Origin of the sequence: Bacillus sp. UNCCL81, assembly GCF_900112535.1 — a bacterium.
GTDB lineage: Bacteria > Bacillota > Bacilli > Bacillales > Bacillaceae_G > Gottfriedia > Gottfriedia luciferensis_B.
Map to the genome: position 1 here is coordinate 1 of NZ_FOMF01000011.1, position 115,343 is coordinate 115,343.

The 115,343-nt window shown below is 32.8% G+C and carries 124 protein-coding genes and 1 pseudogene (1 of these 125 running past the window's edge); 25 read left to right on the plus strand and 100 right to left on the minus strand.

Annotated elements, in window-relative coordinates; genetic code table 11:
* Positions 1–117: 117 nt before the first annotated feature.
* From BM319_RS19795 to BM319_RS19825, 9 genes are all read right to left on the minus strand, one after another.
* Positions 118–558, minus strand: coding sequence for a hypothetical protein (locus tag BM319_RS19795; RefSeq protein ID WP_069034029.1), 441 nt, complete (start codon positions 556–558; stop codon positions 118–120).
* Positions 559–1,131: 573 nt separating this feature from the next.
* Positions 1,132–1,917 (minus strand): GNAT family N-acetyltransferase, encoded by a 786-nt coding sequence (locus tag BM319_RS19800; RefSeq protein ID WP_069034030.1) that lies wholly within the window; start codon positions 1,915–1,917, stop codon positions 1,132–1,134.
* Between the two features lie 171 nt (positions 1,918–2,088).
* Complete coding sequence (locus BM319_RS19805; protein WP_069034031.1) at positions 2,089–2,322, minus strand: hypothetical protein; 234 nt, start codon at positions 2,320–2,322, stop codon at positions 2,089–2,091.
* Between the two features lie 108 nt (positions 2,323–2,430).
* Positions 2,431–2,607, minus strand: coding sequence for a hypothetical protein (locus tag BM319_RS24855; RefSeq protein WP_175403498.1), 177 nt, complete (start codon positions 2,605–2,607; stop codon positions 2,431–2,433).
* Positions 2,608–2,669: 62 nt separating this feature from the next.
* Positions 2,670–2,849, minus strand: coding sequence for a hypothetical protein (locus BM319_RS19810; RefSeq protein WP_069034032.1), 180 nt, complete (start codon positions 2,847–2,849; stop codon positions 2,670–2,672).
* A gap of 542 nt (positions 2,850–3,391) precedes the next feature.
* Positions 3,392–3,532, minus strand: coding sequence for a hypothetical protein (locus BM319_RS24860; protein WP_175403499.1), 141 nt, complete (start codon positions 3,530–3,532; stop codon positions 3,392–3,394).
* A gap of 190 nt (positions 3,533–3,722) precedes the next feature.
* On the minus strand, positions 3,723–4,931 hold the full coding sequence (locus BM319_RS19815) for a macrolide family glycosyltransferase (RefSeq protein WP_175495654.1): 1,209 nt from the start codon (positions 4,929–4,931) through the stop codon (positions 3,723–3,725).
* 1,099 nt (positions 4,932–6,030) lie between these two features.
* Positions 6,031–6,549 (minus strand): GNAT family N-acetyltransferase, encoded by a 519-nt coding sequence (locus BM319_RS19820; RefSeq protein ID WP_069034035.1) that lies wholly within the window; start codon positions 6,547–6,549, stop codon positions 6,031–6,033.
* 185 nt (positions 6,550–6,734) lie between these two features.
* Positions 6,735–7,256: a hypothetical protein gene (locus BM319_RS19825; protein WP_069034036.1), complete on the minus strand. Its 522-nt coding sequence runs from the start codon at positions 7,254–7,256 to the stop codon at positions 6,735–6,737.
* A gap of 349 nt (positions 7,257–7,605) precedes the next feature.
* Here BM319_RS19825 and BM319_RS25150 point away from each other — a divergent pair, with 349 nt between their 5' ends.
* Together BM319_RS25150 and BM319_RS19830 are read left to right on the plus strand one after the other, a co-directional pair.
* Positions 7,606–7,734 carry a hypothetical protein gene (locus BM319_RS25150; protein ID WP_286143842.1) on the plus strand — a complete coding sequence of 43 codons (129 nt, stop codon included), beginning with the start codon at positions 7,606–7,608 and terminating at the stop codon, positions 7,732–7,734.
* Positions 7,735–8,048: 314 nt separating this feature from the next.
* Positions 8,049–8,273 (plus strand): hypothetical protein, encoded by a 225-nt coding sequence (locus tag BM319_RS19830; protein ID WP_139226549.1) that lies wholly within the window; start codon positions 8,049–8,051, stop codon positions 8,271–8,273.
* Between the two features lie 456 nt (positions 8,274–8,729).
* Here the strand turns inward: BM319_RS19830 and BM319_RS19835 are convergent, their stop codons facing one another.
* The 5 genes from BM319_RS19835 to mce all read right to left on the minus strand — a co-directional run bounded on the left by BM319_RS19835 (position 8,730) and on the right by mce (position 12,877).
* A complete protein-coding gene (locus BM319_RS19835; RefSeq protein WP_091024358.1) occupies positions 8,730–8,990 on the minus strand; it encodes a hypothetical protein in 261 nt (86 codons plus the stop codon).
* A 434-nt stretch (positions 8,991–9,424) separates the two neighbouring features.
* Positions 9,425–9,598, minus strand: coding sequence for a DUF7660 family protein (locus tag BM319_RS25335; protein ID WP_483295430.1), 174 nt, complete (start codon positions 9,596–9,598; stop codon positions 9,425–9,427).
* 174 nt (positions 9,599–9,772) lie between these two features.
* Positions 9,773–10,891 carry a M20/M25/M40 family metallo-hydrolase gene (locus BM319_RS19840; RefSeq protein ID WP_069034039.1) on the minus strand — a complete coding sequence of 373 codons (1,119 nt, stop codon included), beginning with the start codon at positions 10,889–10,891 and terminating at the stop codon, positions 9,773–9,775.
* Between the two features lie 38 nt (positions 10,892–10,929).
* On the minus strand, positions 10,930–12,471 hold the full coding sequence (locus tag BM319_RS19845) for an acyl-CoA carboxylase subunit beta (RefSeq protein WP_091024360.1): 1,542 nt from the start codon (positions 12,469–12,471) through the stop codon (positions 10,930–10,932).
* Positions 12,458–12,877 (minus strand): methylmalonyl-CoA epimerase, encoded by a 420-nt coding sequence (mce, locus tag BM319_RS19850; RefSeq protein WP_091024362.1) that lies wholly within the window; start codon positions 12,875–12,877, stop codon positions 12,458–12,460. Before mce ends, BM319_RS19845 begins: the two co-directional genes overlap by 14 nt.
* 436 nt (positions 12,878–13,313) lie before the next feature.
* Here mce and BM319_RS19855 point away from each other — a divergent pair, with 436 nt between their 5' ends.
* Positions 13,314–14,975 (plus strand): M4 family metallopeptidase, encoded by a 1,662-nt coding sequence (locus tag BM319_RS19855; RefSeq protein ID WP_091024364.1) that lies wholly within the window; start codon positions 13,314–13,316, stop codon positions 14,973–14,975.
* A gap of 238 nt (positions 14,976–15,213) precedes the next feature.
* A complete protein-coding gene (gene prli42 / locus BM319_RS24870) occupies positions 15,214–15,306 on the plus strand; it encodes a stressosome-associated protein Prli42 (RefSeq protein WP_156339731.1) in 93 nt (30 codons plus the stop codon).
* A gap of 64 nt (positions 15,307–15,370) precedes the next feature.
* Here prli42 and BM319_RS19860 read toward each other — a convergent pair whose 3' ends face one another.
* Both BM319_RS19860 and BM319_RS19865 read right to left on the minus strand, forming a co-directional pair.
* Positions 15,371–15,886 (minus strand): L,D-transpeptidase, encoded by a 516-nt coding sequence (locus BM319_RS19860; protein WP_069034043.1) that lies wholly within the window; start codon positions 15,884–15,886, stop codon positions 15,371–15,373.
* Between the two features lie 13 nt (positions 15,887–15,899).
* A complete protein-coding gene (locus tag BM319_RS19865; protein ID WP_091024366.1) occupies positions 15,900–16,859 on the minus strand; it encodes an aromatic acid exporter family protein in 960 nt (319 codons plus the stop codon).
* 148 nt (positions 16,860–17,007) lie between these two features.
* Here BM319_RS19865 and BM319_RS19870 point away from each other — a divergent pair, with 148 nt between their 5' ends.
* Positions 17,008–17,532, plus strand: coding sequence for an acyl-CoA thioesterase (locus BM319_RS19870; protein ID WP_069034045.1), 525 nt, complete (start codon positions 17,008–17,010; stop codon positions 17,530–17,532).
* A gap of 68 nt (positions 17,533–17,600) precedes the next feature.
* Here the strand turns inward: BM319_RS19870 and BM319_RS19875 are convergent, their stop codons facing one another.
* The 7 genes from BM319_RS19875 to BM319_RS19905 all read right to left on the minus strand — a co-directional run bounded on the left by BM319_RS19875 (position 17,601) and on the right by BM319_RS19905 (position 24,437).
* A complete protein-coding gene (locus BM319_RS19875; RefSeq protein ID WP_091024368.1) occupies positions 17,601–19,151 on the minus strand; it encodes a solute symporter family protein in 1,551 nt (516 codons plus the stop codon).
* Complete coding sequence (locus BM319_RS19880; RefSeq protein ID WP_069034047.1) at positions 19,148–19,492, minus strand: DUF485 domain-containing protein; 345 nt, start codon at positions 19,490–19,492, stop codon at positions 19,148–19,150. Before BM319_RS19880 ends, BM319_RS19875 begins: the two co-directional genes overlap by 4 nt.
* A 341-nt stretch (positions 19,493–19,833) precedes the next feature.
* The gene (locus tag BM319_RS19885; protein ID WP_069034048.1) at positions 19,834–20,556 is read right to left on the minus strand and encodes an amino acid ABC transporter ATP-binding protein; all 723 of its coding nucleotides are present in this window, start codon (positions 20,554–20,556) and stop codon (positions 19,834–19,836) included.
* Positions 20,549–21,208: an amino acid ABC transporter permease gene (locus BM319_RS19890; RefSeq protein WP_069034049.1), complete on the minus strand. Its 660-nt coding sequence runs from the start codon at positions 21,206–21,208 to the stop codon at positions 20,549–20,551. The genes BM319_RS19885 and BM319_RS19890 overlap by 8 nt, the downstream gene beginning before the upstream one ends.
* Before the next feature lie 79 nt (positions 21,209–21,287).
* A complete protein-coding gene (locus BM319_RS19895) occupies positions 21,288–22,628 on the minus strand; it encodes an aspartate aminotransferase family protein (protein ID WP_091024370.1) in 1,341 nt (446 codons plus the stop codon).
* 96 nt (positions 22,629–22,724) lie between these two features.
* The gene (locus BM319_RS19900; RefSeq protein WP_069034051.1) at positions 22,725–23,480 is read right to left on the minus strand and encodes a transporter substrate-binding domain-containing protein; all 756 of its coding nucleotides are present in this window, start codon (positions 23,478–23,480) and stop codon (positions 22,725–22,727) included.
* A 453-nt stretch (positions 23,481–23,933) separates the two neighbouring features.
* Positions 23,934–24,437: an NUDIX hydrolase gene (locus BM319_RS19905; protein WP_286143844.1), complete on the minus strand. Its 504-nt coding sequence runs from the start codon at positions 24,435–24,437 to the stop codon at positions 23,934–23,936.
* A gap of 134 nt (positions 24,438–24,571) precedes the next feature.
* Here BM319_RS19905 and BM319_RS19910 point away from each other — a divergent pair, with 134 nt between their 5' ends.
* Complete coding sequence (locus BM319_RS19910; protein ID WP_091024372.1) at positions 24,572–24,766, plus strand: hypothetical protein; 195 nt, start codon at positions 24,572–24,574, stop codon at positions 24,764–24,766.
* Positions 24,767–24,866: 100 nt separating this feature from the next.
* On the opposite strand, the gene BM319_RS19915 is transcribed toward BM319_RS19910, so the two are convergent.
* The 12 genes from BM319_RS19915 to BM319_RS19970 all read right to left on the minus strand — a co-directional run bounded on the left by BM319_RS19915 (position 24,867) and on the right by BM319_RS19970 (position 38,913).
* Positions 24,867–25,304, minus strand: coding sequence for a BrxA/BrxB family bacilliredoxin (locus BM319_RS19915; RefSeq protein ID WP_025671100.1), 438 nt, complete (start codon positions 25,302–25,304; stop codon positions 24,867–24,869).
* 110 nt (positions 25,305–25,414) lie between these two features.
* Positions 25,415–25,726 (minus strand): hypothetical protein, encoded by a 312-nt coding sequence (locus BM319_RS19920; RefSeq protein WP_069034053.1) that lies wholly within the window; start codon positions 25,724–25,726, stop codon positions 25,415–25,417.
* 267 nt (positions 25,727–25,993) lie between these two features.
* A complete protein-coding gene (locus tag BM319_RS19925; protein ID WP_091024374.1) occupies positions 25,994–27,241 on the minus strand; it encodes an MDR family MFS transporter in 1,248 nt (415 codons plus the stop codon).
* Positions 27,242–27,413: 172 nt separating this feature from the next.
* Complete coding sequence (locus tag BM319_RS19930) at positions 27,414–27,890, minus strand: GNAT family N-acetyltransferase (protein WP_069034055.1); 477 nt, start codon at positions 27,888–27,890, stop codon at positions 27,414–27,416.
* 587 nt (positions 27,891–28,477) lie between these two features.
* Positions 28,478–29,812, minus strand: a complete 1,335-nt coding sequence (locus tag BM319_RS19935) for a dihydrolipoamide acetyltransferase family protein (RefSeq protein WP_069034056.1) — start codon at positions 29,810–29,812, stop codon at positions 28,478–28,480.
* 27 nt (positions 29,813–29,839) lie between these two features.
* Positions 29,840–30,823, minus strand: a complete 984-nt coding sequence (locus BM319_RS19940) for an alpha-ketoacid dehydrogenase subunit beta (RefSeq protein WP_025671106.1) — start codon at positions 30,821–30,823, stop codon at positions 29,840–29,842.
* Between the two features lie 16 nt (positions 30,824–30,839).
* Entirely contained in the window at positions 30,840–31,844 is a 1,005-nt protein-coding gene (locus tag BM319_RS19945; RefSeq protein ID WP_069034057.1) for a thiamine pyrophosphate-dependent dehydrogenase E1 component subunit alpha, read from the minus strand.
* Between the two features lie 97 nt (positions 31,845–31,941).
* On the minus strand, positions 31,942–33,363 hold the full coding sequence (lpdA, locus tag BM319_RS19950; protein WP_069034058.1) for a dihydrolipoyl dehydrogenase: 1,422 nt from the start codon (positions 33,361–33,363) through the stop codon (positions 31,942–31,944).
* A gap of 19 nt (positions 33,364–33,382) precedes the next feature.
* Positions 33,383–34,483, minus strand: a complete 1,101-nt coding sequence (gene buk / locus BM319_RS19955) for a butyrate kinase (RefSeq protein ID WP_175495656.1) — start codon at positions 34,481–34,483, stop codon at positions 33,383–33,385.
* Between the two features lie 117 nt (positions 34,484–34,600).
* Positions 34,601–35,695 (minus strand): branched-chain amino acid dehydrogenase, encoded by a 1,095-nt coding sequence (bcd, locus tag BM319_RS19960; protein WP_056475213.1) that lies wholly within the window; start codon positions 35,693–35,695, stop codon positions 34,601–34,603.
* 30 nt (positions 35,696–35,725) lie between these two features.
* A complete protein-coding gene (yqiS, locus tag BM319_RS19965) occupies positions 35,726–36,631 on the minus strand; it encodes a phosphate butyryltransferase (protein ID WP_091024378.1) in 906 nt (301 codons plus the stop codon).
* A gap of 209 nt (positions 36,632–36,840) precedes the next feature.
* Entirely contained in the window at positions 36,841–38,913 is a 2,073-nt protein-coding gene (locus BM319_RS19970; RefSeq protein ID WP_091024380.1) for a sigma 54-interacting transcriptional regulator, read from the minus strand.
* Positions 38,914–39,093: 180 nt separating this feature from the next.
* Between BM319_RS19970 and BM319_RS19975 the strand changes: the two genes are divergently transcribed.
* Positions 39,094–39,342, plus strand: a complete 249-nt coding sequence (locus BM319_RS19975) for a DUF2627 domain-containing protein (protein ID WP_091024382.1) — start codon at positions 39,094–39,096, stop codon at positions 39,340–39,342.
* 83 nt (positions 39,343–39,425) lie between these two features.
* Here the strand turns inward: BM319_RS19975 and BM319_RS19980 are convergent, their stop codons facing one another.
* A complete protein-coding gene (locus tag BM319_RS19980) occupies positions 39,426–40,160 on the minus strand; it encodes a glycerophosphodiester phosphodiesterase (RefSeq protein WP_286143849.1) in 735 nt (244 codons plus the stop codon).
* An 84-nt stretch (positions 40,161–40,244) separates the two neighbouring features.
* Between BM319_RS19980 and BM319_RS19985 the strand changes: the two genes are divergently transcribed.
* Positions 40,245–40,412 (plus strand): YycC family protein, encoded by a 168-nt coding sequence (locus BM319_RS19985; protein WP_069034063.1) that lies wholly within the window; start codon positions 40,245–40,247, stop codon positions 40,410–40,412.
* 229 nt (positions 40,413–40,641) lie between these two features.
* Positions 40,642–41,442 carry an undecaprenyl-diphosphate phosphatase gene (bacA, locus tag BM319_RS19990; protein ID WP_069034064.1) on the plus strand — a complete coding sequence of 267 codons (801 nt, stop codon included), beginning with the start codon at positions 40,642–40,644 and terminating at the stop codon, positions 41,440–41,442.
* Between the two features lie 1,163 nt (positions 41,443–42,605).
* Here bacA and spo0A read toward each other — a convergent pair.
* From spo0A to BM319_RS20135, 29 genes and pseudogenes are all read right to left on the minus strand, one after another.
* On the minus strand, positions 42,606–43,394 hold the full coding sequence (spo0A, locus tag BM319_RS19995) for a sporulation transcription factor Spo0A (protein ID WP_069034065.1): 789 nt from the start codon (positions 43,392–43,394) through the stop codon (positions 42,606–42,608).
* Between the two features lie 619 nt (positions 43,395–44,013).
* Positions 44,014–45,123: pseudogene (spoIVB, locus tag BM319_RS20000) on the minus strand (SpoIVB peptidase); the annotation flags it as partial.
* A gap of 309 nt (positions 45,124–45,432) precedes the next feature.
* The gene (gene recN / locus BM319_RS20005; RefSeq protein WP_091024386.1) at positions 45,433–47,163 is read right to left on the minus strand and encodes a DNA repair protein RecN; all 1,731 of its coding nucleotides are present in this window, start codon (positions 47,161–47,163) and stop codon (positions 45,433–45,435) included.
* A gap of 32 nt (positions 47,164–47,195) precedes the next feature.
* Entirely contained in the window at positions 47,196–47,648 is a 453-nt protein-coding gene (ahrC, locus tag BM319_RS20010; protein ID WP_069034068.1) for a transcriptional regulator AhrC/ArgR, read from the minus strand.
* A 283-nt stretch (positions 47,649–47,931) separates the two neighbouring features.
* Positions 47,932–48,759, minus strand: coding sequence for a TlyA family RNA methyltransferase (locus BM319_RS20015; protein WP_091024388.1), 828 nt, complete (start codon positions 48,757–48,759; stop codon positions 47,932–47,934).
* A 15-nt stretch (positions 48,760–48,774) separates the two neighbouring features.
* Positions 48,775–50,655, minus strand: a complete 1,881-nt coding sequence (gene dxs, locus BM319_RS20020) for a 1-deoxy-D-xylulose-5-phosphate synthase (protein WP_091024390.1) — start codon at positions 50,653–50,655, stop codon at positions 48,775–48,777.
* Positions 50,656–51,015: 360 nt separating this feature from the next.
* A complete protein-coding gene (locus BM319_RS20025) occupies positions 51,016–51,903 on the minus strand; it encodes a polyprenyl synthetase family protein (protein ID WP_069034071.1) in 888 nt (295 codons plus the stop codon).
* A 1-nt stretch (position 51,904) separates the two neighbouring features.
* Positions 51,905–52,132 carry an exodeoxyribonuclease VII small subunit gene (locus tag BM319_RS20030; RefSeq protein WP_439097786.1) on the minus strand — a complete coding sequence of 76 codons (228 nt, stop codon included), beginning with the start codon at positions 52,130–52,132 and terminating at the stop codon, positions 51,905–51,907.
* A gap of 5 nt (positions 52,133–52,137) precedes the next feature.
* Positions 52,138–53,484 (minus strand): exodeoxyribonuclease VII large subunit, encoded by a 1,347-nt coding sequence (gene xseA / locus BM319_RS20035; protein ID WP_069034072.1) that lies wholly within the window; start codon positions 53,482–53,484, stop codon positions 52,138–52,140.
* A gap of 36 nt (positions 53,485–53,520) precedes the next feature.
* Positions 53,521–54,396 (minus strand): bifunctional methylenetetrahydrofolate dehydrogenase/methenyltetrahydrofolate cyclohydrolase FolD, encoded by an 876-nt coding sequence (gene folD, locus BM319_RS20040; protein WP_091024392.1) that lies wholly within the window; start codon positions 54,394–54,396, stop codon positions 53,521–53,523.
* Positions 54,397–54,433: 37 nt separating this feature from the next.
* Entirely contained in the window at positions 54,434–54,814 is a 381-nt protein-coding gene (gene nusB, locus BM319_RS20045; protein ID WP_069034313.1) for a transcription antitermination factor NusB, read from the minus strand.
* 385 nt (positions 54,815–55,199) lie between these two features.
* Entirely contained in the window at positions 55,200–55,763 is a 564-nt protein-coding gene (locus BM319_RS20050) for a GNAT family N-acetyltransferase (RefSeq protein ID WP_091024394.1), read from the minus strand.
* Between the two features lie 183 nt (positions 55,764–55,946).
* Complete coding sequence (locus BM319_RS20055) at positions 55,947–56,345, minus strand: Asp23/Gls24 family envelope stress response protein (protein ID WP_056475162.1); 399 nt, start codon at positions 56,343–56,345, stop codon at positions 55,947–55,949.
* A gap of 15 nt (positions 56,346–56,360) precedes the next feature.
* Positions 56,361–57,710 (minus strand): acetyl-CoA carboxylase biotin carboxylase subunit, encoded by a 1,350-nt coding sequence (gene accC, locus BM319_RS20060; protein ID WP_069034075.1) that lies wholly within the window; start codon positions 57,708–57,710, stop codon positions 56,361–56,363.
* Positions 57,711–57,752: 42 nt separating this feature from the next.
* Positions 57,753–58,238 carry an acetyl-CoA carboxylase biotin carboxyl carrier protein gene (gene accB / locus BM319_RS20065; RefSeq protein ID WP_091024396.1) on the minus strand — a complete coding sequence of 162 codons (486 nt, stop codon included), beginning with the start codon at positions 58,236–58,238 and terminating at the stop codon, positions 57,753–57,755.
* Positions 58,239–58,696: 458 nt separating this feature from the next.
* Entirely contained in the window at positions 58,697–59,284 is a 588-nt protein-coding gene (locus BM319_RS20070) for a SpoIIIAH-like family protein (RefSeq protein ID WP_069034077.1), read from the minus strand.
* Positions 59,285–59,305: 21 nt separating this feature from the next.
* Positions 59,306–59,998, minus strand: coding sequence for a stage III sporulation protein AG (spoIIIAG, locus tag BM319_RS20075; RefSeq protein WP_091024398.1), 693 nt, complete (start codon positions 59,996–59,998; stop codon positions 59,306–59,308).
* Positions 59,999–60,004: 6 nt separating this feature from the next.
* Positions 60,005–60,622 carry a stage III sporulation protein AF gene (spoIIIAF, locus tag BM319_RS20080; protein WP_069034079.1) on the minus strand — a complete coding sequence of 206 codons (618 nt, stop codon included), beginning with the start codon at positions 60,620–60,622 and terminating at the stop codon, positions 60,005–60,007.
* Between the two features lie 8 nt (positions 60,623–60,630).
* Positions 60,631–61,800: a stage III sporulation protein AE gene (gene spoIIIAE / locus BM319_RS20085; RefSeq protein WP_069034080.1), complete on the minus strand. Its 1,170-nt coding sequence runs from the start codon at positions 61,798–61,800 to the stop codon at positions 60,631–60,633.
* 21 nt (positions 61,801–61,821) lie between these two features.
* A complete protein-coding gene (spoIIIAD, locus tag BM319_RS20090) occupies positions 61,822–62,211 on the minus strand; it encodes a stage III sporulation protein AD (RefSeq protein WP_069034314.1) in 390 nt (129 codons plus the stop codon).
* A 26-nt stretch (positions 62,212–62,237) separates the two neighbouring features.
* Positions 62,238–62,441, minus strand: coding sequence for a stage III sporulation protein AC (gene spoIIIAC / locus BM319_RS20095; RefSeq protein ID WP_088072847.1), 204 nt, complete (start codon positions 62,439–62,441; stop codon positions 62,238–62,240).
* 12 nt (positions 62,442–62,453) lie between these two features.
* The gene (gene spoIIIAB, locus BM319_RS20100; protein WP_069034081.1) at positions 62,454–62,966 is read right to left on the minus strand and encodes a stage III sporulation protein SpoIIIAB; all 513 of its coding nucleotides are present in this window, start codon (positions 62,964–62,966) and stop codon (positions 62,454–62,456) included.
* Positions 62,967–63,887: a stage III sporulation protein AA gene (spoIIIAA, locus tag BM319_RS20105; protein WP_091024400.1), complete on the minus strand. Its 921-nt coding sequence runs from the start codon at positions 63,885–63,887 to the stop codon at positions 62,967–62,969.
* A 16-nt stretch (positions 63,888–63,903) separates the two neighbouring features.
* A complete protein-coding gene (locus BM319_RS20110) occupies positions 63,904–64,185 on the minus strand; it encodes a YqhV family protein (RefSeq protein WP_025672203.1) in 282 nt (93 codons plus the stop codon).
* Between the two features lie 724 nt (positions 64,186–64,909).
* On the minus strand, positions 64,910–65,398 hold the full coding sequence (locus tag BM319_RS20115) for a DUF456 domain-containing protein (protein ID WP_069034083.1): 489 nt from the start codon (positions 65,396–65,398) through the stop codon (positions 64,910–64,912).
* 81 nt (positions 65,399–65,479) lie between these two features.
* Positions 65,480–66,043, minus strand: coding sequence for an elongation factor P (efp, locus tag BM319_RS20120; RefSeq protein WP_069034084.1), 564 nt, complete (start codon positions 66,041–66,043; stop codon positions 65,480–65,482).
* 150 nt (positions 66,044–66,193) lie between these two features.
* Positions 66,194–67,255 carry a M24 family metallopeptidase gene (locus tag BM319_RS20125; protein WP_091024402.1) on the minus strand — a complete coding sequence of 354 codons (1,062 nt, stop codon included), beginning with the start codon at positions 67,253–67,255 and terminating at the stop codon, positions 66,194–66,196.
* Positions 67,242–67,700: a type II 3-dehydroquinate dehydratase gene (aroQ, locus tag BM319_RS20130; protein ID WP_069034086.1), complete on the minus strand. Its 459-nt coding sequence runs from the start codon at positions 67,698–67,700 to the stop codon at positions 67,242–67,244. Before aroQ ends, BM319_RS20125 begins: the two co-directional genes overlap by 14 nt.
* Positions 67,701–67,788: 88 nt before the next feature.
* Positions 67,789–68,406, minus strand: a complete 618-nt coding sequence (locus BM319_RS20135; protein ID WP_084006912.1) for a YqhR family membrane protein — start codon at positions 68,404–68,406, stop codon at positions 67,789–67,791.
* Between the two features lie 206 nt (positions 68,407–68,612).
* On the opposite strand from BM319_RS20135, the gene BM319_RS20140 reads away from it, so the two are divergent.
* Entirely contained in the window at positions 68,613–69,542 is a 930-nt protein-coding gene (locus BM319_RS20140) for a DUF1385 domain-containing protein (protein WP_069034087.1), read from the plus strand.
* 110 nt (positions 69,543–69,652) lie between these two features.
* Positions 69,653–70,048 (plus strand): SA1362 family protein, encoded by a 396-nt coding sequence (locus tag BM319_RS20145; protein ID WP_069034088.1) that lies wholly within the window; start codon positions 69,653–69,655, stop codon positions 70,046–70,048.
* Positions 70,049–70,059: 11 nt separating this feature from the next.
* Here the strand turns inward: BM319_RS20145 and mntR are convergent, their stop codons facing one another.
* The 3 genes from mntR to lipM form a co-directional block, all read right to left on the minus strand.
* Entirely contained in the window at positions 70,060–70,497 is a 438-nt protein-coding gene (gene mntR, locus BM319_RS20150) for a transcriptional regulator MntR (protein WP_069034089.1), read from the minus strand.
* 181 nt (positions 70,498–70,678) lie between these two features.
* Entirely contained in the window at positions 70,679–71,704 is a 1,026-nt protein-coding gene (splB, locus tag BM319_RS20155) for a spore photoproduct lyase (protein WP_091024436.1), read from the minus strand.
* Positions 71,705–72,206: 502 nt separating this feature from the next.
* Positions 72,207–73,040, minus strand: coding sequence for an octanoyltransferase LipM (lipM, locus tag BM319_RS20160; protein ID WP_091024404.1), 834 nt, complete (start codon positions 73,038–73,040; stop codon positions 72,207–72,209).
* A 175-nt stretch (positions 73,041–73,215) separates the two neighbouring features.
* Here lipM and BM319_RS20165 point away from each other — a divergent pair, with 175 nt between their 5' ends.
* Positions 73,216–73,539 (plus strand): rhodanese-like domain-containing protein, encoded by a 324-nt coding sequence (locus tag BM319_RS20165; protein ID WP_084006937.1) that lies wholly within the window; start codon positions 73,216–73,218, stop codon positions 73,537–73,539.
* 53 nt (positions 73,540–73,592) lie between these two features.
* Here the strand turns inward: BM319_RS20165 and BM319_RS20170 are convergent, their stop codons facing one another.
* From BM319_RS20170 to BM319_RS20180, 3 genes are all read right to left on the minus strand, one after another.
* Positions 73,593–74,228, minus strand: a complete 636-nt coding sequence (locus tag BM319_RS20170; protein WP_091024405.1) for a peptidylprolyl isomerase — start codon at positions 74,226–74,228, stop codon at positions 73,593–73,595.
* Between the two features lie 163 nt (positions 74,229–74,391).
* On the minus strand, positions 74,392–76,623 hold the full coding sequence (locus tag BM319_RS20175; protein WP_091024406.1) for an MMPL family transporter: 2,232 nt from the start codon (positions 76,621–76,623) through the stop codon (positions 74,392–74,394).
* A gap of 239 nt (positions 76,624–76,862) precedes the next feature.
* Positions 76,863–77,288 carry a divergent PAP2 family protein gene (locus tag BM319_RS20180; protein WP_069034094.1) on the minus strand — a complete coding sequence of 142 codons (426 nt, stop codon included), beginning with the start codon at positions 77,286–77,288 and terminating at the stop codon, positions 76,863–76,865.
* Positions 77,289–77,627: 339 nt separating this feature from the next.
* Here BM319_RS20180 and BM319_RS20185 point away from each other — a divergent pair, with 339 nt between their 5' ends.
* The 8 genes from BM319_RS20185 (at position 77,628) to BM319_RS20220 (ending at position 83,895) form a co-directional block, all read left to right on the plus strand.
* The gene (locus tag BM319_RS20185; RefSeq protein WP_056475111.1) at positions 77,628–77,771 is read left to right on the plus strand and encodes a YezD family protein; all 144 of its coding nucleotides are present in this window, start codon (positions 77,628–77,630) and stop codon (positions 77,769–77,771) included.
* 122 nt (positions 77,772–77,893) lie between these two features.
* On the plus strand, positions 77,894–78,595 hold the full coding sequence (locus BM319_RS20190) for a phosphoadenylyl-sulfate reductase (RefSeq protein ID WP_069034095.1): 702 nt from the start codon (positions 77,894–77,896) through the stop codon (positions 78,593–78,595).
* Between the two features lie 79 nt (positions 78,596–78,674).
* The gene (sat, locus tag BM319_RS20195) at positions 78,675–79,826 is read left to right on the plus strand and encodes a sulfate adenylyltransferase (protein ID WP_091024408.1); all 1,152 of its coding nucleotides are present in this window, start codon (positions 78,675–78,677) and stop codon (positions 79,824–79,826) included.
* Between the two features lie 12 nt (positions 79,827–79,838).
* On the plus strand, positions 79,839–80,435 hold the full coding sequence (gene cysC / locus BM319_RS20200) for an adenylyl-sulfate kinase (protein ID WP_091024410.1): 597 nt from the start codon (positions 79,839–79,841) through the stop codon (positions 80,433–80,435).
* A gap of 11 nt (positions 80,436–80,446) precedes the next feature.
* Positions 80,447–82,069 carry a nitrite/sulfite reductase gene (locus BM319_RS20205; RefSeq protein ID WP_069034098.1) on the plus strand — a complete coding sequence of 541 codons (1,623 nt, stop codon included), beginning with the start codon at positions 80,447–80,449 and terminating at the stop codon, positions 82,067–82,069.
* A gap of 16 nt (positions 82,070–82,085) precedes the next feature.
* Positions 82,086–82,304, plus strand: coding sequence for a DUF3906 family protein (locus tag BM319_RS20210; protein WP_069034099.1), 219 nt, complete (start codon positions 82,086–82,088; stop codon positions 82,302–82,304).
* 16 nt (positions 82,305–82,320) lie between these two features.
* Positions 82,321–83,106 carry a uroporphyrinogen-III C-methyltransferase gene (gene cobA / locus BM319_RS20215; protein ID WP_069034100.1) on the plus strand — a complete coding sequence of 262 codons (786 nt, stop codon included), beginning with the start codon at positions 82,321–82,323 and terminating at the stop codon, positions 83,104–83,106.
* 33 nt (positions 83,107–83,139) lie between these two features.
* Positions 83,140–83,895 carry a sirohydrochlorin chelatase gene (locus BM319_RS20220; protein WP_069034101.1) on the plus strand — a complete coding sequence of 252 codons (756 nt, stop codon included), beginning with the start codon at positions 83,140–83,142 and terminating at the stop codon, positions 83,893–83,895.
* A 45-nt stretch (positions 83,896–83,940) separates the two neighbouring features.
* Here the strand turns inward: BM319_RS20220 and BM319_RS20225 are convergent, their stop codons facing one another.
* From BM319_RS20225 to BM319_RS20250, 6 genes are all read right to left on the minus strand, one after another.
* Positions 83,941–85,143, minus strand: a complete 1,203-nt coding sequence (locus BM319_RS20225; protein ID WP_091024412.1) for an aminotransferase — start codon at positions 85,141–85,143, stop codon at positions 83,941–83,943.
* Positions 85,140–85,640 carry an Lrp/AsnC family transcriptional regulator gene (locus BM319_RS20230; protein WP_175403500.1) on the minus strand — a complete coding sequence of 167 codons (501 nt, stop codon included), beginning with the start codon at positions 85,638–85,640 and terminating at the stop codon, positions 85,140–85,142. Before BM319_RS20230 ends, BM319_RS20225 begins: the two co-directional genes overlap by 4 nt.
* 74 nt (positions 85,641–85,714) lie before the next feature.
* The gene (locus BM319_RS20235) at positions 85,715–87,076 is read right to left on the minus strand and encodes an aspartate kinase (RefSeq protein WP_069034103.1); all 1,362 of its coding nucleotides are present in this window, start codon (positions 87,074–87,076) and stop codon (positions 85,715–85,717) included.
* Positions 87,077–87,515: 439 nt separating this feature from the next.
* Positions 87,516–88,880, minus strand: a complete 1,365-nt coding sequence (locus BM319_RS20240) for a sensor histidine kinase (protein ID WP_091024414.1) — start codon at positions 88,878–88,880, stop codon at positions 87,516–87,518.
* Complete coding sequence (locus tag BM319_RS20245) at positions 88,873–89,568, minus strand: response regulator transcription factor (protein ID WP_091024416.1); 696 nt, start codon at positions 89,566–89,568, stop codon at positions 88,873–88,875. The genes BM319_RS20240 and BM319_RS20245 overlap by 8 nt, the downstream gene beginning before the upstream one ends.
* Before the next feature lie 145 nt (positions 89,569–89,713).
* Entirely contained in the window at positions 89,714–90,409 is a 696-nt protein-coding gene (locus tag BM319_RS20250; protein WP_069034106.1) for a sialidase family protein, read from the minus strand.
* Positions 90,410–90,708: 299 nt separating this feature from the next.
* Here BM319_RS20250 and BM319_RS20255 point away from each other — a divergent pair, with 299 nt between their 5' ends.
* Entirely contained in the window at positions 90,709–92,322 is a 1,614-nt protein-coding gene (locus tag BM319_RS20255; RefSeq protein WP_286143853.1) for a bifunctional metallophosphatase/5'-nucleotidase, read from the plus strand.
* Between the two features lie 15 nt (positions 92,323–92,337).
* On the opposite strand, the gene gcvPB is transcribed toward BM319_RS20255, so the two are convergent.
* Genes gcvPB through gcvT form a run of 3 tightly spaced genes read right to left on the minus strand, consistent with a single transcriptional unit; the run spans position 92,338 to position 96,282 of the window.
* Positions 92,338–93,795, minus strand: coding sequence for an aminomethyl-transferring glycine dehydrogenase subunit GcvPB (gene gcvPB, locus BM319_RS20260; RefSeq protein WP_069034108.1), 1,458 nt, complete (start codon positions 93,793–93,795; stop codon positions 92,338–92,340).
* Positions 93,767–95,152, minus strand: coding sequence for an aminomethyl-transferring glycine dehydrogenase subunit GcvPA (gene gcvPA, locus BM319_RS20265; RefSeq protein ID WP_069034109.1), 1,386 nt, complete (start codon positions 95,150–95,152; stop codon positions 93,767–93,769). The genes gcvPB and gcvPA overlap by 29 nt, the downstream gene beginning before the upstream one ends.
* Positions 95,153–95,178: 26 nt before the next feature.
* The gene (gene gcvT, locus BM319_RS20270; protein ID WP_069034110.1) at positions 95,179–96,282 is read right to left on the minus strand and encodes a glycine cleavage system aminomethyltransferase GcvT; all 1,104 of its coding nucleotides are present in this window, start codon (positions 96,280–96,282) and stop codon (positions 95,179–95,181) included.
* Between the two features lie 358 nt (positions 96,283–96,640).
* Between gcvT and BM319_RS20275 the strand changes: the two genes are divergently transcribed.
* Together BM319_RS20275 and BM319_RS20280 are read left to right on the plus strand one after the other, a co-directional pair.
* Positions 96,641–98,326 carry a DEAD/DEAH box helicase gene (locus tag BM319_RS20275; protein WP_069034111.1) on the plus strand — a complete coding sequence of 562 codons (1,686 nt, stop codon included), beginning with the start codon at positions 96,641–96,643 and terminating at the stop codon, positions 98,324–98,326.
* Positions 98,313–99,119: a YqhG family protein gene (locus tag BM319_RS20280; RefSeq protein WP_069034112.1), complete on the plus strand. Its 807-nt coding sequence runs from the start codon at positions 98,313–98,315 to the stop codon at positions 99,117–99,119. The genes BM319_RS20275 and BM319_RS20280 overlap by 14 nt, the downstream gene beginning before the upstream one ends.
* 119 nt (positions 99,120–99,238) lie before the next feature.
* Here BM319_RS20280 and BM319_RS20285 read toward each other — a convergent pair whose 3' ends face one another.
* The 9 genes from BM319_RS20285 to comGA are packed head-to-tail and all read right to left on the minus strand — an operon-like array spanning position 99,239 to position 103,958.
* On the minus strand, positions 99,239–99,448 hold the full coding sequence (locus BM319_RS20285) for a YqzE family protein (protein WP_069034113.1): 210 nt from the start codon (positions 99,446–99,448) through the stop codon (positions 99,239–99,241).
* A gap of 22 nt (positions 99,449–99,470) precedes the next feature.
* Positions 99,471–99,995, minus strand: coding sequence for a shikimate kinase (locus tag BM319_RS20290; protein WP_069034114.1), 525 nt, complete (start codon positions 99,993–99,995; stop codon positions 99,471–99,473).
* Between the two features lie 13 nt (positions 99,996–100,008).
* Positions 100,009–100,413: a hypothetical protein gene (locus tag BM319_RS20295; protein WP_069034115.1), complete on the minus strand. Its 405-nt coding sequence runs from the start codon at positions 100,411–100,413 to the stop codon at positions 100,009–100,011.
* Positions 100,382–100,816, minus strand: coding sequence for a competence type IV pilus minor pilin ComGF (gene comGF, locus BM319_RS20300; protein ID WP_091024418.1), 435 nt, complete (start codon positions 100,814–100,816; stop codon positions 100,382–100,384). Before comGF ends, BM319_RS20295 begins: the two co-directional genes overlap by 32 nt.
* The gene (locus tag BM319_RS20305) at positions 100,797–101,126 is read right to left on the minus strand and encodes a pilus assembly FimT family protein (RefSeq protein WP_069034117.1); all 330 of its coding nucleotides are present in this window, start codon (positions 101,124–101,126) and stop codon (positions 100,797–100,799) included. The genes comGF and BM319_RS20305 overlap by 20 nt, the downstream gene beginning before the upstream one ends.
* On the minus strand, positions 101,113–101,586 hold the full coding sequence (gene comGD / locus BM319_RS20310; protein ID WP_069034118.1) for a competence type IV pilus minor pilin ComGD: 474 nt from the start codon (positions 101,584–101,586) through the stop codon (positions 101,113–101,115). The genes BM319_RS20305 and comGD overlap by 14 nt, the downstream gene beginning before the upstream one ends.
* Positions 101,552–101,848 carry a competence type IV pilus major pilin ComGC gene (gene comGC / locus BM319_RS20315; RefSeq protein ID WP_084006914.1) on the minus strand — a complete coding sequence of 99 codons (297 nt, stop codon included), beginning with the start codon at positions 101,846–101,848 and terminating at the stop codon, positions 101,552–101,554. The genes comGD and comGC overlap by 35 nt, the downstream gene beginning before the upstream one ends.
* Before the next feature lie 12 nt (positions 101,849–101,860).
* Positions 101,861–102,904, minus strand: a complete 1,044-nt coding sequence (comGB, locus tag BM319_RS20320; RefSeq protein ID WP_069034120.1) for a competence type IV pilus assembly protein ComGB — start codon at positions 102,902–102,904, stop codon at positions 101,861–101,863.
* Complete coding sequence (gene comGA / locus BM319_RS20325) at positions 102,897–103,958, minus strand: competence type IV pilus ATPase ComGA (protein ID WP_069034121.1); 1,062 nt, start codon at positions 103,956–103,958, stop codon at positions 102,897–102,899. The genes comGB and comGA overlap by 8 nt, the downstream gene beginning before the upstream one ends.
* 349 nt (positions 103,959–104,307) lie before the next feature.
* On the opposite strand from comGA, the gene BM319_RS20330 reads away from it, so the two are divergent.
* Positions 104,308–104,550: a DUF2626 domain-containing protein gene (locus BM319_RS20330; protein ID WP_056475051.1), complete on the plus strand. Its 243-nt coding sequence runs from the start codon at positions 104,308–104,310 to the stop codon at positions 104,548–104,550.
* Between the two features lie 29 nt (positions 104,551–104,579).
* Here BM319_RS20330 and BM319_RS20335 read toward each other — a convergent pair whose 3' ends face one another.
* Both BM319_RS20335 and BM319_RS20340 read right to left on the minus strand, forming a co-directional pair.
* Complete coding sequence (locus BM319_RS20335; RefSeq protein WP_069034122.1) at positions 104,580–105,710, minus strand: SAM-dependent methyltransferase; 1,131 nt, start codon at positions 105,708–105,710, stop codon at positions 104,580–104,582.
* A gap of 12 nt (positions 105,711–105,722) precedes the next feature.
* A complete protein-coding gene (locus BM319_RS20340; protein ID WP_069034123.1) occupies positions 105,723–106,349 on the minus strand; it encodes an MBL fold metallo-hydrolase in 627 nt (208 codons plus the stop codon).
* A gap of 157 nt (positions 106,350–106,506) precedes the next feature.
* On the opposite strand from BM319_RS20340, the gene BM319_RS20345 reads away from it, so the two are divergent.
* On the plus strand, positions 106,507–106,683 hold the full coding sequence (locus tag BM319_RS20345) for a DUF2759 domain-containing protein (RefSeq protein ID WP_069034124.1): 177 nt from the start codon (positions 106,507–106,509) through the stop codon (positions 106,681–106,683).
* Between the two features lie 85 nt (positions 106,684–106,768).
* On the opposite strand, the gene BM319_RS20350 is transcribed toward BM319_RS20345, so the two are convergent.
* The 9 genes from BM319_RS20350 to BM319_RS20390 form a co-directional block, all read right to left on the minus strand.
* Positions 106,769–107,701: a M14 family metallopeptidase gene (locus BM319_RS20350; protein WP_069034125.1), complete on the minus strand. Its 933-nt coding sequence runs from the start codon at positions 107,699–107,701 to the stop codon at positions 106,769–106,771.
* 342 nt (positions 107,702–108,043) lie between these two features.
* Positions 108,044–109,936 carry an LTA synthase family protein gene (locus tag BM319_RS20355; protein ID WP_069034126.1) on the minus strand — a complete coding sequence of 631 codons (1,893 nt, stop codon included), beginning with the start codon at positions 109,934–109,936 and terminating at the stop codon, positions 108,044–108,046.
* A gap of 298 nt (positions 109,937–110,234) precedes the next feature.
* Entirely contained in the window at positions 110,235–111,209 is a 975-nt protein-coding gene (locus BM319_RS20360; protein ID WP_091024441.1) for an ROK family glucokinase, read from the minus strand.
* A 56-nt stretch (positions 111,210–111,265) separates the two neighbouring features.
* Complete coding sequence (locus BM319_RS20365) at positions 111,266–111,469, minus strand: YqgQ family protein (protein ID WP_069034128.1); 204 nt, start codon at positions 111,467–111,469, stop codon at positions 111,266–111,268.
* A 111-nt stretch (positions 111,470–111,580) separates the two neighbouring features.
* Positions 111,581–112,336, minus strand: a complete 756-nt coding sequence (locus BM319_RS20370; RefSeq protein ID WP_069034129.1) for a M15 family metallopeptidase — start codon at positions 112,334–112,336, stop codon at positions 111,581–111,583.
* 113 nt (positions 112,337–112,449) lie between these two features.
* The gene (locus tag BM319_RS20375; protein WP_069034130.1) at positions 112,450–113,397 is read right to left on the minus strand and encodes an L-lactate dehydrogenase; all 948 of its coding nucleotides are present in this window, start codon (positions 113,395–113,397) and stop codon (positions 112,450–112,452) included.
* 197 nt (positions 113,398–113,594) lie between these two features.
* Entirely contained in the window at positions 113,595–114,158 is a 564-nt protein-coding gene (locus tag BM319_RS20380) for a 5-formyltetrahydrofolate cyclo-ligase (RefSeq protein ID WP_091024422.1), read from the minus strand.
* Between the two features lie 116 nt (positions 114,159–114,274).
* A complete protein-coding gene (gene rpmG / locus BM319_RS20385) occupies positions 114,275–114,424 on the minus strand; it encodes a 50S ribosomal protein L33 (protein WP_056475024.1) in 150 nt (49 codons plus the stop codon).
* A gap of 85 nt (positions 114,425–114,509) precedes the next feature.
* On the minus strand, positions 114,510–115,343 hold the 3' portion of the coding sequence (locus BM319_RS20390) for a nucleotidyltransferase family protein (RefSeq protein ID WP_091024424.1). It continues 153 nt past the right edge of the window; the window shows 834 of its 987 coding nt (coding positions 154–987); its start codon lies beyond the right edge, outside the window; its stop codon occupies positions 114,510–114,512.

The window sequence follows — 115,343 nt, forward strand, 5'->3', positions numbered from 1 at the left end:
TCGCTCCTCTTTTTTTAAAAAACGAATGAGCTGCTTCTATTTAGTATTGCCTTTTTATCGAATTTACAGAAGTTTATTTTCATAGTAGTTGAATAAGGAAATTCATTTTAAAGACATTTAAGGCTGTAACAATACTTTCTTTCCATTAACAACTTCATAAATACTTAAATGTTTTTTTGCTGTAAAGTCAACGTAATACCATAATCTTAAATTATTGTTATAAGTAACAAGTGTAGCATCTGTATCTCCAACAATTATTTTGTCTGCTTCAGGATTAGTTATAGTACCAAAGTATAAAAAAGGTTTTTTATTGGACGAAATTACAAAATTTTTTTCTTCTCCAGTGGAGTATAATGTAGCACCATTAACTTGTTTCCACTTATTTTTATGTTTTTCTAAATAAACTAAATGAAAATGGGCTGTATTTTTATCAAAGTAAATAGTAATTTTTTCTGTGGGTACTATCTTAAGTTCATAAAAAGTTTCTTTTAAATCAGAACTCGAAGAACAACTTGATAAAATAAATAAAAATAGTAATGAAATAAATAATTTTTTCAAAAAATACAACACCTTCTTTCCATAAATACATCTTACTGGTTTATTCGATTATAGATTAAATAGTCCTTCCTTATGCAACTAACCTGCCATTTAGTTGCACAAAAAAGAGCTGCCGAAGCAACTCTTGTTGTGCAACTAACACATGCGTTAGCCATCCATGAATCCTCAGATACACAACAGTGAATGGAAGTTTATATCGTACTCCCATGGTAGTTGCATAAGAATTTATTTATTTATTTTCCGATTCATTTATCAACTTACAAAGATATCCGACTTGTCTTTTGATAAAAAAGTTATGTAATAATTCTGCCCATCTATTGTAATTAAACTGCTGTGATATATGTTAGCTTACTATTATGGGTATTCATGTACTCAGATGAAGTTTCTCTAACTGCAATAAATTCTTGGCTTCTAGTGAATCATTTATTAGAAAAAATGTCCTTCTTAAAATGTTCTGACACAACAAAACGAGAATCCAAATAGTTATCAATGATGTCTTTCCTTATTGCTTCAATTTGGACTCAAGTATTAATTGAGTTGATTGAAAGTAGGTTCAACTAAGGCATGTGAAAATTACTCTTTAAAATATACTGCATAGTGAATAGGTTCTTCAAACCCTAACTTTTCTGCTAATCGTATTGAGCCAAAATTATCAATATCACATTCCCAACGAGGAGCTAAACCTTTATTTATACAATCTTGTATATACATTTTTGCAGCAATAAAGGCAAAACCCTTCCCTCTATATTCTTCTTTAGTTGCAATGTCTATTTCGGAGAATAATTCATTAGCAAATACAGATGTACACTCACATACAGACACTTCTTTATGTAAAACACAAATTCCAAAACCATTTTCTAAATAATTTGAAACAGAATCCCAGTAATGCTTATAGTAAATTGGTTTAAATCCAACATTTGACTGAAGTACATTTTCATCAATTTTTTTTAATGAATAGTCTTGTGGTAATTCATAATTATCTAGTATTTCTTCTTTAAATTTAAACGTAAAAGAATATCGATCCAACTTAGTTAATTTGTTATTTAAAAGGTCATTAATTAATTGATTCCAAGAACCTGATGAAGAATATAAAATAAAAGGTAATTCTTTCTCTTCTACTCTATCAATATAAAATTCCTTTATCCAATAGTTAAAAGAAATATTTGATGTTTCTCCAATTACACAGTAGAATCCTGATTTCGTACCAATAAAAATGGATTTTGGAGTTTCGATATGATCAACAAATACATCACCATCTACTATCTCTTGCAAAACTGAATAAACAAACGTAGGTGTATAATTTATTGAAATAATTAATGGGAAAATATTTTTATATTCTTTATTATTTAATTTAATCATTGATTCACCTTTCTTTATCGTCGTTTTTAAATTTTATTATGCCAACAATAGCTTTATGCCCATGCCATTAGCTTTGTTATCCTATTCGGCTAACATCACTAGAGTTCCTTCTTATCCGCTGTTATACTATTCAGTTAATCTGCCTAGCCACAACTAATGCAAACTACTCGATTACTTTCCAGGTTCGATAATGTTTGAACCAACTACCTCGGCAATCTTCTTGGGTACACCCAAATCAACTAAAGTTTCAGCATTTGTTTTTGGTTCTTTTCCACATCCTGCAAGTAATCCAATAGATAAAATACCGCATATTATTAATCTTTTTATATAATTCTCCTTCGTATAAAAACTCCTAACAAATGCTATTTCGTGAACAAACCAATTTTTACCTACTTTATTCTTCAACTAAACTGCCGAAAAAGTTTAAATAGACAAAATAAAAACCACTATTACAATTGTCTGTAATAGTGGTCAACTAATTTGTTACTAGAATATTACATTCAGTAAAGAACTTTATAATCTAGTAAACAAGAATTTTATCAAGTAAAGGACTTTTTTATCCAGAAATACGACTATATACTCTCTTTTTGTAGTTTCTTCGATATCATTATTTTCAACAAGGTCATCAATGCCTTTACTAATTACATTCCATAAAGGTGTATTTTCAAATTTTACATATGGAAGTGACATCCTATTTCCTCCTTGTGTCTTAGTTCAACTAAAGCATGCGTTAGTTGCATAAGGAATGTACTCTATTTAGCAGACCTTTTTTTCAAGAAAAGGAGACTAACAATGAAAACGACAATAAAAAGAACGAAGCCTTTTAGAGTGTCCATATGAATATAAAAGCCTCTAGCACGGATTATTGATAAAAGGACGACTGAAACAATTGCAGCAATTAGTGCAGACATAAATACATTTTTCAATGTCATATTAGTTTTCTTCCCCTCTGTTTTGTATAGGCCGATCCTTCAGTCCTCCATTTTGTTGAACAGTCTACTTAAATTCTTTTTGCCTCTTTACTTTTTGAATAAAATTTAGGACTAGAACTGAAGTAACAACTAATAGACATAAACCAATAATATTGATTCTGAAACCATTCTTAAAGAAATTAAAAGCATTTAAAATATTTGTGTTAAACAGAAGACCTAAAATATACAGCTACAATCACAAATAAAAGAATTATTTTCAATCTCTTATTTTTTTTAGAAAACATAACGTATAAAAGTGCCCCCGCAATTCCGATAAATGGAAAAATCTGTTCGAATAAATACACTACAATATTCCACATTCTCTTGTATAATGACTATTTTCTTAATCCAATTTTATCAAATCCCAACATCTTGGAGTAACCTTTTTCTTATATTCGTTATTCAACTAATCTGCCATTTACTTCAATAAAAAACGACCTGCAAGCAACTAGTGAAATTTAACTAAAGCACTGCTTTAGTTGTATAAGGAATGAATTTACGACTTATGCATATCCTCCATCTTTAATTCGCCATTTACCATTTTTACTATCTCTAACCAGAGTCCAACTGAAATCATCCATAGTTTTATTCGGTTCCCATCCTCCAACAACAGAAGGACCAGTTTTAATAGTAGCAAAGATCACAACCAGTTTTTACTGATTGACCAGATTTCGTTAGGTCTTATGATAGCGGTAGTCTGGGAAGAATATTAAATAGCTTAGACTTATCTAGAGCATAGGCTATTTAGTTACTGTTGCAGACATCTTGTTTAATCGGATGATAAAAGACGGCGATATTCATAAAGCGATATTCATATCCGGTGAACACTTCTTATTAATTTATTCCCCGTTCCTGGCGAAATCGATCCGCCGCTAACAGAGCGGTCCGGTAGCCGCCAGCGTCGCGGAGGGATTGACCGATAGTCGCGGCGCTCCTCTTGAAGCGTTGTTCGTTAAAGGCCTGATTTACAGCATCCCGCAGCTTGGCGGCGGTAAGCTTTGATTTGTTCAAAATGACACCTGCCCCCAACTTCTCTACACGTGCAGCGATAATAGGTTGATCGGCAGCATGGGGGATGAGCACCAACGGCACATCGTAGTACAACGCCTCAGATACGCTATTCATTCCGCCGTGACTTACAAATACGGCCGACCGTTGCAATACCTCCAGCTGTGGCACATACGGACGGGCAATTATATGGGATGGTGCGTTCCGGAAAAGTTCCATATCCGTATAGCGCCCCGCAGAGATCACCACCTGATAGCTCCCATCGCTGAAGGCATCCAGACATAATCGAAAGAAGGGTTCGCTCTTGGCTAATACAGTTCCCATTGAAATATAGACAACAGGCCTGTCATCCCCTTTCAGAGAGTCTAGTGGGAAGTCCGAATGGCTTTCACGTGTGGAAATGGATGGTCCAGAGAATACGTAAGAATGATCGAGGCGTTCATAATCCGGTTGGAAGTAAGTGCTAGTATAGACCAGATTCAGTTGGCCGGTCTGACAGAATACCTCATTGATTGATGGCCCCGATACGTCATATGTTTTGGCAAGATTGGCGGAAAGCCTCTTGATCTCGGGAATAAACTTTCCTCCCTTTAGGAGGTCGCCCACTTGTTTCAGCAGAGTCTCACCTGCCATCTTAGGTTTCTTACCCGTGGAAGCAAAGGAAGCATGTGAGGCAATGTTTGGCAGCTTAAGAAGTCGGGCTATTAAATTGCCCCAACCGAAAAGGGAGTCGTGGAACACAAAGTCGTAAGCCTCTTGCCGGGCCTGCTCCACTACCGTCGGCACGACATGGTCGGCGGAGTTAAGGAGCAAAACAATAAACTCTAAAAAATGAGAGATGTCCTCTTGACGTACGCCACCTAGGAAGTTTTCGAAGGGCTTAAAGACTGCCCCTGCGGCCTCCACTTTGACACGGGCATCCTCAGTGCTGTAGAAGTGTACCTCATCCCCGTCCTCACACCAGGCTTTAATGATTGGTAGCATGGGATTCACATGTCCTTCACCAATTCCACCAATTGCTAATATCTTTGCCATATTCATTCGCCCCTTATATGTAATCTTCAAAAGTTATTAATTAAGTGCTCATTGTAACTACTAATTTTAGTATGTATTAGGACTTATGTCTATTTGAACATTGGTAAACGTAATGGTAGTAAATCTACCTAGTATTCTCTTCTGAAAAAGGAATGGGAAGGTCGCAGTACCAGTCCCTTAGAGAGTGATTTAATTACTTAGATCATTATCTTTATGGGCTTTATTATTATAACGAATTATTGGTCTATTAAAAGTAATGAATCTTAAACAATCCTGCCATTTTGTTGAATCAAAAAATCGACTAAACAGCCAATTAAGTTGTACAACTAGAAATGCTTTAGTTGCATAAGAAATTATCTATTTTCTTTTTTCATACGAAAAATGATGCTCTTCTTCTTACATACTCTACTTCATCAAATATAAATTTTTTGAAAAACAGTTTAACCTCTTCCTCATAATCTGTAAATTCTCCAAGTCCATAGGCAATCTGCCATCTTGCCTCAAAGTCATTATATGATAAAGAATGTTTAGCTAATTCAATCAGTTGAGTAGGGGGATCAATTAACTGCTCAGTAATGTTCTCCCTCTCATTGTCCCTTACCTAAAATAAATAAAAATTTGTTAACTAAATTTGAACTCCAATTTCCAACTGGGATTTTTTCAATTAAGTTATTTGTAGTTTTTATATCCTATCCTAGTGAAAAAAATCAGTCTCCCATTCTACATAAGATTTCTCTACTTTCTTATACCATAAAACAAAACTCTCAATTTCTTTTATTAAATGAACCTCAAATTGTTTACCCATTTTAGACTCACTCCTACTTTATAGGACCATCAGTTTTGTTCAACTATTGCATGCGTTAGTTGGGTAAAAAAAAAAGAGAAACTCACAGAATAAGTTTCTCTATAAATAGGTGATATTGGTAAAAAATTAAAACACGAAATGTAATATTATTATATAAAAATTAATATCAATTGTTTTAGTTATACGCCTTTCATTTTGGAAAATTATGTAAATAAGAAATCGGATATTCAGCTGAACATCTTGTTCAACTAAAGCATGCGTTAGTTATATAATATCTATAAAAATCTTATAGGTTTATTGTCGGTTAAGTTCTAAACGCCAATTATTACATCTCATATAGCTACCAGGTGGGTACTCAAATTCACATTCTTTGATCAAACTGAAATTAAGTTTACTACAGATTGCATTTGAAGCAGGATTATCAATCGAAGGAAAAGCATGAATATATCTATATTTGTTTTCTACAGATGCTTCGTTGATTGCGAGGCTCACTGCATTTGTTGCAATCCCTTTCCCTTGAAAATTTGGTAGTACGCTCCAACCAATTTCATATACACTTTCACCGTTCCAAACTGTTTCCCAGAAACCAACAGAACCAACTGGTTTATATTCTGACAATAATTTTATACTAAACATACATCCCTTATCACTAAGGTTTAGATATCTATTATGGCGATTCAAAATCTGTTCTTTACTCTCTGGACCTCCGAGATGCTCCATCATTTCTGGTTGATTTATTTGAAAAAGTAAATCTAGATTTTTATCCTCCCAAGGCCTAATCTGAATAATGTGCTTATTAATTCGTTCCAAAATCTCCTTTTTGCCCCCTTATTTTCCTTAATAGGTATTACCACTTAAGAAATTAGAATTTGTTCTTAAGTTAACTTATATGTTTACATACCTTTTCCTTTTCTTATTTTTGTCAAATAGTAAGACAGGAGCTGATTGCTCAGCTCCTTAAGGTTGTACAACTAGCGCATGCGTTAGTTGATAAAGTTTTAATTATTTAATAATTCTTTAAGCTTTATCTTTAAATAATCTGGCAGGGGTTCTTTTAACATAAGATTTATTATATTTGCATTAGCTCCGTGAACTTTTAAATAGAAGAAAAGTTTATTTGCTTTTTCAATTCTATCCATAAGACTGTAAGCCACGTACCACACTTCTGGGCTACCAATTTGAATATTTTTCCACTCTTTTACCGATATTGTTGGCAAATTACAAACTCCATTTGATGTTTTAATTGAAAAATAACCTATTATTTCAACTTTAGGATTAACATTATGTACTAGAAATTTATATTTACTTGCAAACGGGTAATCTCCACTATCTATTTCTTTTATATCAAATGATTTAAGTACGTTTAATAATTCATTCTTTGGATTTTCAATTGTGATGTCCCAATCATTTACTTCATTAGTCAATCCTAAACTTAAAAGTAAACCACTGCCTCCTAGTGCATATTTAATATTATTCTGTTCTAATACTTTTACAACACTTATTAAATTTTTATAATCCATTTTGTAACTACACAACTCCCGGCTAAAAAGTTTATATAAATAGTATAATTATATACAAAGAATCCTTAGATAACTATACTGCCATTTAGGGCAATAAAAAATCGACTATTCATCTGATTTTACTGTTCAATTTATGCATAAGTTAGATCTAAAACTCTCAAAAAACTTTAGCCAAATACACAATTAAGATAGATTCGTCAACGATAGCAATAAATGTAAAAAATTACCAAGTAATATAATAGGTCAAAGTCATAGACAAGCTTGTCCTATTAAACATATGTATAAAATATGATAGTCCTGTTAAGGATTTCATTTAATTCTACTATTTCGAATGAAAGGGGGAAAAAAAATGACATTCAACCTTGCAACTTTTCTTATTGTAGTAGTACTTTTGGTTGCATTGCTTTTAGCATCATTACTGGGTGTTGAGCAAGCACCTATTTTAGCTGCTATCTGTGCAACACTTGGATGCAGTTAATCAATTGCACGTAGAATAAAGACGAGCCCATCTAAATTTGGGCAAAGCACCTAGAAGATATTTATATGATTTAATTATCTTCTAGGTTATTTTTAGGAAATTAAATTTTTTTCGAATTTATATAAAGGTGGGCTTTTAAAATGAATAATGATAAAGAGAATAGTGAGCAAACACCCGCTCAATGAAGTGATTTTAATGATTTAAAAAAAGAAAGTATTATAAAACTAGCAAATAAGCTTACGGCAAATGAAACTACTATAGATATGGGTTCAATTATGAGGATGGCACAAAACCTTTTTAAAGATGATTCGCTAATGAAATCTGTACAGGATCTTGGAATGATCAATCAGCCTAATTCAATTTCAGTTCAAAAATCCGCACCAAAAAAAGAAAATTTAGAGCTACCACTTAATAGTGAGTTATTAGAAAAAATATACAATGAATTTATCCAAATAAAATCAGAACTAGTTGAGATTAATGCAAATAATAAGACTTTAATTGAAATTTTTCAAAGAAAAGAAAAGAAAAACATAATATAAAACAATAAATTTTCTTAAAATGAATACTCTGTTAATGAATAACACTCTCAAATTTTTAAATAACTTCTTTGAAAAGTTATTTTACTTTCTTAGCATTTCTCAAGCTTTAAAATGAAACCCCTACTGTTCAATTGTTTTATTTTGGTTTGCTGACTTTACAAATGGAGTCTTTATGGGGGGATTCTTTCCCAGCAATTGTCATTGAAGCTCCTATAGCTTTTATAAGAATCACTATAGGAGCTTCCATTTGACCTGCAAAAACGTTGAAAGTAGAGTCTTAACAATGGAAAAATATAGTCTAACTAATTACTGAATTGAATAATCGATTGGTACTACCATTATAAATTCATCCAATTTTTATTCAACGAACCTGCAATTTAGCTCAATAAAAAATGGACTATTAAGTCGATCATTTTGTTCAACTAAAGCATGCGTTAGTTGGGTAAGAACAATTAATTAAATATTAATTATCGATAAAAGTTCTTCTTGTGCAATTAGATAATCTTCACCTGATTCTTCATCCAAAACATAGAAACGAATACTTCTTCCATCATCATCTATAAGAGCAAGTGAAAGATCAATTACTAAACATTTGCAATATGGATTTTCAGAATCATTAAGTTCATAACCTGACTTAAATTCAAAAATATATCTTTGATCTTCTTCAATAATATATTCTTTTTTTTCAATTGTTAGTTTCAATGTCATCTTTCTCATTATTATGTTCTCCTCTACTTTTAAGAGATATTGGATCTGCATTGCTTTACTATTGAACTAACGCTTTCTTTAGCTTAATAAGGTTTAATTTTCAACAAAAAACAAAATTGAAAGAGTTATAAAAAACAATGAAAATATCAGTAGAACGATTCTTTTTAAGATGGTTGGTGATTTTACTATAATAGAATTTAATATAGCTTCTACAGGTGTTGTTCCAACTTCGGATATAGATGAATCTATTTTTTCTTTAGGAGCGAATAATGAAAATAATACCCCAAATATTCCGAGAGCAATGATTATAATAGCTATGACTTTTATCTTTATCGCCTCCTAAATACGTAAATAATCTAGCATAATTATATCATTCCTTGTTCAACTAATCTGCCATTTTGTTGAATAAGAAAAAACCATCCTCTATTGAAGAATCGCATGGGTTAGTTAAAGATTATTCGTACATACTTGAAGCAATTAGGATATCCGCAATAGTCTTCAAGTGTTATATTCTCCCACTTTTCTTTATTATTTTTTAAATCCATTCTCAAGTGGAAAATTAAACTTATCAAATCTTCTCGACTTTTAACAGTATCTACTTTTTCATATAATTCCACCTTAAAATCACCTCTTAGTTTATAATTTCCACTAAATAGTTAGGCTTTTCCTTCTTCAACTAACCTGCCATTTACTTGAATAAAAAAATCAACAAGCTACCTTAACAGAAATTAAAAAGAGGCCGCTTATTTATCAGTTAATCTGACAGATAAGACAGCCCTCTTTTTACTTATTTATTTAGCAACTTCTTCTACAATTGCAATGACCATTTCAGCAGTTTTTACTAACTCTTTAATTGGCATTCTTTCATTTGTAGTGTGGATTTCTTCATAACCGATTGCTAAGTTTACGATTGGGAAACCGTGACCTGCGAATACGTTCGCATCTGATCCACCACCACTTTGTTGTAATGCAGGAGTACGTCCAATTTTTTCTGCTGCACGTTTTGCAACTTCAACAACGTGGTCTCCTTCACCAAATTTAAATCCTGGGTACATAATTTGAACTTCTACTTCAGCACGTCCACCCATTTCAGTAGCTGCTTCTTCAAAAGCCGCTTTCATTTTAGCTACTTGAGCTTCCATTTTTTCACCGATTAATGAACGAGCTTCAGCTAAAATATTCACTTGATCGCATACGATATTTGTTGCACTTCCACCTTCGAAACGTCCGATATTAGCAGTCGTTTCTTCGTCGATTCGACCAAGTGGCATTCTTGCAATTGCTTTAGAAGCAATCGTAATCGCTGAAACGCCTTTTTCAGGTGCAACACCTGCATGTGCTGTTTTACCATAAATTGTAGCAATTACTTTAGCTTGAGTTGGAGCTGCTACGATAATGTTACCTACTTCTTCATCGCTATCTAATGCATATCCAAATTTAGTAGTGATTAATTTTGGATCCATTGCTTTAGCACCATGTAATCCAGATTCTTCACCAACTGAGATAATGAATTGGATTTCACCATGTTCAATATTTTGTTCTTTAATGATTTTTACAGCTTCTAAAAATGCTGCGATACCAGCTTTATCATCTGCACCTAGAATTGTAGTTCCGTCAGTAACGATATATCCATCTTTGATTGATGGCTTGATTCCATTACCTGGAGTTACTGTATCCATATGACATGAGAAGAAAATACCGTCAACGCCTTCTTTAGTAGCAGGAATTGTAGCAACAATATTTCCAGCACCGTGACCTGTAACACCCATCGTGTCGTCTTCAAAAACATTCATTCCAAGAGCTTCTAATTTTTGTTTTAAAACCTTTGCAATTTCAGCTTCAAACTTAGTTTCAGAGTCTACTTGTACTAATTCTAAAAATTCATCGACTATACGTTGTTCATTAATCATTTGTGTCATGCCTCCAAATTGTATATGTAAAAAAATGTCTACAAAGGTATATTACCATGTTTTTTAGCTGGGCGCTTTTCATTTTTGTTTTTTAATACTTCTAAAGATTGAATAAGCTTTTTTCTAGTCATTCTTGGATCAATAACATCGTCAACTAAACCGTATTTTGCAGCAACGTAAGGATTAGAAAATTTCTCTTTATATTGTTCCATCCATTCTGATCGTAACTCATCTGGTCGTTTACTTTGAGAGATTTCTTTTCCGTATAAGATGTTTACAGCACCTGCAGCACCCATTACAGCGATTTCAGCGTTTGGCCATGCAAATACTAAATCCGCTCCAATCGATTTACTATTTAATGCAACATATGCTCCACCAAATGCTTTTCTCGTAATGACTGTAACTTTTGGAACTGTTGCCTCAGAGTACGCGTATAAAAGCTTAGCACCATGCCTTATTATACCTCCATGCTCCTGTTTTACACCAGGGAAAAACCCTGTCACATCAACAAAAGTGATGATTGGTATATTAAAACTATCACAAAAACGAATAAATCTAGCCCCTTTATCAGCTGAATGTAAATCTAATCCTCCAGCCATAAATTTAGGTTGATTACAAACGAGTCCTACTACTTCACCATTTAATCTAGCAAATCCTATAACTAAATTTTTAGCGAAATCTTTTTGAACCTCAAAAAAGGAATCATCATCTACAATCATTTCTATTATTTTTTTAACATCATAGGGTCGACTACTTTCATCAGGAATTAGCTCCATTAAGTCATCTATATCTTTTTCAGTTTTCATTTTAGTAGGTGCTTTTTCTTTCCAATGAGCCGGTAAATACTCTATTAAATTTCTAACGACTTTAAGAGCTTCTTCCTCTGATTCAGCTTGGAAATGAGCATTACCACTTATTTCGTTATGGACTTTAGCTCCACCTAGATCCTCTGCAGTGATTTTTTCACCTGTTACACTTTCAATTACCTTTGGTCCAGTAATAAACATTTGGCTAGTTCCATTGACCATGATTACGAAGTCAGTAATTGCTGGGGAATAGACAGCACCACCAGCACAAGGCCCCATAATAACAGAAATTTGTGGTACGACCCCTGAATAAATTGTATTTCGATAAAAAACATGTCCATAACCATCTAAAGAAAGGACACCTTCTTGGATTCTAGCACCACCTGAATCATTTAAACCAATAATCGGAGCTTTACACTGTACTGCCATGTCCATTAATTGACTTATTTTTTTCGCATGCATTTCACCTAAAGCACCGCCGAACACAGTAAAATCTTGCGAAAAAACAAAGACCGTACGATCGTTAATTTTTCCGTAACCTGTGACAACTCCATCACATGCACCATTTTGTTCATCCATTCCAAAATCTGAACAACGATGCTGGACAAAACTAAATAACTCAACAAAACTCCCTTCATCTAATAGCATGTCTATTCTTTCTCGTGCTGTAAACTTTCCACGTTCATGTTGTTTCTCAATCCGTTCAAATCCTCCACCTTGCTCTATTTCAGATTTCTTTTCATATAGTCTATAAAGATCATCATACTTGCTCATTAAACTCCCCCCTTTTTTGAACAATTTCGATTAATACTCCGAATTGTTTAGGGTGTATAAAGGCAACTTTGGAACCCTCACTCCCATTTCGTGGTGTATGATGAATTAAATTGAATTGGCGTTTTTTTAGTTCTAATAGGGATTTTTCGATGTCATCTACTTGAAAAGCAATATGATGCAATCCTTCACCTTTTTTTTCAATATATTTATGTACAGGGTTCGTTGATGAAAGTGGTTGGATTAATTCAATATTAATTTTATTTGTTTTAAAAAATGCGACTTCTACACCTTCTTCTTCAACTATTTTTCGATATGAGTATGATAAACCTAAATCGCCCTCATATTTTTTAATACTATCGTTTAAATTTTTTACACAGATTGCCATATGATCTATATTTGTGAACATTTTTTTGCCCTCTCCTTCAAATCAATGCTTTTTTTAGAAACATATGAGATTTTTTATGTACTTTCATCTGTTCAAAAGTACATAAGCTATTATTTAAACAATATTCAAGAAAGTGGACAAACATGATTAAAAACCGTAGCAGTATACACCTGTATATTAAGAGATAACAAAGAAAATGAACTATGATTTTGAATCATGGAACCATTAAACTTAACACCAAAATTATTAAAAAAGTTCGACGGCATTCCCCTCACTTTTCTCTTTTCATAAAACAATATAACTACTTATCAATCGAGTGGTTAAATAAACCCGATATAAAAGACTTATTTTTCCAAAAAAAGTGAAATTATTGCAGTTTTTTGTAGTTTGTAAGCCTACTAGATTACATGATAATATTAGCTCGTTATTACTATTTGTTAACTAGGGAGGAAATTAAATGAACAAAAAAGTATTAGCAGTTGGATTATCTTTAGGCTTAGCAGCAAGTAGTTTTTCAGTAACAAATACATATGCTGCACCAAAAAATGTGTTATCTAGCTACAAGTATAATGAATCTGTGGGATCTCCTGAATTTGTATCAGGACAGCTGACAAAGGCATCAACTCAAAGTCCTGAGAGCATTGTACTTGGATATGTGAATGCTAATAAAGATAAATTTAAACTCGGTTCGAAATCCTCCGAAGAATCATTCATCATTAAGTCTAGTAATAAAGATCTGTTAGGAACCGCTCTTCGACTACAACAAGTATATAATGGTGTACCTGTTTGGGGTTCTACTCAAACAGCATTAGTTGCAGACGATGGTGTTCTAACAGCTTTCTCTGGTACCGTAGCTCCTAATCTAGATACGAAAAAGGGATTGAAATCTGAAAAAAAAGTAAATGCCAACAAATCAATTAAAATTGCAGAAGCCGACCTTGGTTATTCTCCTATCTATGAAAAAGACCCTACAGCTGATCTAGTAGTTTACACAAATGGTGATGAAGCAACTTACGCTTACCTTGTAAACTTAAACTTCCTTTCTCCCAAACCTGGAAACTTTAATTATTTCATTGATGCATCAACAGGAAAAATATTAAATAGCTATAATAACTTAGATGAAGCAGATAGTAGTGCCCCTGCTGCAAAACCAGGTGGTACAACAAGTAGTACGAATACAACTGGAACAGGAGTTGGCGTGCTTGGTGATACTAAAACACTGAATATGACCAAATCAGGTTCATCTTATTATTTACAAGATAATACTAGAGCCCAAGGTGGTATTTTCACTTATGATGCGGCAAACCGACAACGTCTTGCTGGTACACTTTGGACAAGTCCTGATAACCTTCTAAATAGCACTTATGATGCGGCTGCAGTCGATGCACATTATTTTGCTGGATTAACATTTGATTATTATAAAAATGTTTTTAATCGTAATTCCTATGATAATAAAGGCGGTGCATTAAAATCGAGTGTCCATTATAGCCGTAATTACAACAATGCGTTTTGGAACGGTACGCAAATGGTTTATGGCGATGGTGACGGTACAACATTTATACCATTATCAGGGGGTATTGATGTAGTAGCCCATGAGTTAACACACGCAGTAACAGAAACTAGCTCAAATTTAACTTATCAAAATGAATCTGGTGCACTAAACGAAGCAATTTCTGATATTTTTGGTACTTTAATAGAGTTCTATAATAATAAAAATCCTGATTACGAGATTGGTGAAGATATTTATACGCCAAAAATTGCAGGTGATGCACTTCGTTCGATGAGTAATCCAACTAAATATGGAGATCCAGATAACTATGCAAATCGTTACACTGGAACATCTGACAATGGAGGAGTTCATACAAATAGCGGTATTATTAATAAAGCTGCTTATTTAATTGCTCAAGGTGGAACTGCTTATGGTGTGACTGTTACAGGAATCGGAAATGATAAACTAGCTCAAATTTTCTATCGTGCAAATACCGTTTACTTAACAGCTTCTTCTACTTTCAGTCAAGCACGTGCAGCATGTGTGAAAGCAGCTTCTGACCTTTTCGGTACTAGCTCAGCTGAAGTAACTACAGTAAATAAAGCATTTGATGGGGTTGGAATTAAGTAAAATTTTAATTACATTTTAAGAAAAAAAGGGATATCTCGTAAGCTAAAAATGCTTATGAGCCCTTTTTTTATTTCGTTAAAAGACAGCAATCTGATGAATCACGTTTAATTAGGGAGTTACTAATAAATAAGCTTAGAGTGTAAAAAATATCCTATATATGCTAAAATAGGACAACACTTGTATTATTCTAATAAAATAATTAATAAATTGTAATTCTTTAATATAAGGTGGTAATCACATGAGAAAAAAAACACAAAAAGTAGTTGTGATGATTATGTTAATTTCAATGCTTGCTACTACTTTACTTGCAGGTATCGCTGCTATGTTATAAGAGGACAATGGAAAAAGAGGATTCATCATTAAGATCTTGAGATTTTGATGATGAATCCTCTTTATTATCTGATTGCACCTTGTTCACGAGCTAGTTGTTCAAATGAACTTGTTGATGTTGTGATTAACACTTTCGTTCCATATGGGACTTTATCAAAAAGTTCATTCACATCATTTGTGTACATTCTTACACATCCATTTGAGATATATTTACCAATTGATGAAGGGTCATTATTTCCATGAATACCATAAATCGAACCATCTGTACCTAATGCGTCAAAACCAATCCATCTAGTTCCTAGAGGATTTTTAGGATCACCCCCTGGAATATTCTTTTTGCGCCAATATGGATTTTTGGCTTTATATGTAATATTAAAAATACCTTCAGGAGTTAAATCTGCTGTTTTTCCTGTAGCAATTCGATAAATCCTTAGTACTTTACCATCTTCTATATATGCCAAATTATTTACTTCTTTATTAATAATAATAAATGGTTCACCTACCCTTGGATTTTGTCCAAGTGGCCATACTGGACCAATTACTAAAAGTAGTGACAGAACTAGTTTAAGCAAATAAAGCAACTCCTTTTTAAATTCACTTAACGTATTTTCCCTTAAACTTTGATTTCATAATCAAGAAACTTTCCATTTCATTGATGATGGTTAAAACCGCTGCTCGAGTTTCAAAATCATCAGATGTTTGTGGTAGTGGCATTGCACGAAACATATGATAGATTTCTTCTAACTGATGTAAGCAAATTACACCACTTATAATTGGATTTATTGAAAAGCTTAAATCATTAAAAAATTTGGATAAAATATGAGATTGTTCGTTACTCACTTTAATGTCACAAACCGTGTCAATAATACGGTGAATAATTTCAAGTTGCCGTTCTCTTAATAAAAAGTATTCATAATCTTCATCATTCGATGATTTAAAATAATGATTATCGATTTCTAATTTAGAAATTCTTTTCGCTTCTTGAAGCAATTTTACTGTTTCATCATATTCTTCTAAAAAACATTTATTAGCTGGTTCTTTTAAATAAATAGAAATCTTCTCAAAAATAAAACAAAATTTAGAATCAATTTGTACTTTAAAGTTTTTTATTTGCTCATCTAAACTAGGCATATATAAATTACAAAGTAAAGCTACACCAATTCCTATTACAATTACAGTTAACTCATCTACTATTATTGGAACTGTAATTTTTTTTAGACCATATAGATGTAGCATGATCACTGCACTGGAAATGACTCCTTCTTGAATTTTAAGCTTTACTAAGCTTGGAATAAAAAATAATAGTAATATTCCAATCGCTAAAGGTGTATAACCAAAAATATGAAAGAAAAAAACACAAAAAAGGATGATCAAAACGCATGAAGAAAACCTTCTCAACGCTGTATCTAATGAACGCTTTTTGGTAGTTTGTATACATAATATTGTTAATGTTCCAGCAGACGAGTAAAAATGCACTCCCACCGATTGTGCAATAAAAATTGCAACTGCACTCCCTAACGCCGTTTTAACAATCCTTGAACCAATTCTATACATAAAATCACCTATTATTTATGTTTTACTTTATGTAGTATTTGATTCATTGAATAGGATAATATTTCGAATGAAAATTTCATCTCATAATTACGCTTAATAAAAAATAGATTGGTAAAAATATCATTATTCTAATAAAAGGTGTGAATTTATGAGTTCAAAATATTGCCATGAATCACGTTCAGCTTTGACTGTTCGAGTTTTCCCTACAGACTTAAACAATCACCAAACTTTATTTGGTGGAAAAATTCTCGCTGACATGGATATGACTGCTTCAATTACTGCTTCTAAGCATTCAAGATTGAAATGTGTAACTGCTTCGATCGACCATGTAGACTTCTTACATCCAGTTACAGAAGAGGATTGTATCTCTTATGAATCCTTTGTCGTAGTTACAGGAACTTCATCTATGGTAATTTTCGTAAAAGCGATTGCAGAGAACTTGATAACAGGCAATCGCCGAGTTGCTGCTACTTCATTTTTAACATTTGTTGGAATGAAAGATAATAAAACGGTACCAGTTCCCTCTATCATTCTTGAAACTGAAGAAGAACGCGAACTTGCTGAAATAGCAAAAGCAAGAATTGATAATCGTAAAAATAATAAATTAATCAGTAAAAACATTGAAACGATTATCTCTACGAAACCTTTAAAATTAAAACAAAGTGATGAGTAAATTAATTTGTGTCCTAAATAAAAAAGAAACTGAGAAATTTTCTTCAGTTTCTTTTTTTCTAATTATGATTAATGTGTTGAAATACTCGATATACCATGGCCAGTATTAGACTTCACAAGAATTTCATCAAATTTAGCTTCATTTTCTTTCTTACTTGAAAGAATTGTACCTAAATAAGCAGCTATGAATCCTAAAGGAATTGATATAATCCCTGGATTCGTTAAATTAATTAATGGCTCTCCAACAAAAATGGCTTTTCCTTCAATTGGACTCCAAATATTTGGACTTATCGCTACTAGTATGATTGCAGATATTAATCCAGTTAACATACCAGTAATTGCGCCAGTCGTATTAAAACGTTTCCAATAGATTGTAAAGAGTATGACTGGTAAGTTCGCACTCGCAGCAACAGCAAATGCTAAGGATACTAAAAAGGCAACATTTAATGTTTGTGCAAATATTGCAAGTAAGATTGAGATTAAAGCAACTCCAATCGAAGCATATCTAGCCATTGAAACTTGCTCTTTTTCAGTTGCTTTACCATGTTTTAAGATTTCATTGTAAAAATCATGTGCAAAGGCAGATGCAGCAGTTAATACTAGCCCTGCTACTACTGCAAGAATAGTTGCAAATGCTACAGCTGAAACAAAAGCAAATAAAAAGTTACCACCTAATGCTTCAGCTAATAGTGGCGCCGCCATATTTCCTGCAGGATTTGCTTTTATAATCTCAGAATTCCCAACAAATGCAGCTGCCCCAAATCCAAGGAAAATCGTCATGATATAAAATGCTCCTATTAACCAAGTTGCATAAACGACTGATTTTCGTGCCGTTTTCGCATCACGCACTGTAAAGAATCGGACCAATATATGAGGTAACCCGGCAGTTCCAAGAACCAGTGCTAAATTAAGTGAAATTGTATCTAGTCCATTTGTGTATTTTACACCTGGATTTAAAAACGAGTCCTTTAGAGGAGTTGCTGTTCTCATTTGGCTAAACATTTCATTAATGTTGAAATTAAATTTAGCAAAAACGATGATTGAAATGACTAACGTTCCAAGCATGAGAAGGATTGCCTTTACGATTTGCACCCAACTAGTAGCCCTCATACCTCCAAATATTACATATACAGTCATTAAAATACCTACTATTAAAACAGCAGTCGTATAATCAATTCCTAGTAATAATTTAATCAGTGCACCAGCACCAACTAGTTGTGCAATCATATAAAAGATTGAAATCGTCATTGTGTTTAAGGCGGCTACCCCTCTTACTTTTCTTTGATCAAATCGCGCAGCAATCATATCAGCTAACGTGTACTTTCCAAGGTTTCGTAAAGGCTCTGCTACTAAATATAAAACGACTAAGTATGCAACTAAAAATCCGATACTATAGAAAAATCCATCGAATCCAGTTAAAGCGATCGCACCTGCAATTCCTAAAAAGGATGCCGCTGACATATAGTCTCCTGCAATTGCAAATCCATTTTGCCATCCAGTCAATCCACCGCCTGCAGTATAAAAATCTTTCGCGTCTTTTGTTTTTTTAGAAGCGTAATATGTAATAACTAGCGTTCCAAGTACGATAATTAAAAATAAAGTAAATGCCGTCGTATTCAAATTTCCTCCCCTCCTTTATTTAACTTTTCCAATACTCGATCTGCCATTTTGTCAAAGGATTCAGCTTTCTTACTGTAAATCATACATAACACCCATGTCATAATAAATTGAGCGAATGCAAACAACCATGCCCATGTTACTTCCCCAATTGCTTTTGTATTTAGTGCTTTAGAATAAGAAGTCATTAAAGGTAATGCAATGTAAAAACAAAAAAAGAATAAAGACATTGGTAGAATAAACTTTCTTTTTGCTTTCAGTAACTGTTTAAACTCATGAGATTTTGCAACTTCCGAGTATTTGCTTTGACTCATACTCGTACTAGAGTTTTGGTCCAATTCCATCATCTTACTCCCCTTTCAAGTTTTTTTTCTTGAAAACTTTGAAGATATTATTGCTAAAAATAAATGAAAGAATATTCAGAAACTAAGATAATTGTATTTGATTTAGAAACATTTTAATAAATGTTTTCGATAGACAAGAATTTACAAGTTCTAATGATTAAAAATTTTTTTTGTAAAATTTGAAAACGAGCTGAAGTTGAAATACAATAAACAACCGCTGACTTACAAATCTAAAACATATTTTGACATTTTTTAAGTAATTCAATGAATTTTTTGTCAATAAAAAAATCCCTCTTTTCAGATGAAAAGTAGGGATTCTTCACATTTAAGTGATTAATAACTTATAAAACTTTCTCAAGGAATAGCTTTGCACGATTTGTTTTTGGTTTTGTGAATAATTCGATCGGAGTTGCATCCTCAACTAGATTTCCTTCGTCTAAGAATAGAATTCGATCTGCAACTTCCTTTGCAAAACCCATTTCATGTGTAACGATGACCATTGTCATACCAGTATGTGCTAATGATTTCATTACTTCAAGTACTTCTTTTACCATCTCTGGATCTAAAGCTGAAGTTGGTTCATCAAATAGCATTACTTTAGGTTCCATTGCAAGTGCTCTTGCTATAGCGACACGTTGTTTTTGACCACCTGAAAGTTTAGGAGGATATACGTTTGCTTTTTCAAGAAGTCCAACTTTTTCAAGTAGTGCCTTTGCATTTTCTTCTGCCTTAGTTTTACTCATACCTTTTACATTAATCGGAGCATACGTAATATTTTCTAAAACTGTCATATGTGGGAACAAATGAAAATGCTGGAATACCATACCTACATCTTCACGAATTTTCATTATATTACATTTAGGATTCGTTACTTCAATTTCATCCATCCAAATTTCACCATTTGAAGGAGTTTCTAATAAATTCATACAACGTAAAAATGTAGACTTTCCAGAACCAGATGGGCCTATTACAGCAACAACAGATCCTTGCTCGATTGTAGTCGTTATTCCTTTTAATACATGAACATTACCAAAGCTTTTATTTAAATTAGTAATTTTAATCATTTGTACGCATTCTCCTTTCAACAGATTTACCTAGAAGTGATAGGATCATAATGATAATGTAATAGATTGCAGCTACAAAAATAAGTGGCTCCATAAATGAGTAAGTCTCTCCACCTACTAAGAAAGCTCTTCTCATTAAATCAGATGCACCAATTACTGTTACCATTGCTGATTCCTTCGTTAACGTAATAAACTCATTCATCAATGCTGGTAAAATATTTTTAAATGCTTGAGGTAAAATTATTTTTGACATCATTTTACGGTAAGGGATTCCTAAAGCTGAAGCAGCTTCTTGTTGACCTTTATCTACTGCTAGTATACCTGCACGGATAATCTCTGATACATAAGCTCCTGAATTCAAACCAAAAGCTAATACCGCTGCTGGAAACTTTTCGATATCGAATCCAATTAATTGTGGTAAACCATAATAAATGATCATTAATTGCAAAACCATCGGTGTTCCACGAAAAATGGAAGTATAAAAATCAGCTATTACAACTAACCATTTTGCACGGCTAATTTTCATTAATGCAAGTAAAATTGCTAAAACAAGACCTAATAAAATTGAACAAACAACCACTAATAGTGTTAATTTTAATCCGGCCAATATATATGGAATTGAAGGGACAATTTGAGAAAAATCTAAGTTCATATTGTAGTACTCCTTTACTATTTGTCTTTTAAATTGCAAAGTTCATTCGACAAAGTCTGTTTAGATAAAGAGCACTGGTTTAGAAACCAATGCCCTTTGTTTCATATAATTCATATCCAATGGATTGCTCATATTCTGTTAATGCTTCATCTAAGATTGCTAACCCATCATCGATTTGATTCTTCGTAACTGTTAATGGTGGAATCATTCGAATTACTTCACTGTTATTACCACAGAAGTAGAATAAAACACCTTTTTCCAAAGCAAGATCAAGAATTTTAAATAATCCATCACCGTTTGGTTCTTTTGTTGCTGGATTAATGATTTCAATGCCGATCATTAAACCAATTGAGCGAATGCTTCCAATTACCGGATGCTTTTCTTTTAATGCATTCAGTTTTTCTACTGCGTATGCTCCAACTACTCTCGTATTTTCTATAAGCTTTTCTTCTTTTATAATTTCTAAAACAGCCAATGCAGCTGAACAAGCGATTGGATTACCTCCAAATGTTGTTCCATGACTACCTAATGGCCACTGTTTCATTAGTTCATTTGATGCTACAGTAGCACTTAAAGGAATACCATTTGCAATCCCTTTTGCTATTGCCATAATATCTGGCGTTACATCAAAAGTATGTGCAGCAAACCAATTTCCTGTACGGCCAAATCCAGTTTGAACTTCATCAAAAATTAGTAAAATATTATTTTTATCACAGATTTCTCGTATTTTCTTTAACCATGCTTTAGGTGGTACTACATATCCACCTTCACCTAGAACTGGCTCTACAATAACTGCAGCTACTTCTTCTGGTGTTACTTGATGATTAAATAAACGTTTAAAATCTTTTTCTAATTGCTCTACTACATATTGTTCTTCATCATAACCTTCAGGGCATTCTGAAACATTTGCATAAGGTATTTGATATGATCCTGTTGGTTGTAAAAATTTTCGATACTTACTTTTTGAAGTCGTAACGCTTAATGCTCCCATAGAACGGCCATGGAAACAACCAATAAATGAAACAATATATGGACGCTTAGTAGCATGTTTAGCTAGCTTAATAGCACCTTCAATCGCTTCAGTTCCACTATTACCAAAAAAGAAAGTATCTAAGTTACCAGGAAGAATTTCAGCCAACTCATCTGCTAGCTTTAAAATCGATTCGTAAATAATAACCCCCGATGGACCATGTGCTAAAGAATCTGCGCCATCTTTAATTGCCTGTACTACTTTTGGATGACGATGTCCAACATTTGTAGTAGCAATGCCAGATGTAAAGTCTAAGTACTCTTTACCATCTACACCATAGTAGTAACAGCCTTCTTCCTTTACAACTGGTAAGTTTGGATGATCCTTAGCCATGCTTGGTGCAAGACGTAAAGGCATTTTTTCTAATAAGTGACTCCAATCTCTCTCCATCAATAATTCCTCCCCTGATTACAACAAAAACTTATCATTTCTATATTTTCCGTCATACCCTTAAGGTTTATCTTTTTACGATTAAAATCTTACGGATTACTTCAATTCACCGAACCATTTTTTAACTAATTTATCAACAGTTCCATCTTCTTTTAATTCTTTTAACGCTTTATCAAATTTAGGTGTTAATTTACTTCCTTTTGGAAGAGCTACTGCTGAACCAGATTGTTCAAAGAAATCTTGCATTAATTCACCTTGCATTTCAGGTAATTTATTTAGATAGCCACTAGCTACAGATTGTTCGATCACAACAGCATCAAATCTTCCAGCTTTTAATTCTTCTACCATCTCAGGAATACGGTTACGGTTTTCAACTTTAAACCCAACCTTTTTAGAAACTTCAATTGCTTTTGTCTCTTGAATTGAACCAGCTTGTACACCGACTGTTTTTCCTTTTAAATCTTCAACACTTTTAATATTTGAATCTTTATTTACAACTATTTCATTTTGATCTGTGAAATAAGGCTCAGTGAAATCTGCATTTTTCGCACGTTCAGGTGTCTTTTTCATACCTGCCATAATAAAATCTACTTTATCTGCATTCATCGCAGTAATTAATGAGGTAAAATCAATATCTTTTACTTTAATTGTGTATCCAGTTTTTTTACCAAGCGCTTTAGCTAAATCAACATCAAACCCAACGATTTTGTCATTTTTTGTGTCAATAAATTCATAAGGCTTATAATCCGCACTTGTTCCTAAGATTAAGGTTTTATCATCTGACTTGTTACAAGCAGATAACATTCCAATTGATAATGCTGATGCAGCTAAAACTCCGACTAATTTTTTCATTAATGCTTCCCCCTAATTTTTGTAAAATTCAAACTTCTTATATCCATTATCTTTTTTAGTATTCTATTAAACAACCATTTTTTTCGAATGAATAATTATTCTACAAAATGAATTTTAACACATACTAATAAATATGCAACTAGTTTTTTCAGCATTTCGACAAAAAAATTAGATATAGCTTAATTTTACAGGCATATTATAAAAAATATTTTTTTATTAATATTCATTATGTTTATATATTTATTCAATCGAGTGAATGAGAGTCCTATTATTAGACTTTTCAAATCTTTCAAAAACTTTTCGACAAATCTCGCAAATCACTACATTTTTCATGACCAAACACTTTAATTCCCCCAAATTTAAGCGTTTTCATACTTATTCATAAAAAAAACACCATGGTGGAAATGGTATTTTCATAAAAATGATTACATTATTCATTTATAAATTATTTTATTATATTAAAACTTCTTCTTCTATTACTACATTAATAACCTTATTTCCCTTATAATAAAAGGAATAATGATGATTTCGCTCGTTTTTTAATAGTATTGGAAGAAAATAAGGAATACACTCTCCTACTCCTTGATTTTTTTCATCTATTACCCAATCAATTTTTTTCCAATCTAAAATTCCTTCATCTGTTTTTAAAGGCGTATCATATTTTAAGCCATTAGAAACCTTAGCCAGAAATACATACATACCCCCGAAATCCACATCTTCTTCATGCCAAGTCACTTTACCTTTATAAGTTATATCTTTCAACTCAAGCTGAATTCCAGTTTCTTCTGCAATCTCTCTTTGAACGGATCTTTCGATTGTTTCCCCTTTTTCTATTTTTCCACCAACACCATTCCAAATTCCCATTGTAGGAGCATTTATACGATTTAACATTAATAGTTCATCATTTCGTTTGATAAAACATAAAGTATATTTTACAAATTCCCACTTACCTTTCAAGCATATTTGTAAATTTTATTCCTATTAATTATGGCATAATTTGCTATTAATTTGTTTGCAAAACAACTTTACTAATTATTTAGAATATTTTAAAATTTAGTTAATATATTAGTACTACAAAGGAGAGGTGTGTTGTGGATCAATCAAATATTATCGATATAAACCAATATAGAAAATTAAAAAAACATAAATTAGAATCCTTCGCTTTTCGAGTAAAATATGATGAAACGGCATATAAGGATGCATTATTATTATTAATTTTCACATGCTCATTAGCTGCATTATCTTTCTTTTTTATCTTTTATTTTATTTACAAAATAATTAACTAAAACGCTTTATTTAAACTCCAGTTTACATAATAATAATATTATGCACAAAAAAAGTACAAAAATTTATGGAATTCCCCCATAAATTTTTGTACTTTTTTATTTAAATTTCTTCACAAAATTGATCGAAGTAATTTTGAAGTTTTTGAATAACTTGCATTGGATCATGGCCTTCTATTTCATGACGCTCAACCATCGCTACAAGTTCACCGTCTTTTAAAAGTGCAAATGACGGAGATGAAGGTGCTTTACCAGTAAAATATTCACGAGCTTTCGCTGTAGCCTCTTTATCTTGCCCTGCAAACACAGTTACTAATTGGTCAGGTCTTGTATCGTAGTGCACTGAATGTGCTGCTGCAGGACGAGCAATACCACCAGCACAACCACATACTGAGTTTACCATTACAAGTGTAGTACCTTTCTTTTCTAATGCTTGTTCTACTTCCTCAGGTGTTTTTAACTCTGCATAACCAGCCGCTACGATTTCTTGACGTGCAGTATGGACAACATCATTCATAAAAAAATTAAAATTCATATTCATTTCATCTACTCCTTACATGCTTTTTTTCATCTTACCAATTTAGCGGCTATTAATTCAAGCTTTTGAACCTGCTAGTTATATTATTTCACGTGAATCTTATAATACCTTAATTATTCATTCACTAACTCTACGATTACATTCGGTAAATGAGCTAAAGTAGATATGGCGTATTGGTAATCTTCATTTAATTCTTCGACAACTCGTATGACAGTTACGAATGGATTTTTTATGACAAACTGATCAATCTTTTCCACATCTCCTGCAATAAATAAAACTTTAGCATCAATTTTATTTTTTAATCCGATTGAATGTAATGTGGATAAAACATTTTTCATTAGCTCTTCTTCTTGCTCACTAGCACCTTCTAATATTACACAGTCCCAACTTAATAACTTAAGCTGATCAAAAAGAAGTTCGTCCATATCTCTCCCTCCATATCGCTTGTTTATACAATATATGAGGAAAAGAACGAAAGCATACTTTATTAGTATGAAATGAAAAAACTCTAATTGTTAACTTTCTCCAATACCGAAAACCAATAATAAAAAAGAAAACAAAACAAATATTACGCTTGTTATTGATAAGAAGCTGAAAAAAATAAAAGGAATATGCCAGTGTATATAGTCTTCTTTGAGTTTAACACAGAGAATAGTAGTAGAAACAAAAAAGAACGCTTTAAAAGCGTTCTTTTAAGAATTAACAGTTAACTTTGTATCCGATTCAACCTTGACTACTTTTCTTTTTTGAAAAAGTCTATTTACAAAAAACATCATTGGAAAACTGATAAAAGCGATTGCACTAATAATAACAAATCCACGGCCGCCATTTTCATACCCGAAGTAAGCTAATAAACTTCCACCAAGCGCTGGACCGAAAACGAAACCGAGTTTTGAGAATCCCATTGCTCCGAAATAAGTTCCCTTTAATTCTTCAGGAGCAAGCTGATCGACAAATACATCTGTAAATGTAAATGCAAATATTTCTCCTACAGTTAACACAATCATTACGATTGCTAATAAGAAAAAGTTAGTAAATAACCCAAATCCAGCAACAGCTAAACTAACAATCACATTACCAATCATCATAGATACAGTAGGTGAAAAATTCTTCATTCTACTTACAATTGGGAATTGAAGTATTACTACAGTTACTGCATTGATTGTAGTTAAATATGCATACAGTTTAACGCCATTATGAAACTGTGGTGCATTCGCAAAATATTGAGACATTGTTGAAAAGCTTTGTGAATAACCAAGACCATAGAAACAGATTGTTAAAATCGTTAAAGCAAAGATAATATCCTTACGTAAAATTGAAAACGATGCCTTCATTGAAACTTTGTTTGTCGAAGCAGACTTTCCTTCTCCAATTTTATACTTTGATAACATAAATAATAATGTTAAACCATAAAAAAAGTACACAATTCCAGATAATACAAATGGCAATGTGCTTTTTGAGCTTCCTAGATATAAACCAACTAAAGGACCTACTGCAACCCCAACATTAATAGCGGCATACCGCAAATTAAACACTAACAGTTTTGATTTCTCGTCGGTTAAATCAGAAAGTAATGCCCTTGAAGAAGGTTCGAAAAATGATGAACAAATATTTAAGATCGAGTTCAGCACAAAAAACCAGGCAAATGAATTTCCTAGTCCAAAACCAACTAATGTAATAGACCATAAAAAAATACTCGATAATAAAATAGTTTTCCTTCCAATACGATCAGAAAGAGTTCCTCCAATAAAACTGAAAAACACCCCTAAAAAAGCTGAAACTGTTAACATGAGCCCAACCATTGCAGGTGAGATATGTTTAACTGAAGTTAAATAAATAGCTAAAAACGGCATACTTACTGTGCTAGCAAATCTAACGAATAAAGTTCCAATAACGATATTCCAAGCAACAGGATGTACGGCAGATAAATTTTTAAACATCTTATCCCCCCTATTTCTCTAAGATGTCACATATTTGTAAATTATCTTACAAATGTTACAGTTTGTAAAGGTTTTAGTTTATGGGGCAAAATGTAAACTGGAGGTTAAGTAAGGGAAAATAGTATAGCATGTAGGCATGGAAAAATGGGTTAAAGAGAAAAGGAATAGCATGCTACTCCTTAATTTTTTTCAAATTTCGATAGAGATTGTCTTTTAATATAGCCATGAATCGGTTTTTACTATTATCAATCACTTCAAAGCCGTACTTGCGATATAAGTTGTGAGCGTCCCTTGTTTTAAGCATGAATGTTCGCACAGTTGATAGTTTTTCATAACCCATGATTACTTCCATTAACCATTTTGATAAGCCTTGTTTACGATATTCTGGGAGAATAAATACGTCTGCTAAATAAGCAAATGTGACGCCATCTGATACTACTCTTGCGAAGCCTACTTGGGTTGGATCACTTTCTTCTGGATTACCCTTGTAAACACCAAAACAGAATGAACCTTTAATAAATCGATCAATATATTCATAAGGAATTTCATTTGCCCAATATGAATCTTTGTCTAAAAAGTTATAAATAACTTCTCTGTTTAATAATTCTTTATTCGTGGATATGTAATAGCCATTTTGTTCAACTAGCATGAATTCCACTCCTTTTAAAAAATACTGAATTTTATGACCATTAAATTTTATCACAAATCACTAACAAAGGGTTATTTTTAATTTAGGGATAGAAGACTCACATCTACTCCTTTTATTATTGAAAAAATAACTGTGTTAATTACTTTGAACATAGTTGAGGGGGTATCTCGGTGGTGTTTTTCTTTTTAAATAATTTTATGTGGCCATTTTTATAGATTTTAGCGTAATTCAAGACTATTTTTGTTCATAGGAGAAAGAATTTAGAATAAACTTGCTAGTTTTCTAAATAAATGGGTCAATTTTTTACTAAAATACTCCAACCGGTATGGGTAATTTCTCATTTTATTTGTGATAGCAACAGATTTAATTGCGGATTTGCAAATTTTAATTGCGGTTTTGGTAATTTTATTTGCAGTTTTACTAATTTTAATTGCAGATTCCCTATTTTTATTTGCACCTTGCTTTATTTGCAGTTCCCCTATTTTTTAAATCTAGATTGCACATCGCACAACGATTTTTATTTTCACATTATACAAAATATCATAAAAAAAGAGGTCGCCCTTAAGACAACCTCTTTTCTTTATAAATTAATATACGTTCGTATTTTCTTTTGTTGTATTTTCTAGGATTTCTTTTACTCTTCCTAAGAATTTACCACAAATGAAGCCGTCTAGTACACGGTGATCAAGTGATAAGCATAGGTTAACCATATCGCGAACACCAATCATTCCGTTTACAACAGCTGGACGTTTTACGATGCTTTCAATTTGTAAAATTGCAGCTTGTGGGTAGTTAATGATACCCGCGCTTTGAACACTACCAAATGATCCAGTGTTATTTACTGTGAATGTGCCACCTTGCATTTCGTCTGATTTTAATTTACCAGTACGAACTTTTGTAGCTAATTCAGTAATTTCACGTGCGATACCTTTGATTGTTTTCTCATCAGCATTTTTAATAACTGGAACAAATAATGCATCGTCTGTTGCAACAGCGATCGATAAGTTAATATCTTTCTTTTGGATGATTTTGTCTCCAGCCCACATTGAATTAATCATTGGGTATTCTTTAAGTGCTTGCGCTACAGCTTTAACAAAGAATGCGAAGAATGTTAAAGAGAAACCTTCTTTTTTCTTGAAAGAATCTTTAAGGCTGTTTCTGTAATTAACTAAGTTTGTAACATCTACTTCGATCATCATCCAAGCATGTGGAGCTTCATGTTTACTACGTAACATATTTGAAGCAATTGCTTTACGTACACCTGTAACTGGAATTTCAATATCACCAACTGCTGTTGGGATAACAGGTGCAGGTGCTGCAGCAGGTGCTTTAGCTACTTGAGCAGCAGGAGCAGTTTGTGCTACAACTGGTTGAGTAGGAGCTTCAACTGCAACAGGTGCTGGTGCCGCTTGAGGTACACCATTTGCGATTGCATTTAAAACGTCTTTTCGAGTAACTCGACCATTATTTCCTGAACCAGGAATTAATGAAAGATCAAGATTATTTTCTTGTGCTAAACGAAGTACAGCTGGAGAATAACGTACTTTACCAGACTCATCAGTTTTAGCAATAGTTTGAACCGGTGCAGCAGCTACAGGAGTTTGTGCTGGTGCTACAGGTGCAGCTTTTTCAACTGGTTTAGTTTCTTCGATTGTAGTAGCAGCTACTTCACCAGCAGCTCCTTCAACTTCAATCGTACAAATGATTTCACCAACAGCTAAAGTTTCCCCTTCATTTGCGATTAATTCTTTAATCACACCAGAAAATGAAGATGGTACTTCAGCATTAACTTTATCTGTCATAACTTCTGCAAGTGGATCGTATTTATTTACACGATCTCCTACTTTTACTAACCAAGTACTGATTGTACCCTCAGTTACACTTTCACCTAATTGAGGCATTTTAATATTTTCGATCATCATTATGTCCCCCTTTTTCAAACAGTGCCATTAAAATGCTGCAAGTTCTCTAGCCGCTTTTTCTACTTTATCTGGATTAACCATGAAGAATTTTTCCATTGTAGGAGAATAAGGCATTGCCGGAACATCAGGGCCAGCAAGGCGTGCGATTGGCGCATCTAATTCAAATAAGCAATTTTCAGCAATAATAGCTGCAACTTCACTCATGATACTTCCTTCTTTATTATCTTCAGTTACTAATAAAACTTTTCCTGTTTTAGAAGCAGCTTCGATAATAGATTCTTTATCTAATGGATAAATTGTACGTAAGTCTAAAACATGTACAGAAATACCATCTTGAGCTAATTTTTCAGCAGCTTGAAGAGCAAAATGTACACATAGTCCGTAAGTGATGATTGTGATATCTTCACCTTCACGTTTTACATCAGCTTTCCCAATTGGAAGTACATAATCAGTTTCAGGTACTTCACCTTTAATTAAACGATAAGCACGTTTATGCTCAAAGAAAATTACTGGGTCATTATCACGAATTGCTGCTTTTAATAAACCTTTTACATCATAAGGTGTAGATGGCATTACAATTTTTAATCCTGGTTGACCTGCAAATACCTTCTCAACAGATTGAGAGTGATAAAGTGCACCGTGTACACCGCCTCCATAAGGAGCACGAATCGTAATAGGACAAGTCCAGTCATTGTTTGAACGATAACGAATTCTTGAAGCCTCAGAAATAATTTGGTTTACTGCAGGCATAATGAAATCAGCAAATTGCATTTCAGCTACTGGTCTAAGTCCGTACATTGCAGCACCAATACCAACACCCGCAATTGCAGATTCTGCTAGTGGTGTATCTAATACACGATCCTCACCAAATTGATCATATAGACCATGAGTCGCTTTAAATACTCCACCTTTTAATCCAACGTCTTCCCCTAATACAAATACCTTTGGATCGCGTTCCATTTCCTCTTTTAACGCTAAAGTTACTGCATCTATATAAGACATTACTGCCATATTGTCCTACCCCCTCTTATTCTTCGTAAACAAACTTCAATGCATGCTCAGCTGCTGCATATGGAGCGTTTTCTGCGTAGTCAGTTGCTTCATCAACAATCGCACGAATTTTTGTATCGATTTCTTTTTCTAATTCTTCTGTTAACACACCAACTTCATGAAGGTATTTAGCAAATGTAAATAAGCAATCTTTGCTTTTTGCTTCTTCTACTTCTTCACGAGAACGGTAGATACGATCATCATCATCACTAGAGTGTGCAGTTAATCGATAAGATACAGCTTCGATTAATGTTGGACCTTCTCCACGACGAGCACGGTCAACTGCTTCTTTTGTTACACGATAAACTTCTAAAGGATCATTTCCATCAACAGTGAAACCAGGCATGCCGTATCCAATTGCACGATCAGATACTTTTTCACATGCTAATTGCTTCTCAATCGGTACTGAGATCGCATATTTGTTATTTTCACACATGAAAATTACTGGTAACTTATGTACACCAGCAAAGTTTGCGCCTTCATGGAAATCACCTTGGTTAGAAGAACCTTCACCAAATGAAACCCAAGAGACAATATCTTTACCTTCCATTTTTGCAGCTAGAGATACACCTACAGCGTGAGGTACTTGAGTTGTAACTGGAGATGAACCAGTAACGATACGATTTTTCTTTTGACCAAAATGACCTGGCATTTGACGTCCACCAGAGTTTGGATCTTCTGCTTTTGCAAAACCAGAAAGCATTAATTCTTTTGCTGTCATTCCAAATTGTAAAACTACACCCATATCACGGTAATATGGTAATACGTAATCTTTTGTATTGTCTAATGCATACGCTGATCCAACTTGAGCTGCTTCTTGACCTTGACAAGAAATAACGAACGGAATTTTACCAGCACGATTTAATAACCACATACGCTCATCAATACGACGTGCCATTAGCATTGTTTCATACATACTAAGAACGTCATCATTTGATAGACCAAGCTGTTCATGACGGTTTGAAGTTGTAACCTTTTCCATAAATATCCCCCTTTTACCACATACATGTGTGGAAGCGTTTTAAATCATTATAGTGATGAAATGTAGAGATTTGCTCTCTACATTTCAATTTTTTAAATTAAGAGTGAATTGCTAATCCTTCTACAGCAAGTGCTGCTTCACCAATAGCTTCAGATAATGAAGGATGTGGATGAATTGTATGAGAAATTTCCCATGCAGTTGCATCTAATACTCGTGCTAAACCTGCTTCTGAGATCATATCCGTTACATGAGGTCCAATCATATGAACACCAAGAAGATCATTCGTCTCTTCATCAACAATTATTTTAACAAATCCATCTTGCTCACCGTAAACTAAAGCTTTACCAATTGCACGGAATGAGAATTTTCCTTTTTTAACTTTATAACCTTTTTCTTTTGCTTCACGCTCAGTTAAGCCAACAGATGCAACTTCTGGATTACTATAAACACACTTACTAACCATTGTTGGATCTAATGGAAGAGGTGAATTTCCTACAATATGCTCAACTGCAATTGTACCTTCTCTTGAAGCAACATGTGCTAATTGTAAACCACCAATAACATCACCAATCGCATAAATATGTGATTCTTTAGTTTGGTAATTGGCATTTGTTTGAATAAAACCATTTTCAACTACGATGTCAGTATTTTCTAATCCGATTCCTTCAACATTCGCTTGACGGCCAACAGATACTAACATTTTTTCAGCAGTGAAAGATTTCTCAGTATCTTTATGAAGCGCATTAATTCTAACGCCATTATCGATTACTAAAGTTTCAGCTAAAACTTTTGCATCAGTAACTAATTTAATCCCTTTTTTCTTTAATAATCTAGTCATTTCTTTAGAAATTTCTTCGTCTTCTAAAGGTAAAATAGTTTTACTGTACTCGATTACTGTTACCTCAACACCAAAATCTGCTAACATAGAAGCCCACTCAATACCGATTACACCGCCACCAACGATAATAATTGACTCAGGAAGTGTCTCCATTTTTAAGGCCTCGTCAGATGACATTACATGCTCACCATCAATAGTTAATCCAGGTAAAGATTTTGGTCTTGAACCAGTTGCAACTAATACGTTCTTTGGAATTAGCATTTCGTTTTCGCTACCATCATTCATTTCTACTGAAATTGTTCCTGGCATTGGAGAAAAGATTGAAGGTCCTAAAATACGTCCTAAACCATTGTATACATCAATTTTCCCTTGTTTCATTAAGTGTTCAACACCTTTATGAAGCCCGGCAACGATATTTTCTTTTCTTTGTTGTACTTTGCTAAAGTTTAATGTTACGCCTGATGTTTCAACACCAAACTCTTCACTTTTCTTAGCAGTTGAAAAAACTTCTGCACTACGTAATAATGCTTTACTTGGGATACAGCCTGCATGTAAGCAAGTTCCACCAAGTTTATTTTTTTCTACTACCGCTACTTTTAATCCTAATTGAGAAGCACGAATAGCAGCTACATAGCCGCCTGTACCGCCACCGAGTACGACTAAATCATATTCTGTTGCCATGATGAAATTCTCCTCACATTTATACTAAAGATTTAACTGCAAATTCTCCAGGGTAGATTTTTGCTTCTTCTTCTTCTCGAAGTACGCGAAGTGCACCTTCACAAAGAGCTTGAAGTTCATTTTCACCTGGTAAAACAATTACACGTGCCATCCACTTAACTCTTTTAGTTATTTCATTAACAATAAAATCACTATAAGCAATTCCACCTGTTAATATAATTGCATCAATATTACCTTCAAGAACAGCTGCCGCACTTCCAATTTCTTTTGCGACTTGGTAAGCCATTGCTTCATATACTAATGCAGCTTTTTCGTCACCGTCTTCAATCATGTTTTCAACTTTAATTGCATCAGCTGTTCCAAGATAACTAACTAAACCACCTTGACCAACCATCATTTTTTGTACTTCGTTAACATAGTAGTCACCAGAGTAACAAAGTTTTATTAGATCACCAATTGGTACAGTTCCTGCTCGCTCTGGACTAAAAGGTCCTTCACCATCTAAACCGTTATTTACGTCAATTACGCGTCCTTTTTTATGAGCACCAACACTCACACCTCCACCCATATGGGCGATAATAAGGTTTAAATCGTTATATGACTGTTCTAACTGTTTTGATACTTTTCGTGCGACAGCTTTTTGGTTTAAAGCATGGAAAACACTTCTTCTTTCCATAAGTGATTGTCCGCTGATTCTTGCAACTGGATGTAATTCATCTACAACTACTGGATCAACGATAAATGCTGGAATGTTTAATCCTTGTGCAATCTCATTAGCAATAATTCCACCAAGATTTGAAGCATGCTGACCACTATAACCAATTTTCAAATCTTCTAACATGATTTCATTTACTGCATAAGTTCCACCTTCGATTGGTCTTAGCAGTCCACCTCGACCACATACAGCACTTAATTTAGAAATGTTAATGCCTTCTTTGTGTAATACCTCTAAAATAACATTTTTTCTAAATTCATATTGATCAATTATTGTTTTGTATTTATTTAATTCTTCATCGTCATGGCGTATTGTTTGTTCAAAAATTGGTTTTTCATCATCAAATACACCAACCTTTGTGGATGTGCTGCCAGGATTAATTACTAAAATACGATGCATTGTCAACACTCTCCCTTCTAAGTTTACCTTACCTTTATAACTAGAAAGAAAGAGGTACTATTACTTCCCTCTTTCTTTCCACCTAAAAAATAAAGGAATTTTAATTAAATTTTATTTGGTCAATTATCTTCTGCTTAAGATGTTGTGACCATTTGATAAGAATTGGCTACGAGATTTAGCCATTGTAGCAATACGCTCTTCAGCTAAACGGTCTGCAGCTAAATAAGTTGGAATACCGTCACGTTTTGAAATTTCAATAACTTTTGCAATGTTATCGTATAAGCCTTCAACTTTTTTCATTGCACGGTCATAGTTGTATCCGTATAACTCATCAGCAACGTTAATTACTCCACCAGAATTGATTACATAGTCAGGAGCATAAACGATACCTAATTCATGGATTAAATCACCATGACGAGTTTCTTTTAATTGGTTATTTGCAGAACCTGCAATAACTCTTGCTTTTAATTGTGGGATTGTTTTATCGTTAATTGTTGCACCTAATGCACATGGTGCATAAATATCACATTCTACTCCGTAAATATCATCTGGATCTACTGCTGTAGCACCAAATGCTTCTACTGCACGTTGTACAGCTTCTTTATTAATATCCGTTACGATTAATTGAGCACCTTCTTCATGTAAGTACTCGCAAAGGCTGTAAGCAACATTACCAACACCTTGGATTGCAATTTTTTTACCTTCTAAGCTGTCAGTTCCAAATGCTTCTTTTGCAGCAGCTTTCATACCACGGTAAACACCAAATGCAGTAACTGGAGATGGATTACCTGAAGAACCGAATGATGGTGAGATACCAGTTACATAATCAGTTTCTTCGTGGATTAAATCCATATCTGCAACAGTAGTACCTACGTCCTCAGCAGTAATGTATCGACCATTTAAGCCTTGGATATAACGACCAAATGCACGGAACATCGCTTCGTTTTTATCTTTACGTGGATCACCGATGATTACAGTTTTTCCTCCACCTAAGTTTAAGCCAGCAGCAGCATTTTTATAAGTCATACCTTTTGCTAAACGTAGAGCATCTTCAATTGCAGCTTCTTCTGATTCGTAAGTCCACATTCTTGTTCCACCTAAAGCTGGACCTAATGTAGTATCGTGGATCGCAATAATTGCTTTTAATCCTGATTCTTTATCTTGGCAGAAAACAACTTGCTCATAGTCATAAGTTTCTAAGTATTTGAAGATTTCCATGTAATAACAGCTCCCTTAAAATGTGTAAGTTTAGTTTTTAGAATTACATATAGCTAATGCTAATGAATATAATTTTGTCATTGCAGAGTCAGAACGCGATGTTAAAACAATCGGTGCCTTTGCTCCAGCAATAAGTGCAGCCACTTCTGAGTTAGCCATAAAGACTAAAGATTTATATAAAATATTTCCAGTTTCTATTGTAGGTACTAATAAAATATCAGCTTGCCCAGCAACTTCTCCAGTTAAGCCTTTATGTTTAGCTGCTTCAACAGAAATGGCATTATCAAGCGCTAATGGTCCATCAACAATACAATTTTTAATTTGTCCTCTTGTATTCATGACAGTTAGTGTTGCTGCATCTAGTGTTGCTTGCATTGCAGGATTTACTACTTCAACAGCTGCCAGTACAGCAACTTTAGGGGTTTCTATTCCTACTTTCCTTGCAATTTCAACACTGTTTTCAATAATTTTCACCTTTTGATCTAACGTAGGTGCTATGTTCATCGCAGCATCTGTTACGATTACTGCATTTTCTCTACCTGGTACGTCGAATATTGCAACATGTGATAAAACACTTTTATCTCTTAAACCATATTCTTTGTTCAATACTTCTTTTAGAAGAACTGAAGATGAAAGATTACCTTTCATTACAATTGAAGCTTCACCAGAGCGAACAGCTACAACTGCATTTTTAGCAGCCTCTTTGTTTGAATGAGAATGAACAATTTTTAGTCTTTCTGCAAATTGTTCGTTTTTTAATAATTCTTCATACATTTCATAGATCGCTTGCTCGTTTCCGAAAAGTAAAAAGTTTGCTAAATCATTGTCTAATGCAAATGAAACTGCTTCTTTTACTTCGAAGTCCTCAGCAACAGCTACAGCAACAGTTTGCCTAGAATGATTTTTCGCACGTAACATTATATCTGTTAAATTCATTGAAAGCCCTTCCTTTCATCCCCCTGCACTATATAAAGCAATTTGCGTGCCAACTTTTAAAAAAGGATAAAACTATTTTAAAAATAGTTGAAAAGCCTTACATTACCAACAATCTAGTACCAGGTACTAGTAACACCAATAAATCTATTCTACAACAATATTTTGAAAAATGACAGTAATTGTATGCAAAAATATTCATAGCACGCAAATTATTGCGTGCTATTTTTTGCAGTGTGGTATTTTTCCAATTTATAATACAAATTCCTTACTGATATTCCAAGCTCTTTTGCTGACCTTGTTTTATTGCCATTATTTTTCATTAATATCTTTTCAATAATTTCACCTTCATAATTGGTAACCATTTCATCAAGGGAGCTTATCTCTTCAGTATGAACTTCGTTATGATGAACAGATTGTTCTTGCTTAACTTGCACAATCGCTGATAAATGTTCGGGTAGGATTTGTTTTTCATTAAATTTCATAAATATAACAGCTCTTCCTAGCACATTTTCTAATTCCCTAACATTACCAGGCCAATTGTAACTTTTTAATTTATTTAAAGCTGATAATGAGATTCCCTCAACATTTCGACCGTAGTCTTGATTGATTTTTGCTAATAATCTTTCGCCAATCGGTAAAATATCTTCAATTCGATCCTTTAGTGCAGGAATAATAATAGGAAGTTTATTTAATCGATAATAAAGATCTTCTCGAAACTTTCCTTCAATGATTGCTTCCTCCAGGTGAACATTCGTCGCAGCAATCACTCGCACATTTATAGGAATAGACTTTGTCCCACCAACGCGTCTTATTTCTTTCTCTTGTAGGACCCTTAATAGTTTGGCTTGCATCGCAGGTGATAATTCTCCAATTTCATCTAAGAAAATACTACCATTATTAGCTTCCTCAAAAAGTCCTCTTTTCCCACCACGTTTTGCACCAGAAAAAGCACCTTCTTCATAACCAAATAATTCACTTTCCAATAAAGTTTCAGAAATCGCAGCACAATTCACTCGAACGAATTTATTATATTTGCGATCGCTTTCATTATGAATCGCATGAGCAAACAATTCTTTACCTGTTCCGGATTCTCCACGAAGTAATACGGTAGCAGGAGTGCTCGCAGCTAATTTCGCCTGCATGATCGCTAATTGAATACCTTCAGATTCACCTGCAATATCCTCGAAAGAGTACTTTGCCTCTAATGTTCTAATAATTTGGCGTGCTCTATGTAGCTCATTTGTTAACTGTGAAATTTCAGATACATCATGGATTACTCCAACACTACCTTTTAGTTTCCCGTCAACGATTACAGGGGCCACATTAACTAGGACATCACGATTTTGCTTCCCGACTTTCATTCGATGTCCACGAACTGCTTGTTTTGTTTTCAACACTTTTAAATGCACACTTTCCCCTTCAGCAATATCAATCGTTGCATGTTTACCAATAACTTGTTCACTTGATAATCCAGTCAGTCTTGTGTATGCCGGATTAATAATAATTCCATTTCCTTTTTCATCTACAACTGAAATTGCTTCATCCGAACTTTGAATGACTGCTTCAAGCATGCTATAAACTTCTTTTAAATTTGTAACCTCTTCTGCTAAATCGATTACCTCAGTATCATCTTTAAAAACAGAAATTGCTCCTTCAAGTTCACCATCTTCTCGAAAGATTGGAATTCGAGTCGTAAAAATCTTACTTCCATTAATTAAAATATGCTCTTGATTAATTTCCTTCTTTTTCGTTTGAAGAACGCGAGGTAATTTACTAGTCGGGACAACATCCAATATATACCTACCAATCGCAGCATCTTTATCAGTATGTAACATTCTTTCTGCAGAGCGATTAAATAAAAGAATTTTTCCCCATTTATCAACCACAATCATCCCATCATGAGTGTTGTCCAAAATGAGTTCTTGTTGTCTTTTTTTATTATCAATTAAATTAAAAAGTGATTCTTTTTCTTGAACAAGATCAGATATCATTTTTGCAACAGAACCTGGGATTACTAAAGTATTCTTAGATTTATACTCGATTAATTCCTGGTAAATGGTTTCATCTCCAGTGGTATTTATGACAACATCAATCTCTTCGTTTAAATTAGATTTCCAATCCTTTAGTATTGGAATGTGTAAGCTTTTAGCAAATTCTAAACCTTTAGCCTCTTTTATCATATCTACTACTGCAACAACATGAAATAAATCAGAATGTGTTAGAAGCTTTAATACAGCTGTGCCTCCTGTTCCCATTCCAACGATCATTACGTTTTGTTTCATCTTAGTTCACCTACTAATTTCAACAAATTATTAAACACATTAGACTATTATATATATAAAGTCATTCTTTCGTCTATTTCAAATGTTTTATATGTCTTGACAACACTATCCTTGTATAAGATTATGAAGAAAGAGAATTACGTAAATTTATTGTTACTTTTATCGGAGGAATTAATAAACATGAAAGAATCATTTACACGTATGTTAGCATTCGTTGTGATTGTTGTACCAATAGCTTTAGCAGTTATCGGAATTAAATTACTTCGTGATACGGTATTTCTAATCCATTCTTTTGGTATTCCAAATCTTCCATTACAATTATTAATCGGGCTTATTTCATTAGGGGTCGGTTTTTATTTAGTCGGAAGCTTTGTATTATTTAGAGATCGTAAACGAAACAAAGTTCAAGGCAGATTTTTAAAAAGATAATTTTTGTCGGAGTATAACTTAGGTCTCATTAAAACCAAAAGATAAATAACAAAACAAAAAAAGTGCTTATGAGAGCACTTTTTTTATTTACTAAGAAGTTGACTTCTAACTTGGAAAGCTAGTTCTGGATAGTCAGTAATAATCGCTGTACAATTGACTTCAAATAATCGTTTCATAACAGCTGGTTCATTAATTGTATATGGTCTTACGGCTATGTGATGTTCGATAGTTTCTTCGATTTGTTCATCAGTAATAATGCGATAATTAGGATGAATTGCCTTTGCTTTATAATCTTCAGCAATCTTCCACGGTTCTTTACTTCTTCTATTAAATAGAACTGCTGTTTCAATATCCGGTGCCATTAAGTGGAACTTAAGCATACTTTTATGATTAAAGGAAGATAAAACGATTCTTTTTTCAAATTCATATGAACGGATTAAATTTATTACTCGTTCCTCAAGTCCATGGTATTCAATTTTATCATTTTTTAATTCAACATTGATACTAAAGTTATTTCCTTTTGCCCATTCAAATACTTCTTTTAAGGTTGGAATTGTGCACCCCTTGAATTGGCGTTTAAATCGATAACTTGCATCAAATTGCTTTAATTCAGCTAAAGTATAGTCTTTAACAAAACCCTTACCATTCGTTGTACGATTTATTGTTTCATCATGAATGACAACGATTTCACCATCTTTTGATAAGTGTACATCTAACTCTATGCCGTCTGCTCCTAAATCTTCACATGCCATAAAAGAAACCATTGTATTTTCTGGGTAGGTTCCTGCAGCACCTCTATGACCAATAATATCAACCACTCAAATTCCCCCCTTGTTGAGAAAATATGTACTTTCTTCTTTTTCTTATTGTATACTAATTTTACGAAACTAAGGAGGATTATTATGCGACCATTGCAAATTTCGCCTGAGACGGCAATTTTACTTTCTAAGAAATTAAACGTTCCTTTAGAACAAATTATGCATATGCCACAGCATATATTAATGAAAAAGTTGATGGAATTGGATTTGTCTAAAGGCGAAGAAGCTTCAGAGGATCACGAATCTAAATAGTATATCAGTGTAAATAAAGAAGGCAGAAGTAGTTTTTCTACTTCTTTTTTTATGCACCTTTTTTATTAATTCTAATCTTAAATTACATTTTTATGTAAAATTGTACAAATAATTAACAATTATGAGCTAATTTTAATTTAAACTTCCTTTCATATTAATTAGTTTTCAAGTAAAATGTAATGTATTGTGTATATTTTATAACGAATAGTATTTATGGAGGTATTTTTAAATGTTACCTGATTGGTTAATTGGTTTGATCATGGGGATGGTAGAAGGATTAACTGAATTTTTACCGGTTTCTTCTACTGGTCATATGATTTTAGTTGCTGATTTATTAAATTTCACAGGTGAGAAGGCTTCATTTTTTGAAGTAATTGTTCAACTTGGTTCAATTCTAGCGGTAGTTGTTGTTTTTTGGAAACGACTTTGGTCAGTATTAGGAGTTAAATCAGATGGTTATAGACAAACAAACCTCAACTTAATTCATATTATTATCGGTGCTATTCCAGCCGGGATTGTAGGGCTAATATTCCATGATTTCATTAAAGATGTTTTATTCTCACCTAAAACGGTTGTAATCGGATTAGTAGCTGGCGGTATTTTATTAATTGTTGCTGAAAAAGTCTCTAAACAACCTAAATCATCTGATTTAGATCACATCTCATATAAACAAGCTTTTATTATTGGTTGCTTCCAAATGCTAGCTTTATGGCCGGGATTTTCACGATCAGGCTCTACTATTGCTGGGGGATTATTATTTGGTTTAGATCGAAAAACTTCTGCAGAATTTACTTTTATTTTAGCAGTACCAATGATGATTGCTGCAAGTGGATTAGATTTTGTTAAAAATATCGATATTTTAAGTGCTTCAGATTTACCATTATTCGCAACTGGATTCATCACTGCATTCGTAGTTGCATTACTTGCGATCGTTTCCTTCCTAAAATTATTAGAGAAAGTAAAACTAACAGGTTTTGCAGTTTATCGTTTTATTGTAGCAATTGTTTTCACGATTGTATTTATATTTTAATTAAAAACTACGAAAAGATAGGACAACCATATTGGTAGTCCTATTTTTTTATTTCTGTATTCAACTTATCGGTTTATTTTACAAATGGAAAAGGCTATTCGTACAACGTATACGAATAGCCTTTGTAATATATATGTTAGTTTTATTTAAATTTAAAAATTGTTGTCTATTGGCGAAAGCCCTACCTCTCTTTCGCAATTCGGCTCCAGGGCCGTTCCATTAGGCAGCTTGTTTCACAACAATCTTCACTAACAGACACTACTACTAATTTTTAAATAAGGTTGAAATAGCTGACGCGTCATGGAATACGTCCAATTTTCTCCCAAATTTTCGTAGTAATAATATCGTTTTTCTAACAGTTATAAGTGGCGCAATAACTATTATAGCATACTACAAATTATTACGCAAACTAATTTTTATAAAGTGTAAATTCAACGGTTCTAGCTTTCACTGTCTTAAAGTACAATTATTGTTTTTCAACATCAAAAGAAAACGTTGTCAATTAAATTACCAAATTTTCGTAAAAGGAGTAAAGTGATGTTGATTTCCACTACAGGATGCTCGCTTTACATTGGGCGAGATTCTTTAGCCTCCTCGGCAAGCCTGCGGGGTCTAAGCCTTCCCGCTAATCCCATAGGAGTCGAGCACCCCTTTAGTTCCAATCAACTTACTCATAAAAATAAGTCTGCAATAAACCATAATCAAAAAGTCTTTACTTAGAGTAACCTAACCGTTGTGTATTAATCAGTTTGTAGGTCAACTAATATCGAACTTTAATTAAACCAATCAACTGAATTTGTTTTCTAAAATTTGCTCATAATATTTTTAACTTCAGAAAAAAACATTACTAGTGATTTTGAATCATAAAATTGCTTAAAATATTAACATTTAAAACCAATGATATATCATCCAAAAAATGATTATATATAAATAAGTTCAATTTAATGTCCGTTTTCCCTATTGACCATATTATATTTCAACACTAAAAAGAAAACGTTGTCTACGATAGACAACGTTTTCTTTTTACTATTATATAATTGCTAATGCGAAAAAAGTACCGAAGATCTCGTAAGAAGTTATTCGCTAAGAGAAATGTCTGTGGAATCACTGTTAGAAGTTAATCGGAATTGAATTTTTCTTTAGAAATTAATGCTAAAAATAAATTAAGAAGCTTTATGTTCTAAACGTAATTTATCAGCTACCATTGCAATAAATTCTGAATTTGTTGGTTTTGCTTTTGACATTGAAATTGTATAACCGAATAATGTAGAAATACTATCGATATTGCCACGGCTCCATGCTACTTCAATCGCATGTCGAATTGCACGTTCAACTCGGCTAGCTGTTGTATTAAACTTTTTAGCGATATCTGGATATAAAACTTTTGTAATTGAACCTAGAAGCTCAATATCGTTGTATACCATCGAAATCGCTTCACGTAAATACATATATCCTTTAATATGTGCAGGTACCCCAATTTCATGGATGATACTTGTGATACTAGCATCTAAGTTACGTGGCTTGCTTTCGTAATTAGAAACTAAAGAAGGTGCATTACGTTTCGTTACCGCACTACCCTTTCCAACTACTTGACGGATATTGCTGATTAAATGCTCCATATCAAATGGTTTTAAGATAAAATATGATGCACCAAGGTCAACAGCTTTTTTAGTAACATCCTCTTGACCAAATGCTGTTAGCATAATAACGTTTGGAATTTTTTCCACTAAGCCAGCGCGTAAACGATCTAAAACCGCTAATCCATCTAAATGTGGCATAATAATATCTAAGACTAGTACATCTGGCTTTTTATCCTTCACTAGAGGTAAGCAGTCTTGTCCATTAAACGCAACACCAACCACTTCCATATCTGTTTGTGCGTTAATGTAGTTTTCTAACATAATAACAAGTTCTTTATTATCATCAACTAATAATACTTTAATTTTCTCCACGCCCGTTCCTCCCTACATCCTCTATAGTGAATTTTCATTACTTATTACCGATAATTTCGACAATAAAAATTTATTTCCTGTTTTTATTATAAATTCTGAATATTTTTATTAATATAGATAGTTTTCTTCAATTTCTTCTAGCATTCGACGATTGCGTTAAAAACTACTATGTAATAAGTCGAATTATACATATAATTCATTATATAAAAAATGAAATAGTATGTAAATTTATAATTTTTAATATAAATTTACAATTCTGTAACATCAACCGTCATATCAACCATCCTTTACATTAAATTTTTTTTAATCTTTCGTTGTTGCTAATAGTATATTACCATTTTTTTCCTATTTTGACTTATTTTTAACAAAATACACTACAAAATATTTACTGTGTTGAAACAAATGTTGAAACCAATTCATAAAGGGAAAGGGGGGATTTTTGAGTATTTTTATGTAAGATCCATTTTACTTTGAAAGGATATTAAACACTTATGAGAGGTGCTGTGTAGCCCTTTAAGCCTTCTCACATGAAAAGATATGGCTTTACAGAACTCGAGCATCTGCAGTGCATTTAAACATAAAAATACACCTACATAATTAGTTAGGTGTATTTTTTAAATCAAGAAGCCTTTTTATTTTGATAATCATAAATCGGTACTTTAGCCTCATCAAGCATCCACTCAATATGAACCCCATACCCACTAGTCGAATCATTTACAAAAACATGTGTAACTGCTCCGATTAATTTTCCATTTTGAATGATCGGTGAGCCGCTCATTCCTTGTACAATCCCGCCAGTTTCTTTAAGTAAACGTTTATCAGTAACTTTTAAAATGATTCCTTTAGTAGATGGGAATTTTTGTTGAATACTGCTTACTATTTCAATGTCAAATGCTTCTACTTTATTATCATGTATTACGGTAAGTATTTTGGCAGGACCTTTTTTCACTTCATTTGATAATGCAATGGGTAAAGGTTGAGACATGATCCCGTTGTCTATTTTATTGTTAACTTTACCGAATATGCCAAATGGACTATTTGAAGTGATATTACCAATCCTTCCTCGATCTAAAGCAAAATGCGCTATTTTTTCTCCTGGTGAGCCATCTGCACCTTTTTCAATTGCAGTGACTGTTGAATAAACTATATGCCCATCTTCTACTTCAATGGCTTTTCTCGTATCGCTATCAGAGATAACATGTCCAAGTGCGCCATATTTTAATGAATTAGGTTCTATGAATGTCATCGTGCCGATACCAGAAGCTGAATCTCTTATATATAATCCAATTCGATAGCTATTATGACCTTGGTCACGAATAGGTTGTAACATTTTTGTGTAATATTTACCCTCGCGTTTTACAGTGATTTTTATAGGCTTTCCATACTTTCCAGCTTTTTGAATAAACGGTAATACATCTGACATTTTTTCGATTTGTTTACCATTCATTTTTATGATCATGTCTCCAACTTTAATACCGGCAATTTCACCTGGAGACTTTTGTCCTGAACTAGTATTTACTAAATGATGTCCAACGACTAAGACACCTACTGAGTTAAGTTTTACTCCTATTGACTGTCCCCCTGGTATTATCCTTAAACTGTTTAATACTTTAACATCTACCTTTTTACTTGGTAATTCATTCATCCCAAGTGCTACATTAACAATTTCTTGTTGATCCTTATTTTTAATGGTAGATGAAAACACATTATTTTGATTTATATTAAACACGCCAATACCAACTATAAATAAAAGGAGAAGAATTTTTATTATTCGATGAACATTTATATTTTTCACAAGCGAATCACTCTCCTTAGCGCCAAATTTCATTTTTTTTAATTCGTGGCTATGTAGTTAATGTTAGCTTTGCAAAAGCAAAATATGATTGTAAAAATATGATAGATTCTTTAACGTATAATGTTGTATTAGTATGTTTCATTTAGCATTTTCCAATTACTAATTTATCAATAATTCCCATAAAAAAAAGAGAATATTTAATGTATAGAAAACAATTTCCATCATTAAACATTCTCTTTATGTTCATTGAGATTGGTATTTTGCAGAAGCTGCCTGATCGATCAATTCTTTAGCGTGTTGAATCGTTACATCTGTAATTTCAACTCCAGCGATCATCCTTGCAATTTCATTAATTTTTTGATCATTTCGTAATGGTGTAACAGAAGTTTTCGTTCGATTTCCATCAATTAATTTGGCGATAAATAAATGCGTATCTGCCATAGAAGCAACTTGTGGCAAGTGAGTTATACAAAGAACTTGAGAATCTATAGATACCTTGTGTATTTTTTCCGCTATTGCTTGCGCTACTCTTCCACTAACCCCTGTATCAACTTCATCAAATATAATTGACGTAATCCCCTGATGCTTCGTGAAAATGCTCTTTAACGCTAGGAACATCCTTGAAAGTTCTCCACCAGAAGCAACCTTTGCTAAAGGCTTTAAAGGCTCTCCTGGATTTGTTGAAATATAAAACTCAACAAAATCAAATCCATCTTTTTTAAACTTTATATGTTGTTCATCAATAATTGGATCTGATTCTTGTCCTTCTTCAACATCAAACATAATTTCAAAGGTTGTTTTATCCATATAAAGCTCTTTTAATTCTTTATGTATATCAGCAGTCAATTTGATAGCTAATTCTTTTCTTTTATTTGAAAGAGTCTTACCAGCTTTAATTAGCTTGATTGTCACATTATCTAAGTCTTTTTGTAGCTTCTCGATATGCATATCTTTATGTTGAATAGTATCCAACTCTTGTTCGATATTTTCTGCGTATTTTAAAATATCAGCAACACTGTGCCCATACTTCTTTTTTAACATAGAGATCTCACTTAATCGAGTTTCAATTTCGTTTAATCTATTTGGATCATATTCCATTTGTTCAATGGAATCACGTAATCGATACGATATATCCTCTAATAAGTAATAGCTACTACTGATTCCTTCATGCATTTCTTTAATGTCATTATCAATATTCGTAACTGACTCTAAAGAATACATACATGATCTAACCGAATCTAAACCTGATCCATCCTGCGATAAACTTTGATATGCTTCAACTAATGACTTATAAATGCGTTCAAAATTAGAAATTTTGAGTCTTTCTTCCATCAACTGATCGTCTTCATTTTCTTGCAAATTCGCATTTTGTATTTCAGTTAGCTGAAATTGAATTAAATCCAACCTATGAGCCATTTGTTGTTCATTTTCAGTTAATTGCTTTAACTGTTTTTTTAAGTCTGTATAGTTATTAAATATATTTTGATATTCAGTATACAAAGGAGCAATTGCTTTTTCATCATATTGTTGTAACATTGGTAAATGATGTTCTTGGTCCATTAAATCTTGGCTCTCATGTTGCCCATGAATATCAACAAGTAAACCACCAATTTCCTTCAGTATAGAAGTTGTCACTAATTTCCCATTGATACGGCATACACTTTTACCAGATGAAGTAATATCTCTTTTTAAAATAATCATTTCATCTTCAATGTCAAAACCTAATTCTCTGCATCTTGAATAAATTAGATGATTCTCATTTTCGATATGAAATAAGCCTTCAATTTCTGCTTTTTCAGTATCATATCTTACGAATTCTGCAGATCCACGACCACCAAGTAACAGGCCGATAGCGTCAATAATGATCGACTTACCCGCTCCTGTTTCACCACTTAGTACAGTTAAACCCTTTTCAAATGAAATGGAAACTTCCTCAATGATTGCAAAATTTTTAATGATAATTTCAGATAACAATGAGTTTCTCTCCTCTTTTTAAAACCATTCTCCTATTGAAGCATGTCAATAAATTTTTCTTTTAAATCCTCAGCATCTACAGGTGTACGACAAATGATTAAGATCGTATCATCTCCACAGATTGTACCCATAATTTCTGACCAATCTAAATGATCAATTAATGCACCAACTGCATTTGCATTACCTGGCAATGTCTTCATTACAATTAAATGACTTGAACTATCAATTTTAATGAATGAATCAATTAAAAGTCTTTTTAATTTTTGTAACGGATTAAATCGTTGATCTGCAGGTAAGCTATATTTATATCGACCATCAGATAACGGTACTTTTACTAGATGTAGTTCTTTTATATCGCGTGAAATCGTTGCTTGGGTTACTTTAAACCCTAAGTCTCTTAGTGATTGTACTAATTCATCTTGTGTTTCGACTTCATTTTTTGCGATAATTTCTCGTATTTTTATATGACGCTGACCTTTATTCATAATACACCTCTTTGCAAATTCCGACAAATATCTTACTTAAAGAATATCTTATCTAATCTACTCGTTATTGTATATATTTTTTTAAACGTTTTCATAAAATGCATTTTTCAGCATGATATTTTCTTTACTTTTTTATTAGGTTGAACGAATCCTATCGAATTAATTACTTAATTTGAAAAAGGAGAAAAAGGAAACCTATTCGGTTTCCTTTCAGTGTCTAGTAAAGAGTACTAAAAATTTGATTTTCAGACTGATTGTAAGCAGCCTGAAAGTCTCCTTCTTATTATTTTACCTTCTTTAATTCACTATGTGCTTCATTTACAATATCCAATGGTAAACGATTTAACTCGCTATTTCCAATTTCCTTTGAACCTTCCCAATGAAGATGAATTAAAAATTCAATATTACCGTCTCCACCAGTTATAGGAGAAAAAGTTAAAGCTTTTATATCATATCCTTGACGAAGCGCAAAATCGATCATCATTTCGATAACTTGTTCATGCACTTTTGGATCACGTACAATACCCTTTTTACCAACTTGCTCTCTACCAGCTTCAAATTGTGGTTTAATTAACGCGACAACATCACTTGAAGGTACTAATAATGTTTTTAAGACTGGTAAAATCAAACGTAACGAAATAAAGGATACGTCAATTGAAGCAAATTGAGGTAACCCTTCAATTAAATCTTCTGGTTTAACATAACGAAAATTTGTGCGTTCCATTACAATAACACGTTCATCTTGCCTTAATTTCCAAGCAAGTTGATTGTATCCAACATCAAGTGCGTATGATTTTTTTGCCCCGTTTTGAAGTGCACAATCCGTAAATCCACCTGTCGAAGATCCAATATCAATCATAATTTTATCTTTAACTGATAGATCGAATGTGTTTATCGCTTTTTCTAATTTGTACCCTCCACGACTCACATAAGGCATAACTTCACCTTTAATTTGTAAAGGGAGTTCGATGTCTATTTTTTCTCCAGGCTTATCTAATCTTTGTTCGTTTGTATAGACTAGTCCTGCCATAATTGCTCGTTTAGCTTTTTCACGTGTTTCGATTAAACCACGATCTACTAAAAGTACGTCTACTCGTTCCTTTTTTGCCATTTAAATGTCATCCTCTTATTTATTACAAACCATTTCACGGATTTTCTTAACCGATTCATCTTTTGTTAAATGAATTTCATCAAGTAATTTATCCACATCACCGTGTTCAACAAATAAATCCGGTATACCAATACGTTCTACGCGGACGTTTTGATAATTATTTGAACTTGCAAATTCTAAAACAGCACTTCCAAAACCACCTTGTAATACTGCTTCTTCAATCGTTAAAATCGGTTTTCCGTCCTTAAAGATATCATTTAACATTGCAGTATCCATTGGTTTAATAAATCTTGCGTTTACTACTTTAACAGAAATATTTTCTTTCTCCAACTCATTCGCCGCATCTAATGCCATTTTAATTGTAGTACCAAATGTTAAAATAACTGCATCAGAACCTTCTCTTAATACTTCCCATGAACCAATCGGAATTTCTTTTAATTGCTCATCCATTGGTACGCCGATACCATTCCCTCTAGGGAAACGTAGGGCAATTGGACCATCTTCGTATTGAATTGCAGTATTTACCATATGTTGGCCTTCATTCTCATCTTTAGGCATCATTAAAACTAAGTTTGGTATATGACGTAGAAAGGCAATATCAAACACACCTTGGTGAGTTTCACCGTCAGCACCTACTAATCCTGCACGATCGATTCCAATGAATACATTTAAATTTTGTCTACAAATATCATGTAATACTTGGTCGTATGCTCTTTGAAGGAATGTTGAATAAATTGCTAAAAATGGCTTCATTCCTTGCGTTGCTAAACCAGCTGCGACTGTTGCCGCATGTTGCTCTGCAATACCAACATCAAAAATTCGGCCAGGTAATTGAGCTTGGAAATTTTCCAATTTTGAACCGACTGGCATTGCAGGAGTAATCGCTACGATTCGCTCATCTTTTAAAGCTAATTTTAATACAGTATCACTAACAAGTTTACTCCATGCAGGTGGTGCTTTATCAGGCTTAATTAACTTCCCAGATTCTACCTTATAAGGACCTGTGCCATGCCAAGTTCCGATATCATCACTTTCTGCTGGCTTATATCCTTTTCCTTTTTTCGTTAGTACGTGTACTAATACCGGGCCTTTAGTTTTCTTAGCATATTCAAGTGATTCAAATAAGTCTTCAAAATTATGTCCATCAACTGGTCCAAAATAAGTGAATCCCATTTCCTCAAAAAACATTCCTTGAGTAACTAAGTATTTTAGGCTATCTTTTAATTTTTTTGATGTACTTGATAGTTTATCCCCGATTCCAGGAATTTTTTTGATCACACCTTCAAGCTCACCTTTAGCCCAACGGTATTTCCCAGTTGTTCTCAGTCTTCCTAAAATGCTATGTAATGCGCCTACGTTCGGAGCTATAGACATTTCATTATCATTTAAAATAACGATGACATCTTTTTGTTCATGTCCAATATGATTCATTGCTTCAAGAGCCATCCCACCAGTTAATGCACCATCTCCGATAATCGGAATAATATATTCACCAGTTTTTTTAATATCTCTAGCAATAGCCATCCCCATTGCCGCAGATAGTGAAGTCGAGCTGTGCCCAGTTTCCCATACATCATGCTCACTTTCATTTCGCTTAGGAAAGCCACATAGACCTTTAAATTGTCTTAGTGTTGTAAATTCTTTAGCACGACCAGTTAATATTTTATGAACATACGATTGATGTCCTACATCCCATAAAAATTTGTCTTTAGGCGAATCAAAGACTTTATGTAATGCAATCGTTAATTCAACAACTCCTAAATTTGGCGCAATATGACCACCTGTCTCAGAAAGCTGCTGAATAAGAAATTTACGAATTTCTTCACTTAATACTTCTAATTCACCGTTCGTTTTATTTTTTAAAAAGCTCGGATTTTCAATTGTCGTAAGATCCATCTTGGATCACTCACCTTCCTAGATGTTAAATCTATATAAATAATTCATTATTATGTAATTTTATCTATAAAATGATTTTACCATACTTGTAGTTAAACGCTAGTTTCTTAAATGACTAACTCTTAACACCATGTATCATAATACCATTTTTATTAAAATCTGTTTAATGTTTTTTATTTTTATAGAACAAAATAATATATATTTTTTTGCAAAATGAAAAGAAAGCCGCTAGCACAAATGTGTTAACGGCCTACATTTCTGTATATTTTATTAACAACATTAACGGTTATAAAGTAGTTACATTATACATAAATGAATAAATCTATTCAATGGACATGGAATTAATTACATAATCAAAGTTTAAAAACTGCGATTTTCAACAAAATCACAAATTGAGATTAAGTAGTCATCTTTAATCCCACATGCTCGAACATGTTGTTTGGCTTCAGTAATAAATGTATGAAGCCTTTCTTTAGCTCCCTCAACTGAATACAACTTAACATAAGTAGTTTTATCATTTTCTATATCACTACCAACTGGCTTACCAAGTACTTCTTCATCACCAATTACGTCTAAAATATCATCTTGTATTTGAAATGCGATACCGAGTTTATAAGCAAATTGGGTTAGGTGAGATAATTGTTCAGCTGTTGCTTTTGAAATGATTGCACCTGCAATAACTGGATACATTAACATTTTACCCGTTTTTCTTTCATGGATATATTGCAATTCTTCTCCACTAAGCTCTTTACTTTCACCTTCCATATCTGCTACCTGACCGGCAACCATACCTTCAGGACCTGCAGCAATCGCTAATTCACTAATTAATTGAAGTTTCACTTGATCAGACACATGAAAATCATTCATTTCCGTAATTAATTTAAATGCGTATGTCAGTAAACCATCACCTGCTAATACCGCAAGATCTTCGCCAAATACTTTATGATTTGTCGGTTTTCCTCTTCGAAAATCATCATCATCCATACATGGTAAATCATCATGAATTAATGAATAAGTATGAATCATTTCTAAAGCACATGCAGGTTTAATCCCTATTAATGGGTCATTACCAAATGCATCTAGCGTTGCGAAAAGTAAAAGAGGTCTAATTCTTTTCCCTCCACCTTGCAATGAATAGGACATAGATTCTTTTAATTTTTCTGGTGCTTTTAATCTTTCAACCGATTTAATCATTTCATCATTTACTATTCTACTGGAATACTCCATAAAATCTTTGAAAGTGTTCATATTATTCCTCCTCAACAGTAAAAGGAGTTTGTTCACCCTGTTCATTTAATATAGAAGTCATTTGCTTTTCAACTTTAGTAAGCTTCTCTTGACAAATTTGAGAGAGTTTTATTCCTTCTTGAAAGTATTCGATCGCTTTTTCAAGTGGTACGTCACCTTGCTCTAATTTTTGTACGATCATTTCAATTTCTTTTATTGCTTCTTCAAAAGTGCGCTCATTTTGTGACAATTGATTCACTCTCCTTTTACTTCAAGTACTTCACAATTTAATTTCCCATCGGTCATTTGTAATTGGAACCGGTCTCCGCTTTTTGCTTGTTTAACCGATTTCATTAATTCGTTATCATTTTTATATGCTAATGAATAACCTCTGGCCATAACTTTTAATGGACTAAGTGCATCTAGTGTATGAACTACTCTTTCCATTTCAAATTTCTTCTGGGTAATTAGGCGATTAAATTCTTTTTGTAAAGACATATGTAATTGCTGGTGCCTTTGCTTTTCAAGCTGAACTCTATTACTTGGATGATGAATAAGTAGCGACGAATTTAGTTCTTTATGCTTGTTTATTTTAGACTTAACAATTTCATTTATTGATGTATGTAAACGTTCATTAATCCGGTCAAATTGCTCTTGTTTTGGATGGAATAGTGAATTTGGATATCTAAAAACATAAGCATCTTGAACAGCCTTTAATTGCGCTTGTTTTCGTTCAATAATCGTATCCATTGCTTTATTAAGTCTTGATTTTCGAACTGTAAATTGCTCTAGTATCTCTCTTTGGCTTAACGAAACTAATTCTGCTGCAGCTGTTGGTGTAGGTGCCCTTAGATCAGCGACATAATCAGCAATTGTCGTATCTGTTTCGTGACCCACTGCGGAAATGATTGGGATTTTTGATTGAAAGATCGCTCTCGCTACTATTTCTTCGTTAAAGGCCCAGAGTTCCTCAATTGATCCTCCGCCTCGTCCGACTATTAACACATCTATTTCTTCCATTTTACCCGCTGTTTCAATTGATTTTACAATCGACGCTTTCGCCCCTTCACCTTGTACAAGCGTTGGAATTACAACTATTTTCCCAATCGGGTATCTTCGTTGAATCGTTGTAATGATATCGCGAACTGCTGCACCAGTAGGTGAAGTAACAACTCCGATTACACTAGGAAAAGAAGGAATCTTTTTCTTAAATTTCTGATCAAAGAGTCCTTCTTCTAATAGTTTTTTCTTCAATTGTTCATAAGCTACAAAGAGACCGCCGACCCCATCAGGTTGCATGTCTCTTATGTAGATTTGATAGCTACCAGATCCTGGGTATACATTTATTTCACCTTGTACAATAACCTGCATACCATCGGTTGGTTGAAATGCGATATTTGCATTATAGGATTGAAACATGACCGCTGCAATTCTAGCACCATCATCTTTTAACGTAAAATAATAATGTCCGCTAGATGAATGACGTTTAAAATTTGAGATTTCTCCACGGAGAAGTATATTTTGCAAATTACGATCCGCTTGAAATTTTGCTTTTAAATATTTCGTTAATGCGGTAACAGTAACTGGTAGCTTTTCCGTCATGCATAGCCCTTCTTTCATTCTTACAAAGCAATAAGATTAAAGTTTAGTACTCAAATTTAATTTACTATCAATTTGAGAAGCTGCTTTTAACGTATTATGAAGTAGCATTGTAATTGTCATTGGTCCAACTCCACCTGGTACAGGAGTAATATAACCAGCAACATTTTTTACATCTTCAAAATTTACGTCTCCGCATAATTTGCCATTTTCGTCTCTATTCATGCCGACGTCAATTACAATTGCTCCCTCTTTAACATAATCAGCTGTAATTAATTTTGCTACGCCAATAGCAACAATTAAAATATCAGCCTGCTTTGTAATATTTTTTAGATTAGTTGTACGTGAATGTGTATAAGTAACCGTTGCATTTTCGTTTAAGAATAGTTGTCCAACTGGTTTCCCTACAATATTACTGCGTCCAATAACAACGACATGTTTTCCACTAATCGGAATATTTGTATTTTCTATTAATTTTAATATACCAAAAGGAGTACAAGGTAGTAATGAATCTTGATTCGTCATCATTCTTCCAATATTAATTGGATGAAATCCATCAACATCTTTTAATGGAGAAATTGTTTCAATTACTTTCTTTTCTGAGATATGAGCAGGTAATGGCAACTGAACTAAAATACCATGAATTGACTGATCATCGTTTAATTTGTTTACAACGGATAATAACTCATCTTCAGTAACTGTTTCAGGTAATTCAATTACTTCAGAATACATTCCTAATTCATTACATGCTCTATGCTTCGAATTCACATATGTTCTTGAAGCAGAATTATTTCCAACTAAAACAACTGCTAAACCTGGTGTAATACCTTGATTTTTTAATTCTGAAACACCATTCTTTAATTCCTCACGAATTGATACTGAAACTTCTTTACCATTAATTAATGTTGCTACCATTTTAGTTTCCCCCTATGCATATAAACAATCTATCTATTTAGAATTTTGATAATACCGCATTGATAAATTTACTAGAATCATCATCACCGTAAACTTTAGCAATTTCAATCGCTTCATTGATTGCTACACTTTTTGGAACATCCTCTAAGTAATTAATTTCTACTAGAGCGATTCTAAGTATATTGCGATCAACGTTACCTAAACGATCAATCGTCCAGCTTTCGATATTTGAAGCTAATTGTTCGTCAATCACTTCTTTATGACTAACAAAATTTGTTACAATTGCCTCTAAAAATGCATCCTGTTTTTCTTCAGCTTCTTCTAATACATGCTCTAATGCATCTGAAGCATTCGCTTCACTTAAATCCATTTGGAATAATGTTTGTAATGCAAGTTCCCTTGCTTTTCTACGTTTCATCAAAATAATAAACTCCTTTAAGCTAAATTCATCATTCGTTGCATAGGTAATAACGAATTCTAATTTTGTATAGTAACACGTTATTTTACCATTTTTTTTAATAAGTTCCAACGACTGTCTGTATTAACTCTAATTTTTATTATTATTAACGTTTCTAAGCAAACTCAATACTTTAAACTGTTTTCTACATTTTAACTTAAAATCCAATAAAATAACAGAATAATGTTTGTGTTTTTTAAAAAAAATTTCCTTTTTATTACTTTAAAATAAAATTTATATACCAAAACACGAACATTAAAAAAGATAGATTAAGAAAATGAGGGATTAAAGGGAATGCAAAGATTTTTAAGAAATAAAAAAACTTTCCAACTAATACCAGATTTTATTAACTTTCCTGGCCTTCCTGACCCCTAAGCCATTCATGTTCTAGTATGCTGTATAAATAAGTGTCTCTCCAGCCGTCTCTTAATAATAGATCTTCACGCATTTTACCTTCTAAATTTAATCCGCATTTTTCAAGAACTTTTGCTGATGCAATATTTCTAAAATCACATGTCGCAAATATTCGATGAAGTTTAAAATTTTTAAATCCAAATGAAATTACTTCTTTAGTAGCTTCACTAGCAAATCCCTTGCCCCAATAGTTTGGATGAATTATATACCCTATTTCACCAATTTGATTAATTTCATCCCTAATATTAAACTCGATTGATCCTATTAATTTATCGGATTTCTTTTCTATTATTGCAAATGCAAATCTAGTCCTATTTATTCGTTTCATATCTCTTAGTATGATTTGAATGAATTCCTTTGTTTCACTCTCTGTATTCGGTCCCCATGGCTGAAATTGACATACAACTGATTGGGATGCATATTTATGTACTTGCTGCCAATCACTTTCAACAAATTCACGTAAGTTCATTCGATTTGTGCTCAAATTTAAAATCATATTGTCACCTATTTCTATTTCATTTATAAATAAATTTTATCACATTTCAAAATATTTAATTAGTTACGATAGAACCGGAAAAAGTTTACACCGATATGAAAGAACTACATAAAACGATCCCTACTTCTTATCTAACAAAACAAAAAAAAGAGCCTCTATTAAATAGAGACTCTTTTTATCCTATTAAAGTTCAATTGGAGCTTCTTGCTCAGGTTTCGTATCGAATTGAACTCCTACTACGTGAACATTTACTTCAGATAATTCAAGACCTGTCATCGTTAATAATGCTTGACGAATATTGTCTTGTACATTACCTGCTACAGTTGGGATTGACTTACCAAATTTAACTAGAATGTATACATCGATTGTAATTCGATCTTCTGATAAATCAACTCGGACACCTTTACCGTGATATTTCTTACCGATAATTTCAGAAATACCAGATGCTAGGTTTCCACGCATGCTTGAAACACCTTCAACTTCAGCAGCTGCAATACCAGCAATTACTTCGATTACTTCAGGTGCGATTTCTACTCGACCTAATGTCGCAGTACCCATTTCTAAAATCTGATTTTCGTTCATACAGATCCCTCCACTTTATCCTTTAACAAGCGCATGCTCCTCAAGGAATTTAGTATTATACTTCCCTTTTACGAAGATTTCATTTTGCAATAAATTTAAATGGAATGGAATTGTTGTGTAAATTCCTTCTACCACAAATTCTTCAAGTGCTCTTATCATTATAGCAATTGCTTCTTCTCTTGTCTTGCCATGCACGATAACTTTCGCAATCATTGAATCATAATATGGCGGAATTGTGTATCCGCTATATACAGCAGAATCAACACGAACATTCGGACCACCTGGTGGTAAATACGTAATGATTTTACCAGGGGACGGCATAAAGTTCTTATCTGGATTTTCAGCATTAATACGACACTCAATTGACCAACCTTTTAAAGATACTTCTGATTGAGTTAATTTTAATGGATGACCTTTAGCAATTAATAATTGTTGCTTAATAAGATCAATACCAGAAATATATTCAGTTACAGGATGCTCAACTTGAATACGTGTGTTCATCTCCATAAAGAAGAAGTTTTTAGTATGTGGTTCATAAATAAACTCAACAGTACCAGCACCCCAGTAATTTACTGCTTCAGCCGCACGAACAGCTGCTTGACCCATTTTTTGACGAGTTTCTTCGTCTAAAACAGGAGATGGCGCTTCTTCTACTAATTTTTGAAGACGACGTTGAATTGTGCAATCACGTTCTCCAAGATGAATTGTATTACCATGTTCATCTGCTAAAACTTGAATTTCAACATGTCTAAAATCTGTAATATATCTTTCAAGATATACACCCGGATTACCGAAAGCTGTTTGAGCTTCTTGTTGAGTAATTTGTATACCTTTTTCAAGTTCGATTTCATCTTTTGCTACACGGATCCCTTTACCTCCGCCACCAGCTGTAGCTTTGATAATAACTGGATAGCCGATTTCTGCAGCAATCTTTTTACCATCTTCAATACTTTGAATAATACCTTGTGAACCAGGTACTACTGGTACTCCTGCTTCTTTCATTGTTTCACGAGCAACGTCTTTTGTTCCCATTTTAGAAATAGAATCAGCCGTTGGTCCAATGAATTTCACATTGCACTCTGTACATAATTCTGCAAAACTAGCATTTTCTGATAAGAAACCATAACCAGGATGGATTCCATCACAGCCAGTTAATTTTGCAATACTAATGATATTAGTCATATTTAAATAACTATCTTTTGATAATTTAGGACCGACACAATAAGCTTCATCAGCCATTTGAACATGTAATGCTTCTTTATCTCCTTCAGAGTAAATAGCAACTGTTTCAATATTTAATTCTTTACATGCTCGAATAATTCGAATGGCGATTTCTCCACGATTCGCTATTAAAACCTTTTTCATTTCTTCACCTTCTCTAGTAAAGTACTGTTAACTTTGTAGGTATTAGGCCTTAACCAAGAATAATGGTTGACCGTATTCTACTAATTGACCATTTTTAGCAAGTACTTCAACGATTTCGCCTTCAACTTCAGCTTCGATTTCATTAAATAGCTTCATTGCTTCAACGATACAAACGATTGAATCGTTTTTAATACGATCACCTATTGCTACGTATTCTTTTGCATCAGGTGATGGAGATGCGTAGAAAGTACCTACCATCGGTGATGTAATCTTATGTAAGTTACTTGTATCTTCTTTTTCCACTACAGGTGCAGCAACTTCTGCAGCAACTGGTCTATCTAAAGTTGCAACTGGAGCAGATGTAACAACAGGAGCTACCTCTTGGTGTACAACTGGAGTAGTTGTAACGACAGTTGTTTGTCCACCTTTTTTAATTTTAACGATAGCACCATTATCCTCAAATTCGAATTCATTTATTGTTGATTGATCGATTAACTTAATTAGTTCTCTAATTTCATGAATTTTCATTCTGTTCACCCCTTAAGACATATAGTCTAATCTTATAACCTAATACTAAACTTTTCAACAAATTATTGTAATTCCTAATTATTTTTAGCTATTTTACAACGAATATTTATATATTATTCCTTACCAAAAATAATTCAATATAAACTATTATAACAGGGAAAACCAAAGACGTAAAAGTGTAGAGGAATTAGGAATAATCCTAAAATTCATATTAATTATTTATATGCTTATTAAAAAAATGAAGAGCCAGTAGTTAATCCCACTGGCAACAGACGATTTAAACGGAAAGCCTTTTATTTTGACTTTTCCATACATAAGGTACTTAGTCGATTTCCATTCCAAGTTGAAAATCACCTCTACCATGCTTCATATATTGTAGAAAATTGGTCAAACTGACAATTGCCTTTTATACAAAATGATAGCCAGTAGAATGACTTCTACTGGCTTTGTCCAAAAAATTATTTAACTTGGAATTTTACAACTACTAATTTTTCACCTAAGACGCTTCTAGTCATTTGAATGATGTCATTTGCTGCTTTTCTGCTTGGTTTTGCAGATGTTACATCGACTTTTACTTCATCATTATCAGAACGAACTAGTGCATCTTTATAGCCAGCTTCTTTAATCATAGTTTCTACATCTGATTCTAATGCAGTTAATTTTTGAAGTTCATTCATATTAGTGAATGCATCACTCTTCTCTTTTGCTGAAGCAGTTGCTGAGTCAACAGTAGCTTTATATTCATCAATTAATTGACTTCTTTGATCTTCTTGTTCCATACGCTGTTTTAAGAATACTTCACTAGTAGAATTTTCTTGAGAAGCAGTTTCTTTACCATTTTGTTTAGAAGTATTTGTTTTAGAATCTGTATTAGAATCTGTCTTCTTAGTATCTTTAGGAGTTGAGTCTAATGAATCTGTATTTGTATTGTTATTCATGTTCATAAAACTTGTTGTTTTTAAATTATCAGGTGTTGTAACATAATAAACTGATAATACAACTACTAAACTTAACATTGTTAATAACCAAATTGTTTGTTTTTTCATTTAACTTTTACCTTCTTCCTCTTATTTTTTTGGTTGTACAGAGACACGATAGCTTGGTACATCAAGTAATCGTGTAACAGCTTCTCGAATCATTTGCTTTACTTCAAGGTTTTCTGCGCCTTTAGCAATAACGAGTACACCTCTAATTCTTGGCATTTCAGTTTCGGCTATAACAGGTTCTTGTTTATCACCGTTATCAATAATGACGACTTGCTCTTCTTGTGATTGATCATCAATATTTCGTTTCCCACCTTGTTTATCTGTTTCCTCAGTTTCTTGAGAACGATTCGTTTTATTTGTTTGATAAACGTTCTTTCCACTACCTTCAAGATTTACTACTACTTTTACATTACTTACACCAGCCATATTATTTAATGTCTCTGTTAGCTGCTGCTCGTATTTTGTTTCATATTCTTCCATTTTGTTTGATGATGATTTTCCACCATCACTTCCAAGAGTCTCAACAGATTTTTCATTATTTTTTGGTGTTCCACTCGTTTGTGTGGAAATAGGTGAAAGCATTGAATTCGTTTTTTGATTTGTATTAGCAAATAGACTGCTTGCAATCATCCAACAAATCCCGAGTCCCAGTAGAGCTAGTACATATTTTCTCGTCAGTTTAAATGGACTTTTTTCTTTGTCAGAAGAGGTTTTGTCATCGCCATTTCCTTTTAGAAAGTCTGCTAATTTTATTGGTGGAATCTTTTTCTTCATTTGTCATTACTCCCCTCCTTCCATCTTGACTTCGATTTGCTTGTCCTCAAGCTCCCATTTATTTGCTAAAAAAGTTTGTAACTCTTGTTGTTTAATTTTTTCATCGTCTGTCTGAACTGGCTGATCGGTATTAATTGATACTTCTTGAACAGGTTCTACATTGCTTGTCTCATCTTTTTTAGGGCCAACGTAAACGATTACTTTGGAAAGGTCCTGGGCTGTTTTGACTGTATTAACTCCATCTTTTACTTGTAAATCCACATTTGTAATGACCTGTTCAAACTCTTTTGTAAAGCTTTTTTCAACGTCCTTTTTCATTTGGACAGCCATTTGTTTTAATATATATGCACGTTCTGCTTCTTGTATTTCATTTTTCTTATTATTTATTTCATTTTTTATTTCGCCATTTGCTTCATACGTTTTTGACTGGTATCCAGCTAGCACTTCTTTTATATTTACTCTGAATAATTGAAAAATTGGTTGGAGCATCATGACAATTAATAATAGACTGGCGACAAATCGGACATATTTTGCTAGGCCGGTATTTGGAATTAACATCATAATGACGGTTGCAACTAATATATAAACGATAATATTTGAAACCCAGTGTATAAAGAATTCCATTTTTTCACCTACCTAAACATGACGACAATGTTTCCTGCCGCTATTATTAAAGTCATACTTAAGAAAAACATTAATGAAACAATTGATAAACAAACAAATAAATAAGTTACACTTTTTCCGATCGTATCAATTGTGCTAATGATATTTTTACTTCCAACTGGTTGTAAAATCGCCGCTGAGAATTTATAAATTAAAGCTAAAACTAATATTTTAATAGCTGGGAATACAACGATTGCTAGTAAAGTAACTAAACCTACTATCCCAACAGTATTTTTTAATAATAAAGACGCACTAATAACTGTATCTGTAACGTCTGCAAAAACTTTACCAACAACCGGAACAAAATTACTTGTTACAAATTTTGCTGTTTTTACTGCTACCCCATCCGAAACTGCAGTCGTCAAACCTTGTACACTTAATACACCTAAAAAAATAGTTAAAAAGATTCCTAGGACACCTACAGCAACATTTCTTATTAAAGAAGCTAGTTTCGTCACCTTTAACTCATCATTTATAATGCTTACAATACTTAAAATTGTAGATACAAGAATTAAAGGTAGTACAAAATACGTCACTAGTAATCCACTTGTATGCATTAAAAAAATTAAAATTGGATGGAAAACGCCAACAGAAATAACACCACCTGATGTTGCAATCAAAGCTAGTAAAATAGGAATTAGTGCTCGTAAAAAATCAATCATAACTGTAATTGCATCTTGGGTGGCCTGCGTTGCAACATAGAAACTATTTAATGCAAACACTACAAGTACTAGAAAAACCACATTATCAGCGATCTTACTGACCGTACTCTTCTCAAATGCATTTTGTAATGATTGGAGTAAAGAGCTAAAAATAACTAACATAATTAAGATCCCTAATATTTTCCCATTACTTAATAACTCAAAAAATATATATTTAGCAAATGCAATAAACCACTCTTGTAATGAAAATTTCTTTTCTCCCTTTATAAATTGGATAAAGTCTCCTTTTTGACTTTCTGGTAAAAAACCACCATATTGATGAACAACTTCATCCCAATATTGTTGAACGTCATCAATTCCTAACTTTTGTATTTGTTCATTTACTATTTCAGCAGGTGGAGGAGCAGCTTGTACAATTCTTGGTACTAAAAAAAAGAGAGTAAAGAAAAGAAGAAAAACTTTCATCCTTTTTGACATAATGTCCTCCTCCCCTTACACTTAAGAAATTTTTGGTAAAAAACTTAAAATTGTTTCAATTAAGGCTGTTAAAATCGGTACTGCAAGAACCAAAATGAGTACTTTGCCCCCTAATTCAATCTTGGAAGCAATTGCCCCTTGGCCTGCATCTTTCGTAATTTGAACTCCAAATTCAGCTATGTATGCGATCCCAATTATTTTTAATAAAGTTTCAACATACACATTTTTAATACTAGCTTGATTTGCTAGTTTTTGAATTTGATCTAATAAGAACTGCACCTTATCTAATAAAAATAAAAACAAAACACAGCTTATAAAAACAGTTATTGCTAAAGTAAAATTATTCATTTTAAATTGATTTAATAGAAGAATGACAAATGTAGCAGCTAAACCAATACCAACAATTTGGATGATTTCCAAAGACTCTCACCCCTAATCTAATGAAATAGAAATACATCCCTAACTTTATTAAATAGATCTCCAGCTTTAGTGATAACTTGAAGAAATACGATAATGAATGCAGTAATAATCGTCCAAGTAGCAAACTCTTCCTGTCCGGCTTTTTTTAAGACCGCATGAATAATTGCAGCAATTACTCCAATCCCAGCAATTTGAAACATCAGCGCATAATTTGTAATCAATTTAAATTCCTCCTACAAGAGTAATATAACGATTAAGATTCCACTCAAAACACCTAGCATTTTAGACATTCGTTCATAACTACCCTGTGAATCGATTGCTTCTTGCTCTTCCCTTTCCAAATGCTTTAATGCTAAAATGATTTGTTTTTGTTGTGAATATTTATCATGCATACCAATTGTCTCACCAAATTGTAATAACACTTGTATGTCAGACTCTTTAATCGAGACAGTTTTTGCATATTTCATTAATGAATTTTCCCAGGCTTCTTTCGCTGAAAATGCACTCGTTTCAAGTTGAATTGCAAAATCCTTTAAACAACTATTAATTGGTCCTTTCAATTGACTCGAAATTCTTCTAAACGCTTCTTGCAGTGGCAATTGACTGTACATTACCTCTGCCTCAAGAGATTGAAGCGCCAATTTCCAGCCCCTTAATTCTTTTGTTCGTTCTGATAATCTACCTGCAAAATAAAATCCAAGCCAGCTTGTTGAAAAAATGATAATAAGTGCTCCAATCCATCTCATCTAAAGCACCGCCCTTGGATGAAATAAACTTGTAAAATCCTTATTTTTAATATCCGTTACAGTACCTGGTGAAGGAAAATTTGAAATTTCAATAAATCGTTCAAATGTCCCATTTTGGAACAAAGGCAAAAGAGAAGGACGTTTTCTAATTTCCTCAAGAGAATAGCCATGGACGGTCACTATTAATTGAACACCGGCAAAAATCGCTTCTAAAATTGCATCGACATCTTCCTTTTTTCCAATTTCGTCTACAAGAATGACATGAGGACTCATCGACCTTACAAGCATCATCATTCCTTCAGCCTTAGGACATGCATCTAATACATCGATTCTTTCACCAAATGTATATTGAGGAACCCCTTTAACTGAACCCGCTATCTCAGATCGTTCGTCAACAATGCCAACCTTCCCAGGTCTTATTCCTCTTATGGCATCGCCTTGACTCACCACTCTAGCAAAATCCCTCAGTAATGTGGTTTTCCCTGCTTGAGGTGGGCCAATCAGCATAGTGTTTTTCCATCTTCCTTCATAAACATACTTTACAAATGGACTAGCTATTCCTACTTTTTCTTTTGCAATACGAAAATTATATGAACTAATATCTCGAATCATTTTAACCATTCCGTTTTCGGTAACAACGCGACCAGCTAACCCGACTCGATGCCCACCTTTAATTGTGATATAGCCTTTTTTCAATTCTTCCTCAATTGTATAAATTGAAAATTGACTTAACTTCCCAAGAATCTGAGCGCCTTCTTCTTCTGTTAGGATATAAGGAATAAAATTTGACTGATTATTAGAAATCACTTCAACCGGACGCCCAATTCTTAACCTTAACTCCTCAACTTGATGTAAGTCTCCATATGAACGCTGTAACTTTTCTTTAATTAATGAAGGCAATACGTTGAAAACCTCTTCCATAAAAGGTCACATCCTATCATTTAAAAACTGCCAACAATATTAAAAACACACCACAAACAACTAAAACTAATCGAATAGGGTCTAATTTAGATGCAACACCTATAATTCCAATAGCCATTGTTGAAATGAGGATAATCGGTCCGACAGTTGCCAAAACACTATTTACTGCTAATGCTTTCTTAATGTCGTTTAAATACAAAATTGTAAAAGCAGCAATCAATTCAACACTTCCACCAAAAACTCTGAGCATTCCCATACTTAGAACTGCTCGATCCATTGAATCAATCCAATCCTTCATAGCTACACACCTTTTTTCATTCGTTTTTATTACTAATATGCTGAACATGTCCATTTCAGAAGACAAACATTAATTCGAAGGCACAAAAAAAGAGAGAAGTCATATAACTTCTCTCTCTCGTTGTTGAAAAACAACCTCTTCAATTAAATTATCATATTTTCGCAAAAGGAGTAGAGTGATGCTGATTTCCACTACAGGATGCTCGCTTTCCATGGGGCGAGACCTGAGCCTCCTCGGCAAGCCTGCGGGGTCTTTAGCCTTCCCGCTAATCCCATAGGAGTCGAGCAGCCCTCCGTTCCAATCAACTTATTCATCGAAAAAAGTCTGCAATAAATTCTAATCAAAAAGCCTTTACTTAGAGTAACCTACTATTGTTTAGGTCAATAAATATCGAACATTAATTAGAACTTATTCTTGAATTTGTTATTCTAAAAATTAGTCCATAGTAATTTTAACTTCTGAAATTCACTACTAGTGATTTTTGAAATCATGAAATAGCTCAAAATATTAACATTTAAAACCATTAATAAATGATCCAAAAAATGATAATTTCATTATAAATAAGTTGAATTTAATGTCCGTTTTCCATATTGACCATTTTATTTTTTAACATTCTGAGAGAGAAGTCGTATAACTTCTCTCTCTCACGCTGTTGAAAGACAAACTTGTCAATTAAATTAAAAATTTCTTTCTTCGTTGTTTAAATAAAAGATTCTAATACTAATTAAAATATAATATAAACAAAAAAGATTATTACCATAATAACTTGCAATACCGCTTTTGCTAATGAGCTACTAATAAAAGAGACAACTGTCGCCCATGCAGATTTTATTGACTCTTTCGTATTCTTCCCTTGTAATTTCTCAGCAATAAAAACAGAAATGAATGGGACGATAATTAAGCCAAAGGGAGGAAAAACAAACGATCCTACGATTACAGCTAAACAACCTACTCTTTCACCAGTTTTTGTACTGCCATATTTTTTTAGAAAGTATTTATTAGCTAGAATATCCGCTAGAAAAATAACAGCTGTAAAAATTAGCATAATAATCCAAAACGACATATTTAAATTACTTTTATTAATACCAAAGTAATAAATTAAAAAGCCCACCCATAATACTGGTACACCTGGAATTATTGGTTTGATTAGCGCAATAAACGCCAATGCAAAACAAATGATAATCAATGTCCAAAGAACAATTGATGTAACCATTTAATCACCCTTACTTATTTAAATTGGTTAATAGAAAAAAAGAGACACTATTTAAATTAGTGCCCCCATTTTTACATTAAATTAAGATTTTGCACGTGAAACGTAGCTAGCTTCAGTTGTGTTAATGATTAATACTTCGCCTTCATTAATGAAGATTGGTACTTGTACTACTAAACCAGTTTCCATTGTAGCTGGTTTTGTAACGTTAGAAGCAGTATCACCTTTAATACCTGGCTCAGTTTCAACTACTTTTAGGTCAACTGTGTTTGGTAATTCAACACCTAAAATTTCACTTTCAAACGTCATGATATAAACTTCCATATTTTCTTTAAGGAATTTTAATTCACGCTCAATATTTGCTTCTGGTAATTCAATTTGCTCATATGACTCATTGTCCATGAATACATGTTGGTTACCATTAGCATATAAATATTGCATTTTACGGTTTTGAATATGAGCTTTCGCTACTTTCTCACCAGCACGGAATGTTTTTTCTTGTACAGCACCTGTACGTAGGTTACGAAGTTTTGAACGTACGAATGCAGCACCTTTACCCGGTTTAACGTGTTGGAAATCCATTACTTGCCAAAGTCCACCGTCAGTTTCAATTGTTAAACCTGTACGAAAATCGTTTACTGAAATCATTAAATATCCTCCTAAAAAATGAAATGGTTCTATAAGTATGTATTGTGTAAAAAAAGAACCATTTCTCTTACCATGAATTTCTTTTACAACTTTATATCATAAAGTAAAATACGCTTTTTGTGTAGTTCTAATTTCTAATCTAATGAAAACTTATAAAATGATTAGATTTTTTGGTGAAGACATTAAGTTTTCGTTACCACCAGTTTTAACGATTAAATCGTCTTCTATACGAACTCCACCTAGATTTGGAATATAAATACCTGGTTCACAAGTTACGATCATATTTGGCTCTAATACTGTATCAGAACGGAATGATACGCCAGGTCCCTCATGTACTTCTAGACCAATACCATGGCCAGTTCCATGTCCATAATATTCTCCATAACCTTTTTCAGTAATATAATCACGTGTTAAAGCATCAGCTTCTTTACCTGTAATACCTGCTTTAATCCCGTTAACACCACGTAATTGAGCTTCAAGAACGATATCATAAATTTTCTTCAAATCAGAATGAGGCTCACCTACAGAAACTGTTCTAGTCATATCTGATACATAACCTTTATAGTATGCTCCAAAATCTAACGTTACAAAATCACCTGTTTCAATTACTTTTTCTGATGCTACACCGTGAGGAAGAGCAGAACGAGTACCAGAAGCAACGATTGTATCAAATGATGATGAAGTAGCACCTAATTTACGCATAAAAAATTCTAACTCATTCGATACTTCTAATTCAGTAACACCTGGACGGATAAATCCTAAAATATGATCAAAAGCAGATTCTGCAATTTTAGCAGCTTCCTTAATGATTGAAATCTCTGCATCCGTTTTAATTAAGCGTAATTTTTCAATTAATCCGCTTACAGGAACTAATTCTGCTTTTACCACTTTGCGGTAAGAACCAAATTCTGTAAACGTAACATGATCTTGCTCAAATCCAAGTTTTGCTACGCCAAATTTCTCTGTTAAAGCTGCAACTTCAGCTGGAATTGAACCTTCATGTTTAGCAATCTCATAACCTTCACATTGGCTAGTAGCTTGTTCAATGTAGCGGAAATCAGTAATGAATAAAGCTTTGTCCTGTGTAATTAAAGCAACACCAGCAGAACCTGTAAAGTTCGTCATGTAACGTCTGTTGTATGTACTAGTAACTAATAAAGCATCTAATCCTTTTTCTATTAAAGCTTCACGTAACTTTTTAATTTTTTCCATTGTTTTTCTCTCCCCTACTAATCTTTTTTAACGCACTTAAACCTAAATCATATCCATACACACCTAAACCAACGATTTGCCCTACAGTTACTGCAGCTAAAACTGAAGTATGTCTGAACTCTTCTCTTTTATGTATATTTGAAATGTGTACTTCAATAGTTGGTACGGTAATACTTGCAATTGCATCACGAATTGCATAACTATAATGAGTAAATGCGCCAGGATTAAATAGAATCCCATCATAGACATTATTTGCCGCATGCAGCTGATCAATTAGTTCACCTTCATGATTCGATTGAAAGCAATCAATCGTATCCCCATCTTCATGTGCAAGCGATGATAAATGATCCTCAATATCCTTTAATGTAGTTGAACCATAGATAGAAACTTCTCTCTGACCGAGCATATTTAGATTAGGTCCATTCAATAATAAAAACTTAGCCATTTTAAAAGTCTCCACCCATCATTTCGGCATATTTATCCCAAATACACATATCTTGGAATACCCAAGGTTTATTTTATCATAGGCCAGACTATTTTGAATAGCCACGCAAATATGCCTTTTGCTCTTGAAATGCAAAAGAAACAGAATATGCAATAAAAGTTCCGTATAAAATGAATAAACAGATTGTAGTAACTGTCGTATCAGATGAGTAATCCTTAATTGCTTTTAAATCGAATGCTATTTTACCTAGAAGAATAAAAACAATAACCCAAAGGAGCAATCCAAAAAATATACCTGGCAGAACTCCGTTAAATTTTCTACCGATAAAATAAAATACAAATGCAATAATGATTGAAATAATGCCTATTCCAACTATAGAAATTAAGTTTTCAACATAACCATTTGCCCATTTTCCAAGTTTGATTCTTTCTAAAACAAAATTTGGACCAATTTGAGTAAAGTCAAAATAACTAAGAACTAACAAAACTGAAGACCAAAATATGCCACCAAAAAACCCAATACTTACAATCTTATTAAAGTTCTTATTCCCTTTTGAATCACCATCGCCACCTTGGACTAGGTATTCATTTTGGCTTTTACTCTGATTTTGATCTTGGTTTTGATTATTTTCTTGATCCTGTATACCTTTTTCTTGTTCTTGAACCTGATCTTGATTTTTTTCTTGTTCTTTATCTTTTTCCTGCATTTAACATTTCCCTTTCCATACATTGCTAAATATCTCTGAGTATTATGTCCAACTAAGAAATTTTTAATGTGATTCTGAATTTTTATTAGAAAATTAAAAATATTATGATTATTATTTAGATTTTCCTACTTCTTACTTGCACCATTATTATGCTTACATTTACAATAGATAGTAATAGATAAAAAACAAGTTTAGGTTGGTGCAACATGAGAGAGAAAAATAAAGCAGTTTATGGGGGTCAAGCAATCGTAGAGGGCGTAATGTTTGGTGGCAAAACACATACAGTCTCTGCTATCCGCAGGACAAATGAAGAAATTCAATATTATGAAGAACCGATACATATAAATCGGACAATGCAAAAATTAAAGAAAATTCCTTTTGTCCGTGGTGTAGTCGCGATTATACAAGCAAGTATTAATGGATCTAAGCATTTAAATTACTCAACTGAAAGATATGGAATTGATCCAAAAGATGATGAGAAAATTGCAATTGAGCGTGAAAAACAAAAAGGTACACTTGCAACTTATCTCGGACTTTCATTACTAGCCGTTTTATCATTTATAGTTGGAAAAGTTATTTTTACACTTGTACCGGTACTACTAGCAGCAACATTGAAACCAATATTTGAAACCGATTTTCAACAAGTCGTAATAGAAAGTATCTTAAAACTAGGTTTTTTATTAATTTATATTTACTTAGTTTCATTGACTCCATTTATAAAAAGAGTGTTTATGTATCACGGTGCCGAGCATAAAGTGATTAATGCATATGAAAATAATATTCCTTTAACGATTGAAGGAGTCCAATCACAATCTAGACTACATTATCGTTGTGGAAGTAGCTTTATCCTATTTACTGTAATAGTTGGTATGTTCATATACTTCTTAGTTCCAACTAGCCCACTATGGCTAAGAATTGTCGATCGACTTTTATTAATTCCAGTCGTTATAGGTGTTTCGTTCGAAGTTCTCCAATTAACAAATAAAGTTCGAAATGTTCCTATATTAAGATGGGTAGGTTACCCTGGATTATGGCTTCAATTATTAACAACGAAAGAACCAACTGATGATCAAGTTGAAGTCTCAATCGCTTCATTTAACCGACTTTTAGAAGTGGAAAAAAATAACAAGAATTAATTGACAGAATTTTATAAAAAATATCAACTTATTGGATAAAATGTAATAAACTATAAGAAACAATATTTTTCTAATACATTATTTACTCTTCACCATAGGAGGTGCTTAAAGTGAATCAAAAAGTGTACACATCAATATTTTATGGAATTATAGCATTAGCACTTTTTGGCTTAATTGCTCAGTTGATAAACGATCCAGCAAAATTATTACAACGATTTTTGTTTATTGGATTAATCCTTTTAATTATTTATTTTATTTATAGAGTTTTTACATCTTCAAACAGTCAAAGAGGCCAACAAGACTCCTATCGTAAGGCTGCAAAACAAACTATAAAAAAATATAACACTCAAAAATCTAGCTCGTTTAAAAAATCGATTAACAAATCAAAGCCCACTTCAAGAAAAAGTACCTCCACTCCTTTGTTAAAAAAACGATCAAAGGATGCAAGTCACTTAACTGTGATTGAGGGTGAAAAGGGCAAAAAGAAAGACCGTGCTTCCTACTAAGCACGGTCTTTTTAATTATTTGAATTCGATTGGGCTTCATTAGACTTTTGAATATCTTTTAATGCTTCGATTCGATTTTTATCTTCTTCAAAGAACTGAACTAGTTCTCCAATTCGATCAATCGCTTCCCAACTCATATGATGTTCCATTCCTTCAACATCTTGATAAATTAAGTTTTCATCTACACCAATAATTCTTAAGAATTGCTCAAGTAATACATGGCGATAGACAAGTCTTTTTCCCATTTTTTTACCTTTTTGTGTTAGGATTAATCCTCTATATTTTTCATAAATTAAGTAATCGTCTTTATCTAGTTTTTGCACCATTTTGGTTACTGACGATGGGTGTACAGATAATGCTTCAGCAATATCAGATACACGAGCATACCCTTTATCTTCAATTAAAAGGTAAATTTGTTCAATATAATCTTCCATACTAGGTGTGGGCATGTTCTTCCTCCAATACACTCATTCAAACTTTATTCCGTCACAATAAGCATCAATAAAATGATACACCACATAAACCAAAAGTGCAATTAACATGAACTCATTTAAATGATAAGAGAACGTCATTCTGTATAAGAGTATGATGAAAATAATAAGAGTGTACCTAAAAAATAGATACACTTCATTATGTAAAATATTGAATTTCTCCATTAGGAAAATACTTTTTTATATAACCCGAAATAGTCTCTTCAATTGAAGCAGCCTCTTCTTTTTGATAAACATATTTTCCAATTCCATATTTGCCCCATTTATATTTCCTTTTCTCTTCATCCATTTCAAGTTTAGTATTAGGATATCTCTGTAAAATCACTTTTTTGGCAGGCTTAGTAAAACGATGCTGTATAAGCTCGAACGTCATATTTTCATTTGCCAATTCACCTAAAGCATCCTTTAATCGAATAAAAAGCTCCTCATAGCCCTCTTCCCAATCTTCATGCATATAAATAGGTGCAACAATAAAACCAAATGGATATCCTGCATATGCTACTTTTTTTGCGGCTTCTATTCTTTCATCAAATGAACCAGTTCCAGGTTCGAAGTTTTTGATAACATACCTAGAATTAATACTGAATCTAAATGTTGTTTTTCCATTATGCTTTGCATCAAGTAAATGGTCTACATGTGGAAATTTCGTTACAAATCGTAAACGACCGTATTCTGTTTCACCAATAAATTCAATCGTTTTCTTAAGAGAATGTGTTAAATAATCTATTCCAACTATATCAGAAGTACACGCAGCCTCAAACCGTGTAATCTCAGGCTCGCGTTCCTTTATATATTTCTGTGCTTGCTCAAAAATATCTTCTAAATTTACATATACCCGTATATAGGGCTTGGAACCAAGTGTTGTTTGTAAGTAACAATAATGACAATGCCCCATACAGCCTGTAGCAAGAGGAATCGCATATTCCGCTGAAGGTTTAGATGTTTCAAACTTTAATGTCTTACGCAACCCAACTACTAAAGTTGACTTAGCGATTCGATATTTTTCCACATCATTTTCACCAGGTAAATTTCGAATTTGATTATGGGATGTTGTTTCTCTTATTTCTAGACCCATCTGCTCAAATTTCTCCTTTAGCTCCTTTCCTAACGAATACTCTAAAGCTTGGGGCTCGAAATAAACAAGCTTTGGTATAAAAGGCTTCATATAATCTACTCCTTCTCCACTTTTTTGTTTAGTATTAACTCCAATCATAATTAAATCAGTGGAAAAGGTAGGAAGTTCTCTTGTGATGCTCCTTTATTTTTTCTTGATGCCTAAAATTGAACGGAATGAGGGTATTTTTATTGCTTGATCTGCAAAAAAAGGATGGATTTATTTGTAAGAGATTAACTTTTTTATTGAATTACGCTGCAGATCGGCGGTTTCATTAAAATTTTGCGTTAATAATGACTTATATTATACTTAAACCCTGCTGGGATACCCATAGTCGTATTGGTATATTTTTGATTTATTTGCGGTTTTCGTATTTTAATTGCACTTTTGCCTTTTTTAATTGCGTTTTTCGAATTTTAATTGCACTTTCGCCTCTTTTAAATTGCACTTCTAAATTTCCTCTTTTATTTACACTTCTAATTTATAACCATCTCTCCCCACAAACTCAATACAAAAAAAAGAAAGCCAAAAAGGCTTGGCTTTCAATAAAAAACTACTTACGTAAGTTCCATTCCTCAGTACCATATTTAGTAGCAGCTAATTCCTGTACTTCCTTCTCCTGAGCCTCTGTTAATTCATAAGGCACTAACTCGATATCTAAGCCAATTTCGAAGCCTTTTTCAAATGCTTCATAAAGGTCAGCCATTGTTTTAGGAGTAGTACTTTCTGCATTGATCCATGTTGCACGATCTAAGAATCGTTTTTTCATTCTTTCTCTTACTGCGTCTGAAGAGAAGATATATAAGTCATATAACATGTCAACATCGATATTTAAAGGAATTGAACCGTGCTGAAGAATTGAGCCCTTTTGTCTCGTTTGAGCACTTCCAGCAATTTTTTTATCATTAACAACTACTTCATACCATGATGGCGCATCAAAACATACAGCACTTGCTGGGTTTTTTAGTTCATTTTTTTCTTCTGCAGTTTTTGGTACAGAAAAAGATGCATCTAAACCAAGTAGCTTGTACCCTTCTAAAATTCCCATTGAAATCACTCGATATGCTTTTGTAACAGATACAGGCATATTAGGGTAGCTTTCTGGAACAATTACGCTATAAGTTAATTCATCATGATGAAGTACGCTTCTTCCACCAGTTTGGCGTCTTACGAAATCACCATTGTATTTTTTTAACGCTTCTAAACTTATTTCTTGGTTTTTTTGGAAATATCCGATTGTTACAGTAGGATTTTCCCATTCATAGAAACGCAGTGTTGGAAGAAAACCTTCTTCACTTTGCCACTTGATTAAGCATTCATCAAGAGCCATATTATAGCTACCTGATTTTACTCCGCTATTAATAAAATTCCACTTTGTCTTTGTCATGTTGAAAATCTCCTCATTTTTCGATAAATTTTTACTTTTTTAATGAAAGTTTCTTGCACAATCCTACTAGAGAATTATAATAAGATAAGTAGGTAATTGAAAGGTGTTGAAAAATTTGAGTCAGTTTTTACCAATAATTTTTGTCGTACTAGGTATCATTGTATACTCAACAGTTATGTATTTCTACCAAAAACGTTTAATTAAAACGTTAACTGAGGAAGAATTTCGTGCTGGCTACCGTAAAGCTCAGCTAATTGACTTACGTGATCAAGAAGATTTTAAGAACGGCCATATATTAGGTGCTCGTAATATTCCGTTCGCACAATTAAAAACGCGTTCAAAAGAAATTCGTAAAGATCAAGCAGTATATTTATATGATCAAATGGGCGTTCGTCCAGGACAAGCTGCACGTATTTTACGTAAACAAGGTGTTACAGAACTTTACCAACTTAAAGGCGGCTACAAACTTTGGTCTGGTAAAATAAAAAAAGGTTTATAATCCACATTTAATTGAAAAAACTACTTCATTTTTGTGAAGTAGTTTTTTGTGTTTTATTCTTTATGAGTTTTTGGTTTAGCGTATTTCTCGCCTTTTGTATCGACCTTTATGGACTCGATGATTACTGGAGTAACTGGTTTTTCCATTGAATCTACTTCAACTGCGTCAATTTTCTTAACAATATCGATTCCTTCTGTCACTTTACCAAATGAAGCATATTGCCCATCAAGATCAGGTGTATCGTTTGCCATTATGAAAAATTGACTTCCTGCACTATTTGGATCACCAGTTCGTGCCATAGATAGAACACCTGTTGTATGTTTTAAGTTGTTTTTAAAGCCGTTTGATGTAAATTCTCCATTAATTGCATATCCTGGACCACCGCCACCAGTTCCCTCAGGGTCGCCACCTTGAATTACGAAGTCTCTAACAACTCGATGGAATGTTAATCCATTATAAAATCCTTTGTTTGCAAGTGTTATAAAATTATCTACTGTATTCGGTGCAATATTAGGATATAATTCAGCTTTAATAACACCGTAATCCTTAACTTTTATTGTTGCTATTGGTAATTTCACATGTTTTTTACCATTTGCAGATTTTTCATTATTGTTACTACATGCTGCTAATAAGCTGATTGTTAATACAAGACAGCTTATCAAAATTGCCCTAATCGATCTTTTTAACATTTTTCCTTCTCCCCCTCTTTCATTTTTTAGTTTACCAAATTTGACCATGTATTTTCTATAGTTTCGAAAAATTGGGAATTTTTACACAGATCCAGTTAATTCACATAAACAGACAAAAACTGCTATTCAAATATAAAATAAATAACAGTTTCTTTTCATTCATTTATCCAACTCGTTTAGATGGTTCCTCAATTTTATTTTTTGCAAATGGAAACCACCAATTCCATTTTCCAAATAACTGCATTAAGCTAGGAACTAAAACTAAGCGAACGATTGTAGCATCCAAGAAAATGGCTATAGCAATCCCGATTCCCATCTGTTTAACAGGTACCATATCCGTAAAAGCAAATGCTCCTGTAATAACAATCATAATAGATGCCGCTGATGTAATAATACGGCTCGTCGATACTAAGCCCTCTCTTGTTGAATAAGTATTATCTCCCGATTCATAGTATAGCTCTTGCATTCTCGACATTAAAAATACTTCATAGTCCATACTTAAACCAAACACTAATCCAAAGACAAACACTGGCAAAATCAACATAATATCAGATTGAGGCAAGCCAAAATTACCACCTTGGAATAACCAAGTAATGATTCCAAACGTTGCACTTAAAGATAATACATTCATTAAGATCGCTTTGATTGGAATGATAATCGACCTAAATGCAATCATTAATATGACAAAAGTACTAACCATAATCACAAGTAAACCATATACAATATTATCTGTAATCTCATCAAATAATTCTTGTTCAAATTTCACTTGACCACCGACAGTATAATCAAGCCCTTCAATTTTCCCATTGTATTTATCTTCAAAATCTCTTACCCATTGTTTCCCTTTTTCTGATTTAGGATCAGAATTCAAGAATACTTGAATATAAGTTTTATTCTTTTTAATATAGGCATCAATCGCAGGCTGAATTTTTGATGCGTTTGGAGATTTTAAAGCAGGTAATAATTGTTGAGCATTTAAATTAACAGCATTCAACACACTTTTAACTTCATAAACATTTTTGTCATCTTCAAGCTTTTTTTGTATCTTATCTAATGCGTTTACATTATTTTGTTTTAAAAAATCAGTATTGGATTCTAGTACAATTGAGATTGTTCCATGTGTTTGAGCTTCCGGAAGAAAAGCTTTTTGATATTTTTCATAATTAATTCTCGACGTTGCATCCTTTGGTAATGCATCAATTGTAGGTATATTTAGGTGCACATCCCTAATTGGAATGACGAAAAGACCTAAAATGATTAATGATGTTAGTGCCATGATGATTGGTCTTTTCATAACGAAATTTGCAAATTTTCTCCAAACGGCTTGTTGTTGGTCTTGGCTTCGATTCGCTATTGATTTTAACGTACCTTTATTAATATTTTTACCAAGAGCTGAAAGTACTGCTGGTAATAGAGTTAATGATAAAAATAAACTAACTAAGACCACAACTGCTCCACTTATTGCGACACTTCTAAATAGATCAATATTTATGAAGTACAGAGCTGATAATCCAATAAATACACAAATACCAGAAAAAATAATCGCTCTACCTGCAGTTGCAAACGTTATACTAATTGCTTCTTTTACTGATGAATGATTCTGTAATTCAGTCTTATAACGGCTTACGAATAATAAGGCAAAATCAATTGATAACGCTAATCCAATCATCGGTGCTACATTTAAGACAAAGATTGATAACTCAACATGCTTACCTATAAAGAATAAAATTCCAAAAGTACTTAAAATACTAATCATACCGATTATAATTGGAATCGCAGATGCTACTAAGCTTCCAAATGCAAAAAATAGAACGATAAACGCAATCGGTACACCAATCATTTCTGCTTTCTTTAAGTCTTCTTGACTAGTTTTATTCATTACATCACTAATGATTGTAAACCCTGTTGTTCCTACCTTTACCGTATCATTTGAAAAAGACTCTACTTTTTTTGCAAATTTATTGTTTAGATCAACAAGTTTATCGTGATCCTTCTCATTGAATAAAAGAGATAAGTAGGCAATATTATCCTTTTTCATCCCCGGATTCAGTAGAGGGTGATGGAATTGTTTTATATTCTTTTCCTTTTGAACTTCCTTCACAATCCGTTCAATATCAGATTGGAATTCGGCGTTAGAGGCACCTTTTTTCCGCTCAAGTATAATGATGAGTGAATCTGGCGATTGTTCAAATTCTTTTTCTAGCACATTCTTAGCTTTTTCATACTCTCCAGGTGTCCTAAAACCATCTCCATCTAAAATGCCAGGTAAATGCTTCGAATAAATACCTAGAATGATTGAAAAGATTGCTAAAATTGCAATAACAATATATCGTAATTGATAAATCGATCGACCCACCTTTTTCCAAGCACTATTTTCACTTACTGTACTTTTCATTCTTCCACTCCTTATTTACATATCCTACCAATATCTTATCAAACTGATGTAAATTCGCCTATTGATTTATATTATTAGTCAGAAAATAGAGAAAGAAAACTCTCTGAGTACAAGTCTTAAGGCTAAGACACAAGGGGTAGTTGCCATCCCGTTGAAATGACTACCTCAATGACAATTGATCTTTTCTCAATGTGTAAAAAAACGCCCATAATATAAATCAATTGATTTATATTAGAGCGTTAAAATTTTGAAACTATAATTGCAATGATGATGCCAATTAATGCTCCAACAACAACTTCATATGAAGTATGACCTACTAGTTCATTTAATGCTTTATAATTTTTAATTCTTCCATGAAAAAAATCATTTAATAACTTTGCATGTTTACTAACCGCCAATCTTACACCTGAAGCATCATACATAATAATCGTAGCAAAAATTGCTGAGATTGCGAAAGTAACATTTCCAAAACCTTCTGTTAATCCAACACTTAATGCTAATCCAGTTACTGTTGAGGAATGTGAACTTGGCATACCTCCAGAAGCAAAAAACTTAGATATATCAAATTCTTTTTCTTTAAATAAATGGATAATGACCTTTAAAAACTGCGCAATAAACCACGCTATAACAGCTGAAATTAATGGTTCGTTATGAAGTATCGTCAAAAGGACCTCCTTTTAGGTGTAACTAATTGTTATTCCATTATTATCTATCTTAAATAATTGTATATTCATTAATAGCTTATAAGAACAAAATAATTTTTGTTAAATATTAAATTGTAAAACAGAGTTTTACTTTTGTATCAATAATATTAGTTCACTGATTTATTTTATCATAATGGTTTTTACTAATAATTTCCATATATTTTACATATATTGGAGACCTCCTATCACATAATACAAAATTAAGAAATATATAAATTTTTAATAAATTATCATTTTTGAAATTGACAATCCATATAATTCTGATAGACTTAGTTGTAATTAAATTCTAGGAGGAAGCTCATGAGCCAAACCAACGACTTAAAACCCATCATTGAGGTCGTGGAATCGTTACTTAATGGTTTAAGATTTGGAACAATCACATTAGTCGTTCAAGATGGGAGAATTATTCAAGTAGAAAAGCAAGAAAAAATACGATTAAAGTAAATATGTTCCTGCTGACTAGAAAAACTAGAGGCAGCTCAAGTCTACGTATGAAAAATGTAGATTTGGGCTGCCTTTTCTTTTTAGGATAACTTGGCTTCTTTAGTCAATTGGAGGAAATGAAAATGAGATTTGAAAATTGGAACGAGAAAAATATTCCTGACTTTTCGATTGATAATGAAACAAAAGGTGCACTTGAAGTACTAGAGTGGGCTTACAAAACCTATGGTGATGGCCTAATTTATGCTTGTAGCTTTGGGGTTGAGGGAATCTTATTAATTGATTTAATTTCAAAAGTAAAACCTGATGCAAAGGTTGTTTTCTTAGAGACTGGCCTACATTTCAAGGAAACTTATGAATTAATAGACCGCGTACAAGCTAAATATCCAAGCTTACAAATAGAAAAGAAAACACCTAGTCTGACTTTAGAAGAGCAAGCAAGTATTCATGGAGATGAGTTATGGAAGCGTGAACCGAATAAGTGCTGTAATATTCGCAAAATCTTACCACTTCAAGAAGCTCTAAAAGGTGCTCCAGCCTGGGTGTCAGGCTTAAGAAGGGAACAATCTCCTTCAAGACAAAAAACTGAATTTCTTAATCTAGATAATAAGTTCAGCTCAATTAAAGTTTGTCCCTTAATCCATTGGACTTGGAAGGAAGTTTGGCGATATGTATATTACAAAAATCTCCCATACAATCCATTACACGATATAGGGTACCCAAGTATTGGTTGTGAGGTATGTACATTACCTGCTTCAAATTCTTCGGATAGTCGCTCTGGTCGTTGGTCTGGTTCACAAAAAACTGAATGCGGATTACATGATTAGTTGTCTATATTAGATGCTAAAAAATGAAATTTTATTCTCACTAACTATTAATATAGGAAAATTTAAGGAGTGTTTAGAAATGAGTTTACCCCCTCATGGCGGAGTCTTAATTAATCGATTTAATCCAGAAGTTACGATTAAAGATGGTTTGAAGGAAATTCCTTTAGATTTAATTGCGTTAAGTGATCTAGAGTTAATTGGAAATGGAGCTTATAGTCCGCTAACTGGTTATTTAGGCAAGGATGATTATGAGCAAGTCGTTAGCACAATGAGATTAAAAGATGGGACTGTATGGAGTATTCCAATTACCCTTCCTGTTAGTGGTCAAATAGCTAGCAATCTAAAACTAGGTGAACTAGTTAAACTAACTTGGGAAAATAATGTTTATGGCTTGTTAAAGATTGACGATATTTATACACCTAACAAATTACTTGAGGCACAATTTGTTTACGGTACTACTGACACAAACCACCCTGGAGTAGCAAAAATGTATTCCCGTGGTGATGTTTATTTAGGTGGAGAAGTAACTGTTATTAGACAAATTAATCGTACTCAATTCACTGAACATTATTTAAGTCCAAAAGAAACGAGAGAAAAATTTGCATCATTAAATTGGAAGAAAATAGTTGGGTTTCAAACACGTAATCCAGTTCATCGTGCCCATGAATATATTCAGAAAACCGCACTTGAAATTGTGGATGGTTTGTTCTTAAACCCATTAGTTGGAGAGACAAAATCGGACGATATTCCTGCAGAAGTCCGAATGAAAAGCTATAAAGTATTACTCCAAAACTATTATCCTACAGATCGTGTATTTTTAGCCGTATTCCCTGCCGCTATGCGATATGCAGGACCAAGAGAAGCTGTGTTCCATTCGATTGTTAGAAAAAATTACGGCTGCACACATTTTATAGTAGGGCGTGATCATGCTGGAGTTGGTAATTATTACGGAACTTATGATGCTCAAAAAATCTTTCAAAAGTTTTCACAAGATGAATTAGGAATCTCTCTCCTATTCTTTGAAAATAGTTTCTATTGCTCAAAATGCGAGAATATGGCATCTACAAAAACATGCCCGCATGGTAGTGAGCATCACGTAACATTATCAGGTACGAAGGTTCGTGAAATGCTAAAAAATGGCGAAGTTCCTCCTTCTGCTTTTAGTAGAAAAGAAGTTGTTGAAGTATTAATAGAAGGTTTAAAAGAACCTGAATCAATTTCTGTAGAATAGGAGAAAAGTTAAATGTCTAAAAATATCGTTTGGCATCAGGCTAGTATTTCAAAAGAAGACCGTCGTCAAAAAAACAATCACCACAGCTGTATTTTATGGTTTACTGGTTTATCTGCTTCAGGTAAATCGACAATTGCTAACGAGATTGCAAAAGCTTTATACCATCTTAATGTTCAACAATACGTATTAGATGGTGATAATATTCGTCACGGCTTAAATAAAGATCTAGGATTCACTGATTTTGACAGAACTGAAAACATAAGACGAATTGGTGAAGTAGCGAAACTCTTTGTAGATAACGGGCAAATTGTCTTAACGGCTTTTATCTCCCCATTTATTGCTGATCGAAATATCGTTCGGTCATTAGTCGAACAAAACGAGTTTATTGAAGTTTACGTAGAATGCTCCGTTGAAACTTGTGAGAGTAGAGATCCGAAAGGACTTTATAAAAAAGCAAAAAATGGTGAAATTCAAAACTTTACGGGCATCAGCTCTCCGTATGAGGCACCAATTAATCCAGAAATTACATTAAATACTGATAAGCAATCTGTACAAGAATGTGTTGAAACAATACTTCAATTTTTAAAGAGTAAAAATTATATTAGGTAAGGTGATGTTCGATGGCATTTGAAAAAATTTGGAAAGACAATCTTAAGTTAAATGAAACTGAAAAAAAGAAACTCGTTAAGGATGGACTTAAAATTTATGATGACATCCCCTACTATGCTGAAAATGGATTTGAATCAATTCCAAAAGATCAATGGGATTTATTCAAGTGGGCTGGATGCTATTTACAAAAACCAAAAGAAGCCGGATATTTTATGATGCGAGTTAATGTTCCGTCTGGCATATTAACACATGAACAGCTTATAACATTAGCAGAAATCGCTCGTGATTATGGTCGAGATGTATATGATATTACAACTCGACAAGCGATCCAATTTCATTGGTTAACAATTGATCAAATACCAGATATTTTCACTCGTTTAGAAAAGGTTGGTCTATCTAGTGCTGGTGCGTGTGGTGATATTACACGTAATATCGTTGGAAATCCACTCGCAGGGATCGATCCAAATGAATTATTTGATACTACACCTATTGTAAAAGAAGTTTATGAATTTTTTCAGTTTAATGAAGAATTCTCTAATCTACCTAGAAAATATAAAATGTCGATCAGTACAAATAAAAATAATGCGTCAAATGCAGAAATTAACTGTATTTCATTTATTCCGGCTATTAAAGAAATTAACGGCAAAGAAACGTCTGGTTTCCATATAAAAGTTGGTGGTGGGCTATCTTCCGCTCCACACTTAGCTCAAGAACTGGATGTATTCTTGTTGCCACATCAAGTGAAAGAAGTTGCAATCGCCGTTACAACAATCTTTAGAGATTATGGCTACCGTGAAAAACGCCATCACTCCCGTTTAAAGTTTTTAGTCGCTGATTGGGGCGTTGAAAAGTTTAAAGAAGTTTTAGAGGGATATACAGGTAAGCTATTAACAAAAGGATCTGGCTTTGAAGAGTCATGGAATGCAGGCTATTTTTATGGGGTTCAACCACAAAAGCAAGAAGGATTAAATTATGTTGGATTAAGTATACCTGTTGGTAGATTGCATTCTAAGGAAGTTTTTGAGTTAGCTAGAATTGTTAAAAAATACGGTAATGGTGAAATACGTAATTGTAATTCACAAAATTTAATTTTGCCAAATATTCCAACTGAAAATATTGATGAATTATTGAAAGAACCAATACTTGAAAAATTCACACCAATACCGCCAAAATTTATTGGTTATTCTGTTGCTTGTACTGGAAGTGAATACTGCAATTTAGCTTTAGTCGAAACGAAGGCTCGTATGAAGGATACAGCTTCTTATTTAGATGAAAAAATCACTTTAGATGTACCTGTTAGAATTCATATGGTTGGCTGCCCTAACTCTTGTGGTCAAAGAGCAATCGCTGATATAGGACTTCAAGGAATTAAGGCACGTAATGAGAAAAAAGAATTAGTAGAGGCTTTTGAAATATATGTAGGTGGTACATTAGCCAACGGTGGTAAATTAAATGAAAAATTAAAAGGGAAGGTTGAGTCCCCTGCCCTACACCTAGTATTAGAAAAATTCTTGCAGCACTTTAGCGAAAATAAACTACCTTCAGAAACATTTTTAGATTATGTATCAAGAGTTGGAATTGAACAATTACAAACCTATTTAACTTCCATTCTTGAAACGGTCAATGCATCTTAAAGAAAGTCGGTGACATATGTTTTTATATCGATTTGAAGCAACAATCGAAAGCCGTATCGTTCCAATTGTAATATTAGCAAATGATGATGAAAAAGCATTTAAACTAGTTGATACAGAACTTGAAAAGTTTTATGTTAAAAAACCGAACGTTAAAGAACTACTGATGTATGAAAAAAAGAAAGTTAGTCAAAGTGGTGGATTTGTTTTAGATTTAGAAGTTTTAAGTAAACGATGATGATGAGGTGTGTGGAATGATTGGAAAAGTTTATTTAGTTGGTGCTGGACCAGGGGATGTTGATCTAATTACAGTTAAAGGACTAAAGTGCATTCAAAATGCAGATGTCATTATATATGACCGACTAGTTAATAAGGAACTATTAGAGTATGCAAAAGAATCCGTCGAGTTAATATACGCTGGTAAACTCCCAAACTACCATGCATTAAAACAAGAAACAATAAATGCTTTCTTAGTAAAGTATGCAAAAAAAGGAAAAAATGTAGTTCGATTAAAAGGTGGAGATCCTTTCATTTTTGGTCGTGGTGGCGAAGAAGCAACTTATCTTGTTGAGCGTGGTGTCTCCTTTGAAATCATTCCTGGCATTACATCAGGTATAGCAGCTCCAGCTTATGCTGGTATCCCTGTCACCCATCGTGATTATAGTAGTTCCTTTGCTTTTGTAACAGGTCATTGCAAAGAAGAGGATACGGTTAAATGGGCCTCTTTAGCAAAAGGCATTGACACACTAGCAATTTATATGGGAGTTAATAACTTACCGTATATTCGTCATCAACTAATTTCAAATGGAAAACATCAAGACACCCCCGTTGCCCTAATTCATTATGGTACGACTGAACAACAGCGAACAATCATTAGTACATTAAAAAATGTAATATCAGATGTTGAAAAAGAAAAAATAACTAATCCTAGCATGATCATCGTAGGAGAAGTAGTTAAATTACACCATCAATTACAATGGTTTGAGACTAACTATAACTCGATCACAGAACATAAAAACATTAATTATTCAAGTCTATAAATTCTCTCTTAAAATGGAATGAGGTGCTTTAGAATGGATGCAATCTTATATGTTTGTCATGGAAGCCGTGTAAAATCGGCTGTCCATTCAGCCATACAATTTGTTAAAAAAGTACAAAAACAAATCGATTGCCCTATTCAAGAAATTAGTTTTATTGAACTCGCAGAACCATCAATTTCAGTAGGATTAGAGAATTGTTTACGTAAAGGAGCAAAATCGGTAACAGTATTGCCGGTTTTACTTCTTTCTGCAAATCATGCCAAAGTGGATATTCCTCTTGAAATCGATAAATTTCAAAAGGAATATCCACATATAAAAATAAAAATTGCCGCTCCTATCGGTATTCACAAAAACATGATTGAATTAATCCAAAAGCGAATTAATGAAAAGGTAAAGCATTTAATCAAGCCAACTAAAATACTACTAGTTGGACGAGGAAGTAGTGATCCATTAACGATAGATGATTTCAATTCAATCGTTAAACATCTTGAAGCAAATTTACAGCATCCTGTTCTCCCCGCTTTTATGGCAGTTTCAAAGCCGTCGATTCACGAAGCTTGGAATCAACTATTGACTGAAAAAAATCATCAAGTAATAATCATTCCGTATTTATTTTTTTCAGGAACTCTTATGAATGAATTAAAAGATAGAATAAAATCGTTACCTCTAGAAATGCAAAGTAACTGGATATTATGTGAAACATTAGGGTATGATGACTTAATTGCATCAATTTTTACTGAAAGAATATTTGAAGCTCAAACAAAGGAATTAGTTACTGCAATAAAATAAAAGCTCTTGTTTCCTCAAATGGAAAACAAGAGCTTTATTTTTCGTTTATTTACTTTCAACTTTAATAAAATTTGTTGGTTCGTAAGTTGGAAGAGTCTGTAAGAATCGATTAATCCTTTTGCTAGCTTCAATTAAATGATTTAATGAAGTTGCATAAGAACATCGAATATACCCTTCACCACAATCTCCAAAAACATTTCCCGGGACGACCGCTACTCTCTCTTTTAATAATAATTGTTCAGCGAACTCCTCTGATGTTAAGCCAGTATTCTGTATTGATGGGAATACATAAAAAGCTCCACCTGGAAGATGACATGATAATCCAATTTCCTGAAGAGATTGCACAAGGAAATTACGACGTTGCATATAACTGCGTCGCATTGCTTCTACATCATGATCTCCATTTCGAAGTGCTTCAACTGCAGCATGCTGTGACATTGTTGGTGCACACATAATTGCATATTGATGAACTTTAAGCATATGGGAAATAATGTCCGAAGGTGCTGCTACAATTCCAAGTCGCCAGCCTGTCATTGCAAATGTCTTAGAAAATCCAGAAATTAAAATTGTATGGTCTCGCATTCCATCGATATTCGCAAAGCTTGTATATTCGCCATCATAAACAAGTTCAGCATAGATTTCATCAGAAATGACAATTAAATTATGTTTTTTAACAAATACGGCTAAATCCTCTAATAATTCTTTTTCTAGTAGAGTACCAGTTGGATTATTAGGGTTACAAAGTAAGATCGCCTTTGTTTTCGGTGTAAGTTTCTTTTTTAACGCTTGAAGATTGATTTTAAACTCTTCTTCTCCTGTCGTTGATAAATGAACTGGAACACCGCCTGCTAGTGAAACTAAAGGAGCATATGAAACAAAGCATGGATCGATAACGATTACTTCGTCCCCTGGATTTAAAATTGTTCTTAAAGCAATATCTATCCCTTGACTTGCCCCTACAGTTATAATTAATTCGTCTTCTGGACTATAATGCACATCAAATTTCTTAGCAAAATAACGACTTACTTCTTGACGTAATTCTAGCAGTCCAGCATTTGAAGTATATGCTGTATGTCCTGTTTCTAAAGAATAGATACTTGCTTCTCTCACGTTCCAAGGCGTGACAAAATCAGGTTCACCTACCCCAAGTGAAATGACATTATCCATACTAGCTGCTAAATCAAAAAACTTTCGAATCCCTGATGGTTGTAATGTAGTTACTGTATTTGATAAGTTAAATTTACTCATGGCGTGATCACCATACGCTTATCACTTTGTTTTTGACCATATACAATACTATCATGTTTATAACGTTTTAAAATAAAATGGGTAGTCGTTGATAAAATAGATTCTAAAGTCGATAGTTTTTGGGATACAAATGAAGCAATTGATGTCATTGTTTTTCCTTCAACTACAACTGATAAGTCATATGTTCCTGACATTAAATAAACTGATTTAACTTCTGGGTATAAATAGATTTTTTCAGCAATCTCATCAAAGCCTACCCCACGTTTTGGAGCTACTTTTACATCAATCATAGCCGTTATACTTTCTTGAACTGGGACTTTCCCCCAATCAATAAGCGTAATGTATTGAAGAATAATACGATCGTTTTCAAATTTTGTTAAAATATCAGCTACCTCTTCTTCTGTAGCTCCAATCATTTTTGCTATTACGTCATTACTTAAGCGTCCGTTTTGTTCAATACACTGAAGTAATTGTATTTCTTTTTCTGTCATATTCATATACTCCTTATGTATTCCATTTTCTGGAATTACGTTAGATGTTCAATCTTTTCATCTATATTTTAGTAATTTACTTAGATGACACTTTTTGAGAAGAATTCTTCATAAATAACTTGCACTGCTTTTTTCTCATCGAATGATTTTACTCCAAACATCATACTTACTTCTGAAGAACCTTGGTTTATCATTTCAATATTTATTCCCGCATTTGCTAATGCTTTACTCGCTCTTGCAGTAGTACCAACATTATGACGCATCCCCTCACCTACTAACATGATCAAGGCAAGATCTCTTTCAACGACCACATGGTCTGCATCTAATTCATCATGAATCCGATTAATAATTTGACATTCTAATTCAACTGGTAATTGATTTTGGCGAATAATAATTGAGATATCGTCGATTCCACTTGGCTGATGCTCATATGAAATCTGATTCTCCTCAAGTATTTGCAATAATTTACGCCCAAATCCTATTTCTCGGTTCATTAAATACTTGCTTATATAAATACTACAAAATCCATTATCACTCGCAATCCCAATTAAAGGACCGTTTGATAACGTACGTTCCTTAACAATTCGTGAACCAGGAGCAGTTGGATTATTCGTATTTTTAATGTTTACTGGAATTCCAGCTTGAAAGGCAGGGATCAATGCTTCGTCATGAAATACGTTAAAGCCTGCATAAGATAACTCCCTCATTTCTCGATAAGTTAATTCTTTTATTTCCTTTGGATTATGAATAATCGCAGGATTTACAGAAAAAACTGCATCAACATCAGTAAAGTTTTCATATAAAGTAGCTTTTACTCCGTTGGCAACAACAGAACCAGTAATATCTGAGCCACTGCGAGAAAATGTAACGATATGTCCTTCTTCTGAATAGCCAAAAAATCCTGGGAAAATAAGAATTCCAGATTTTTTTCTCAATTCAAATAACTTCTCATAGCTTTTCGCTAAAACTTGAGCATGTCCTGGTTCATTTGTAACAAACAAACCTGCTTCTTTTGGATTAATATAACTTGCCTCAAGTTCTTTTAACTGAAAATATGACGCTACTAATCTGGCACAATTATCTTCCCCACATGCCATAACAGCATCCATATATCTTGCAGGGTGATCCTTTTTACTACTTAAAGAAAGTTCGATACCTAGTGAAATTTCATTCGTAATATCCTCAGATAAACCTAATCCATTGGCAATTTCAGAATACCTTTGAATAATTTGATTGAATTCCTTCGAATAATCCTTTCCCTGTAGAGAAAGTTGTGCGCAACTAATTAGTAAATCGGTAACTTTGATATCATCTGGAAATCTTTTACCTGGTGCAGATACAACGATAATTTTACGTTCAACATCTGATGTAACAATCTGAAATACTTTTTCAATTTGTTCCGAAGTGGCTAATGAAGACCCACCAAATTTTACGATTTTCATTTTTATTACCCCTAATTTAGTTAATTTTCAGTTAAAAATAATGTTACAATTATCCTCCTTATGTGAGAAAAAATCAACACCATTTATTAAGTTTTTTGGGGAATTTTAGTATGTTACAAAACGAATTTGATAAAGTTGTGGGTATTTATTCATTCCACTGAAAAGAATGGCCGTAGATTATTTAAGGAGTTTAGGCTTATAAAAGTAAGGAATTAAATGCAGGTAATAAGGAAAGCAAGGGTAAAGGTATATTAAAGACATTATTACCCTTTTGTCCATCCTGTTCTACTTTTGTATTACTGTTGATCAATTTTAATTATTGTATAAAAATGCAATTAAAAATAATATTAAAAATATTTAATAATTAATAAAAAAGAATACGAACAAAAAATAGCGATAATCATAAGAAATCTCCCTATTTTAGTAAATAAGGAGCTTTTTATGATAAATCTAGTAATACAATGAAATTTGTATACTCGTTTTCTATACTTGATACTGATATCGTCCCACCTAAACGATTTGTTATTGACTGAGCGATTGATAAACCAAGTCCATAGCCTTCCGTTTTTTTTGCTCTTGATGGATCAGAACGGTAGAATCGATCAAATACTTTTGGCAAATCTTTGGCAGGAATACCATTGCCACTATTTTTAATAGCAAACTTCACTTGCCGTTTTAATTTAGTAAGTGTTACTTCAATCTGTCCATGTTTATTCGTATATTTAACTGCATTATCAAATAATATAATCATTAACTGCTTAATTTTGTCTGGATCACTTTCTATCATAAGATTCGTTTCAATGGAATGCTTTAATATAATTTTCTTTTCCTTCAATACCGTTTCCATTGATATCATTACTTCATGTAGTTCCTTACTGAGATCAAAATGCTTTAAATTAATTTCATCAATTGCTTCTTCCATTTTAGTTAAAGTTAATAGGCTATTTATTAGTTTTGTCATACGATCGGAGCCAACTTTTATATGATTGAACCATTTTTGCTGATTTTCAATTGTTTCTTCCTTATGTGCCATAAGCACATCATAATTCGCATTAATAATAGCTAAAGGTGTCTTTAATTCATGTGACGCATCTGTTACAAACTGATTTTGCTTTTTCCAAGCTTCAGCAATAGGTTCAATTGCTCGATTTGCAAAATAACGACTAATAAAATAAATAACAAAAAGCGTGATTAGCCCAACACTTATTAATGTTGTTAGAAGTTTAAATAATGCTTTATGAGAGTCGGTAACATCTAGAAAATTTATTAAAGTCACTTTATTAATAATTTGTGGTTGTTCATTCATTTGATTAACAATCATTTCTGCTGGTTTGATTACATACTGCCACTTTTTCCCATCCAAAGTGAAAGTTGAAAAGTTTTTTTTATTTTCCAAAGCAATTTCTGTAGCTTTTTTAAATGTCTCCGTAGGCATTGAAATAAATGAGTGACCTTCAATAACATTTCCAGTTGAATCTACTTCTACACTAAAAGACACTGAATCTCCAAGAGAAATTTTTTGTGTAACAATTCCACCTTTACCAATTATATTCGTTATTTCTTTCTTTGTTTCGACCTTACCTTTTATATCATTATTATTTTTCAACTCAGAACCTATTTCTTTATTTTTTATCTCTCTTTGAATCGTAATTAGTTTTTCAGTCTGTGCATCTAGCTTTTTTTTATTTTCATTTTGAATATTGTTGTAAGTCATTATATAGATGATTGTAAAAGCCACAACCATTACTAATGAAATAACCGACATATTAATAAGGAGAAATTTATTTCGAAGTTTCTTAAACATATTTTTCCCCAGCTTTACCAGTTTTCAAAAAATAACCTGCACCTCGAACCGTTCCAATGGAAACACTTGATTCAACTTGTCTTAGTTTTTTTCGTAAAAGTGATACTTGTACCTCAACATGACGGTCATCTGTGTCTGTGTCGTAACCCCATAACTTCTCGATAATTGTTTCTTTTGAACTAATTGCATCTTTTCGGTTAATAAGCATTTCCAATAGTTGAAATTCTTTTAAAGTCAACTTAACTTCATAATCTCCGCAGCATAAAACTAACATCTTTTGATTAAGCGAAATATCTTCATATGTAAGAATACCATCTCTTATTAATTCTGTTTTTCGTCGCCCTAATGCTCTTAGTCGAGCTAATAGTTCATCCGTATGGAATGGTTTAGCTAAATAATCATCTGCACCGCTGTCTAAACCTCGTATTTTATCAGTAATATCCCCCTTAGCTGTCAACAAAATGACAGGAGTCTTGATGCCATTATTTCGTAATTCAATTAAAACTTCGATGCCATCTATTTTTGGTAGCATGATATCAAGAATAATAATGTCATATATATTTGAAAGTCCACAATCTAGTCCAAACTCACCATCACTGGCTAAATCAACACTATAGTGATTCTTCCTTAATACTTGTGCTATCGCTTCAGCAATATAAATTTCATCTTCAACCATTAATATTCTCATAATAAACAAACCTCTTTACTTTGGATTCATTTTATCCGAAGCATCTCCAACAAGTGAGCTGTACACTTCTCATTCGTTAGAGATGCTCTAAGTATTTTCTGCTGTGACTAAAATCGTTTATGTCTCAGTTAGATGTCGCTATTCATTAATCAATTTTTTTTTTGACAATAATCGAACCATCTTCATTTTTTTTAATTGTTACTCCATCAGGGGCTTTCTCAGTCCAAGTTTTACCTCCATCTATAGAAAACTTCACTTTTCCATTTTCTTTTTTCGTCATAAACGGTTTTTTCAATTCTGGCTCACCATTAATCCATGTTTTGCCACCGTCTTTTGAGAATTTAGCTATACCATTTTCTTTTTTAACAATCAACTTTTCTTTCATCATAACTGATTTATCGTCTTTTTCTACTATTTTAAAATTATCTGGAGTTTTTTCACTCCATGTCTTTCCACCGTCTTTTGAGAACTTAAGCTTTCCATCTTCTTTCTTTACCATCACACCTCCAGAAGGTGTCGCTTTTGAATCACGAAAAATAAATGATTTTTTTCCATCAACATCTTGAATTACTTTTCCTTTTTCAGGAGCACCTGGAATCCAAGTCTTTCCATCATCCATTGAGTGACTAATTACACCATTTTCATTTTTAACTAACATTTTAGTTCTAATTTTCTCACTTAGTTGAGTAACAGAAACTTGATTATGTTTTGTTTGGGATCCATCATTATTTGCAGCATATGCAGCGCCTGATCCAATACATAGAACTAACGCGCCACAAACCGATGCTGCAACTGCCTTCTTTTTTGTTGTATTTAACAGCTTATAAATTTTTTCTTGCATTTTTATTTCCTCCTAAATTCAAATTTATGTAAGCAGCTGACTTACAATAATAATAGTAGTAAACAGACCTTTAACGAACCTTTAACGGTTATATATTTCTTAAATTTGCTTTTATATTTTGCTAGCTATTGTCTATAGCTTGCTTTTAATACACTGCTCAATACTTTTATTTTCCTTGGGAGTGGATTGATCATCTGTTTTTAAATTTAACTGAAAATTCACACTGAAGTAAAGAAGCTTTAACAATCCTTCCCTATGCTTAGTAAGTAACCTACTAGCAAATTAGGAGGGCGAATATATTGAATTGGAACGCATTGAAAAAAGCAGTTCTTGCTTTTGTTCTTACGACTACATTATCTGCAGGAGTATTTATGGCTTCAAGTAAACCGGCTGCTAGAAACATTCCTCTTAACACCAAGAAAGATAAGAACCGTTTCATTCAAGTACAATTACTTGGCATTAATGATTTTCATGGACAATTAGATACGACTCGAAAATTTAACGGCAGGAATGTTGGCGGGGCAGAATATCTTTCTGCATATTTAAATCAAAAGAAAAAGGAAAACAAAAATACTATTTTAGTTCATGCAGGTGACATGGTTGGTGGAAGTCCTCCGATTTCTTCATTTCTTAAGGATGAACCTACAATTGAAGTATTAAACAAGATGGGTTTTGACTATGGGACTCTAGGAAACCATGAATTCGATCGTGGTGTGGATGAAATGATGAGATTGATTCAAGGAGGTAATGACTCAAAAAATGGTTATTTTACTGGGGCAAATTTCCCGTATTTATGCGCCAACGTAATCGACAATCATACAGGTAAGACCATTCTGCCTCCATACAGTATAAAAAATATTAATGGCGTACCGATTGGATTTATCGGCGTCGTTATAAAAGATACGCCAAAGATTGCACCACCAAATAAAACAGATGGCGTAAAGTTTATTGATGAAGTAAAAGCAATCAATAATTCAGTAAAAACACTTAAAAAACAAGGGGTAAAAACAATCGTAGTGCTGGCACATAATGGTGGAAATCAGTCCAAAGCAAATGAAAATGCGACAGGTGAAATCGTTAGAATGGCAAAAAAAATGGATGATGAAGTTGACGTAATAATCTCTGGACATACCCATACTTACCTTAACAAAGAAGTAGACGGAAAGCTGATTGTTCAATCCTACTCTTATGGAATATCTTTCTCCGACATTCAGTTAACAATTGATCCTAATACGAAAGATATTGTAGACAAAAAGGCAAGTATAAAGATGGTCTATCAAGATGAAATTAAACCAGATCCTGAAATAAAGAAAATGATACAAACTTATGAATCTAAAATTGCCCCAATCGTAAATAAAGTTGTTGGAAAAGCTGCAAATGATATTTTAAGCAAGAAGAATCATAATGGAGAATCTAGTTTAGGAAATATGATTGCAGATTCACAACGACTTGCAATGAACTCTGATTTCGCATTTATGAACTTTAGTGGGATACGTGCTGATCTTCCAAAAGGGGATGTTACTTTGGACGAATTGTTCACGATTCAACCATTTAAAATTAAACTCGTTAAAATGACACTAACTGGTGAACAAATCCGGGAACTTCTCAATCAGCAATGGCAGGAACATGATAGTGTTCGGATACTACAAATATCAGGTTTAAAATATACTTGGGATAACACGAAAGATTCTGGTCAAAAAGTGATTAAGATCATGCGAACAGATGGTACCCCGATTAACCCACAAACTAGTTATACGGTCACTACTAATAGCTATCTTGCAAATGGCGGTGACAATTTCTCTATATTTCTATCAGGTATAAATAAAGTAGAAGGTCCAAAAACTCGGTTTCATTTTGTTAAGATTCTATATAACTATTCGGAAATACGCCATAAAAAAAGTTCCCTTCGATGAGGGAACTTTTTTGATTTATGCTTTAATATAACGTAATACAGGTTTACGAGCTGCTAAAGTTTCGTCAAGACGACTTACAACAGTTGTATGTGGAGCCTCTTGTACGATTTCTGGATTTTCTTCAGCTTCTTTAGCAATTGTAATCATTGCATCGATGAACGCATCTAAAGTTTCTTTCGATTCTGTTTCAGTTGGTTCAATCATGATACACTCTTCCACGTTTAATGGGAAGTAGATTGTTGGTGGGTGGTAGCCAAAGTCTAATAGGCGTTTAGCAATATCTAAAGTACGAACACCTAATTTCTTTTGACGTTTTCCACTTAAAACGAACTCATGCTTACAATGACGATCGAATGGTAGATCGAAATGAGGCTCTAAACGACGCATCATGTAGTTAGCGTTTAATACCGCATCTTCAGTTACTTGTTTTAATCCTTCAGGACCCATTGAACGAATATAAGTATATGCTCTTACATTAATTCCAAAGTTTCCGAAGAAAGGTTTAACACGACCAATTGTTTCTGGACGGTCTGAATTTAATACGTACTTATCTCCAACCTTCTCAACGATTGGTGCTGGTAAGTAAGGAATTAAATCTGCTTTAACTCCAACAGGACCAGAACCAGGACCACCTCCACCGTGAGGACCAGTGAATGTTTTATGAAGATTTAAGTGAACTACGTCAAATCCCATGTCTCCTGGGCGTGCTTTACTTAATACAGCATTTAAGTTTGCTCCATCATAGTAAACTTTACCACCAGCAGCGTGGATGATCTCAGAGATTTCATAAATATCTTCTTCGAAAAGACCTAATGTATTAGGGTTTGTAAGCATTAATGCTGCAACATTTTCATCAACAACACGACGTAAATCATCTAAGTCAACTAAGCCTTTTTCATTTGATTTAACCGTGATTGTTTCGAAACCTGCAACAGTTGCTGATGCTGGGTTTGTACCATGAGCAGAGTCAGGTACGATTACTTTAGTACGGTTGAAGTCACCACGGCTTTCGTGATAAGCACGGATAATCATTAATCCAGTCCACTCACCATGTGCACCTGCAGCTGGTTGTAAAGTCACTTCATCCATTCCAGTAATTTCTTTTAATTCTTGTTGAAGCTCATGCATTAATTCTAATGCACCTTGAACAGTATACTCATCTTGAAGTGGATGAATATGCGCAAAACCTGGAATACGAGCTACAGCTTCGTTAATTTTTGGATTGTATTTCATCGTACATGATCCAAGTGGATAAAACCCTGAATCTAAACCATGATTACGTTTAGATAACGCAGTATAATGGCGCATTAAATCTAATTCAGAAACCTCTGGTAATTCCGCTTTTTCTTTACGGATATAAGCACTTGGGATAACTTCATTAATATCAATTTCTTCTACATCCATTGTAGGAAGACTATATGCAATACGACCTTCTTTACTTATCTCAAAAACTAACGGTTGATCCTTCAGCATGTTGAATCCCCTTTCCGTCTACTAATAATGCTAATTCTTCTACAAATGTATCAATATGTTGTTTAGAACGTAATTCAGTTACTGCGATTAACATATGATTTTCCATAGTAGGTTCAACTTTTGCTAAGTCATAACCACCGATAATTTTCTTAGTAAATAATTGTTTATTGATTTCAAAGACATTTTGTTTTACATCAATTACAAGTTCGTTGAATGCAGCACCTTCAAATACAACCGAGATACCGTTTTCAATTAATTTTTTCTTCATATATTGAGTACGAGAAATGTTCTGCATTGCCATCTCTACAGCACCATTTTTACCAAGAGCTGTCATTGCAACAGAAGCTGCTAATGCATTAAGCGCTTGGTTAGAACAAATATTTGAAGTCGCTTTATCACGACGGATATGTTGCTCGCGAGCTTGAAGTGTTAATACAAATCCACGACGACCTTCTCCATCAACAGTTTGCCCTACTAAACGACCTGGCATTTTACGCATTAATTTAGATGTTGTAGCGAAGTATCCACAGTGAGGTCCACCAAATTGAGTTGGAATACCAAATGTTTGAGCATCACCTGCAACGATATCCGCTCCGAATTCACCTGGAGGAGTTAAAGCTGCTAATGCTAATGGGTTACTTGAAACAACGAATAAACTTTTACCAGTATGTGCAATTGGTTCGATTTCAGCTAATTCTTCTACTTGTCCATAGAAGTTAGGATATTGAACAACAACACATGCTACATTGTCATTCATTTCATTTTTTAATTCTTCGATATCAGTTCTTCCATCTTTAATGCCAATTTCAACTACCTCTAAATGTTGACCTTTTGCATAAGATAAGATAACTTCACGTGATTGTGGATGAACACCTTTTGAAACTAAAATACGTTTTTTACCATTGTGACCTGCTGCTAAAGTAGTTGCCTCTGCTAAAGAAGTACCACCGTCATACATTGACGAGTTTGCCACATCCATACCAGTTAATTCACAAATCATTGTTTGGAATTCAAAGATTGCTTGAAGCTCACCTTGAGAAATCTCAGGTTGATATGGTGTATAAGCAGTATAAAACTCTGAACGGGAAATAACATGATCTACAACTGTTGGTAAATAATGATCATAAACACCAGCACCTAAGAAAGAAACATACTCTCTTAAGTTAGCGTTTTTCTTTGCTAATTCGCTTAACTCCTGAATTAAATCGGTTTCAGATTTTGCCTTTTTAATGTTTAATAAGCCATTAAAACGAACTTTTTCAGGAATATCACTAAATAATTCATCAACTGATGAAACACCTACTACTTTTAACATCTCTTGACGATCTTGCTCTGTCATTGGTAAATAACGATGCATTAAGGTAATCCCCTTTCTCCCCCTAGTTACTTCTTCTCTCTTTTGTAAAATGGTTTTGAAACTACTACTGCTTTTAATTTTTTATTTCGAATTTCAACTTCAAGTTCAGTACCTAAAGCAGAAAATTCAGATTTGATTAATGCAAGTCCAATATTTTTCTTTAATGTTGGAGATTGAGTACCACTTGTTACTTCACCAATTACTTCCCCGTTTACATATACAGGATAGTGAGTTCTCGGAATACCTTTGTCAATCATTTCAATTCCAACAAGTTTACGAGGTACACCTTGCTCTTTTTGATTTTTCAGAACTTCTTTACCGAAGAAATCTTCTTCTTTATTTAATTTCACAGCAAAGCCTATACCAGCTTCTAATGGAGTAATGTCTTTAGTTAGTTCTTGACCATATAATGCTAGAGCTGCTTCGAAACGAAGTGTATCACGAGCACCTAATCCACATGGTTTTAAACCGTCTTCCTTACCTGCTTCTAAAAGTAAAGTCCAAAGCTTAGACGCATCTTCTGCAGCTAAATATAACTCGTATCCATCTTCACCTGTGTAACCTGTGCGTGAAACTAAAACGTTTAGATCACCAATTAATACATTATCTTTGAATGTAAAGTACTTAATATCAGCAACGTTCTCATTCGTTAAACGTTGTAAAATTGCAACAGATTTTGGCCCTTGAAGAGCTAATTGTGCAACTTCATTACTTTTATTAACTACTTTTACATCACCTTCTACATGTGAAATTAACCATGCGAAATCTTTTTCAATATTAGACGCATTTACAACTAATAAATAGTGTTCATCGTTATACTTATAAACTAGTAAGTCGTCTACCGTTCCAGCATTTTCATAGCACATTGCTGTATATAATGCGCCTTCTTCATTTAATTTTGAAATATCATTTGTCATCATTTTTTGTAAATATTTAAGACTATCTTTACCAGTTACTTCAATTTCTCCCATATGAGAAACATCAAATAAACCAGCTGCTGTACGAACAGCTTCGTGTTCTTCTTTAATGCTCGAAAATTGCACAGGTAGCTCCCAGCCACCAAAATCAATTGTTTTACCACCTAATACTTTGTAATCTTCAAACAATGGTGTGCGTAATAAAGTCGTCATGTAGCCATTTCCCCCTTATCTACATGCTAGCATGATGGAAAACTAAATTAATAGTTCGTCCAGCTAACCATTAAATAATTTACATATTTTGTATATTTTCGGAAAAACTAGTAGAAAACAAGAAAATAATATCAAACTATATTAGTTAACTGTTTTTTCTTAACAATAAGAGTTTTTTGTTTAATAAAAGAATAATAAATTTTTACTTTTTTTCTACACTATTATCCTAACATTAAACGACAAGTTTCATCAATATCCAAGTGAAATTTTTTAAAAATAAAATAACGAACGTTATACCAGTTATTTTACTATAACGTTCATGATTATCCAATATAAAAATGAAATAGGTGAGGATTACATGTCAATTGAGATTAAATTCCATACAGAATGGCAGGAAGAGTTCTTAGAGAAGCTTGAAAATGATGGACCATGGTCAAATTGGGAGAATTATAAGCTTGCCTATCATACTTCTACAAAATTAGCAATTCCATCTTTTACAGGTATGATTGCTCCTACTCATTTGCCAAACTTAACTCCATTGCCTCATCAATTAGATGTGGCTACGACTGTAATTGAAAAAATGAATGGAAAAGCAATTTTAGCTGACGAAGTAGGATTAGGTAAGACAGTTGAGGCAGGTTTAATTTTAAAAGAATACATGATTCGTGGTTTAGTTAATAAGGTGCTTATACTAGTTCCAGCATCACTTGTATCACAGTGGACCTTTGAATTAAATACAAAATTCCATATTCCAGCAATCGCACAACAAAAAAAGAATTATGTATGGGATAGTTGTGATGTTGTTGTATCATCAATCGATACTGCAAAAAGAGATCCTCATCGAGAAAAAATATTAAGTATCAACTATGATCTCGTCATTATCGATGAAGCTCACAAACTTAAAAATAATAAAACAAAAAACTATGAGTTTGTACAACATCTTAAAAAGAAATATTGTTTACTGCTTACTGCTACACCAGTTCAAAATAACATAGAAGAAATTTTCCATTTAGTCTCTTTATTAAAACCTGGCCATTTAGGTAATAAATCTAGTTTTGAAGAATATTTTTCTGCTAAGAACCGCTCATTAGAGCATGAAGACTTATTACGAGAACTAATTGGAAAAGTAATGGTCCGAAATCGTAGACAAGATACAGGCATCGAGTGGACAAAGCGAAAGGTAGAAACAGTATTAATTAATTTTAATGAAGAAGAACAAAAGCTTTATGACTTAATCGATGAATGGCAGAAATCACAATATACTGGGGTAACCTCAGCATTCTCCTTTTTAACATTTAAGCGTGAAGCTTGTAGTAGTCGTGAAGCTGTTTATGTATCAATGAAAAAAATGCTTCAAAGATTTGAAAAAGAAAATATTGATATTAACGATCCTTATATCGAGAAAATTTTTCATCAAATTAATCAAATTACATCTAATTCAAAAGCGAATAAAGTAGTTGAACTAATTAAAAAAATAAATGATAAAGTAATTATTTTTACTGAATATCGCGCAACACAGTTGTATTTACAATGGTTATTAAAGCAAAACGGTATTACATCTGTACCATTTCGGGGTGGTTTCAAACGTGGTAAGAAAGATTGGATGAAAGAATTATTTAAAAATCGTGTACAGGTGCTAATAGCAACAGAAGCTGGTGGTGAAGGTATTAACTTACAATTTTGTTCAAATATGATTAATTATGACCTTCCTTGGAATCCGATGAGGCTAGAACAAAGAATAGGACGTATACATCGACTTGGACAAACAGAGGATGTAAGTATCTATAACTTTGCAACTGTTGGCTCAATTGAAGAACACATACTAAGATTACTTTATGAAAAAATCAATTTATTTGAGCGTGTAATTGGTGAACTCGATGATATTCTGACTAGAATTCCTTATAAAGATTTTGAAGCTCATATGAATGAAATATTTATTCATTCTAAAACTGAAGGCGAAATGAAAATTAAAATGGAAAATTTAACGTCCATCATTCAATTACAGCAACATAAACAAGCAGGTGATAGTTATGCAGCAACATGAAATCCATGATTATATCGAATATTTTTTCAGACATAATGATTGTGAAATTCTACAGAAAACACCAACATATTTAGAAATACAATTAACAATTGAGATGGATAAAAAATTAATGAATCGTCCTTTCTATTGGCATTATTTAGAAAAAACAGGCGGTATCCCAAATCCAATGAAGTTAACACTGATTACAGATAGTGATAATGCACCTGAAGATCTTAAAGGTGAACAAATTCATTTTGGGTCGCCCCGCCTTCACCAAATTTTCTCAATCGTTAATGAACTAGGACAGTCAATTAGACTTTATGAAGACACAAAAGCACCTATGGGCCAACAAATTGCATTACACCCTTGGTTAGGTGTTAATTATCAGGTTTCATTTACTTGTGATCATAAAAAAGATTATTTATATTCTTTTGGCATCCATTTAATTTCTGGAAGAATTATTGAAGATTTTCATCCAAAACTTGAAAAAATTCAATTCAACTCTAAAATACCTGATTTTTGCTATTCCATGTCACCTTTGATTAAACCAATAAGTGGTTTAAATCGAATGGAACAATTGCTTCGAAACATAATTGAAAAAGAAGATACGGTATGGGCTGAAGAAGCAAGGAATAGATGGCAACATGATTTAGATTTATTAAATCAATTTTATGAAGCTGATGAAGAAAAACCTGAAAATTATCATGTAGAATTCAATGCGCTTAAAGAACTTTACGAACCAATTATTCATGTTGATGCTATTAATGGTGGGCTTTTTTATCTATCACCTAACACAATGAATAAGTTAAGTTAATGGCATTTAAGTGAAGATTAGGTATTGAGGGAAATCTAAATAAGATTGTTCCTCATTCCTTTTCTTCCTGTTGCAAAAAAATAAAGACTGACTTCTTTAATTGAAATCAGTCTTATTAACTAGATACTTTTCTTTTCTTTGTCTTTTCGATTTTGAACTTTTTTCATTAATAAAGCTAAACTTAATGGTAACATTCCAAACATGTTAGTAGAAAATGGGGCCTTCAACTCTTCTTTTTCTTGTTTTATTGAATCACGTTTCTCTTTTGGTTGATCGATATAATTAATAAATTGTTCTGTCATATATTTTACATAATCATTTGTTTTCAATAGAAATCACCTTACTTTCTTATCACTTATTTCTACTATCTCCTCCTTTTGAATAATTTAAACAGTCAATGATTTCCATGGCAATTTCAATTGGTGTTAAATTATTCGTAGAAATTTCATAATCTGCTTTTTTATATTGTGATTCTCTCTTTTGAAACAGCTCCGTTAGTTCTTCAATCGTCCGATTTACAGCATTTGGTCGGTTAGAATCCAAATGAATTCTTTCGTATATTATTTCAATTGGAGTTTCAAGATAAATTATTTTGCCAGTTTCTTTCATATATCCAATGTTTTCATCACGAAGAATGACTCCACCACCTGTTGAAGTGATCATTTTTTTTGATGGTAAATTTTTTAATACTTGTGTTTCTATATCGCGAAAACCGCTTTCACCAAACTCATTAAACAATTCTGGTATGCTTTTGCCTGTTTGAGAAACTATTTCCTCGTCTAAATCAATAAATTTTTTGTTTACTCTTTTAGCTAATTCCTTTCCCACAGTCGTCTTACCACACCCCATAAATCCTACTAAATAAATTGATTCCATTTCATCCTCCAACTTAATCGATCCAATCCGATACGTGATTTGTACTTTTTTTATATTTAAATTGAACTACATATTTTTTTATTTTTGAATTACTACTAGTTAAAGTTACATGATATACATCATTTGTAACTAAATAAGTATTCAATATAATTTTTGTATTATTATAATACTTTACTGTATTTCCTTGAAGTGGTAAATTACCATGCTTTAAATCGTAAATTGCTTGTGAATGTACACGGTCTAGTTTGTTTTGATATCTCGTATACGAATAAAAGGTATTGAACGAATGAAATATATCTATTTGTATTAGAAAAAAAATTAGTAAAATATTTATCATAAAGATCGTGTAAGGTAAATATACTCCATTTTCACCAAGCATTTTAAATTTAATTAATAAACAATCGAATCGTTTTTTCATAAGTTCCACCATTTAAATCGATTATCTTTACTAGGATTTGCCTTTCGCTTATTTGTTCAAACTTTATATCCCTTATATTCTGAAGTACAATTTCATGACCTAATCCAAGCCTTTGTCGTCGAATAATCGTTGCATATTTTCGATAACTAGTCGAAACTTGATTAAACTCTTCAAAGAGTAGAAGTTCGGAATGAACTGTAAAACTTATACTTTTGTTTGCCTCTTTTTGGACTTCTTTTATAAAATTATCTAATTCTAACCTATTTACGGATTCATAGCTGTAATTTCGTTTAACAAAGCTTTTTATACTTGAAGTAGAGATAGAAATAATCATTAAAAATAAAACAAGTGAAAAAAGTGTTTCTAGTAAAGTAAAGCCTTTTTCATTCTGTAATTTCTTCACATATTTCACTTTCCTTTTTTCGATCAGTCCAAGTAACACAAATCGAATTAAAATTATTTCTAGCGTTTATTTTTATTAAAAATTCTCTACCATTCTTTGTATAGAAACCCTCTTTAAAATCTTCTCTGTTCATAAAATAAAGATGAACCATATCTGTTAATAAGTCATCTGCCATATTGCTAATCGTTATCTTATCTTTTGTTTGTAAAAATAATGACATTGAAGGAACAATCATAATACAAAAAATAATTAGTAAGTTTAAAGAAATAACTGCCTCAATAAATGTAAATCCTTTTTCATTTCCGATCATATTTAAATCGACCACTTCCTAAGTAAAAAGTAACGATATATTCAGCTTTTTTATATTTAATTGAAATCGTTCCTGAGCTAGAGATATTACCGTCGGAGTTAAATCTTAACGGAGGTTTTAAAGTAAGGTTAGTTATACTAATTGATTTGTCAAAATTTCGAACGACTACAGGGGGATTTAGTAAATTATCTTCTATTTCATATTTATTTTGATAAAAGATGATCCTAGTAGGAATTTGTTTTATTATTGCGTTCCTTTGCGCAAGAAAAATATCATTTTGAAGCATTTGAATAAATAATGTTACCTTTTGTTCATCTTCAATCTTCCTAACTTGATTGATCGGTAAAATCAATAACATTATCATTATTGAAAGGACTAATAACATCTCTACAAATGTAAAACCATACGAATTATCCAACCTTTTTTTAAGGTATAGATACTGATCCAGTTGCTTTGTCATACGATAATTCAACTTTATTATTGCATTTATATGATGTTATATAGCCCTGTTCTTTTAAGACTGATAAACTCTCAGGTAATTGTTCATTTTCTAATCGATATGATTCAACACTTGACTGTACCATTTTTTGAAGTGCAGAACATCCTTTCGTTTGAATGGTCTGTTGCTGTTTTCCTAAATTTGGTATCACTAGTAATAAAAGAAGTGAAATGATAAATAAAACAATTAACATTTCAATTAAAGTAAAACCTTTTTCATTCAAAATTAACTCCTCCTAGATATTGTTCATCAATTGAAACATCGGAAACAGGATGGCTATATACAGTGATAGAATGCTTGATGAAATTAGGATTAATATAATCGGTTGAATGATCCTCATCGATCGGTGAAAGTAAGTTTCAATACTCTCCTTTAAATAATCAGCATAATCAGCAAGTTCTTTACTTAGCGTACTATTGTTCATGCCATGTTCAATCACAAATATAATATCTCTATGGAATGCACGTTCATTTTTAAATCCTTCTTGCATTGAAATTCCGTTTAAAATTTGATTGTAGAAAACTACTGCTTTTTCTTTTATAAATGTCCTACTATCATTATTCTGCATTGTTTTTAGTGCATCAACTATAGGAAAACCAGCATGTAATAATATACTTAACTGCATTGAAAATTCATAAGTATTCATTGTAATTAAATAGTTCCTAACTAACGGGATTTGAATTAATTTATTCATCCGCTCGATTGAATTTAATTTATTAATTGCAAATAAGTATCCGTAGGCGGTCAATCCAATTAAGAAAAGAGAAGAGAACATAATTGAAGGTAATCTTTTTATAACTTGTAGATAGATGAAAATAAAAGAGTTCTGATTAGAATTGAATGTTGAAAAAAGCATTTCATATTGAGGAATGATTATATTTCTAAACAAAAACAAAATTAGCAATAATATTGTGATTAAAAAAATAGGATATCCCATGATTTTTCTTATGTAAGCTCTATGTTGAATCTTTTTTGTAAGCATATAACTGCCTTCACCTAGCGCTAAGGACAAATCACCATGCTTTTCTGCATAATATAAGTATACGAGTACATCTTGATGAAGACCAAGTATATTAGCAAAATCGATGAATGATCCTCCTTCCACCAATGCTATTTTAGCTTTATAAATCACTTCTTTTAGGTCATCTGGGAATTGAATCGTTAAGAATTCAATTGCTTGAATTAGAGGATAACCTTTTTGTAAAAGTTCTCCTAAAATTTTTAATAGCTTAGCCTGTTCAATATAAGTTAATTTTCTTTTATTAAAAAATTTACCCATAGATTATACTTCGGCCCAAATGTTTGTTATCAATAAAACCTAATGCATATCCTTTAATGAGCTGACTATTTAAAGTTGATAATTGAACTTCTTCTTGTATCCCTCTAAATTCATTAATAACCGAATTTAGAGCATTACCATAAAGCAATTCATATACCCCTAATCTTCTGTGATTCCGATTTACAAAACAATTTGGTTCACATTCCCCTTCACAAAAACGGCATTTTATTGGAACTAATCTTTGAGAAACAATAGCAACCATTGCCTGAAATAATTCCTCCTTTGGAATTCCAAGTTCTAACATTCGATATAATGCACCTTTTGTGTTATTAGAATGAATTGTCGTTAATACTAAATGACCCGTCAATGCTGCCCGAACGGCAATTTTCGCAGTCTCTTCATCCCTAATCTCTCCTACCATTACGATATCTGGATCAGATCGAAGAATCGCTTTTAATCCAGTTGCATAGGTTAAGCCTGCTTTTTCATTAACTTGGACTTGAAAATATTCATCTGATTTCCTTTCTATCGGATCCTCTAACGTGATGATATTTCTTGCTATGTCTTTTTTAGCTGATTGTAATAAGGAATAAAGCGTTGTTGTTTTCCCGCAGCCTGTTGGACCTGTAAACATCATTAACCCATGTGAATGATGTAATAAAGACAAAAGCTTACGAGTTGTAGATGGGAATAAGGAAAGACTTTCTATTGGAGCGATTTTTTGTTGGGGATGAATACGAATAACCATAGACTCATCAATAATGGTTGGTAAAGTGGCTAAGCGAAGTGATAATAAAATTTCATTAATGTTAACAACCAAAATACCAGTCTGTGGCCGTCTAATTTCTCCTATATCCATACTTCCTAAAAACTTCAAATGCATGATGATCCTCTTGGACTTCTCTTTATTTATTCGTTGAATAAGTTTCAATTCACCATCAACACGAAAAAAAATTTGTACCTCATCCTCTTTTGGTAATAAATGAATATCCGATGCCCCAAAATGGCAAGCTTTTTTTAGAAGTTCTTCGACCATTTTTTCTACTGATACCATTTTTAGTCCCCCTTTCTATACGAGCAATTATATTTTTGTTTTCCTCAGCTGCCAAATCATGAAAATGATGAAATTAATCAAAAATATTAAATTTAGCTAAAATTTATATACAAACTAAAGTTAATTTACCAAAATAACGTACAAGAAAATCAATTATATAAAATAAAATAAAAAGTATGTTTTCAAATCAATGTATAGAAAATCATTAAATAAGAAAAATAATATCAGATAGGGTTAATTTCATTATCTCTAGAATCAATTTAGAATTGTATTAATACATTGTTTACAATTGTAACTTTCTTATTTTATAATAATGAATGGGTAGAAATTTTTTATGGGGGGATTTAGGATGGATCGAATGTTCCGCGTTCTAGGATTCTGGACAGCTATATTTACGGTAATGTTCTTTGTTGGACATATGTCAGCAGCTGCACTTATTTTCGCATGTCAAACAGCATTTTTCGTAGTATTAGGCTATCTAAAGCTTTCTGAGCGTATGTACATCTATATCTTTGGCGCATACTTAACTGTGTTCTTTATTGGATTTACATATTATAGTACTTTCTTATTAGTACCAGGCTTTAGTGAATAATAGAAAAACCAGTCATTTGACTGGTTTTTTTATTTGTATTCATTTAATGAAATCAATTCATTCAACTTAGTAAGGTCGTTTGTTGACATACCTTTTGTTTGTAATAGCCATTGGAAGGAATCGCTTATTCCACCAGGCATAATTAAAGATTGTACGGCTCTATTTTGTTTATATTCACTTGAAAATGGATTTGACTGAGCATGCGGAATAAGCCAATTTAATATACCAAAATCTAAGATTGCATCTCTTTGGTTAGAAAAGTATAGATTTTCGATATGATTCAGTAATCCGAACTTTTTTAATTCATCCCAGTGAATATGAGTTGTAATGTCCATATGGCCTAAATTCTCTAGTATATTTGATTTCATTTCATGCTTATAATAACCGCGCAAACTTCCCTTCATTCGATGGGGTGCATCCCATTCTTCCCTCGTAAAACCATAATCAACAGTTAAAATAATTCCTTTACTAATTTTCGATTGTAAAAGGTTATAAACTTTTTCCATACCAACAGGGATTTCAACTCTTTGACCATTTTTTCCAACAAAATTGTATCTTCTTAGAAAATCACTGATTTCCCGATCTTGTATTTCAACGAGATTTTCTTTCAGATTATTTAGTTCATCAATTATAATTACTACCTCTTGCCATTCGTTTTGATTATATTCAACCACTCGAACAGGTAAAGCATCAAACAATTCATTTGAAAAAACCATTCCATTATTGATTTGCTCGATTTCTACTATATTTGAGAAGTATTTACAATTTAAATGGTTCGTCAATAATTCTTTTTGTAATTTACGATGATATTGGCTTGCATCAATTAGATAGTAATTTAAATTTTGATAAATTTCAGGCTCTTTTTTTTCACAGTACGAAAGAAAGGATGATGCGAATCTGCCATTTCCACCACCAACTTCGATAAAAAAAGGTTCGATTAGGTTATTCTTAACAAACCGACAAAATGATGCTGCAATTACTTCTCCATATACCGAACCTACTGAGCTTGTAGTATAGAAATCACCTTTTCGTCCAATTTTTTCATTTGCCATTTGATAATAACCATTTTCATGATCATAAAGAACTAACAAAATAAATTGTTCGTATGTAATAAAACCTTTTTTGCTGTTATTTATCGCATTCATTATTATGTTTTTCATCATATTACCTTATTATAAAAATGGATTATATCTTTTCTCATCACCAATCGTTGTAGTCTCTCCATGACCACTACATACAACGACATCATCAGGTAAAGAAAGTAACTTACCTTTTATACTTCTAATCAACTGCTCGTGATCCCCACCAGGTAAATCAGTTCGTCCGATGCTTCCTTCAAATAATGCATCACCAGAAAATACTGTCTTTATTTCTTTACAATAAAATGAAACACTTCCTGGAGAATGGCCTGGAGTTTCAAAAATTGAAAATAAGAAAGGACCAATTTCCATTTTACCTTCTTTTTCAATCAAGTGATCTGCTTCCCTTGCAAAAATTGATTGATTTCTCATAAATAATTCAGAACCATTTTTTTGTCCATCTGTTAACCAATCCGCTTCATATTTATGAATATAAACGGGTATATTATATTCATCACGCACATCATCAACAGCCCCAATATGATCAAAATGGGCGTGGGTTAAAAGAATTGCTAATGGCTTTAATTTATTTTCTTCAATAACATTAAAGATTACATGTGCTTCTTCGCCCGGATCAAAAATAACTGCTTCATTCATATCATTACTTAAGATATAACAATTAGTTTGTAATGGACCTAGTGGTAATTGTAAAACATTCATATTCATACCCTGCTTTCTTTTTTAATCTATATAATACTATATCATAATTTTGTTTTAGCACTTAATTTCAAATAGACAATTGTTCATAAAAGTTTTACAATAATAATGATGTGATAGCAAACAGGGGTTGCTTGAAGAAATTTATAGGGGGTTTACAATGGGTACAGTTATTATTTTTATACTAGTAGCTATTCTAAGTGTTCCTGCTTTATTAGGATCATTAAAGAAGAAGAACTTTTTAGCCGTTTTTTGGTCTGCCGCTACATTAGTTTTATTTGGTTGGTTTGCCATTATGACAATTTTACATAACGGTTATCCACCAGCGCACTTATAATATTTATTTATTGTGTAACGGACTATTTTCTACATATAGAAAACATGTTACTAAAATAAAAAAGCTGACAAAATTGTCAGCTTTTTTATTTTGAGACTGATTGGTTTTCTAAATTAAATAAAGACGCTAACAGTATTGGGAAAGTCTCTGAAAAAATGGATTCAAACATAGAGAGTGGCAATGGATTGATTCCTTTACCTAATTCAAGTGTAAATCCTGGTTTCCGAAAATCTTGTATATACCAATCCTTAAAACCTGCATGGCTATCAATTGTTTTTACTGCTTTATAGGGACTAATACTAGAAAAATAATTTGCATAGACTTCCGAGATAGGCGGTTCAAGATTGTCATAGCCCCAATAAAATTCTTTACCTTGAGTATGCAAAGCCAAAATAAGATCAAACTTCCTTTCAATTGCTAAATTACTCATTGCGATTGTTTCTGGTTCAGTTAATGGAGCATCTCCTGGGTAGTCTCTAGGAGAGAATGTTTTTTGTTTCTTTCTTTCTTTTTCAACCTCCCACTGTGCAGGAAATTGATTGTTTAAATCAACCCCTCTTATATTTGCTTTCCATCCAGTAAAACCATCATTTCCTTCGTTAATTTTATGAACAAATTCCATATAATCACTTTGTTCAACAGTTCCATTTATAACTAAATTTACCCCATCGGGATTAACCATAGGGACAATCGACAAAGTATTTTCATTTAATAAAGCTACTAATTCTTTATGAAATGGAGACTCTTCAGTTGTTAAAGTGTTACATATCCAAAAAAGCATTTTCATGATTACACATGTTGTAATCCATTCATTTGCATGAAACGAACCATTCCAATGTACCTTTCTATGTCCATTTCCAATTTGAATCTCATATATAGGCTGATATAAAACGCTGTGTCCAATCGTATTTAAACGAAGAAAAGGAAATTCTTGTACTAGTAAACTAATATCATTTGAAAGTTCATTAAAATCGTATCTTCTTGGATGAAAGGATAAAGGCCGATTGTTTTTATACAAAATTTTCACCTCATCAATTATTTTCTAGTTAATTGTATGTAATTAAAATATAGAAAAGCACTTTCGATTAGGAAGTGCTTTATTTAACGATTTAACAAGTCATATTAAATTATTAAAGCTTCGTGGGTTTCAGGCTCTTGTGGGATTAAGAGCTTGGCTAATAGATGGGAATAAAAGACTTGCAGGACAAATGTGGTAAGGTAGCTACAAAATCTTCGCTACACTTAAAGGTGAGCATCAAGTAGTCGAAAGTAACAAGATCAAGATATTACTTTCTTATATGATAAATTACTTTTTCTGTAAAAAGAAAAAGCACTCCCATTAAGGAAGTGCTTTTCATGTTTATTCAAACTTCGTATCAGCTTTTTTGTATTTAACTTCATAGAAACGAAGTAAATCTTTATAAATAATTGAGTTTGAATACTCAAGTGATTTATTTGCTTTTGCTAAGTCTTCTTTAGGTGGTTTTTGTCCTTTTAATTCTTCACCAGTATTTGGATCATACATCTTCTCACCAGTGTAAATATATTTATCAGTAACAATTGTACCATCACGGAAAACTACAAAGTTTTTGTGTTTAGGAGAGAATATATCATTACCAAAGTTGATAGATGTTTTATTTGGATCTTCACCTAATAAGTTTAAAATTGTCGGTTTAACATCAATTTGACCTGCAACTTTATGAATTGTTTCACCCTTAGTTTGTCCAGGTACGTGGATAAAGAAAGGTACTTTTTGTAATTTAACATGTTCTGCAGGTGTAATATCTTGTCCTAATACTTCACTCATTGCACGGTTATGGTTTTCAGAAATACCATAGTGGTCACCATACATTACAATGATTGTATTATTATATAAACCTTTTGCTTTCATTTCTTCAATGAAATGTTTAATTGATTCATCTAAATAGCGTACTGTTGTTACATAATTATCAACAGTCTGGTCTCCAGTTTTTAAACGTGGAATCATTAAATCCTCATCATTTAATTCGAATGGATAATGGTTAGTTAGTGTAATCATACGGTTGTAGAACGGTTTAGGCTCTGCTACCATTTTATCTACTGCTTGTTCAACGAAATATTTATCTTTTAGTCCCCAGCCAATTGAAGTAGCTGCAGATACTTTAAAGTCAACTTCATTATAATAACGATCGTAACCTAGACTAGGATACATCATGTCACGGTTCCAGAACGATTTATTATTTGAATGCATTACTGAAGTGTAATAATTTTGATCCTGTTTAAGGATTGCTGGTGTTGCAGTAAACGTATTACCACTGTTTGTAAAGTAAACAGCACCACGATCTAGTGGGAATAAACTATTATCAATTAAGAATTCAGCATCAGATGTTTTACCTTGTCCAGTTTGGTGGTAAAAATTATCAAAATAATAACTTTCTTTTGTAAATTTATTTAAGAAAGGAGTAATTTCTTGTCCATTAATTTTTCGTCCAATTACGAAATTTTGTAATGATTCTAATGAAACTACTACTACGTTTTTACCTTTATATTTACCATGTAATTGTGCATTCACACCTGTATCGTTAGCACGAATAAAGTTTTCGATTCCTGCTAATTCACTATCATCAGCCATCGCTTTTTGAGCAGATGTTTTTGATTGAATAACCATATCATATAAATGATAATTGTATAATCCTAAGAATTTAACAATGTATTCTCTATCAAAAGAACGTGTTAATAATTGTGGGCGTTCAGTTTCTGCTAATCCAAGGTTAACTAAGAAAATAGCAACCGCTACTAAGAAATAAGCTGTTCTAGCTTTCCCTTTAATGTTACCAGTAGTAAAGAATTTTTTACCCCAGAAATAATTAACCGCAATTAAGATAAAAATATCAGAAAAAGCTAAGATTGTTTTATAGCTGATCATTGCTTTAACACTTGAACCTAAATCCCCAAAGTTTCGAGTCATAAATAAAACTGGAATCGTTACGAAATCGTCAAAGAATGAATAATAAGCTGTATCAGCTACTAAAATAAAGGACATGATTATAGTAATCCAAATAACCGCTCTATTTCGTTTTGGTCCTTTTGCAAAAAGAGCTATACCTATAAATATTAATAATGAAGATATAGGAGCAATTATTAAGATAAATTCTTGCATTGAATTTTCAATTTCTAAATCAAAATAAAATTGGCTTAGAATAGTTGCTTTAATCCATAAAAGGAATACAGCAAGTAACGGGAATCCAAAGTTTTTAATAAACTTTTTCCACATATTCTGTTCCTCCTCTTTTTTAGACTATTAATCTATTTTATCTATTATAAAAAAATGTTTGTCATTTCACATATCTATTTTATTGGCATTTAAATACCAAGAATTTTTAAAATAATTCATACAATTATTAGCTACTAAATGTATGAATCTAAAATTTTATTTGACGTTACCTTAGTTTTTTTTCTAACGTCATTCAATTTATCATAAACTAGTTCCGCCGTCAAATAACTAATTTTTTTTTCAATTCAATACTATAAACATAATAAGGTACTTCAATTAGAAGTACCTTAAATTTAAGTTAAATTTCATTAGTAATAAATTTTTTTACTAAATATGCTGCTCCAATTGCTCCTGCATCGTTCCCTAACTTGGCAATTGAAAGTTTTGTCGAATCTCGTACTGTTGTGAAAGCAAATTCGTCAAAATATTTCTTTAGAGGTTTTAATAACAGTTCACCTGCATTTGATACTCCGCCGCCAATAATGATGTTTTCAGGATTTAACGTATTTCCAACTCCAGCTAATACTAAAGCAAGATATCTCATTACATGATTAACGATTTCTTCTGCAACTTCATCACCATTTGAATAAGCTTCAAAAACATCCTTTGCTGTAATTGGTGAATCATTCGACATTTCTTTTAAAACTGTCTCTTTTGTCGTATTTTGTAATTTCTCGTTTGCTATTCTTGCAATTCCTGTAGCTGAAGAAATTGTTTCTAAGCATCCCGTTTTTCCACAGTTACATAATACTCCATTTTCAAGTTGTACTGTTATATGGCCAATTTCACCCGCAGATCCACTAATTCCATGTGCAACGTCCCCGTTTACAATTACGCCTCCACCGACTCCTGTTCCAAGCGTAACCATTACTACATCTTTTGCTCCATTCCCAGCACCTTTCCACATTTCTCCAACAGCTGCGATATTTGCATCATTATCGACAATTACTGGAATACCTGATTCCTTTTCTAGAATGTCCTTTAAAGGAAAATTAACCCATCCTAAATTTACGGCTGCAAATATAAGTCCATCTTCTAATCGAACCGAACCTGGAGCTCCAATACCAATTCCAGCGATATCTTCCTTTGTTTTATCCATCTGTTTAAGCTTGTCTTCAATTGCAATTGTAATTGTTTTAGGAATATGCTTACCACTATCAGATTTATCTGTTGGTACTTCCCATTTATCGATGAATTCCCCGTTATTTGTTAATAATGCCAATTTAATGCTTGTACCACCTAAATCTACACCAACAATCATTTTAGCCATAATGCCTTCTCCCTCCGCAGTGAAATCGTTTGCAATAAATTCTAAAAAAAACGATTTCTTCAAACCGTTTTATTTTTTATTTCATCCATCTCTTTTTTTAAGATCATGGTAGCAATTTGTAAATCTTTACTTTCAAGTATATTCGCTAAAAATAATTCTTTTAGCTCATCTTGCATTAACATCAAGTCAGCTAATCGATCACCTGTATAAATAAAGGTGCCATAACTCTTTAGAAATTGTTGAATATCATATACGGATTTCATACTTAACTCCTATTATTTTATCTTTCTAAACATGTAATAAGTATAAGTTGGAAACGATTACTCGTCAATGTGAAATACCAAACAAACCATATATTTTGTAGGCATTTATAATTATTTTTTAGGCTTCATTACTTCTTCTAAAGCTAAATCATTCTTATATAAATATGTAGCGTATTTTATCCCGAGATATCTTATATGCCATGGTTCATAATTGTATTCAGTAATATCTACTTTGTCCTCTGGATAACGAATGATAAATCCAAATTCATGTGCATGGTCTGCAAGCCAAGTACCTTCTTTCGTTTCTCCAAATCCTTGTTCAAGCTTGTTACCGAAGTTTGGAGATGATACATCTATTGATAAACCAGTTTGATGTTCGCTTGTACCAGGAACTGCACTAAAAGATTGAGTCCAATCTTCACCATGAATTTGTACATAATAATTATATAAGCTTTTTTGTCGATCAAAAGAGCGATATGCGGAAACTGGAGTAAGCTTTATGCCATCTGCTTCAGCTCTTTCAAATAATTTTTCTAAAGCATGAGCTGCCTCTTTCCTCATTAATGTCTTATCTTTATTTACTCCATGTAAAGGAACGACCGGGTAAACTAAATCAGGGGGTTCATACCCATCTGGTAGCTTTCTTTCTTTATTAACTAATACTAAATTAGATGTAGGATTCGTTACAGCTAATAATCCATTCTCGGCTTCGATCGCTGTATCATCGTAATTAGGAAATTTTATCGAAGTTTCTTTAGGCTTTCTTAGATGATTAATAAAAAATTCTTGGTTTCCAAAAAATAGAGCTAGTCCAATAATGAATATTACGATTAATACCCATGCGTACTTACTATTTATTTTTTTCAAAATTACCTCCTTAATTCTTTTTGTTACTTTTACAATATAAAAAGTTGGCATATTTTTCAAATAATCTATACAATAAGACCTCTTTCAAATAGAAAGAGGTCTTGTTGTCTAATTTATAAAACAGGTGCCATTGTTTTTCTTAATGTTTCTACAGAGTTTTTAAACTGACGTTGCTCTAATTCATTTAAATCTAGTTCAACAACTTCTCGAATTCCACCACGATTAATTACTGCTGGAACGCCAATGTATATATCGTGTTCTCCATATTGTCCATCTAAATATGCAGAAACCGTAATAATACTATTTTCATTTTTTAGAATCGCTTTCGTTAATCTTACTAAGCCCATTCCAATTCCATAGTATGTTGCACCTTTTTTCTTTATAATGTGATATGCTGCGTCACGTGTATTTAAAAAGATTTCATCAAGCTCTCTTTGGCTGTATTTTGGATTTTTCTTTAATACATGGTGTACTGGTGAAGTACCAACATTTGTTTTAGACCAAACTGGTAGTTCGCTATCACCATGTTCACCGATAATATAACCATGGATATTTCTTGCGTCAACATTAAAATAATCACCAAGCATATATCTAAAACGTGCAGTATCTAAACTAGTACCAGATCCGATTACTCTTTCTTTTGGCAATCCTGAAAATTTCCAAGTCGCATAAGTTAAAATATCTACTGGATTTGTAGCAATTAAAAAGATACCGTCAAATCCTGAAGCCATAATGTCTCCAACGATTCCTTTAAAGATAGCACAATTTTTTGCAACTAAATCTAAGCGAGTTTCTCCAGGCTTTTGAGCTGCTCCAGCTGTAATGACGACTAAACTCGCATCCTTACAATCACTGTAATCTCCAGCCCAAATTTTTGTTCGAGAATCTACAAAAGGCAGGCAATGACTTAAATCCATTGCGTCCCCTTCCGCTTTATCTTTATTTAAATCAATCATAACTAGTTCTTCGGCAACACCTTTATTTAACATACCAAAAGCATAACTAGCTCCAACTGCTCCTGTTCCGATAAGTGCGACACGATTTATTTCTTTGTGTAACATAATATCCACCTCATTTGTGTAATTAAAGTGTAAGTAACTGGGACTTCTATATTATATATGTATTTTCACTCAAAGTTTGTGAAACTTTTTACAAATTTGTTACAATATTAGTCCAATACAAATTTAAATTTTTTACAACAAGAATCTAATTCTGTCTTTACCTATTTTCAAACAAATCGTGTCGCATTATTCACTTATTAAATCGCTTCTATTATTCTTGATTCCGTTAAAACCAACGGCATCTTAATGTCATGTTTTTCTGTTGGTAATTCATCAATAATTTGAATGTCATAAGCTAAGGCTAAGAGTTGTTTATTATAATCTTCTAAGTAGCGATCATAATAACCACCACCATATCCTAGTCGTTCACCATTTTTTGTATATGCTACTCCAGGAACAATTATTAGATCAATACGTTCTTTTCTTATTTCCTCGCATTTTTCTTCGATCGGCTCTTGTATTCCAAAATAACCTTTCTTTAAATCATCAAATGAATTGATTTTGTAAAAATGCATTTTTCTAGTCTCATGGTTGCATTTAGGGACAACAACTGATTTATTCATTTTCCAACAAGCAGTGATTAAGTACTTAGTATTTATTTCATGCTCCATCGGCATCGTTGTTGCTATTATGTCTGCACTCTTCATTTGTTCAGTATTTAATAATTTATCTATAATTTGTTTCGACTTTTCGTCTCTTTCCGAAACTGAAATATTTTTCAAGTTTTTCATCATAGAATTTCTAATTTCTTTTTTTTCCATAATATTGGCCTCCTTAGGTCAGAATCGAGTTTTCTAAAGTAAGTTTTACTGATATGTATTCTAATTAAAATTATAAGTATTTAAATATAAAAAAACAGTAGGAAAATTCCTACTGTTTACTTTGTTTCGCGATGAACTGTAACTTTTTTAAGTCTTGGGCAATATTTTTTAAGCTCAAGACGGTCTGGGTTATTACGTTTATTTTTAGTAGTGATGTAGTTACGATCTCCGCATTCTGTACATGCTAATGTAATATTTACGCGCATTTTATTTTCCCTCCTGACATAGTGACATAATCAGACTTGTATATAATAACATTCTTTCGCGATAATTTCCATAGTTTTTATTGATTCAATGTATTTCTTTTGATATTTTTTTTATTGAATTATGTACAAACTTATTCTCATAATTCAGAGTATATTTTTGAAAGACAGCTTGATGATGTAATACACTGCCTGAATCGATTCGAATATTAGAACTAATCGACACATATGGGCCAATTACACAGTTCTCTTCAATCGTAACATCATTTCCAATAATAACGGGAGAAACAATCTTAACATTATTATTTATCGTTACATGCTCACCTAGAAAGATTCTCGGTAATATTTGAACAGCAGGAATAGGTAAGTTTAATTTCTCTTCAATCCAATCTACGTTTAGCTTCGCAAATCTTCTAGGTGTTCCATAATCAATCCAGTAACCTTTTAAATGAAAAGCATTTAAATAGATATTATTTTTCAACATTAATGGAATCAGATCATTACTAATGTCAAAATAACGATTTTCTGGAATTAGATATAATAATTCAGGATTTATAATATAAATTCCAGTATTAACTAATTTACTAATTTCACTACCTTCATTCGGCTTTTCTATAAAATCGATTATTTGTCCATTTTTTACTTTTACATTTCCGTATGAACCACACTTGTCAACTTGTTTTACAATCATAGAAAATTTACTTTTACTTTCTAAATGAGTTTTTAATGCATCTCTAATATCACCGTCAAATAAAATATCACCATTCACTAATAGAAAAGGTTCATGAAGAAAATGCTTAGATAGTCTTAAACAACCAGCAGACCCTAAACTTTTTTCTTCTATAATATAATCAATTGAAACATTTTTTAATTTCATTGCATTGATCGTCTCGATTATAGCTTGGGACATATAATGAAGCTG

Bases quoted from the DNA above. Each gene is read 5' to 3' on its own strand.
- BM319_RS19800 (WP_069034030.1), bottom strand. From the start codon at position 1,917: ATGATTAAATTAAATAATAAAGAATATAAAAATATTTTCCCATTAATT.
- BM319_RS24855 (WP_175403498.1), bottom strand. From the start codon at position 2,607: ATGTCACTTCCATATGTAAAATTTGAAAATACACCTTTATGGAATGTA.
- BM319_RS19810 (WP_069034032.1), bottom strand. From the start codon at position 2,849: ATGACATTGAAAAATGTATTTATGTCTGCACTAATTGCTGCAATTGTT.
- BM319_RS19815 (WP_175495654.1), bottom strand. From the start codon at position 4,931: ATGGCAAAGATATTAGCAATTGGTGGAATTGGTGAAGGACATGTGAAT.
- BM319_RS19825 (WP_069034036.1), bottom strand. From the start codon at position 7,256: ATGGATTATAAAAATTTAATAAGTGTTGTAAAAGTATTAGAACAGAAT.
- BM319_RS25150 (WP_286143842.1), top strand. From the start codon at position 7,606: ATGACATTCAACCTTGCAACTTTTCTTATTGTAGTAGTACTTTTGGTT.
- BM319_RS19830 (WP_139226549.1), top strand. From the start codon at position 8,049: ATGAAATCTGTACAGGATCTTGGAATGATCAATCAGCCTAATTCAATT.
- BM319_RS19835 (WP_091024358.1), bottom strand. From the start codon at position 8,990: ATGAGAAAGATGACATTGAAACTAACAATTGAAAAAAAAGAATATATT.
- BM319_RS19840 (WP_069034039.1), bottom strand. From the start codon at position 10,891: ATGATTAATGAACAACGTATAGTCGATGAATTTTTAGAATTAGTACAA.
- BM319_RS19845 (WP_091024360.1), bottom strand. From the start codon at position 12,471: ATGAGCAAGTATGATGATCTTTATAGACTATATGAAAAGAAATCTGAA.
- mce (WP_091024362.1), bottom strand. From the start codon at position 12,877: ATGTTCACAAATATAGATCATATGGCAATCTGTGTAAAAAATTTAAAC.
- BM319_RS19855 (WP_091024364.1), top strand. From the start codon at position 13,314: ATGAACAAAAAAGTATTAGCAGTTGGATTATCTTTAGGCTTAGCAGCA.
- prli42 (WP_156339731.1), top strand. From the start codon at position 15,214: ATGAGAAAAAAAACACAAAAAGTAGTTGTGATGATTATGTTAATTTCA.
- BM319_RS19865 (WP_091024366.1), bottom strand. From the start codon at position 16,859: ATGTATAGAATTGGTTCAAGGATTGTTAAAACGGCGTTAGGGAGTGCA.
- BM319_RS19870 (WP_069034045.1), top strand. From the start codon at position 17,008: ATGAGTTCAAAATATTGCCATGAATCACGTTCAGCTTTGACTGTTCGA.
- BM319_RS19880 (WP_069034047.1), bottom strand. From the start codon at position 19,492: ATGGAATTGGACCAAAACTCTAGTACGAGTATGAGTCAAAGCAAATAC.
- BM319_RS19885 (WP_069034048.1), bottom strand. From the start codon at position 20,556: ATGATTAAAATTACTAATTTAAATAAAAGCTTTGGTAATGTTCATGTA.
- BM319_RS19890 (WP_069034049.1), bottom strand. From the start codon at position 21,208: ATGAACTTAGATTTTTCTCAAATTGTCCCTTCAATTCCATATATATTG.
- BM319_RS19895 (WP_091024370.1), bottom strand. From the start codon at position 22,628: ATGGAGAGAGATTGGAGTCACTTATTAGAAAAAATGCCTTTACGTCTT.
- BM319_RS19900 (WP_069034051.1), bottom strand. From the start codon at position 23,480: ATGAAAAAATTAGTCGGAGTTTTAGCTGCATCAGCATTATCAATTGGA.
- BM319_RS19915 (WP_025671100.1), bottom strand. From the start codon at position 25,304: ATGAATATGAATTTTAATTTTTTTATGAATGATGTTGTCCATACTGCA.
- BM319_RS19920 (WP_069034053.1), bottom strand. From the start codon at position 25,726: ATGGACGAACTTCTTTTTGATCAGCTTAAGTTATTAAGTTGGGACTGT.
- BM319_RS19925 (WP_091024374.1), bottom strand. From the start codon at position 27,241: ATGTTTAAAAATTTATCTGCCGTACATCCTGTTGCTTGGAATATCGTT.
- BM319_RS19930 (WP_069034055.1), bottom strand. From the start codon at position 27,890: ATGCTAGTTGAACAAAATGGCTATTACATATCCACGAATAAAGAATTA.
- BM319_RS19935 (WP_069034056.1), bottom strand. From the start codon at position 29,812: ATGATGATCGAAAATATTAAAATGCCTCAATTAGGTGAAAGTGTAACT.
- BM319_RS19940 (WP_025671106.1), bottom strand. From the start codon at position 30,823: ATGGCAGTAATGTCTTATATAGATGCAGTAACTTTAGCGTTAAAAGAG.
- BM319_RS19945 (WP_069034057.1), bottom strand. From the start codon at position 31,844: ATGGAAAAGGTTACAACTTCAAACCGTCATGAACAGCTTGGTCTATCA.
- lpdA (WP_069034058.1), bottom strand. From the start codon at position 33,363: ATGGCAACAGAATATGATTTAGTCGTACTCGGTGGCGGTACAGGCGGC.
- bcd (WP_056475213.1), bottom strand. From the start codon at position 35,695: ATGGAAATCTTCAAATACTTAGAAACTTATGACTATGAGCAAGTTGTT.
- yqiS (WP_091024378.1), bottom strand. From the start codon at position 36,631: ATGAATTTAACAGATATAATGTTACGTGCGAAAAATCATTCTAGGCAA.
- BM319_RS19970 (WP_091024380.1), bottom strand. From the start codon at position 38,913: ATGAAACAAAACGTAATGATCGTTGGAATGGGAACAGGAGGCACAGCT.
- BM319_RS19975 (WP_091024382.1), top strand. From the start codon at position 39,094: ATGAAAGAATCATTTACACGTATGTTAGCATTCGTTGTGATTGTTGTA.
- BM319_RS19985 (WP_069034063.1), top strand. From the start codon at position 40,245: ATGCGACCATTGCAAATTTCGCCTGAGACGGCAATTTTACTTTCTAAG.
- bacA (WP_069034064.1), top strand. From the start codon at position 40,642: ATGTTACCTGATTGGTTAATTGGTTTGATCATGGGGATGGTAGAAGGA.
- ahrC (WP_069034068.1), bottom strand. From the start codon at position 47,648: ATGAATAAAGGTCAGCGTCATATAAAAATACGAGAAATTATCGCAAAA.
- BM319_RS20015 (WP_091024388.1), bottom strand. From the start codon at position 48,759: ATGGCAAAAAAGGAACGAGTAGACGTACTTTTAGTAGATCGTGGTTTA.
- dxs (WP_091024390.1), bottom strand. From the start codon at position 50,655: ATGGATCTTACGACAATTGAAAATCCGAGCTTTTTAAAAAATAAAACG.
- BM319_RS20025 (WP_069034071.1), bottom strand. From the start codon at position 51,903: ATGAACACTTTCAAAGATTTTATGGAGTATTCCAGTAGAATAGTAAAT.
- xseA (WP_069034072.1), bottom strand. From the start codon at position 53,484: ATGACGGAAAAGCTACCAGTTACTGTTACCGCATTAACGAAATATTTA.
- folD (WP_091024392.1), bottom strand. From the start codon at position 54,396: ATGGTAGCAACATTAATTAATGGTAAAGAAGTTTCAGTATCAATTCGT.
- nusB (WP_069034313.1), bottom strand. From the start codon at position 54,814: ATGAAACGTAGAAAAGCAAGGGAACTTGCATTACAAACATTATTCCAA.
- BM319_RS20050 (WP_091024394.1), bottom strand. From the start codon at position 55,763: ATGATTTTAAATTTGAGCACAAATCGAATGAACTTACGTGAATTTGTT.
- BM319_RS20055 (WP_056475162.1), bottom strand. From the start codon at position 56,345: ATGAACGAAAATCAGATTTTAGAAATGGGTACTGCGACATTAGGTCGA.
- accC (WP_069034075.1), bottom strand. From the start codon at position 57,710: ATGAAAAAGGTTTTAATAGCGAATCGTGGAGAAATCGCCATTCGAATT.
- accB (WP_091024396.1), bottom strand. From the start codon at position 58,238: ATGAAAATTCATGAAATTAGAGAACTAATTAAGTTAATCGATCAATCA.
- BM319_RS20070 (WP_069034077.1), bottom strand. From the start codon at position 59,284: ATGAAAAAACAAACAATTTGGTTATTAACAATGTTAAGTTTAGTAGTT.
- spoIIIAG (WP_091024398.1), bottom strand. From the start codon at position 59,998: ATGAAGAAAAAGATTCCACCAATAAAATTAGCAGACTTTCTAAAAGGA.
- spoIIIAF (WP_069034079.1), bottom strand. From the start codon at position 60,622: ATGGAATTCTTTATACACTGGGTTTCAAATATTATCGTTTATATATTA.
- spoIIIAE (WP_069034080.1), bottom strand. From the start codon at position 61,800: ATGTCAAAAAGGATGAAAGTTTTTCTTCTTTTCTTTACTCTCTTTTTT.
- spoIIIAB (WP_069034081.1), bottom strand. From the start codon at position 62,966: ATGAGATGGATTGGAGCACTTATTATCATTTTTTCAACAAGCTGGCTT.
- spoIIIAA (WP_091024400.1), bottom strand. From the start codon at position 63,887: ATGGAAGAGGTTTTCAACGTATTGCCTTCATTAATTAAAGAAAAGTTA.
- BM319_RS20110 (WP_025672203.1), bottom strand. From the start codon at position 64,185: ATGAAGGATTGGATTGATTCAATGGATCGAGCAGTTCTAAGTATGGGA.
- BM319_RS20115 (WP_069034083.1), bottom strand. From the start codon at position 65,398: ATGGTTACATCAATTGTTCTTTGGACATTGATTATCATTTGTTTTGCA.
- efp (WP_069034084.1), bottom strand. From the start codon at position 66,043: ATGATTTCAGTAAACGATTTTCGTACAGGTTTAACAATTGAAACTGAC.
- BM319_RS20125 (WP_091024402.1), bottom strand. From the start codon at position 67,255: ATGGAAAAAATTAAAAAGTTACGTGAAGCTTTAATAGAAAAAGGATTA.
- aroQ (WP_069034086.1), bottom strand. From the start codon at position 67,700: ATGGCTAAGTTTTTATTATTGAATGGACCTAATCTAAATATGCTCGGT.
- BM319_RS20135 (WP_084006912.1), bottom strand. From the start codon at position 68,406: ATGCAGGAAAAAGATAAAGAACAAGAAAAAAATCAAGATCAGGTTCAA.
- BM319_RS20140 (WP_069034087.1), top strand. From the start codon at position 68,613: ATGAGAGAGAAAAATAAAGCAGTTTATGGGGGTCAAGCAATCGTAGAG.
- mntR (WP_069034089.1), bottom strand. From the start codon at position 70,497: ATGCCCACACCTAGTATGGAAGATTATATTGAACAAATTTACCTTTTA.
- splB (WP_091024436.1), bottom strand. From the start codon at position 71,704: ATGAAGCCTTTTATACCAAAGCTTGTTTATTTCGAGCCCCAAGCTTTA.
- lipM (WP_091024404.1), bottom strand. From the start codon at position 73,040: ATGACAAAGACAAAGTGGAATTTTATTAATAGCGGAGTAAAATCAGGT.
- BM319_RS20165 (WP_084006937.1), top strand. From the start codon at position 73,216: ATGTATTTCTACCAAAAACGTTTAATTAAAACGTTAACTGAGGAAGAA.
- BM319_RS20170 (WP_091024405.1), bottom strand. From the start codon at position 74,228: ATGTTAAAAAGATCGATTAGGGCAATTTTGATAAGCTGTCTTGTATTA.
- BM319_RS20175 (WP_091024406.1), bottom strand. From the start codon at position 76,623: ATGAAAAGTACAGTAAGTGAAAATAGTGCTTGGAAAAAGGTGGGTCGA.
- BM319_RS20185 (WP_056475111.1), top strand. From the start codon at position 77,628: ATGAGCCAAACCAACGACTTAAAACCCATCATTGAGGTCGTGGAATCG.
- BM319_RS20190 (WP_069034095.1), top strand. From the start codon at position 77,894: ATGAGATTTGAAAATTGGAACGAGAAAAATATTCCTGACTTTTCGATT.
- sat (WP_091024408.1), top strand. From the start codon at position 78,675: ATGAGTTTACCCCCTCATGGCGGAGTCTTAATTAATCGATTTAATCCA.
- cysC (WP_091024410.1), top strand. From the start codon at position 79,839: ATGTCTAAAAATATCGTTTGGCATCAGGCTAGTATTTCAAAAGAAGAC.
- BM319_RS20205 (WP_069034098.1), top strand. From the start codon at position 80,447: ATGGCATTTGAAAAAATTTGGAAAGACAATCTTAAGTTAAATGAAACT.
- BM319_RS20210 (WP_069034099.1), top strand. From the start codon at position 82,086: ATGTTTTTATATCGATTTGAAGCAACAATCGAAAGCCGTATCGTTCCA.
- cobA (WP_069034100.1), top strand. From the start codon at position 82,321: ATGATTGGAAAAGTTTATTTAGTTGGTGCTGGACCAGGGGATGTTGAT.
- BM319_RS20220 (WP_069034101.1), top strand. From the start codon at position 83,140: ATGGATGCAATCTTATATGTTTGTCATGGAAGCCGTGTAAAATCGGCT.
- BM319_RS20225 (WP_091024412.1), bottom strand. From the start codon at position 85,143: ATGAGTAAATTTAACTTATCAAATACAGTAACTACATTACAACCATCA.
- BM319_RS20230 (WP_175403500.1), bottom strand. From the start codon at position 85,640: ATGAATATGACAGAAAAAGAAATACAATTACTTCAGTGTATTGAACAA.
- BM319_RS20235 (WP_069034103.1), bottom strand. From the start codon at position 87,076: ATGAAAATCGTAAAATTTGGTGGGTCTTCATTAGCCACTTCGGAACAA.
- BM319_RS20240 (WP_091024414.1), bottom strand. From the start codon at position 88,880: ATGTTTAAGAAACTTCGAAATAAATTTCTCCTTATTAATATGTCGGTT.
- BM319_RS20245 (WP_091024416.1), bottom strand. From the start codon at position 89,568: ATGAGAATATTAATGGTTGAAGATGAAATTTATATTGCTGAAGCGATA.
- BM319_RS20250 (WP_069034106.1), bottom strand. From the start codon at position 90,409: ATGCAAGAAAAAATTTATAAGCTGTTAAATACAACAAAAAAGAAGGCA.
- gcvPB (WP_069034108.1), bottom strand. From the start codon at position 93,795: ATGCTGAAGGATCAACCGTTAGTTTTTGAGATAAGTAAAGAAGGTCGT.
- gcvPA (WP_069034109.1), bottom strand. From the start codon at position 95,152: ATGCATCGTTATTTACCAATGACAGAGCAAGATCGTCAAGAGATGTTA.
- gcvT (WP_069034110.1), bottom strand. From the start codon at position 96,282: ATGACGACTTTATTACGCACACCATTGTTTGAAGATTACAAAGTATTA.
- BM319_RS20275 (WP_069034111.1), top strand. From the start codon at position 96,641: ATGTCAATTGAGATTAAATTCCATACAGAATGGCAGGAAGAGTTCTTA.
- BM319_RS20280 (WP_069034112.1), top strand. From the start codon at position 98,313: ATGCAGCAACATGAAATCCATGATTATATCGAATATTTTTTCAGACAT.
- BM319_RS20290 (WP_069034114.1), bottom strand. From the start codon at position 99,995: ATGGAATCAATTTATTTAGTAGGATTTATGGGGTGTGGTAAGACGACT.
- BM319_RS20295 (WP_069034115.1), bottom strand. From the start codon at position 100,413: ATGAAAAAACGATTCGATTGTTTATTAATTAAATTTAAAATGCTTGGT.
- BM319_RS20305 (WP_069034117.1), bottom strand. From the start codon at position 101,126: ATGATCGGAAATGAAAAAGGATTTACATTTATTGAGGCAGTTATTTCT.
- comGD (WP_069034118.1), bottom strand. From the start codon at position 101,586: ATGACAAAGCAACTGGATCAGTATCTATACCTTAAAAAAAGGTTGGAT.
- comGB (WP_069034120.1), bottom strand. From the start codon at position 102,904: ATGGGTAAATTTTTTAATAAAAGAAAATTAACTTATATTGAACAGGCT.
- comGA (WP_069034121.1), bottom strand. From the start codon at position 103,958: ATGGTATCAGTAGAAAAAATGGTCGAAGAACTTCTAAAAAAAGCTTGC.
- BM319_RS20330 (WP_056475051.1), top strand. From the start codon at position 104,308: ATGGATCGAATGTTCCGCGTTCTAGGATTCTGGACAGCTATATTTACG.
- BM319_RS20335 (WP_069034122.1), bottom strand. From the start codon at position 105,710: ATGAAAAACATAATAATGAATGCGATAAATAACAGCAAAAAAGGTTTT.
- BM319_RS20340 (WP_069034123.1), bottom strand. From the start codon at position 106,349: ATGAATGTTTTACAATTACCACTAGGTCCATTACAAACTAATTGTTAT.
- BM319_RS20345 (WP_069034124.1), top strand. From the start codon at position 106,507: ATGGGTACAGTTATTATTTTTATACTAGTAGCTATTCTAAGTGTTCCT.
- BM319_RS20355 (WP_069034126.1), bottom strand. From the start codon at position 109,936: ATGTGGAAAAAGTTTATTAAAAACTTTGGATTCCCGTTACTTGCTGTA.
- BM319_RS20365 (WP_069034128.1), bottom strand. From the start codon at position 111,469: ATGAAATCCGTATATGATATTCAACAATTTCTAAAGAGTTATGGCACC.
- BM319_RS20375 (WP_069034130.1), bottom strand. From the start codon at position 113,397: ATGTTACACAAAGAAATAAATCGTGTCGCACTTATCGGAACAGGAGCA.
- BM319_RS20380 (WP_091024422.1), bottom strand. From the start codon at position 114,158: ATGGAAAAAAAAGAAATTAGAAATTCTATGATGAAAAACTTGAAAAAT.
- rpmG (WP_056475024.1), bottom strand. From the start codon at position 114,424: ATGCGCGTAAATATTACATTAGCATGTACAGAATGCGGAGATCGTAAC.